Genomic DNA, 102326 nt, shown 5'->3' on the forward strand with positions numbered 1-102326 from the left:
GTTCTGTAATCTTGCCCTCATGCAGGGCGTCTTGAACGCTACATCCTGGCTCATGAGTATGGGTGCAATCCCTAAACTTACACGTCTGAGCAGCTTCAGAGATATGCGGGAATATCTTCTGCAATCCCCTCTCATGACCCACAATAGGCAGACTTCTGAGGCCAGGCTCGTCCACAATAACACCAGCGTCAGGAAGCGCTACCATACGACGAGCAACCGTTGTATGACGACCAGCCTTATCAGACTCGCGGACTTCTCCCGTTTCAAGCGCCTCATGTCCCAAAAGCGCATTCAGAAGCGTTGATTTACCAGCACCTGATTCTCCTAGCACAATGGCCACGGAGCCGTAAGGAACAAGACTACGAACTGCATCAATTCCCCACGCAGCTCCAAGCTTTTGAGCGGTCCGCGCAAGATCTACAAGTGCATCGGTTTTCTCGCCCTCAAGCTTTGAAGCTGTTGCAACAATTTTTACTGTAGAGCCAAGAGCTGTGGTGATAGAAGAAATCTCTTGAGCCAAAAGCTCCGGACCTGCCACATCTGACTTAGTAAGCACCACAGCGCAAGCAGCGCCGCAGTCTTTAGAAATAACTGCTGAGCGCACAATACGATCTACCGAGACAACCTCGCCGTCCAAGGCCTGTACTACAAGCACCAGATCAACGTTTGCGGCCAAAGTCTGCTTTTGACCACGGGCTCCACCCTTCCAGCGAGCAATATCGGTCTCTCGCGGCAGAACCGCCTCGATGATGCCCATATCGTGCGAGTCCGGAATGCGCGCACATACCCAGTCGCCAACAGCCACCGTGGAGTTCTGGCCCTTAGTCACGCGTGCAGCAAACTCGGCGCGAAACACTCCCTGCTCTGACACAACCGCAGGAAATCCCCTATCCAAACGGACCACGCAGGCCATGGTCATCGTCTGGCGAGAAACCCCTTGAGCTTCAAGCTCAGATACGACGTTTGCGTAAGCCTGCGTCTGAGCCGACGATGGAGTCAGTTGTTCAAACGCTGGAACATCCAGCAATGAAGAAAGGGCCGGCAGTGACCCTTGAGTCCTGCCGGCTCCTAGTTTCTTGGAACTTTTTGTACGCTTAGCGGACAAGAGTGCGCCCTACCTTATGCTTTGTTTTTCTGCACAGAACGCATAACAGCCTTGTACAGCTCCATCAGAGGAATAATCGATGCAGCTAAAAGCATTGCCATGGCGTACTCTTCAAAACCAATCTCAGCAAAGCCAAACGCCTGAGAAAGTGGTGTCTCAATTACCACAAAGGTGAGAATCAAAGACATAACAAAAGAACCCCACAGCCAAATGTTTTGGCTGGTTAGCTTAAAGATAGAACCACGCAGAGAACGCATGTTAAAGGAGTGGAACATCTCAACCATAGAAAGCGTCAAGAATGCCATGGTCATACCCTCAACGCCAGCCTCTGGGTTAGCAATGACCTGTGAGATGTCAAAGGTTCCATACTCAAAGTAATGGCCAATGAAATAGCTGACAATGGTGAGAAGAGCAATGATAGAGCCCTGGACAAGGCAGTCAAAACCAACGCCACCTGCAAAGATGCCGTCCTTAGGGTTACGAGGCTTACGCTTCATAATACCTGGCTCAGCCTTCTCGGTTGCCATAGCAAGAGCTGGCAGAGAGTCGGTGATTAGGTTAATCCACAGAAGGTGGGTAGGCTGAAGGATAGTAAAGCCAACCAGAGACGCAATGAAGACGGAAATGACCTCAGCAAGGTTGGAACTCAAGAGGAACTGGATACACTTACGAATGTTGTCGTAGATGCGCCTTCCCTCTTCGCAGGCGCTAATGATGGTGGCAAAGTTATCGTCTGCCAGAACCATATCTGCAACGCCCTTGGTAACGTCGGTACCAGTAATGCCCATACCAATACCAATATCAGCGCGCTTAATGGAAGGCGCATCGTTAACGCCGTCGCCCGTCATGGCTGTAACCATGCCCTTTTTGCGCCAGGTATCAACAATGCGAACCTTGTGCTCAGGCTGAACACGTGCGTAAACGCCAATTGTCTCAATACGCTGCTCAAACTCTTCGTCAGAAATCTTATCAAGCTGTGCGCCGGTAATTGCTTGAGAGCGATCGGCAATAATGCCCAGCTCAACCGCAATAGCAACGGCCGTATCAATGTGGTCACCTGTAATCATAACGGTGCGCATACCAGCTTCATGAGCCTCAGCAACAGCACCCTTAACCTCAGGACGAACTGGGTCAATCATGCCTGAAAGTCCAACAAAGACCATGTCGTGCTCAAGGTTAGCTGGATCATAGCTCTGAGGAGCTTCTGTTCCCCAGTCACGACGAGCAGATGCCATAACGCGAAGAGCCTGGTCAGCCATGGACTTGTTCTGAGCCAAAATCTCAGAGCGAGCCTCATCGGTGAGGTCAATAATGCCATCACTTGTCATAATCTTGGTGCAGCGAGCAAGTACCTCGTCAGGCGCACCCTTAGTGTGCTGTACAACCTTGCCGGAGCGGGTGCGCACCACAACAGACATCATCTTACGAGAAGAGTCAAAGGGCGCCTCGCCGATGCGAGGGCGAGAAGAAGCAAGGTCACTTGTGGTGTATCCAAGTTTTGCAGCGTCTGCAACAAGAGCAGCTTCGGTTGGCTCACCCTTTGCAACCTGCTCCGCATCGTCCCAGGTAGCGTCTGAGCACAGTGCCATGGTACGCACATGTGCATCAAGGTTTTCTGTCTCATGACGAACAACAGTCATCTTGTTCTGAGTCAGAGTACCGGTCTTATCAGAGCAGATAACCTGAGTACAACCAAGGGTCTCAACTGCAGTAAGACGACGAACAATAGCGTGGCGCTCGCTCATTCTGGTAACGCCCATAGAAAGAACGATGGTAACAACAGCAACAAGACCCTCTGGAATTGCAGCTACTGCAAGAGAAACTGCAACCATAAACGTACTAAGGACAAGGTCAAAGTTGCCAAGCATCTCGACACCGTGCTTAATAAAGCCTGTTGCAAAAACAAGCAGTGAGATGACAACAACAAGAATGGTAAGTGTATGTGAAAGCTTATCAAGCGCAATCTGAAGTGGAGTCTGTCCCTCTTCTGCCTGGGAAATTGCGTCCGCAATCTTGCCCATCTCAGTGTCCATGCCTGTTGCAACAACAACTGCACGACCGCGTCCATAGACCACAATAGATCCGGAGTAGCACATATTCTTTCGGTCACCCAAAGGAATGTCATCGGTGTCTTCAGCAAGACTGAGGGTCTCCGCGTGTTTCTCGACAGGAACTGATTCACCCGTGAGCGCCGACTCCTCTACCTTCATAGAAGCGCTCTCAAGAATGCGGCAATCAGCTGGGACAGAGTCACCTGCCTCAAGAAGGATAATATCTCCCACGACTAGCTCGGTTGAGGCAACCGTCTCAAGACGACCGTCTCTGATAACCTTGCTCTGAGCTGCACTCATCTCTTGCAAAGCAGCAAGAGCTTCCTCAGCCTTGCCTTCCTGGACCACGCCAAGCACAGAGTTGATGACAACAACAAACAGAATAATGACAACGTCCGCAATTCCACCTTCACCGGTATAAATTCCTTCAGCAGCGGAAATAGCAGCAGCAATAAGAAGCATGATGACCATAGGGTCAGCCATCTGTGCAAAGAACCTTTTAATGATTGATTCTTTTGGTGCCTCTTTAAGCTTATTAAGACCGTGGGCCTCAAGACGAGAAGCTGCTTCTACATCAGACAATCCAGCTTCAACATCAGTTTTTTGCGCACTGATAACATCAGACGCACTTGAAAGATACTCTTTCAAAGTTCCTCCTGGGTTTCTACCTGACAGATTGATGCCCGATCATAATTCCCCAGGAGAGGGGCAAGGGCTCACCAAGGTTGCCGTGTCAGGACCTTACAACGTCCTATCATAGGACCTTACAATGCTCTATCATTTTACCGTATTCTTTCTTTTTTCAAACCTTATAAATATTTCTTAAAACTCCTGTTATGCGGCGAATAATTGTTATTCAAGGGGTACAATAAGCGCAGAACATAACAACATAAGCCAAACGTTAGTTTTGGCAAGGAGGCAGTTATGAAAATCCTGTTTTATGGTGCTCAAAGTTACGACAAGGATTCTTTCAACCTTGAGCTTCCAAAGTATCCAGACATTTCAATCGACTACATCGAGTCAAACCTTACGCCTATGACCGCAGGCTTTGCCAAGGGTTATGACGCTGTCTGCGCTTTTGTTAACGCAGATGCCTCAATTCTGACCCTTGAGATTCTTGCCGGCTTTGACGTTAAGCTGCTGCTTATGCGCTGCGCTGGCTTTGACGCTGTTGACGTTAACGCTGCTAAAGACCTTGGCATTACCGTTACACGCGTACCTGCTTACTCCCCTGAGGCAATCGCAGAGCACGCAATGGGTCTTGCACTTGCTGCTAACCGTCGTATTCACCGTGGTTACATCAGAATTCGCGAGAATAACTTCTCGCTTGTTGGCCTTGTTGGCGATACACTTCACGGTAAAACTGCTGGAATTGTTGGAACTGGTCGTATTGGCGCAGCACTTTGCCGTATCTGCAAAGGCTTTGGCATGCACGTCCTTGGCGCAGACCTCTATCCAAATATGAGCCTTGTCAATGACGAGCACGTTGTTGATGAGTATGTCAGCTACGATGAGCTCTGGGAGCGTTCGGACTTTATTTCACTCCACGCTTTCTTGAATGATGAGAGCTATCACATGATTAACGATAAGACCATCGGAAAGATGAAAGATGGCGTCATTCTCGTTAATACTGGTCGCGGAGGACTTATTGACACCAAGGCTCTTATTCGCGGCATTCTTTCTGGCAAGATTGGTGCTTGTGGCCTTGACGTTTATGAAGAAGAAAATCCAAACGTTTATAAGGACCGTGGTGCTGAGGTCTTTGATTCAATTACCTCTACACTTTGCTCCTTCCCTAACGTAGTTATGACAAGTCATCAGGCATTCTTTACTCATGAGGCACTTGCTCAGATTGCTCAGGTTACGCTAGATAACGCAACTGCTTTTTCTGAGGGTACTGACTATGTTGATAAAAGTGTGGTTTGCTAAGTACCAGAGAAACAATCGCTTCAAAAACGGTTACTATTGATATCTGAATGTGATTTCAATTCCTATGAAAAGGAGAGATATGGCTCGCAAAAAGACCAAGATTGTTTGTACTATGGGTCCTGCTACAGAAAGTGATGAGGTCCTTCGTGAGCTCATTCTTGCTGGCATGAACGTCGCACGCTTCAACTTCTCGCACGGTAGCCATGAGTATCACCGCACTATGATTGGTCGCGTTCGTTCTATCTCTGATGAGCTTGGTATTCCTATTGCTATCATGCTTGATACAAAGGGACCTGAGGTTCGCACCGGTCTTCTCGAGGATGGCAAGAAGGTCACCCTTACTACTGGTGAGTCCGTCATTGTAACCACCGATGATGATGTCATTGGTAATGCTCAGCGCTTCTCGCTTGACTACAAGAATCTTCCAAAAGAGGTCAAGAAGGGCTCTATCATCCTTATTGATGACGGCCTCATTGGTCTTGAGGTTGATCACGTTGAGGGCACCGACATGCACTGCAAGATCATCAACGGTGGTGAGCTTGGCGAGAAGAAGGGCGTAAACGTTCCTAACGTCAACATTGGTCTTCCTTCCGTCACTGAGCAGGACCGCGCAGACATCATGTTTGGTTGCGAGCTTGGTATTGATGCAATTGCTGCTTCCTTCATCCGTGATGGTGCTGCAGTCGAGGAGATTCGTAACATCTGCCGTGAGATGGGCACTCCTAACGTACAGATCTTCCCTAAGATTGAGTCCGCTCTTGGCGTAAAGAACTTTGACGAGATTCTTGCAGCTTCTAACGGCATCATGGTTGCCCGTGGTGACCTTGGCGTTGAGGTTCCTGCAGCTGAGGTTCCTCACATCCAGAAGACCGTCATAAAGAAGTGCAACGATGCTTACAAGCCTGTCATCACCGCAACTCAGATGCTTGACTCTATGATTCGCAACCCTCGTCCAACCCGTGCAGAGGTTACCGACGTTGCTAACGCAATCTATGACGGCACTGACTGCGTCATGCTTTCCGGTGAGTCCGCAGCTGGTAAGTATCCTGTTGAGGCTGTAAAGACTATGGCTTCCATCTGCAAGGAGACCGAGAAGTACCTGCCAGTCAAGGATGTCTATCACCAGCGTGAGGGCCTTAAGAACGTCAACGGCGCTACTGGCTTTGCTGCAGTTGATATGGCAATCCGTGTTGACGCAAAGTGCATCATCTGCCCAACACACTCTGGCCGTACCGCTCGCCTTGTTTCTAACTTCCGTCCAAAGCGTCCTCTGTATGCAATGTCTCCATCCGATGAGGCAGTTCGTCGCACTTGCTTCTATTGGGGCGTCTATGCATTCAAGACCTCTGAGCAGGGCACACTTTCTAACACCATGTACAACGCTCTGAACGTTGCAAAAGAAGTTGGCGTTGTAGAGACTGGCGATATTGTTGTTCTGACTGCTGGCGATCCTCATACCAGCCCACGTCTTGGTGACTACACCACTTCAACTAATGTTGCTATGATTTGCCAGGTTCAGTAAACCGCATTTCAGCTTTAACGTTATATGCACCCAAGCACAAGCTTGGGTGCATATTTTTTACGTGTGATATTTCTCAGTGCTTACCAGCAGTTAGGCAATTTTCCAGCCGACGGTTTTCTCGCGCATGTTAACAAAATCAGCGTAGATGCCGCCTTCTGCCATCAGTGATTCGTGAGTGCCTCTTTGCACAATACGGCCCTTATCCAGGACAAGTATCTGATTTGCTTTACGCACCGTCTTTAGGCGATGGGCAATCATAATAACGGTCTTAGACTTTGTTAGCTCGGCGATTGCACGCTGAAGTTCAAGCTCGTTTTCTGGATCAACATTAGCCGTTGCCTCATCAAGCACCACAATCGGCGCATCTTTTAAGATAGCGCGCGCAATAGAAAGACGCTGGCGCTCGCCACCAGAAAGCATTGAGCCGCCTTCTCCTAAGCGTGTTTCATATCCGTCAGGTAACGCCTGGATAAACTCTTCACAGCAGGCACGCTTAGCTGCGTCAACTACTTGCTCATGAGTTGCACTTGGATTACCAAACTTGATGTTGTTCTCAATAGTGTCATCAAAAAGGAATACTCCCTGAAATACGGTGGAGAAATTTTGGAGCAGAGCGTCAACCTTATAGTCACGTACATCGCGTCCACCAAGCGTAACCTGGCCTGTATTCACATCCCAGAAGCGTTCAATCAAACGGACAAGCGTTGTCTTGCCCGAACCACTTGGACCTACAATGGCACAAGAAGTACCTGCAGGAATCGAGAGACTCACATCGTCAAGAATTTGCCTGTCGTCGTAGCCAAACGAGACATGAGAAAGCTCTATGTCGCAAGAATCCGCTTTCTCCAAACCTTCTCCCTCTTCCATTGCAGGAGTGGCGAGAATAGCGTTTGTTTGCTCCATTGCAATTTCAATGTTACGCAGAATAGTTGAGAAACGACCAGCGGATTCAAGACGGCTAAACAACATAAACGACATAACCACTACGGTTAAGCACGTAGCTGTATCAAGTGTTCCAGATAGCCATAGTCCAACTGATACCAGGCACATAATAATGCTTGTAGCCTTGGAGATAACCATCTGCAGAACAGAGAAACGAAGCGCCTTAAACTCAAGTTTGAGCGCTTGGACACGGCAATCATCAACTGCTTTGGCGTACTTTCCCTCAGCATCATCAATAAGGGAAAATGCCCTTACCACGCTAATGCCGCGAACATACTCAAGGACGGAGCTAATCAAAGTAGTATTTGCGGCCACATAATCATCTGATGTATTACGCACGTAGGCCTGCAAGACCTCCATTGTTATGCAGAAAAGTGCAAACGTAGCTGCAGTTATAAGGCCTAACTGCCAACAAAATACAAACAGGAATGCAACAATAATTGCTGTTAAGGCCAAACCACCAAAAACCATCATATAGAGCAAGCCACCAAGATTTTGCATTACATCTAGCTGGTTGGTCATAACAGCTGTTACTTCTCCAAGGCTATTCTCGTTAAAATAACCCATGGGCAAGCGGCGCAGTGTATCTCCAATTTCCGCACGCTTAGCGCCAGCCATACTGAAATTAGCGTCACAGAAATTCTCACTCTTAAAATGAGCGCAGACAAACGTTCCTATAATGCTCAGAAGCATAACTCCCAGTGCAGAAACTATCGTCTGAGTTGAAAGTGTATCCGTAGTAAGAGCAGTAAAAACTATCCAAAGCGCTGTTATTTGCACTCCTTCAAAGAGACAACCAAGAACGGTAAAGAAAAGGCCCTTGTGGAGTTTCTGGCGATAAAAACTTCCAAATTGAAAGTACATTTTTAGAACAGACAGCATTTTTACTCCCCCTTAAGCCTCGTCGAGTGCGCCAATGTGAGCACGGTACATGGTTGCATAGAGCGGGCATGTCTCCATAAGCTGATTATGCGTACCCTCAGCTTCAATAGAGCCATCGTTTACAACAACAATTTTGTCGGCATTTTGTACGGTAGAAAGACGGTGCGCGATAACCACTAGCGTTTTACCAGCTACCAGCTTTGCAACTGCAGATTCAACCTCTGCTTCAGATTCTGGATCCGCATAAGCTGTTGCCTCATCCAATATAATAATCGAAGCGTTTTTGAGCATTGCTCGAGCAATTGCTACACGCTGGCGCTCTCCGCCAGAAAGATGCCCACCTGAACCTCCTACAACCGTTTGATAGCCGTGAGGAAGTGATTGGATGAAGTTGTGGCATCCAGAAGCTTTTGCACAAGCAATTACCTCATCATCGGTGGCATCTTTTTTGCCCATCCTGATGTTTTTCATAATGGTCTCGTCAAAAAGGTAACTATCTTGATCAACGTAAGCTACAAGATCTGCGAGTTGAGTTGGAGTGCAGGAACGAATATCTTGCCCTCCAATAGAAACAGACCCTTCATTTGGATCCCAGAAACCTGCGATAAGCCGTGCAACAGTAGACTTACCTGATCCACTTGGACCAACAAGTGCCGTAACTTGTCCTGGCTCAATATCTAAAGTAATCCCATGGATTACTTCATTGCTTCCGTACGAGAAACGAACATCGCTTAACTTAATTTCAGTCCCTTCAAGTGTGCAGGGAGCCGTGGCTCTCATCTGATCTGGGTAATTCAAAACCTCAGAGATTTCTTTGACAACAGAGCCTACCTGCGCAAGAGAATCCATAAAGCTCATTGCTTCAAAGAGCGGCTGAAAAATTCCTAAAGAAAGCACGGCACACATAACAAACGTAGAAGGAGAAAGAGTTCCCTGAAGCACAAACAAGCATCCCAGAGGCAATACCGTTACTAACGTTGCAGGAGCAATTGATAGCATGGCATCCTGCCAGATTTGGCAGTGGCTCATCCAATCAATAAAAGCATGGGCAGAAGCGTAAACAGCCTTTGAAAATTTCTCGTAAGAACTTGCAGACTGTCCAAAAGCCTTAATTACCTCAATTCCTGACACATACTCAACTGAGGCATTATTCATCTCTTTACCAGTTACGATAGTATTCTGATACCAATACTCATAGTCTTTCATCATGCCTGATAAGCAGGCAAGTCCCACAATAATAGTGAGCAAAGCAGCAAGAGCAAGTCGCCAGTCTAAAACAATGAGGTACACAAAAACCGCAAAAGCAGCCGTAAGGTTTGAAGTGAGCTCAGGAACTGCATGAGCAAGCGTGGTTTCAATACTATCGATCTTCTCGACTAACAAGCGTTTGAGAGAGCCGGAAGGCGTATCAAGCACATATCCCATGGGGATAGTTGTCAGCTTCTTTGCCACTCGGGTGCGCATGTTTGCAATAGTCGCAAACGTTGCCTTATGAGAAACGATAGTTGAAAGATGGTGAAAAACTATTTTTACTAAATAGCTAAGACCCGCTATAAGTCCCCAATACAGGTAAAACGGCCATTCTTGAATTCCATTAAAGATACCAACCACCATGTTGCCTGCGGCAACGTAGGGAACCATTCCTCCCAAAACGCCAATAATGGCAAGGATGACAGAGAGCGCGTACATACCTTTTCTGTCTGACCACTCGAGCAATACTGCAACAGGATTTACTTCAGATTGCTGAGGATCCTGTTTTGTATTTTGGTTGCACTCAGTAGCTTGAATACTTTGGTTCTGACGATTTGCCATACCCACACCGCCTCCTGCCACAAACTCACAATGTAGTGTCTGTTATTCAGGCTGGCTTTGACAGAGAAAGCAAGGCTTAAACTGCCATAAGTTAGCTATATATAACTATTTAATAGTTTCAAACTGCTGAATAGCTAAAACAAGCTAGTTTTATAAGTAATCGGTAAGTGGTAAGCGCGCTACCTGTAATTGAGACGTGTAAACAATCCCATTAAAATACTTATGAAAGCTTAATCTAGTCTCAATAATTGGTTAATCTTTATAAGAGACCATGTATCACGAAGACGAGAGGCGTCTTTAACATCTCGAAAGGAAGCTGATCATGGAAAAGCTAGAAAAGGTTGAAGTAATTCGCGAGAAGTGCGGCGTAAGCTATGAGGACGCAAAGGCAGCACTTGACGCTTGTGATGATAATGTTCTTGATGCAATTATTTGGCTCGAGAAGCAGGGCAAGTCCACTAAGCAGTCTGCAAACTATACTACTGAGTCAGCTGCACAGTCAGACGTTTCTCCAGAAATGGAAGCAGCTCAAATTGCCTACCAAGAATCAAGCAAGAAGTCTGATTTCTCAGAGAATATGTCTTCTCTTTGGGAAAAGTGCAAGGAACTCTTCCATAAGAGTGTAGAAGCAAAATTTATTGTTACTCGTCGTGGCGAGCAGTTCATGGCCATGCCAGTAATTATTCCGATTGTTGGTCTATTCCTCTGGGGTGCTACATTCTGGCTGCTCATCATTGGCTTGTTCTTTGAGATGCGTTATCACATTCAGGGAGCTTATCCTATTGTTGTTGATGTAAATGAGGCAATGGATAAGGCTGCAGATGCAGCGGGTTCCATCAAAAAAGATGTTATCGACAAAAAATAAAATGAAATTGGTTCCAAACCTAAAATAGAAAACTTCGATATTTAGGCGAGAAAATGATTAAGGTTCTTATCGTTGAAGATGAAGAAAAAATTGCACGCTTTGTAGAACTCGAGCTTAAACATGAGGGCTATGAAGTAGACAAAGCTCTTGACGGAAGAACCGGAGCTGAAAAAGCACTGTCAAATGACTACGACCTTATCTTGCTTGATGTACTTCTCCCCCAGCTTAATGGTCTAGAAGTTCTTAGAAGGATTCGTCGCGAGAAAAACACGCCTACCATCATGCTTACTGCTCGTGATTCGGTTATGGATAAAGTAGCTGGTCTCGATGCGGGTGCAGATGACTACCTCACCAAACCTTTTGCGATAGAGGAACTTCTCGCCCGCATTCGAGTGGCCCTTAAGCATCATGAAGCAGATAACACAAACTCTCAAGCAGTTCCACAAGCAGTGGCTGCTAACACTTTTACGCTTAAAGGTGTCTCGCTTGATGTTGATCGAAGAGAAGTCTGTGTCAAGAACGATTCAATCGAACTTACTACTAAGGAATTTGAAGTCCTCCGTATGCTTATGGAACACGCTGGTGTTGTTATGAGTCGTGAGCGTATTGCTGCTGAAGCCTTGGGTTATGAGTTTGCCGGAGAGACTAATAACGTGGATGTACATATTGCCCATCTACGTGCAAAAATAGACGACCGCTATAACATCAAGCTAATTACTACTGTTCGTGGAGTCGGATATGTCATCAGAGAAGCATAACCAGCCCACCATACAAGAGCATAAAAAGCCTTTCTTTACTCCCTCTGATTCGTCGACAGCTGGAGTAATTACCTGGGGATTTTGGTGGCGTAAGCTGATGAATTACGTCGGCTTTAATCTCTTTTTACTGGTAACTATTGCTCTGATTTTTATTTATATGTATAACCAGCATGTTCCGCAAGGTACTTTTTACCTGGGTTTTTTCCCTACTGAGTCTCACTCTATTTCTCTTACTGGATTCACTTTCTTACACGGACTCTCAAGCCTAAAATACATTGTTCATGGCCCTACTTTTGGCGCAAAAATATTTGATTTAGGCGTAGAGTTAGCACGCTTCTGGCCCATGTATATTGCAATTCTTATCTGGGAAATCATTGATCTGTTGTCATTCTTCGGTGATATGCGTCGTGTCAGAAGAGCTCTTCAGCCCCTCAATACACTTGCACTTAAAGCCGACCAACTGGTAAATAGTGATGTTCTTTCTACCGAAGCTACAACAAATGAAGTCCTGGTCAAAAGTGAGAAAATCAGGAGTCTTGAACAGGCGATTGAAGAAGCCAATATCAACGCGCCAAAGATTCAAACAGGTGACCAAGACCTGGCAAGTATTGAGATTGCCTTGAATAAACTGCTTCAACGTATGCAAGAAGCAAAATTGCAACAGATGCGCTTTGTCAATGATGCTAGCCACGAGCTTCGAACGCCTATAGCTGTTATCCGAGGTTATACTGACATGCTGGATCGCTGGGGTAAGACAGACGAGGCTGTACTAGATGAGTCTATCGCTGCACTCAAATCCGAGAGCGAACACATGCATGACCTTGTTGAGCAGCTCCTCTTCTTAGCACGCGGAGACGCAGGAAGAAATACCCTCACAAAGACTAAGCTCAATCTTGCACGGATAACTTCTGAGGTCTGTGAAGAGTCGGAAATGATTGATCCAGATCACCACTATGCGCTGAAATTTGATCAAGGCGTATTGAAGGATGACCGCTATCAGGTGCTTGCTGATACCGCCATGATTAAACAGTCTATCCGTATCATCGTGCAAAATGCTGCTCGATATTCTGCTGCTCAGACCACCATTTCTTTTAATGTCGCGTATGACGAAAAAACCGTTCAAGTTTCAATCGAAGATGAAGGTATGGGTATGCCCGAGGCAGCAGCCGGTCATATTTTTGAGAGATTCTGGAGAGCCGACAACGCTCGTATTGAAAGCAACGAAGGTTCTGGACTTGGACTATCCATCGCAAAATGGATTGTCGATAATCATGACGGCTCTATTGAGGTGCTTTCACGCGAAGGTGTAGGCACACGTTTTACCATTGTTTTACCACACACTTCCTAGAATAATACATACAAAAAATTACATACTTTATGGCTATAAAACTAGACGTTGAACAATTTGAACGTTTATTCATTATATAACGCTTAGGAATATATTTGCTACCGCTCACATAAACGTTGATTAAAAGTTTCATGTTATCTGTAGTATTTAAACTGGACTTTGCATTCTTTGCAAAGTAAATAATTATCCGGTTTTTGAAAAGGAGTTCCTATGAAAACCTCAATGACTCGTCGTGGCTTTGTTTCTGGTGCATGTGTAGCTGCAGCTGGGCTTGGTCTTGCTGGCTGTGATTCGGGAACTACCAAGAAAGAAGAGGGAGAGGGTACAAAGCAGGTTGGCGGAAGCATGACCATGTATACTCCAAACTCCGAAACTCTTGTAAATACTGTAATTCCAGCATTTGAGGAGGCAACTGGTATTAAGGTTGACCTCATTCAGGCTGGTACTGGTGAGCTCTTCAAGAAACTCCAGTCTGAGGCTTCAAAGCCAATTGCTGACGTCGTCTGGGGCGGTGCTTACAATATTTACCTTTCAAATGAAGATCTCTTTGAAAAATATACTTCTACCGAGAACGACAACGTAATTGAGCAGTATCGCAACACCAATGGTTTCTGCACTTATTACTGCCTTGATGGCTCTGTTCTTCTTCTGAATAAGGACCTTACCAAGGGCATGAACATCACTGGATATGCAGATCTTCTCCGCGATGACCTAAAAGACAAAATCATCTCTGCAGACCCTTCTAACTCCTCTTCTGCATTTGCACAGCTCACCAACATGCTTATTGACATGGGCGGCTATGAGTCTGATCAGGCTTGGGATTATGTTAAGCAGGTATTTACCCTCGTAAACGGAAAGATTGCAACTGGTTCTTCCAACGTTTACAAGACTGTCGCTGACGGCGAAAACGCCGTTGGCCTCTCTTATGAGGATCCATGCGTCCGCCTTCTTATTGATGGCGCAAATGTTGACGTTGTTTACCCAACCGAAGGAACAGTCTTCCTACCTGCAAATACGGGCATCATTAAGGGTGCCAACAATATGGAGCAAGCAAAGGCTTGGATTGACTTTATCGTCTCTCAGCCGGCTCAGAACATCATTGCTCGCGAGACAACCGCTCGTCCAGTTCGTACTGATGTTGAGATGAACCCTAACATGAAGCCAATCGATAAGATCAACATCAAAGAAGAGGATATGAAGTACGTCGCTAGCCACAAGGACGAAATCATTTCTCGCTATACCAAGATTTTTACTGATATTCAGAACAACAAGTAAGTACTGTTTGTATTAGTTTATGGCGAGAAAATCTTAGAGCTCTAAGGTTTTCTCGCCTTGCATGTAAACACTGTTTGAGCAAGGCGGTTCTAATGAGCGAAATTCGTATTGAGCATGCCCGCAAAGTCTACAACGGAAAAACTGTTGTAATTGATGACCTTAATCTCACTATTGAAAACGGTGAGTTATTCACACTCCTCGGCCCTTCTGGCTGCGGCAAGACCACTCTTTTGCGCATGATTGCTGGATTTAACTCTATTGAAGGCGGAGATTTCTTCTTTGGCGAAACCCGTATTAACGACATGGAGCCTAGCAAGCGTAATATTGGTATGGTTTTCCAAAACTATGCAATTTTCCCTCATCTAACAGTTAGGGATAATGTTGCTTTTGGTCTTAAACAACGCAAGGTTGCTAAAGAAGAACTCGAGACCAGAACAGATGAGTATCTTAAGCTGATGCAGATTGATCAATTTGCAGATCGTAAACCTGATCAGCTTTCTGGTGGTCAGCAACAGCGCGTCGCTCTTGCTAGGGCACTTGTTATTAATCCAGACGTCCTTCTAATGGATGAGCCTCTTTCAAATCTAGATGCAAAGCTTCGCGTTGATATGCGTCAGGCTATCCGTGATATTCAGCGTAGTATTGGTATTACAACGGTATACGTTACTCATGACCAGGAAGAAGCAATGACAATTTCTGACCACATTGCTGTTATGAACCTGGGTGAGATTCAACAAGTAGGTTCTCCAAAGGAGCTTTATCACAAACCACACAATGAGTTTGTTGCAAACTTTATTGGTAAAACTAATCTCATTGATGCAAAGATAATTAAAGAAAACAATAAGACTTTCCTCCAGATTGGCGAGTATAAGCTTGAGCTTCAGGAATATGACCATGTAGAACCACAGGACGTTCGTGTTTCTATTAGGCCTGAGGAATTCATTAAAGACGAGTCAGGTGTTATAGAAGCAACTGTTGATAATAGTGTTTACCTTGGCTCAAGTGTTAATTATCTGCTGAACACAAACTTTGCTGAACGCATTGAGGTAACTGAAGAGTCCACATTTGAGGAAAATCTAAAACCTGGCGACGTTATTCATCTGGCTGTTAACACATCAAAGATTAACATCTTCACCGCAGACGGTACTCAAAACCTTTTAGAGCAGGTGAAGTAGTATGGCGGGTGTAGCAATAGAAAAAACCGCAAAGGTAAAAGGCTCTTCTTCCCTTAATTGGAATATGTGGACCACAATTACCATGGTAGTCTTTGTGATTTACCTTACCTTTTTGGTTTACCCTATCTTGACAGTTTTAAGTAAAGCAGTATTCGTAGATGGTTCATTTACTTTGAGCTCATTTACCGAGTTTTTTACCAACGAATACTACAGTCAAACACTTCTGAACAGTGTTGTAGTTTCCAGTCTTGGAACACTTCTATCGCTTCTTCTTGGTTCTGTTATGGGCTACCTCTTTGCCATGTTTGACTTTAGAGGTAAGCCTCTTCTTCAAATCTTAATTGTTGTCGCTTCTATGTCCCCACCTTTTGTCGGTGCATATTCTTGGATCCTTCTTCTTGGTAGAAGCGGTGTTATTACAACATTTTTCGTAAATGTCTTACATCTTCCACAAATCAACATTTACGGAATTCCAGGAATTGTTCTGGTTTTTACGCTTCAGCTTTTCCCATTAGTATTCATGTATGTCTCGGGTGCTCTTAAAAAAGTTGATAGCTCTGTTCTTGAAGCAGCCGCGTCAATGGGATGCACGGGTGTAAAACGTTTCTTTAGCGTCCTCTTGCCCCTAATGACACCGACCATTATTGCATCTGCACTTTTGGTATTCATGAAATCATTTGCAGACTTTGGCACACCAATGCTTATTGGTGAAGGTTATAGAACCTTCCCTGTTACCATCTATCAAGAATTTATTTCCGAAGTTGGTGGCAATGATACCTTTGCGGCAGCTCTTGCAATTATCGCAATTGTTATTGCCATGCTGCTCTTCTTTATTCAGCAAGCAATAGCAAATAAATTCAGCTTTACCATGAACTCACTGCATCCAATTGAACCATCCCCTGTTCATGGCTGGAAAAAAATTCCACTACTGGGTTTTGTTTATTTCATTATCGCTATGGCAATTTTGCCTCAAGGCTATCTTGTTTACACTTCATTCCTCAAGACAAGCGGCATGATTTTTGTTCCAGGATATTCCTTCAACAGCTATATTCAGGTCTTTACACGACCGGGCTTCACCACAGCCATTTTTAATACTCTGCGCATTCCTCTGATTGCACTTGTTATTGTTTTGTTTATTGGTGTTACCCTCGCTTATGTTGCAGTTAGACATCGCAATGTCCTAACTAAGCTCACGGATACCTTAGGCATGATGCCTTATATCATTCCTGGTACTGTTTTGGGTATTGCCTTTATTACCGCATTTAATTCTGGTATTGGTGGAAGTGGTTTTTTGGCGATCACTGGAACGGTGACTATCATGGCAGTTTCATTCGCTATGCGAAGGCTTCCCTTTACTGTTAGATCTTCAGAAGCAATTTTGCGCCAAATTCCTATTACCATTGAAGAGGCCGCCGAAAGTCTAGGTTCATCAAGGTTCAATACCTTCCTAAAAATAACTGTCCCAATGATGGCTTCAGGAATTGTTTCAGGAGCAATCCTTACCTGGATTACTATGATTACCGAGCTTTCTACTTCAATTCTGCTTTACACCGTCAAGACTAAAACAATGACCGTTGCAATCTATACCGAGGTCCTTCGTGGAAACTACGGTACTGCAGCCGCACTTTCTACTATCTTGATTCTATTCACTGTTCTTTCTCTGATTCTGTTCATGAAAGTCTCAGGAAGTAAAGACATCACCATGTCATAGTAGACTTGTCAAAGCATCTGCAAGTAAAAGGTCCTTCTCGCCAGTCGAGAAGGACCTTTTGTTGTAACTGAAGTATGAAAGAAGCCTAACTTCTAAGCGCCGAGCTTGCTCTGGTGCAGTTCAACAAACCTTTGCAGCTTTTGAACAACCTGTGGCGTGAGCATATCCTTTTTAACCTGCCAAGACCAATTGCCTTCAGCTTTACCAGGAATGTTCATACGAGCATCGTCAGAAAGACCTAAGACGTCCTGTAGCGGCAAAATAACCACTGCATTAGAAGTGCCAACTACTTGCTCCATAAGGTGGTCGAAAATCTGGTGCGATTCATCAGTTGCCTGGCCGCCGGTAAAACGAGCTTCTACAAAACCCATAAGCGTTTGCGTATCATGGGTACCGCTGTACACAATAGACTCCTGAGCTGGTGTAAAGGAATATCTACAATCTCCATCGGCAAACTGGATAACACTCATACCAGGGAAACCTGTCTGAGAAAGCAATGCTCGGACAGCAGGAGTAACTGCTCCTAAATCTTCTGCAATAAAAGGTAGTGGTCCAAGCTGCTTATAAGCAACATCAAACAGCTCCAGGCCGGGACCAAACTTGAATGAGCCCTCGGCAGCAGTCTTTCCCTGCTCAATAGCATAGTAAGACGTAAAGCCAATAAAATGGTCCAGCCTGGTATAGTCATACAGATAGAAAGACCTGCGGAATCGCTCAATCCACCAACGGTATCCCTCGTCTTTATGAGTCTGCCAGGTATACGTTGGATTGCCCCACAGTTGGCCATCTTGAGAAAACGCGTCAGCAGGAGCGCCGGCCTGAAGCTCTGTATGTCCAGTAGCATCAAGGGCAAAAAGCTCTGGATGTGCCCAAACATCAGCGGAATCCTCTGAAACAAACATGGGCATGTCGCCAATAATCTGAATGCCTTTAGCACGAGCCTCCGCTAATGTCTGACTCCAAATTACGTCAAAAGCAAATTGCTGCTTTCGGTGAAGTTCGATTGCCTGAGCAAGCTCAGGACGCTCAAGAAGCTCTTGCGACCAGCTGCGATACTGCTCAGGCCAATCCTGCCATACTTCCTCTCCCAGTAGGTCTTTAATAGCGCGGAACGCCGCATACGAATCAAGCCAATACGAGTTTCTCGCGCAGAATTCCTGGTATTCAGCGGCTCGCGTGCTCTGAGGATCATCGCACTCAGAAATGACTCTCTCCATTGCCGCTGGATCAAGCAGATTGATGTTTCCTGCAAAAGCGGAAATTCCCGCGTAAGGAGAACCGTATTCATCGGTTGGACTGACAGGCAAAATCTGCCAATACTTCTGGCCAGATTTGGCGAGAAAATCGATGAACTCGGAAGTCTCGCGACCAATGACACCAGGCTTCTGTCCTGGCGTAATTGCGGAGTCCTCATCGGCAGGTAGAGAAGTTATATGAGCAAGCACTCCCATGCCGGGCTCAAGGGGCTTTTGCAGCCTGTGAGCTGGCTGCACGTTTAGGACAGTGCATCCGAGCTGCCACAAAAAGACCTCTGCTTTGCCGTCCTTAACGGGGACTGCTTGGCCACTAATAACATCAATAACCTGCATGTTTTGAGGTACAGAAACATATACTGTTTTAGCATCTGAGCGACTCTTGTTTACTAGAACACAAATGCCAGAAGCGGCTTTGCCCTGCTGCTCTTGCTGCTTATCTTTTTGAAGAGGCTTACGCCAAAATGCCAGAACGTCATCAGATCCACATTCTGGGACAAATGGTTCAAACGAGCCATCTACCAGTAGTGGGAGGGTCTTTCTTAACGCAATAGCATTACGATATATGTGCAAGTAGTCCAAGTCAGCACGAGGACTGCTTCCTGGCCATGGCATAGTTGCGCGATTTGTTGGGTCAACAAATCCCTCAACGCCCATCTCATCGCCGTAGTAAATTGATGGAACGCCGGGAAGTGTCATCTGCAGCACAGCTGTCTGCCACATACGAGCCTTAGAAAGACCGCGCTGATCAGCAGAAAGTCTGTACGTTACCTGTTCATGAGCAGAAAGAGCATCAGGAGCAGGAGCTCCAGCAACTACGTTAATCAGTCGCTCTTTGTCATGTGTTCCAAACACATTCAGGCAAGAATAAAACGCCTCGTGAGGATAGTTTTCCCACAGCTCCTCAAGAGCTAAAGCAGTTGACTCAGCACCAGCCTCATTCATCAAAAATGAAAGAATGGACTTGCGTAGAGGATAATTCATAGGTCCGTCGAGCTCAGAGCCTTCCAGATAATGCCTGAGTTTTCCGTACGCACGCTTATTGCTTGCGTCCTCCCAGACCTCTCCGATAATAACTGCGTCGCTACGCTCTGCAAGTGCAGCCGCACGAATCTTCTGTATAAACGAATCAGAAATCTCATCTGCAACGTCTAAGCGCCAACCACGGGCACCACGACGCAGCCACGTTCTAATAACGCCATCCTTGCCACAAATAAACTCCTGATAATCGGGGTTATCGGAGACAATAGTTGGAAGTGCGTCTACACCCCACCAGCTCTCATACGTTCCATCCTCACGGAACGTAAACCACTCATCATAGGGCGAGCCAGCCTGCTGAACTGCTCCTGGTTCAGAGTAGTTAGAAAATTTATTAAAGTATTTTGAATCAGCACCACAATGATTAAAAACACCATCCAAAATAATGGAAATACCATGCTCAGCAGCTTTAACGCAGAGGCGTTCAAAATCCTCTACAGTGCCTAACACAGGATCAACTTCCAAATAATCCGCAATATCGTAGCGATGATTACTGGCAGCAGCATTGATTGGATTCAAATAAAGCGCAGTTATTCCAAGGTTTTCCAAGTAGGAAAGCTTCTCTTCAATACCTGCCAAAGAACCGCCGTAGAAATCCCACTCAGTTATGCGGCCGTTAGCATCTTTTTGATACTCAGGAGTCTTCTCCCAGTCTTCAACCAGCTGGCGAGAAACCCCATTTCTTGGAACAGCAAGCGCCTGCTTGGTACGTTCGTGCCAGTTTGCATCTCGTGCAAACCTGTCAGGGAAAATCTGGTAGACAACTCCACCCTTGTACCAGCTAGGGTCTTCTACACCTGCAAAGCTGCCACGAGACTTATAGCAAGTAATCTGAAATGATGGTGGCTCGCCATAGGCAAAGCTACCAACACCGATGCATCTACTTTCTTGAGCACCATATGACCAAACTGCTCCGTCAGAAGCCTGAAGCTCAAAACGATACCAAATAAGGCCCGTAGCAGCTGGTTTAACAATTGCCTCAAAGCACTGCGCATAGTCAGGTACATCAGTCGGAAGCGCGCCAGCAAAATCACTCTTTTGCATCACAACGCATTTCTCGCCAGACAGAGCTTGGGCCTCTGGAGACAATTCAGGGCCATACTCTTGCCAGAGACGAAGCGTTACTGATTGAACATCATCGTCCCAAGCAAATATTCTGATTGTTGCTGAAGTACCTAGTTCTACCGCGCCTTTTGGATCTCTACAAACAATGTTTGAGGTGTTGTGAAAAGCCTGCATTCTTACCAATCTCGACGACGTACATACCTGATAATTTCAGGGTGTAGTAAATGATACACGTCAAGATATTCATTTGCAGCGTTATGCCAACTAAAGTCCTCTGCCATCGCCTGTTTTACAAGATTTGTCCACGCTTGTTTATCGTTTCTATAAACATCGGCGGCGTACAGAATAATATCTGCCATTTCATCTGCGTTTTGATTGGCAAAACTAAAGCCGGTTCCTTCTCCCGTAAACTGGTTGTACGGTTTTACAGAATCTGCCAGACCGCCCGTCTCGCGAACAACAGGAAGCGTGCCATAACGCATAGAAATCATCTGAGAAAGACCGCAAGGCTCAAACTCTGATGGCATCAAGAACATATCCGCACCTGCATACATGCGGTGAGAAAGCGCAATATCAAACTCAATACGTGCAGCCATACGGTTGCCATAGTGCTCATCAAAGAAGCGCATAGCATCTTCTTGTTCGGCATCGCCCGTTCCTAAAACAGCAACTTCAATACCTGCACAAATGAGACGGTCCATCGCATAGCGAATCAGGCCCAAACCCTTCTGGTTGGTCAAGCGCGTAACCATTACCGCAAGAGGTACATCTGGATTTACCTCAAGTCCCAGCTCTTCTTGCAATTGACGCTTACACTCAGCTTTACCCTCCATATGACGTGCCGAGAAGTTTTGTGGAATGTAGGGATCGCTTGCAGGTGACCATGTACCAATATCAATGCCGTTTAAAATTCCACGCAGTACACTTTGACGGCGACGGAAGATATCATCCATTCCCTCTCCGAAGTGCTCTGTCTGCAGTTCCTGAGCATACGTTGGGCTAACGGTAAGCAGATAATCGGAGTAGCAAAGTGCGCCCTTCATAAAGTTGATAGAGCTTGCGTCACACCTCAGTTGATCAACTGCAGCAGGAATATCAGCAAGACCCAGTACGTCACTGAGCATCTTGTCAGTAAACTGTCCCTGGAACTTAACGTTATGAATGGAGAAAACTGTCTTAACGTTTTGGACCTCAGGGACGCCCTGATAATGTTCGCGTAAAAATACGGGTGCTAATGCCGTTTGCCAGTCATTGCAGTGCAGAACGTCGCAGGAGAGCTCTGGGACGTGTGCAATCAGCTCACACAGAGCCTTGGAGAAGAACGCATAGCGCTCTCCATCATCAAAGTAGCCATAAAGGCCATCACGAGCAAAGTAAGACTCGTTATCTACAAAGTAAAAATCAACGCCTTCATGAATCAGATGCCAAAGCCCACAATATTCAAAGCGCCACGAAAGAGGCACCTGAAGCTCGTAGACCTTCTTCATCTTTTGTTTCCACTCGGGCTTAATGGAGCTGTAGAGTGGCGAGATAACCGCCACTCTTGCTCCTACTTTTTTAAGTGCTTGTGGCAATGAACCCGAGACATCTCCAAGGCCGCCCGACTTGGAAAAAGGCGCCACCTCTGAACTTGCATAGACAACGCGAAGTTTGCGACGCTTGGAGACTTGGGACATTATTACGCCACCCTCTTATTGTTTTTACGCTGAAGAAGAATTTCTTCGCTGGTACCACGAAGCTCAGTACCTGCAGGAATAATATTAGAACGGTCTACAATAGCGTGCTCGACTACAGAACCTTCCTTAACAATGCAACCTTCCATCACAATAGAATCGCGTACTACTGCGCCACGCTCAATGATGACGTTACGACCAAGGATGGAACCGGTAACAGATCCACGGATACGGCAGCCTGCAGAAATAGTAGAGTTACTTACCTTTGAGCCAATCTCAAATTTTGCAGGAGCGGTATCGTGAGCCTTTGTCTTAATGGAACGCTCTGGGGTAAAGAGCTCATTTGCTGGCATGGGGTTCAAAAGCTCCATGTTAGCCTGATAATAAGAGTTCTTTGAGAAGATAGATGCTACATGGCCCTCAAAGTGGAAGGTACGGACCTTAACACGGTTGTAGTCAGCATGAAGCGCCTCAAAGAGGTCAAGATAATCAGTAGCTCTATACCAATCAAGCATATCAATAAGCAGGTCACGCTTGATAATAAAGCAGTCAAGGGAAGCTTCATCTCCGCGCTGGACACCATTATGTGTCTTGACTACGCGGTCACCTTCAAGCTCAACACCAACAACATCTCTATCGTTATAACGAGTGGTGTAGGTCATCATGGTAATGTCCGCGTCAGACTCTAGATGCTGATCAAGCAGCTCGGTAAGATCAGCGTTGTAAACAAAGTTTGAAGTGGACAACAGAACATACTCTGCGTCAGTTCTCTCAAGATAAGGTCTGTTGGAAATCAGATCTCTGAGCAGGAAACGAGCGCCTGTGTGAGAGGTACCAAAAGCGGATCCTGGCAAGATAAACATGCCACCGCTCTTGCGGTCCAAGTTCCAGTCTTTACCAGAGCCAAGGTGATCAATGAGTGAGCGATAGTTAAAGGGCATGATGACACCAACGGTACTAATGTCCGAATTAACCATATTTGAAAGAGGAAAATCCACCAGGCGATATCTTCCCAAGAAAGGCATGGATGCAATTGGGCGTACATCATTGGCGATTTCCATGTTAGTAGACGCATAATTGCAGGTAATAAGACCAATTACTCTATTCATTATTGCTCACCTCTTTCGACTACTACATCATTTCCAACAACAGCAATCTCCTTGTTCAAATCAGAGCTGCCAATATGGACGTTCTTCTCGACCACAGCGTTCTCGCCAAGAATTGCACGAATAACCACCGCACCAGGTTTAACTTCTGCGCCAGGAAGAAGTACGGAGTCAATAACGCGCGCTCCCTCACCAATAACGGCATCGGTAGACAAAATTGAATGGCGAGAATAACCAAAGATCTGGCATCCGTTGCTTACCAGACAGTCGTCTACCTCTCCAAAAGCGCCAATGTACGCTGGTGGACGGGTGGAAGCATTAGACAAGATAGGGAACTTGTCCGAGAAGATGTCAAACTTAGGCTCAGAGCCAAGCAGATCCATGCTGGTCTCATGATAGCTTGCAATAGTACCTACATCACGCCAGAAGCCCTCAAAGCGATAAGCAAAAAGACGTTTACCATCATCAAGCAACGTCGGAATAATATCGCCGCCAAAGTCATGAGAAGATTCAGGGTTCTTTGCGTCCTCACGCAAAGTCTCAAGAAGCAGGTCTGTGCTAAAGATATAGATTCCCATGGACGCCAGGTTGGACTCTGGCTCTTTGGGTTTCTCGGAAAACTTGGTGATCCTATCCTCATCATCAATGGACATGATGCCGAAGCGAGAGGTCTCTTCCCAAGGAACAGGCATGACGGCAATCGTAAGGTCTGCGTTGTTCTTCTTATGGCAGGCGAGCATCTCGCCGTAGTCCATACGGTAAAGCTGATCGCCAGAGAGAATTAGTACGTAATCAGGGTTATTCTGCTCAATGTAACCAATATTCTGGGTGACGGCATCTGCGGTTCCCGCATACCATGCACCACCAGACTGTGTTGCGAAGGGAGGCAGAATTGAAATTCCACCACCGCGCTCATCAAGGTCCCAAGCACTACCTGATCCCACGTAAGAGTGCAGCAAATACGGACGATACTGTGTCAAAACACCTACCGTAGAAATTCCTGAATTTGCGCAGTTGGATAATGCAAAGTCAATAATGCGGAACTTGCCACCAAACGAGACAGCAGGTTTAGCTACTTTTGAGGTCAGAGCACCTAAGCGGCTTCCCTGTCCTCCTGCAAGTAGCATTGCAAGACATTCCCTTTTGCTCATATCCAAATCTCCTCTCTCCCCAACAGAGGTCTATATTCTCAACGCCCTACGACGATTGAACCTAAACGCAGATCCTTACACGTGCCAAATATCTTCCATGTACTCCCTGATAGTTCTATCAGCCGAGAAGAATCCAGAGTTTGCAGTATTGTGAAGTGCGCGAGCATTCCAGCTACGACGATCTGCATAGGACTGAGTAAGCTCTTCCCATGCCTTCACATAGGCGTCAAAGTCAATAAGCACCAGGTCAGGATCATTGTTGATCAGCAGATAGTCGTGAATTGACTCAAAGTTGCCAGAGAGTCGGCTCAACGAACCATCGGTCAGCATATTTACAATGCGAGCCAGCGTTGGGTTCTGGTTAAGCAGGTTTTGTGCAAAGTAGGTGCCGGAAGCATATACCTGCTGGACCTCGTCTGCACGAAGACCAAAAATCTTGATGTTCTCTGGTCCTGCAAGCTCAGAGATCTCAATATTTGAACCGTCATATGTTCCAAGTGTCAGAGCCGCATTCATCATAAGCTTCATGTTTGAGGTACCAGAAGCCTCTGCACCAGCAACTGAAATCTGCTCTGAAATATCAGATGCAGCATAGATAAGCTGTGCATTTGAAACAGCAAAGTTTGGAATAAAGACAACCTTCAGACGACCCTCAATGCGCTCGTCGTTGTTAACCACGTCTGCAACGGAGTGAATAAGTCGAATGACTTCCTTTGCAAAGGTATAGCTCTGAGCAGCCTTGCCCGAGAAAATAAAGGTTGTTGGAGCTGGCTTATAGCTTGGGTCATCAAGCATGCGGTTGTAGAGATACAAAATCTTAAAGACATTAAGCAGCTGACGCTTATATGCATGGAAGCGTTTTACCTGCGTATCAAAGATGGTATTGGTATCCATCTCAACACCGGTTGTCTTCTTGACGTATGCAGCAAGACGCTCTTTTTCTTCTTTCTTTGCAGCGTCCATCTTGTCCAAGAACTCAGCATTATTCTCAAAAGCAGAAAGCTTCTGAAGTTCATTGGCATCATCAAGCCAGCCGGTACCGATAGCCTCAGTAATAAGCTTTGCGTAAGCGGTATTAGCCTGTGCCAAGAAGCGACGGTGGCAGATGCCGTTAGTCTTGTTATTAAAGATTTCTGGACGAAGCTTGTAGAAGTCCTTCAAAACACTCTGCTTCAAAATGTTAGTGTGCAGATCAGATACACCGTTAACCGAGTGGCTAAACAAAATAGAGAGGTTAGCCATACGAACGGTGTTATCCCACAACACAGCTGTTGAGGCGAGAAGTTCGGTGTTGCCGTTAGAGTCAACAAGCAGCTGCTCCTTATAGCAACGATCAACCTCGTCGATAAACATATACAAGCGAGGAAGCAGCTCACGGAAGGTGTTAATAGGCCACTTCTCAAGAGCCTCAGGCATAACGGTGTGGTTGGTATAAGAAATTGCGTTTCTCGCGATATCAAATGCCTCATTAAAGTCAACGCCATGGTCATCGACAAGCAGACGCATAAGCTCTGGTCCGCACATTGCTGGGTGCGTATCGTTAGTGTGGATACAGACGTGATCTGCAAAGTGTTCCCAATCCTCGCCGTACTTATCCTTATAAGCACGAAGAATGGTCTGAAGACCAGCGGAAACAAACAAATACTCCTGCTTTAAGCGAAGAATGCGTCCGTGCTCACCAGAGTCATTTGGATACAGAATGGTTGAAATTGCCTCAACGTCAGAGCGGAACTTATTAGCACGGGCATAATCGCCGGCGTTAAAAGCATCAAGATCAAAGTCTTCCTCTGCTGGCTCTGCAGACCAAAGACGCAGCTTATTTACGGTTTTTGCGCCATAGCCAACAATAGGCACATCGTATGGAACAGCCCTTACTACCTGGCCACCCTCTTGCGAGAACCAGAAATTGCCATTCTCGTCCTCATGCCTTACAACTGTGCCACCAAAGCGCACCAGTACGCTAGAATCGTCTTTTCTGACTTCCCATGGATATCCATTTGCCAGCCAGTTATCGGTACGCTCTACCTGGCGTCCATCCTTAATCTCCTGGCGGAAGAGACCATAACGGTATCTCATACCGTTACCAAAGCCAGCCATGCCCTCGTGCGCCATGGAATCAAGGAAACAAGCGGCAAGTCTACCCAGACCACCATTGCCAAGGCCAGGGTCTACCTCCTGAGCAGCAAGCTCCTGAAGCGAAGTACCCATTTCTTTAAGGCCCTCTGCAACAACGTCGGTGATACCAAGATTGAGTAGATAATTCTCAAGTAGTGGTCCTAGAAGGAACTCAAGAGAGAAGTAATAGACCTGCTTGTCAGCATGAATATAGGAGGTTGACTGAATTTCTCGCGCCTTTTCTGCAATGAGGTGGGCAAGAACGTTATAGCGCTCCTGATCAGTGCATTCTCCATAGTATTTGCCAAGAATCTTGATGAACTTATCGCGATACTGCTCTTCAAAGTCTTGTTTATCGTTAAAAATGTTTTGTCCGTTATTTACGGCCATGCTTCCCCCTCTTTGGAAGTTCTTTCTCAAACGCTAAAACAATGCCACCAAGCGGAGGAACAGACAGCTCTACCGAATAATCTCTTCCATTCCATGCCACTGGCTTGGTGGAAAGTTTCTTAGTATTCACAATACCCGAACCGCCAAACTCTTTTGCGTCGGAATTAAACACTTCTTTCCACACACCTGCAGAAGGCATGCCTAAACGGAAGTTCTGATGGGTTGCAACGTCAAAATTGATGAGAATAACCAGGTCCTCGGAAGGCTTTCTTCCGTGACGAACAAACGAGATGATTGATTGCTCATTATTGTCTGCGTCAATCCAATCAAATCCACGGTTGTCGTAGGCATACTGCCAAAGTCCTGGATGGTTCTTATAGAAATGATTAAGAGCCTTAATAAATGCCTGCTGATGAGCGTGAGTTGGATACTCCTCAGTCAAGTAATACTCAATACCCTCGTAGTAGCGCCACTCAATAAACTGCGCAATCTCGTTGCTCATAAAGTTGAGTTTAGCGCCCGGATGAGTCATCTGATGAAGCGCCAGAGCCCTCATGCCAGCAAACTGTCTCCACCAATCCCCTGGCATACGCTGAATAAGGCTACACTTACCATGAACAACCTCATCATGGCTCAGTGGCAGCACAAAGTTCTCGTTGAACTGGTACATGCTAGAGAAGGTCAGAAGACGGTGGTTGCCTGGTCTATAAGGGAAATCAGTCTGACAATAGTGCAGAGTATCATTCATCCAGCCCATATCCCATTTAAGGTTAAAGCCAAGTCCTCCAACCTCTGGAGGATAGGTAACCAGCGGCCATGCTGTGGACTCTTCTGCAATCATAAGAACGTCAGGATGCTCTTTCTGAGCAGTCTCATTACAAAGACGCAAGAAAGCACTTGCATCCAAATCTTCTTCAGTTCCCTTATGGTTAAAACGCTTCTGAGAAGGATCGTCGATACCAAAATTCATATACAACATGCTACTGACGCCATCGACACGAATGCCGTCAGCGTGATACTCATTCAGCCACATGAGTAGGTTGGAAACAAGGAAGCTTCTAACCTCACCACGAGTAAGATTAAACTTAAGAGTTCCCCAGTTAGGATGCTCTTTTTCTTCAAAGAGCCTAGTGCCATCAAACTCTGCAAGACCATGAGCGTCTTTGCAGAAGCCTCCTGGGACCCAGTCTAAAATGACACCGATGCCAGCCTGATGGCAGCAATCAATAAAGTGTTTGAACTGGGCAGGATTGCCATACCTTGAGGTGGGAGCAAAATAACCCGTTACCTGATAACCCCAAGATCCATCAAAAGGGTGCTCCATAACGGGGAGAAGTTCGATGTGGGTGTAGCCCATCTCTTTAACGTAAGCTACCAGCTCTTCTGACAATTCATCATAGGTGTAGAAAGCATCTACGTTGGTATCAAAGTAATCTTTAGGTTCTTCAGCCTGCTCTGCAGCTTCTGCATCAGCAGAATCTTCCTCTTGGGCAGTCAGGTCAGTATGCTGCTTCCAGCTTCCAAGATGAACTTCAAAGATGTTAAGAGGACTATGCAGGAACTTAAGCGATGCACGCCTTTTCATCCATGCATCGTCTTCCCAAACATACACGTCTGGGTCAAACGTAATAGATGCCGTATGTGGCCTGACCTCTGCATATGTACCATAGGGGTCAGCCTTAAAAATCTTCTGTCCAGAAGCGGATACAATCAGGAATTTATACAATACTTCCGAGGTGATTCCTGGAATAAAGCCTTCCCAGATTCCGCCGTATTTTGAACGAGAAAGAACGTTGACGGTATCATCCCAATTATTAAAATCTCCAACAACAGAGACAGAGGCCGCATTGGGTGCCCAAACAGCAAAATGATAGCCTTCAACTCCATCTTCTTGAACCGCAGGGTGTGCACCTAATTTCTTGTGGCTCTGGAACCATTTTCCTTGTGCAAACAAGTATGCATCCTGGTCACTTACAGCTAACGATGCATTTAACTCTGCCATGCTCACCTCCGCGCTTACCAATGAAATCTACACATTTTATAGATTTGTTATCCATAAAGACTCGTAGTTGATAGTTACTAAGATAAACCATTGCAAGGTAAAACACGGTAACAAACACTCAATATGTCTTTCACCGATAAAAAACGACCGTACACGTTATTTTTTGTTTGTGCTAAATTTTGTTAATTATAGTGAATAAAAATTGCAACTAAAAGAAATGGCAGCTTATCCAAATAAACTGCCATTTGATACATAAACTTTTTATATAACCGTGAAGCGACTTAAGAAAGCTGGCTCCTACAAGTCCTCTTCCTACAGTGATTCTTCAGGTTACTTGCAACTACATCTTGCGTGGTACAGCCGTCTCAGCTGAAGGAGCGTGTGCAGCAATTACATCAAGAGCTGCTGTCTCTTGGTCCTTCTCGCCAGAAGCAACTGCCCTACCGTATGCATCGGTATCAAGAATTGCCTGGCGGAAACGATCAGTTGTAAAGCCATAAGGAGCGCGACCCCACTCGTTAGTCTTCTGAGCTCGCTCAACAATGATGTCCAGGTCAGCGTCAACTGATTCTGGAGTAATGTCCAGATCGGCCAAGGTGGTTGGGAGACCAAGCTTTCTATTAAGCGCCACCTGCTCCTCAAGTGCCTTAAGGTTGCCGTCAAAGGCATACAAAACGCAGGTACCAAAGGAAACAACCTCACCATGAAAGTGTTTCTCGCCGCGCTCGCCCAGAGCAGTAAAGGCATTGTAGAAGGCATGAGCGGTAGAGGAATTAAAGTAATACGCGCCGCGCTCTGCACCAATATTGGTTGTCATGTTAGACACCACGCCAGCGGTAATAATGATGTTCAGAACAACGTTCTCAAACGCCTCAGAGACAACACCAGCGCGCTTATCTGCCAGCGCCTGCTCTGCGTTATCAAACAGAGGCTCAATGCAAGCGCCTGCAGCAAGAGCTCGTCCCATAAGAGGGCTGTGGAGCAGCTCAACTTCTCTGGAAGAAAGCTCAACCTCAGGGCCCTTAGAGAAAGCGTCACCAATTCCCGCCCAGAAGTACTCATCAGGACTCTCTGCAATAATCTGCGTATCAATAAAGGTATGAACAGGAAGCTCAGCAGGAATGAAGTACGTATCTGCAGAACCATCCTCTTTATAGAAAACAGCAATTCTTGTTACAGGAGCGCAGTTAGAAGCAAGTGTTGGGAAGGTAAAGTATGGCTTATCCAGGATGGTTGCAATCTCTTTACCCTCATCAATTGCGCGACCACCGCCAACAAGGAAGAGCATATCAGCAGCAATAACCTCAGGCATCGTTGCAATTCTCTTGGCATTTGCGTGTGTAGAGTTAGTGCCGTAAGAAATCCAAGAAGAGATAGAAACCTCAGAACCCGCAAGTGCAGCCTCAAGCTTTGGACGTGCCTTCTCCATTGCAGTTGGTCCACCAATAACTACGGCATTTTTGCCAAAGCGCTTAACAATGTGTAGTACCGACTTATAAGCATCAACACCAATGGTGTATGAAGGCAGATACTCCGTAAATGTTCCGCGAGATTCCATCTTTTCCATAGCGTCCTCCAAAACCTATCTCAGAAAAGCGAGAATATAACTTTAACTGAATTAGTTATGTTTTTGCAGCATAAATCCTTGAACGAGCGTTTCCTCTGCCTCTTTATAGGCTGACGAGAAAAACTCTGTATCAAGCATTTGATACTGCGGGGAGCTCACACTATTCTGGCGATTCTCCTCTGCAATGCGCTGTATAACCTGAAGTGTTTGCTCAACATCTGAATGCGTAAACCCATACTGTGGATGAGCAGCAGCAACTGCAAAGAGCTCATCAGATGCTTCTGGCAGACGATTCATATCAAGCGAGCGCCCGTAAACATCAAAATCTGCTTGCTTACGAATACGTGCATCTTCTCCTGTTGGAATATGATGAGCACGCAAAAATGCCCGTGTATGAGCGTTATACACATGGTCGCAAACAAGGTGGCACCAAATGCCCACGATAAGCTCTCTGAGCTGGCGCTGATCTACTAAGCTGCGCTGCTCAGCTGAGCAATAACTCACATTTGGCTGGATAAAGTCAGTCTGTAGCAGATATTCGGCTGGATTAAGGCCGCCCATAAAATTACGCTGATACCGCTTATAACTTGGAATAGGCAAACTTCCTGGGTATGACTGATGGCTTCGACCGTATCTCACCTTGTGAGAATAGTCTGGAACCATAAAGCCAATGTGCACATCAGGAGCAACGTTTCCAAGCAGAAATGCATCAGGGTAGTGAATATCTACACCCAAGCAACCGGCTCCTTTCTCAAGGAGCCGGTCAGCATGAGCAATATGTACGTTCCAACTTGGCACTACAATTACCTGCTTATCCGCGAATTTCTCCGCCGGTAGAACGAAGAACCTTCTCCACAAGCTTTGTGTGGGTCTTCTCGACCTCTTCTGAAGTAAGCGTTCTGTCGTCTGCACGATACGTGAGCGAGAAGGCCATGGACTTCTTGCCTTCACCAACACGCAGGGCATCGCGGTACACGTCAAAGAGTCTGATGTCGCAGAGAAGCTTGCCACCAGCAGACTTCAAACGCTGAACCAGCTGCTCAGCAGTAACGCTCTCGTCAACAACAATTGCCAGGTCAATGGAGATGCCTGGATAGGTTGGAGGCTCAACAATAGGAAGGTCTTTCTGAGAAAGACGCAAAAGCGACGCAACAGAAATCTCAAAGGCAATGACGGGAACCTCAATGTCAAAGTTCTGGAGCGACAAAGGATGAATGTTTCCAACCCAACCGATTGTCTCGCTACCTGCAAGAATCTCAGCAGCGCGACCAGGCTGCAGCCAACCGTATTGCTCTGGCTCAGCTACACGGAAACGAACCTTAGGGATGCGAAGTGCCTCAAGCAGACCCTCAACAATACCCTTGGCGTCAAAGAAATCGTAAGCTGGATACTTGGCGTTCCATGCATCATCTGCTGGACGTCCAACTAACACGCCACAGACATAGCTTGGCTCATCTGGCTGGCTCTTATCCTTATGTCCAAAGAGCACACGACCCAGCTCATACATGGCAATATTAGAGACACCATGAGCAAGGTTGTATGCAATAGAGCGCAGAAGACCTGGAACAATGGAGCGACGCATCTCAGACTGGTCAGCAACAAGTGGGCTCATAACCTTTACAGGGACGCCTCTTCCCTCTTCGCTCATACCAAGCTTAGAGAGGTCATCTGGACTTGCAAACAAATATGACTTTGTCTCGTTGAGGCCAAGGGAGCGCAGCGTACGGCCAATCTTTCTAATCTGACGCTGATCTGAAGTCAAACCGCCTGCATGGTTTCTAGCAGCAGGAAGCGTAGCCTCAATATCACCTTCACCCCACAGGCGAACAATCTCCTCAATAAGGTCAACCTCGCGCGTAAGATCTGGGCGGTTTGTAGGAGCAATAACGCTCAGCTCTCCGTTGTCTGCTGGAGCAACCTTGCAGCCAAGGCGCGTAAGGCGAGAAACTATAAACTCTTCTGGAATTTGAGCACCTGCAAGAGAGCAAACGCGCTCTGGGCGAAGCGTAATAGTTACTGCCTCTTTTACCTTTGGATATACATCAACAATACCAGGGCAAACCTCAGCACCACAGCACTCCTCAAAGAGTGCTGCTGCAATATCTGCAACAGATGCGCAACCGTTTGGATCCACAAGACGCTCGTAGCGAATAGAAGCCTCGCTCATCAGATCAAGGTTTCTGCTGGTACGGCTAATGTGGCCGTTATCAAAGACAGCGGATTCCAAAAGGACATCAACGGTATTCTCGGTAATCTCAGAATCCAGGCCACCCATAACACCAGCAAGTGCAATAGGAGTTTTACCGTTATCTGTGATGACCGTCATATCGGACGTGAGCTCGCGGTCTTCTCCGTCAAGCGTCACAATGTGCTCACCGTCTTCTGCAGCACGAACCACAATGTGGTACTTGCCATCTTCCTTGGTAAGTTTTCCGAGGTCAAAAGCATGCAGAGGCTGGCCGGTCAGGTACATCACGTAGTTAGTAACATCAACAACGTTGTTGATTGAGCGGCCACCACAAGCCGTAACGCGACGAGCAAGCCACTCGGGGCTTGGGCCAATCTTGACGTTTCGAACCACGCGAGCAGTGTACCTTGAGCAGAGCTCAGGATCAGCAATGGTAACATCAACCTGCTCAGATGCATCTGCGCCAGACTCAGACGTAACACGTGGAAACTCAATATGGGTGTCAGTGTCATACATTGCAGAAACCTCAACAGCCATACCAGTCATAGAAAGGCAGTCGGGGCGGTTAGGGGTAATCTCGCAATCAAGAACTACATCAGACATGCCCAGGTAATCCGTAAGAGGTACACCAATTGGAGCATCCTCGGGAAGAATCATAATGCCGCTCTGGTCATCGCCAAGACCAAGCTCGCGAGAAGAGCAGTTCATGCCGCAAGACTCAACACCACGCAGCTTGGACTTTTTAATCTTAAAGTCTCCAGGAAGTACCGCACCGATCATTGCGGTAACAATGTGGTCTCCCTGATTAAAGTTCTGAGCACCGCAAACAATCTGTAGAGGAACAGGATTTCCGTCCTTATCTACATTGTTATTGCCCACGTCAACCAGGGTAACGTACATGTGATCAGAATCAGGATGAGGCTCTTTGCTTACAACCTGAGCAGTAACAACATGGTCAAGATTTGCGCCGACACGCTCTATAGCTTCAACCTCAGTACCAGTGCGCACAAACTCGCGCTCAAGGTCTTTTGGGTCCTGAGGAAGATCAACGAGCGTCTTCAGCCATTCATAAGATACACGCATGTGATTGCCTTTCTAATAAGACGCCGATGATTAGAACTGACGCAGGACTCTCTGGTCACCAGAGATGAGCATGCGCAGGTCAGGAAGGTCATAACGGAGCGCTGCAACACGCTCAACACCAATGCCAAAGGCAAAGCCTGTGTACTTCTCGGAATCAATACCGCAATATTTGAAGACATTAGGATCAACCATGCCGCAGCCAAGAATCTCAAGCCAGCCCGTGTTCTTGCAGAAACGGCAGCCCTCACCGTGGCAAACACCACAAGAAACATCTACCTCGCAGCTTGGCTCGGTGAATGGGAAGAAGTGAGGACGATAACGGGTAGCGCGGTCCTTACCAAAGATTTCACGAGTAAAGTGATCAAGGGTGCCCTTGAGGTCACCAAAGGTGATTCCCTCATCAACAACAAGTCCTTCCATCTGCGTAAACTGAGGCAGGTGGTTAGCATCTGCTGTGTCAGGACGGAATACCGTACCAGGGCAAATCATGTAGATGGGAGGCTCTTTTGTCTCCATGGTGTGTACCTGTACGCCAGAAGTCTGCGTACGAAGAAGCACATCAGACTCGCCCAGTACGTGCGATTCCTTTCCTTCTGGTGCATTATCCACTACGTAGAACGTATCCTTACCAGAACGGCTTGGATGGTCCTCTGGAGCATTCAGAGCTGTGAAGTTGTAGTAGGTGGTCTCAACATAAGGGCCTGTCTCAATGGTGTAGCCCATGCTGATAAAGATGTCTTCCATCTCCTCACGTACCTGCTCAATGAGGTGCTGAGTACCAGGGCTCAGACGACGACCTGGAAGGGTAATATCAGTTGCCTCAGCATTAAGCTGAGCCTCAAGGGCTTCTCGCTTTAAGGCAAGCTGACGCTCGCGAATAGCGGTCTCAACGTTAGCACGAACGGTATTTGCAAGCTGACCCATTTGAGGGCGCTGATCTGCGGGAACCTGACCCATCATACGCATAATTGCTGTAAGAGAGCCCTTTTTACCCATTGATGCAACGCGTACCTTCTCAAGCGCTTCAAGGTTTGTTGCCTTAGCAATTCCCTCAAGTACTTGCTCGCGAATTGCCGAGAGTTCCTCAGACATTCCCATGTAATTACCCTTTCAATAGAAAACCGCCCCTGAGCATATGCCCAAGGACGGAAAATTTCCGCGGTACCACCTCGGTTGATTGCGCAGTTTTCTCTCTGTGCAATCCACTTAAAAGCCTAGTCTCGTTAGGCGGACGACTTCCCTACTGAGCAGAAACTGCCGTTCAAGTTGTAGCTCGGGAGTGAACTCTGCCAGCGCTGTGCAGGTGTTTCTCAACCACGAACACCCTCTCTGTTCACAACGTGCTCCGGCAAACCTCTCCGTCAACGCACTTTGTTCAGAGTATCACACTGTGCGAGTTTTGAGCAGCAGCACAACCCTTTTTACCAGAAAGATAAACAAAAGCGTAACAACCGCGAGAAGAACGATGGTTCCTCCAGGTTTAAGGCCAAGCTCATAGGAGACAACAAGTCCACCAAGTGAGGTGAGCATGCCCACCGTGCTTGCATACAGACAGCATTGCTTCCAGCTGCGGGAAATCTGCAGAGCGCAGGCAACAGGAACCACCATCATGGATGAAACAATAAGTGAGCCAACTGTTCTTGCTGCTACGGCAACCACCAAAGCTACTGCGATAACAAAGCCAAAGTTAATAAGACTTACGGGCACACCAACACAACGGGCATGACGCTCATCAAAAGACATCAAGAAAAGTTCTTTTCTAAGGAAGAAGCAGAATGCGACTGCAAGCACACTGATGGCCACAATCATCTGAACTTCTTGCTCGCTTACGGTCAGGATAGAGCCAAACATGAAGCTGTTGAAGCTTGACGAGTTAGGAACAAAACCAGACAACACACCTGCTAGACCAATACCAGCTGCCATCACAATGGCAACTGCAAGCTCTGACTGGTCTTTAAAGTGACGACGTACTCCCTCTACGCAAAGAGCACCACCCAAACAAGCGGCAATTGCTCCGGCAACAGGATTAATACCTGCAATCATGCCGCCTGCAACACCTGCAAGAGAGGTATGTGAAAGCGCATCGCCAATCATAGAAAGGCGCTTCAATACAACCGTAACGCCTACCAGCGGAATAATTGCTCCCAGAAGAATTCCCACAAGAATTCCTCGCTGCATAAATACGTATTCAAACATTTATGCCCTCCTCTCAAGCGAGTCTTGGGCATCTTGAACAACGTCTGACGCAGGACCAAGTGACTCATTCAGCGCAAAATCATCCAATTTTCCACGGTTATGATCGTGGACGTGGTGTGAATCAAGATCACAATGTGCTCCATGAACGGCGCAGTGATTATGACCGTGACCCCTACCTACAATTTCTGTAGCTTTGTGGTCAGCAACTTCAACAACTCGACAAGCCAGCGCATCAAGAGCTGCAAGATCATGCGTAACAATAAGTACCGCAAGATCTCGAGCTGCATGGGCTTCTCGCACTAGGCTATAGAAATGATTGCGACTCTCTTTATCAAGACCAGTTGTAGGCTCGTCCAGGATAAGTAGTGATGGGTTTCCAACCAGCGCACAGGCAAGACGAACTCTCTGGAGCTGTCCTCCAGAGAGTTCCCTAATAATACGCGTGGAAAAATCAGTCATACCTACAAGGTCAAGTGCCTCAAGCGTGCGCTCGCGACGCTCTTTTGCGCTCATCTTTACCTTTTTGGCACGAGCATACTGACTTGCATCTACTAGTTCGACAACGCTTGCAGGAAAGCGATTAACCGATTCTGAAGGGAGCTGTGGGACATAGCCTACACGCTCCCAGTCTTTAAACCGAGTCGAGGGCGTTCCAAAAAGAAGTGACTTACCACTTGTAGGTTCAAGCTCACCCACCACAATTCGAGAGAGCGTAGATTTACCAGCTCCGTTATCACCAATAAGCGCGCAAATCTCACCTTGATGAACGTCTAAATTTACATCGCTTAAGACGCGCGTCTTCTTGTAAGAAAAACTCACGTCTTGAAGCGAAACGGCTATCTGACTTTCCTGCAACACGTCCTCCAAACATCCAGCCTAAGCTGGCAACACACTACGCGAGAGCGCCCTCAAGAGCCTTGAGGTTGTCACGCATAACAGACAGATAATCCTCGCCTGCCTTAAGCTCGTCATCAGTAAGTCCCTCAAGTGGGTTAAGCTCTTCAACACGAGCGCCTGTTGCCTCAGCAATTGCTTGAGCAACCTTAGGACTTACCAGTTCCTCCGTAAAAATAACCTTTACATTATGCTCTTTTACGAACTCAGTAATCTCTTTCATTTCCTGAGCATTTGGCTCTGCATCTGCCTCAACACCCTCAATAGGCATCTGAGTGAGACCATAAGCCTCGCACAAATAACCAAATGCCTGGTGAGAAACAACAATGGTCTTGTTAGGTAGTGAATCCAGACCCTTATGGAACTCATTGTCAAGCGTATCAAAGTCTGCATTTGCTTTATCAAGATTGGCAGCATACTCTGACTTGTGCTCAGAGTCCTTCTCGGAAAGGGCTTCACAAATATTCTTCATCTGAATCTTTGCATTCAGAGGGTTCAGCCAAACGTGAGGGTCAGTTCCGCCATGGTCATGGTCATGATCATGGTCGTCTTTCTTCTCCTCATGATCGTGATCATCGTCCTCTTCAAGCTCAAGAAGTTTGACGTCTTTGCTGGTCTCAACTGCTGTAAGTTTTGTGCCAGAACCAAGTCCATCAAGAACATCCTTAACCCAGTGCTCCATACCAGCACCGTTATAAATCAAGAAATCGGCTTCCTGGATAGTCTTCATATCCTTGCTGGATGGCTCCCAATCATGTGGCTCAGTACCTGCTGGCACGAGGCATGTTACCTCAGCATGATCGCCAGCGATGCGCTTTGCAAAATCGTACATAGGATAAAAACTTGCAACAATGCTGAGCTTCTTCTGGTCTTTATTATCAGAAGCTCCTTCTTGCTTTTGAGCCTCAGGCTTGCAGCCAGCAAGAATAGCACTCACGCCAAAAGCGGAAGCTACAAGTGCGCTACGACGAGAAACGGTTGGATTCAAATTCATGTTACATCTCCCAAAACTATAAAAACCAATACGGTGTAGTGCCAAATTCTTCAAACAAAATCGTGCGATTGTCCTCACTACCAAGCATAAAAACATGGCGAGAAACCCATGTTTCTCCTCACTTCTTTGCCTTTCTACTCACTTCTCATCATCTGAACATGCATTCATGCTTCCCCTTTAGCACGAAAGCGGGCTGTCTTCCGACAGTCCGCTTTCTAAAAGTTAGCCTTAGTATACATATTCCAATTCAAGTCAACGATAAATTTCTTATCTTTTCCACAAACGGAATTGGAATAAACAGGTTAACTGTTTTATCTCTTGCTAACCTACTGATCTTTCTCCGCATACGGAGTAATAATCAGATCTCCACTATTATACTCACCCAAATAAACCTCTGAAGCAGACTTATAACCTTGATGCTCAAGTTCTCTTTCAAGCCAATTCTCTTCCAGGTCCAGCGTCTCAAGAATATTTGTCTGAACTTGTCCGTCAGTAATAAGCGGGAATCTAACGTTCTCTTCTCCTTTTTTAACAATAATCAACTGTCCATTTTGCTCAAGAATGGCACGCTTAACGTCTGAGATATAATTCACTCCTGCCTGGCGAAGCTTCAGCGACACATCGTAGGCAGTGAGACCCATAGACCTACAGTTGTCTACAAGCAGCTTGCCCTTATCAATAACAATAACAGGACGTCCATCAATCAACTGCTTGACCAGCATATTGTTTGTTCTCAACCATTTAAGAACCATAACAATAATGAGCCAAATAAGCAGGACAAGGGTGAACTGCAAAATGGTAATTGAACTGTTGTAGATCATGCCGCCAACAATGCCGCCAAGTACAAAGTTTTGAACCTGGTCAATTGCTGCAGTTGGTGCTAGGTTTCCTTTTCCGCTGACGTTAATTGCCAGAACAAGCGAGAAAAGACCGATGCACAATTTAATGGCAACTTCTAAATAAAAGTTCATCGATCTACTCCTCAACATGCTTAATGTCATTACCAATGAGATTGATCTGTTCAATGACATAGTCATTCTCGGTATTTTTCAAAACGTGATAATACTTACCGTCAACCTCAAGATACGAGGGATTTCCCTGGCTATCAAAGGCAACGTACACGTGGTCAAAATCAACCTCAAGACGTCGAGCGAAGCTTTCTTGTGAGGAAACAATTGACTCATAGTGCTTACTTGCCTGATTGACCTCTAGCACACGATCAAGCTGTAGAAGTCCAAGAAAGATTAATGAGAACAGCGCAATAAGCGCCAGCTCACGATACTTAGAATTCTTTCTATCACGCATGTAATGCACAAGCGAGAAGATCATTAGAAGTGCAACAAGGCCAAATAGAACAAGCTGAGTCCAGTCAAATACTGTCGCATGGTGAATTAAATAGTTATGGGAATAGAACTCCATAGGCTTCCTTTAGTTTGCATTACTCAAGATTTGCTGCTTAAGCCTTGTAAACGCTCTTTCCTCCAAGGAACGTCTCTTCAAGCTGAAGATCTTTTGTAACAATAATAAAGTCAGCATCATATCCAGGACGGATGAAGCCACAAACATCATCAATTCCACAAGAGCGAGCTGGGTTTTCTGAAGCCATACGAACCGCTTCTTCAGCAGAAACAATACCCCAGTCAAAGACGTTCTTCACGCCTTCAAACAGACGAAGGATTGAACCAGCAAGGCTATGAGACTCATCCATCAGACGAGCAGTTCCGCCTTCAACAACAACAGGGAAATCGCCAAGTTTGTACTGTCCATTAGGCATACCACCTGCACGCATGCAGTCTGTAATAAGAACGGTATGGTCATATCCCTTTGCATTTACCAGAGCGCGAACAGCAATAGGATTAAGGTGATGGCCGTCGCAAATAGCCTCTGCATAGGTACCGTGAGTAGTCATAGCAGCTCCAACCATACCTGGCTCACGATGGTGAAGACCGCTCATGCCGTTATAGGTGTGAACAAAGATGTCAGCGCCAGCGTTTACACAAGCAAGTGCCTCTTCATACGTTGCGTCAGAGTGACCAAGTGCAACATGAACACCGCGATCTGCCATCTCTGCACAGAATTCTGGAGCGCCATCGCGCTCTGGAGCAATAGCAATCTTGGCAATCCAGCCGTCAGCGCGCTCCTGCCACTCATCAAAGACCTCTACATCTGGGTCAAGGAAGTACGCAGGATTCTGGGCACCCTTGTGTTTCTCGGTAAAGAAAGGTCCCTCTAGAAAGATGCCCTGGATGCGAGCAGCATCAATGCCGTTTGCCGCAATTCCCTCTGCTGCATCAGCAACGGACTCACAAGCATCGCCAGTTTGCTCAACACTTGCGGTTAGTGTTGTTGGAAGCCAAGAAGTTACACCGTTAGAGAGCAAACCCTGGGCAATCTCAATGACGCCATCAGGATCGCAGTCCATAATATCGTGGTCCAGAAAGCCATGGATATGGGTATCAACAAGGCCAGGTGCCACCCAAGAACCAGTGCGGTCAATAATCTCGCAGTCTGGCTTCTCTTTAGTGAAATGACCAAATACACCGTCTTCTACGAGCAAATATCCTGGACCAGAAGTTGCTCCTGGTAAAAAGAACTTATCTGCTTTAACTGCAAATGTACTCATACGTACCTCAATCATTCTCAAAAGGACGCGCCATAGGCACGTCCTTCTTAGTAATTCCTATAGTGAGTGAATTGTAACACCCTTAACCACTCGATTAACCTGACCAGTTGGAGAAGGTGTGTCCGGTTTGTTGTTAACACGGACTGAGTTCAAGAGCGCCACTACCTGAGCAACCATTACAAAAGGCAGAGCCAAATAAGGTGCTGGTAGAGGCTCTGTAAATACTGGAAGACTAAATGTTCTTCCCGTAAAGTTTGTTGCCCCCTCTTGCTCAATACCAATGGTCAGAGCAGCAATCTGGTCTCCCTTAATCTCGTCAAGAATATCCAGATCATATTGACGCGTATAAGGGTTATTGGAAACAAAATCAAACACCAGGGTGTGTTCGTCGACAAACGACTTTGGTCCGTGGCGATATCCCATTGAGGAATCCCACGACGTTGCATTAATACCAGCTGCAAGCTCCAAAATCTTAAGCTGAGCCTCATGAGCAAGACCCACAAAAGGACCAGAACCCAGATAGGTAATGCGGTTGAAATCGCTCTTAAGCCACTCAGCAATCTCTTCCTCGCGCTCAATTACCTGCCTACCCAGCTCAGCAGCATCAGAAATCCAAGCCTTCTTCTGTGAGTCATCAGCACTATCAAATACAAGAGTTGCAAGAAGTGTCATACAGCTATAAGAGCCGGTCATAGCAAAGCCCTGGTCATTTGCACCAGGAATAAGAAGTAGCAATGTATCGTCTTTACCTGCGGATTCAACGGCAAGTTTTCCTTCAGGAGCGCAGGTAATATTGATAAGCAAAAGATTTTTAACAATCTTGCGAGCAATAGTTACTGCAGCAAGACTCTCTGGACTATTACCAGAGCGCGCAAAAGAAACCAAGACCGTTGGATCATCTGGATCAAGACTGCCATAAGGATCAGAAACAATATCAGTAGTTGCAACAGACGCAAACTCAAAAGAGCTCTTCTCGCCATGAGAACGAAGATACGGAGTAATGGTATCGCCTACATATGCCGAGGTACCTGCGCCCGTAAAGACCACGCGGGTACGACGACCCTCGCCAAGATTGCGAGCACGCTCGACAAACTCTTTAATTGCAGAAAGGTTCTCCTGATAAATGCCAAAGGTAGATTCCCAAAGCTCAGGCTGCTGCTTAATCTCGGCAGTTGTAATATGCGCGCCGAGTGCCTTTAGCTCTTCTTGGCTCTTTTTAAACATTGATATCCCTTCTTACAGCTATTTAACTGCGTGTATGTACAATCTTGTATCTAAATTGATCAGCGCGAGCCACACTTAAAGTAAACTCAACAATATTGTTTCTGTCATTGTAGGTTGTACGTGTAAGGCTCAAAACAGGTGAGCCCTCAGAAATTTGCAATAAAGCGGCGTCATCTGAGCGAGCAATTGAAGCCTTGAACTCCTCTTCTGCTACGCCAATCTTTATGTTGTAGTCTTCTTCAAAAATTTGGTAGAGAGATTTTTGCTCAACATCATGAGCAGTAAGCGAGAAAAACTGTGAAACTGGAAGATACGTTACTTCCAGCATCATAGGCACGTCATCGGCACTTCTTAAACGCTTGATGCGGAAGAGTTTCTCGCCAAGAATAACGTGCATATGCTGGGCTAAGAACTTATTAGCCTCAATAGTGTCAAACTCCAGAATAGTTGTCTTAGGAACTCGACCTAACTGACGCTGCTGGTCAGTAAAGCTATAGCCTCCCATAAGGTCTGTTGCACGTTCAGAGACGTCTGCAACAAAGGTACCGCGGCCACGCTGGCGATAAATGAGCCCCATGTGTTCAAGCTCTTGCAGGGCAAGTCTTACCGTGGTGCGAGAAAGTCCGTAGGAATCGGAGAGTTCACGCTCAGAAGGAAGTGGATCATCTGGATCCATCTCGTTCTCAATACGATAGCGCAGCATATTTGCTAGCTGCTCGTAGAGTGGCTGTCTTCCCATAAACGTTGTCATCAAAACTCTCCTATAAAAGACGGGTGCCCACTAAGTGGACACCCGTCACACTTACTTAACCCCAAATATATGGGAGAACGCCAAAGCCAGAACCAAGAAGTGCAATTACCAGAAGCAGGCAGATGCACATAATTGGAGTCCAGTTACGCTTTGCCATGAGGTAGTACAGGCAAAGGGTAAGAGCCAGTGGAATAAGCTTTGGGCAAACGCCGTCGAGGATCTTCTGAATGTCAATAGAGACAGGAGAAGTAACTTCCTCGCCAACAGTTACCAGATTAACGCCGTTACCGACTGGAGCAATAGCAGTGGTGCCATCCTTGCCATCAGCAGTCTTGCCGCCGATGAACATAACGGACTCAGGGTCCTTCTTGTAGTCAGCATAGGAACCCTTAGCAAAGAGAGCCTTGTCATACTGACCAGAAGCAAGCTGCTCATCAGAAAGAGTTACCTGAGAAAGAACAACGCTGTGTGTCTCACCGTTAGGGATGTTTGCGCCAGCGCCAAGCTTGGTTCCGCCGTAGCAGACAACCAGGCAGCCAACAACAAAGACGCCCAGGATAGATGCAGCACGAGTGAACTCTTTTGCGTTCTCGGTGAGCAGAGTAATTGCGTCAGTACCCATCTTGTAGGAAAGGTTCATCAACCAATAACGTACCGCAAACTGTGCGATGTTAAAGATGATGAGGAACAAGAACGGTGCAAAGACGTTGCCGGAAATTGCCATGTTAGAGGTAATACCAGCAGTAATTGGAACAAGGGTGAACCAGAACAGTGCGTCACCAATGCCACCCAGAGGGCCCATTGCAGAAACGCGGACTGCACGAATGGTTGGGATATCCAGCTTGTTCTGCTCAAGGGAGAGAACAATACCCATAACAAAAGTGACCAGGAATGGGTGGGTATTGTAGAACTCAAGGTTATGACTCATGGAAGCAGCAAGGTCATCCTTGTTGTCGCCGTGAATCTTCTCAAGACCTGGGAGGATACCGTAAAGCCAACCAGCTGCCTGCATTCTCTCGTAGTTGAAGGAAGCCTGCAGGAACAGGGAACGCCACACCATCTTGTTGAGCGTCTTCTGATCAAGTGGCTCAGCAGGAGTGGTGTTCTGATAGGTATCAGGAATATTAAATGCCATCTTCGAAGTCACCTCCAGCAACAACAGCAGGAGCAGCATTCTTTACCTTGGTCTGGAGCTGGTAATCCCAGAATGCGATACCAAAACCGATGAGAGCAAGAAGCAGAAGTGCTGGACCAGAGAGCTCAGGAATGCTGATAAATACGATTGCAGCTGCAAAGCCCATGAGGAAGAAGCCCCAAAGCTCGCGAGAAACCATAACCTTCAGCAGGATTGCAAAGCCGACGAAGCGCATCATGCCACCGGCGACGGACAGTGCATTCATGAGCCACTTTGGAATTGCAGTGGTGATCTGAGTGCCAAATGCAGCACCACCCAGGAAGAACAGGGTAACAATAACACCAAAGAAAAGACCAAGGGCAGCCATTGCGCCGTAGTTAATACGAGCAATTCCCTTAGGATCGGCCTTCTCGGCGTATGCATCAGCAGTTGCCATTACGGGGGACATAATGGTAAAGATGATGGTTACTGCATACTGGCCAAGCAGGGAGAATGGAATTGCTGCAGCTACAGCAGCCATTGGCTCAAGCTTAGTAGTGATTGCAAAGACTGCAGACATAATGCCGCCGATAACAGCATTAGGTGGCTGTGCACCACCAACAGGCATGTTACCGATGGTCATAAGCTGATAGGTACCACCAACAATGAGACCAGTCTGAACGTCACCAAGAATCAAACCAACCAAAAAACCAGTTACGATTGGCTGGTAAAGAGACTCGAGGAAACTAAACTGATCGATGCCAGCGATAAACGCAACGATGAAAATTAATAACACCTGAATAGGGCTAACATCCATCTTAACTCCTCCTTTCAAACACACCATAACTACCGATGACGATGATCGGCAGACTATCCGAATACCTTTGCCAACCTGCTAGAAACGTTGCACCATTGCAACTTTTTTGTCATCTCTACCAGGAAGTTGCGCGCAAAAACTTACTCGAATAGCTTTGAGATATCCTCGACCGGGGTCGTAGGAACACGCCTAATCTCTAGAGTCACCCCCAATTCCTGAAGCTCACGGAAGGCAGCGACGTCCTTATCGTCTACCGCCACACTTGTGGCGACCTGTCGCTTTCCCTCAGCCATGTGCATATTGCCGATGTTCACCTTTTTGATAGGAACACCGCCCTTGACCAGAGTGAGGACATCCTCTGGATTCTCGGCAACTAAGAAAATGTGCTGGCTTGCAGAAGCCTTATGAATTACCTCAATAGTCTTCTGAAGCGTAAAGTACCTGGTTGCAACGCCGCTAGGAGCTGCCATATCCATAAGACCCTGACGCATTTTATTTCCTGCTACCTCGTCATTAGCAACAAGGATGAGGTTTGTACCAAGGGTGCCGTTCCACTGAGTAGCAACCTGGCCATGAATCAAACGATTATCGATTCGAGCAAGCTTGATATCTGGTTCTCCCATAACAAGTTCTCCTCTCTTTGCACGCACATTTGTACGTGCTATCTGCGATTCTCATCGCACTACTCGCAACTTGCGCTGCGTGTTTTACTGCAAATTTATTTATTGTTGGAAACGCTGATTACCGCCCAACGATCCAACGTGATGACCACATTTGGAGCAAACTCAACATCTACTGTTTCTTTTTTGACGTTTTTAACTACGCCATACATTCCGCTATTAGTCTTAACTTTCTGACCTGCATGAAGATTCTTCAGAAACTCTGAAGTTGTTCCCGCCTTTTTAGAAGAGGCTCTCCAAACAAAGAAAGAATAAACAAGGCCCAAAATTACCAAGAACGCGAGAAGAACAATGGATGAAGCAAGAATGTTCTCTGCTAGATTTGCCATGTGCATCTCCTTAACTCAACAACAAAACGCTACTTAAATACCATCGTCTCCGAAGATGTCATCTTCTGGCTCAACCTCAAGCTCAAGACGCTTATGAACAACTCCCTGGCTACCAGCTAAAACAGCAGTATCAACCAGCTCTTCAAGAGAGGTATCTGCCATGCGGCTACCAAGTGTTTCAAGAAGCATAGGAAGGTTTGTGCCGGTAACAACTTCTACGTTTGAATAACTCTGAGCAATAATCATTGCCTGATTAAAAGGTGTTCCGCCAAGCAGATCGCAGAAAACCAGCACACCGTCAGTAGTGTCAAGAAGATCGGAAATTGTTGCAGCAAGAGTTTCTGGGTATGTTGCAGCACCGGCTTCAATAAAAGGAACGGGAACAAAAGCTTCTTGCTCACCAGCAATCATCTTTAAAGCATCAGCAAGACCGTTTGCAAAAGTTCCATGACCAGTTAAAACGCAACCTACCATGTCAAACTCCTTTCGAAGAGTTGGAAACTATCTGGGGAGCTACGCGGAAAACTAGGGGTGTTGAAGTTTCTCTCTAAGTGGTAGATACCAGATAACAACCTAACATAAGTATAGTCTAGTGAGCATCTTGAGATGTGTACGTTAACAATCGACGGCTTAACGGTACTATTTTTACCGTAAACGGTACACACGTTGTTATTTTCGCAGGTAGATATATGGATAAATTGTGACGATGCACTAAAAAATTTAGAGCTATCCTTGAAAAATGAGAAGTTCTTATAACGCACCTTTATACGTAATAAATGTAGTAAACAACCCTAAAATCCTGCTCAAATATGATGAGAAAATAAAATTGGTATTAAGAAATTATGTACTGGTATCTTTTTTTAGAACATCTAAAGAATAGTTTCTTGATGGCGCTTTGGTTAAATTGATTCAACTCAATTTCATTTGCAGTGGCGCTGTTCCATAGTGTTTCTCGCCCCTGCTTTCCTCTGAGCACTTTGTGTGCACTGTCTTTTAGACGAGGTGATATGCGTGATTGTTACCGTAACACTCAATGCATCCATTGATAAAGCGTACTACCTGGACTCTCCTGTTGTAGATGGAACGGTACACAGAGTCTCGGTAGTAGATAACAGCGCGGGCGGCAAGGGTCTTAACGCCTCACGAGCCATTACCACCCTTAACTACCCCGTTTGTGCCACAGGATTTGTAGGAGGCAATAACGGTAGATACCTTGTTGAACTGGCTCATAAAGATGGTATTACTAGTGATTTTATTTATACTGAGCAAGAAACTCGCTCATGCATTAATATCCTGGAGCCAAACGGGCAATCAACTGAATTCTTAGAGCCTGGACAGCCTGTACTTCCTGAAGAATTCCTTGCTTTCAAGGCAAAACTTGTCCAGCTTACCAACGAAGCCGAAGTTGTTACCTTTAATGGCAGTGTTCCCAAGGGCATTTCTGCCGAAAATTACAAAGAACTTATTGAAGAGACCATGGCTGCGGGCGTGTCTTGCATTGTAGACGCATCCGGTGCACTGCTCACCTCCTGTATTGATGCCCTTCCTACCATGATCAAACCAAACACCGATGAAATCGGTCAACTTCTAGGAAGAGAAGTAACTACAGAAGACGAGGTCATAAAGGCAGCTCAGGAGCTGCACAAACGCGGCATTAAAATTGTAGTTGTCTCGCTTGGTGCAAAAGGTGCGCTCATGGTTTCTGATGAAGGAACCTTTAGAGCAAATCCTCCAAAAATTGAAGCTATCAATCCTGTTGGTGCAGGAGATACCCTTGTTGGCTCATTTGCTGTTGCACTTGCTCAGCAAAAACCAACTTCAGAGTGTCTTACCTTTGCGCTTTCATGTGCTACCGCAAGTTGTTTATCTGCAGGTACCGGTCGCTTTGATCAAGATGTTGCAACTAAGATTCAGAAGCAGGTCACAATCAAAAAGATTGCTGAATAATATGCAGCAAGACGGGTTTCTCGCCAAAGGTTACAAAGACAAAACTATTTCTAGAAAACTTACGTAACAGAGTAAGAGAAACGTTACAATTTTTTCAGTCAATCAAAGAGCCCTTTGGGGCGAAAGGAGCAATAGATGTTCGTTACTACTAAGCAGATGCTTCTTGACGCACAGGCTGGCCATTATGCTGTTGGCGCCTTTAACGTTGAGAACCTTGAGTTTGTAATGGCTGTTGTTAAGGCAGCCGAAGAGCGCCGCTCCCCTGTTATTCTTCAGACCACTCCTGGAACCATCAAGTACGCAAGCCTTGATTACTTTGCTGCCATGGTTCGTTGTGCTGCTGAAGAGGCAACTGTTCCTGTTGCTCTTCACCTAGATCACGGTGATGGCTTTGACCGCTGCATCCAGGCAGCTCGTGCCGGTTACACCTCCGTCATGATTGACGGCTCTCACGTTCCATTTGAGGACAACATTGCACTTACCGCATCCGTAACCAAGTTTGCTGGTCCTATCAACCTTCCTGTTGAGGCTGAGCTTGGCAAAGTTGGCGGCAAAGAGGACGACGGCCCAGCTGTTGAGGGCGAGAACCCCTACACTGATCCAGACCAGGCTGAGGAGTTTGTTGCTCGCACTAACTGCACTTCTCTTGCAGTTGGCGTTGGTACCGTTCACGGCGTCTACCACGGCACACCTCACATTGAGCAGGGTGTCCTCAAGGCAATCCGTCAGCGCCTTGATATTCCTCTGGTTCTTCACGGCACCTCGGGCGTTCCAGATGACCAGGTAGCAGAGGCAATTCAGAACGGTATTTGCAAGGTTAACTACGCAACCGAGCTCCGCCAGGTCTTTACCGCAGCCTTCATGAAATACATGTCAGAAAACCCTGGCAACTTTGATCCAAAGAAGCCTTCCGTTCCTGGTATGGAAGCAATCACTCAGATTGTTGCAAGCCACATGGATAACCTGGGTTCTTCCCACAAGGCTTAAGCCATCGCAGGCTCTACATACGTTGCAGATAAAAATTAGGCGAGAAGATCGATTGGTCTTCTCGCCTTTGTGTTAAAAGCAAAGCGTTGTTAAAAACGCAAGCCTTAGCAAATCTTGCAAATCCAGTCTGCCTCTGGAGCCTCAATCTCGCCAGACTGAATGCTGGTCAGCGTGTTGCGGAGCTTAGACATAACTGGTCCAACAGCCTCCATACCAGCGCCAAAGACAATCTCTTTCTGGCCGTCAACAACTTTGCCAACAGGAGAAATAACAGCAGCAGTACCGCACATACCGCACTCAACAAACTGGTCAAGCTCGTCAAAGCGGACAGGACGCTCAATAACCTTCATACCAAGCAGGTCTTTAGCAACGGTTGCCAGAGAGCGACGGGTAATAGAAGGCAAGATGGAATCGGTGTAAGACTGTGGAATAACCAGGGTTCCCTCTTTATCAACAAAGAGGAAGTTTGCGCCACTGGACTCCTCAACATAGGTACGAGAGCCAGAGTCAAGATACATGCTGTCTGCAAAGCCCTGCTCATGTGCCCAGGTGGTTGGGTACAGAGACATGGCGTAGTTCAGACCAGCCTTGATGTTGCCGGTTCCGTGCGGAGCAGCACGGTCATAAGGAGAAACGGTCAGTGCAACAGGAGCAACACCGTTAGAGTAATAAGCTCCAACTGGAGTGACCATAATACGGAACTCATAGGTAGGAGATGGCTTAACACCAACAGTATTTCCGGTACCAATCATAAATGGACGAACATACAGCGTAGCGCCCGTACCAAATGGTGGAACCCATGCTGCGTTTGCAGAAACAACCTCTTTAACAGCAGCGACAAATCTATCCTCAGGAAATGGTGGCATGACAAGGCGAGATGCAGAGTCAACCATACGCTGAGCATTGAGGTTAGGACGGAAGCAGACAATATCGCCAGAAACTGTGGTGTAGGCTTTTAAACCCTCAAAAACTTCCTGGCAATAATGGAAGATGTTTGCGCACTCAGACAGTGTAATGCTGTGATCGGTGGTAAGTCCGCCCTCATCCCAAGCACCGTCTTTGTAGTGGGCAACGTAGCTGTAGTCACACTGCGTATATGCGAAGCCAAGTGCTGTCCAATCGATGTCTTTCTTCTCCACTGAGTTTGCCATGGCTTTCCTTTCTCCGTGGGTTTTAAAGAATGAACTTCATCATAAACATGCGGATATGAATACCTAGTCCTATTAAATAGTTTGTAACCGAATAGATATTTTGCGGTATAACGTACATGAGCTGAAGGGAGCAAAAATGAATATCAAACTTAAGAGAACTTACGACACACCAGAAGCTGACGATGGGTATCGCGTACTGGTAGATAGACTGTGGCCTCGTGGTATCAAAAAAGAGAACCTACACGCTGATGAATGGGCTAAAACCATTGCTCCTACTACTGAGTGCAGAAAAGCATTCAACCACGATCCAGAGCGCTTTGATAGCTTTGTGTCTACCTATACAGCTGAACTTGACAGCAATCCTGACGCAGATGCCTTTGTCGAACAGCTTAAAAAGCTTGATCAATCTACCGTGACACTGCTTTTCTCGGACAAAGACACTACGTACAACAACGCAGTAGTGCTCAAAAAGTGGCTTGAGACTAAGCTTAAGTAATACGCTTACCCAACCACGCTTACATATCTTGCGAGAAGAACTCCTGGTAGAACTCCAATTCTTCAGGAGTATCTATGCTTGATGAGAATAAAATATCAGGCTCTACGGCGCTGGTGTTCTTGTCAGCAGCGGAATCTGCAGAAGCAAGCAAGTTTGCCTGTCCAAGCAAACGCTTAAGCTGATGAGCGGCGCCTGCCCCACCGTCAAAAAATTCTACGTCTCCTAAAACAGAGCTAATTTGCTTCTTGATAAAGGGGTAATGGGTACACCCAAGAACCACGGCATCTACCTGGCCAGCATAATCTCCCAAAAGCTCGGTCAGGCGTTTATGCATCTGTTCTGAATCAGCCTGACCAGATTCAATAAGCTCCACCAGACCTTCTCCTGGAATAGAGATAACCTTTGCAGAAGGATGCAGGCGCGACTCAAGGTTGTGGTACTTCTGCAAAGAGAGCGTTGCTTTTGTAGCCAGAACAACCACTGTTCCATGGGGATATGCAGTTACGGCAGGCTTAAGAGCTGGCTCAACACCCACAATAGGTACATGAGGATAGGTTGCCCTCAGCTCATCTGCAGCAGCAGCTGTAGCAGTATTGCAAGCTATAACCAGCGCTTTAGCACCTTCATCGATAAACTTTTTAGCAATAGCACAAGAGCGCTGGGCAATCTGCGTTTTTGGTTTAGTGCCATAAGGAGCAAATGCAGAATCGCCAAAATAATGAAATTCCTCGTGAGGCATTTGGGCAACAAGGTGTTTAAGCACACTCATGCCACCAACGCCCGAGTCAAATACACCAATAAAATTATGAGGAGCTAAGCGAGCTTCCATTACAAACCTTTCAAACTGAATGTAAAGTATTTTATACCTTTATCATTCAAAGGTTGATTTGCGTCACTCTTGGGTAGAATGCCAAAGATATGTTTTTAACGATTGGAGTTTCATGAGCAACGAAGGTAAAAAGGTAAAGGTCCACTACGTAGGCACTCTTGATGACGGAACTAAGTTTGACTCCTCCCGTGATCGCAACGAGCCACTGGCATTTACCTGCATGGCTGGTCAGATGATCCCTGGTTTTGATGAGGCTGTCAAAGATATGACCGTTGGCCAGATTGTTGACGTCCACATTCCAGCAGCAGAGGCATATGGTGAGCGCCATGAAGAGGCAGTGCAGCCTGTTCCCGTAGCTCAGCTTCCAGGCTCTGAGAATCTTGTTGCAGGTCAGCAGGTTACTCTGGGCACCCCTGAGGGATACCCTGTTATGGCAACCGTTGTCTCTAACGACGGCACCACTATCGTCTTTGACACCAACCATCCAATGGCTGGTAAAGACCTTAACTTCAACATTGAGCTTCTCGAGGTTGAAGAGTAATCCACTCCCCCTTTATAGGGCGAGAAGGGCGTAGGTGCTTCTGGCATCTGCGTCCTTCTTTTTTGCGCCAAATAAACATCAAAAAAGAGCTTGGTTGCATGCAACCAAGCTCTTTTACATAACAAGTTATGAGGGGCCAATACCTTAGCTTAGGACAACGCCGCCAAGCCAGCCCCACCTTGGAGTACTCAAAGCACCAAGCTGAGAAATCCAAGAACTCAAGCTCTGGCTTCTTACAATACCAGAGAGGCAGTGCCTGACCATGCCGCCACCAATGTAGATGCCAACGTGGCCGTAAATCAGAGCTGCAGCAGAACCACCAAGGGTTGGAACAGCAATAATCATGCCAGGCTCAATAGCGCTCTGATCAGTAGAGTAGCACCAGGAATAGTACATATCACAAGCGTTGCCATAGAAGGTGCCAACGCCTGCGTTTGAGAAGACATTGGAAACCCAAGCAGCACAGAAGCCAGCACCGGTAGATCCGGTATAGCCTGCAGCATTAACAACTGCAGCGGCAGAACCGGAACCAGCAGAAGAGGTTCCTCCGCCGCCGCCACCGCCATAGTAGCTACTACCACCACCGCTGTCGCTTGATGCAGCAGCACGTTGAGCAGCAACACGCTCTGCCTCCTGCTGAGCAGCAAGAAGTTCAGAATCACGCTGGGCAATAAGCTCTTTGACATTGTCATCAAGATTTGCAACAACGTTTGCTGCGTCTGCCTGACGAGCAGAAATGTCATTAAGCTGAGACTCCTGAGAAGCACGGAGATTCTCAAGCTCAGCCTTCTTATTCTCTAGCTCGGTCTTCTCGGACTGAAGAGCAGCCTTATCAGACTCAAGAGCGGCCTTCAGGTTCTTAACTTCCTCAATCATCTTCTGATCGGACTCAGAAATCTTGTCGAGGTAGTAAATGTTAGAAGTGAGCTCCTCAAAGCTTGCAGAAGAAAGAATCATCTCCAAAGCACCAGCTGGGCCAGCCTTGTAGTTGCTGGACATACGAGCGCCAAGTGCTTTTCTCTTCTCGGCAATCTGAGCTTCCTTTTCAGAAATCTCTTTCTGCTTAGCATCAATCTGATTCTGCTTATCTGCAATCTGATCAGAAATAGCGCCAATCTGAGAGTTAGTGTCATTGAGGCTTGCCTGCATGTTGGAGACTTCATTAGAAATCTCATCGAGCAGCTTCTGAGCAGCATCGTAATCGCTACGAGCAGCATCAATCTGAGCCTGGGTAACACCAAAAGCAGGGCGGGTGTTGATCAGGGAAGCAGTAACGGCAGCGGCAGCAATACCCATGCCGGCAAAAATCTTAAGAGCATCACGACGGTTGAAAAGAGCAGCGCTCTGCTCCTCAATGGTGGTGCTTTGCTGTTTCTTTAAACTCATAAGGGTCTCCTAGAACGTTTAGTAGTACGGTGTGACCTTTGAGAGACTATTCTACCCGAGATACACGATGATATTCAAAAAGATACGTAATTTACAAACTCCCCAAAACAAATTTCGGAGAATTTTGGCTCTAAATTGTGAGGTCAGAGATAGGATTTAGCGATTTTCAATATGTGCAACATTTTTTATTGAAATGGTAATCCTGCCGTCAGATTCATGAGAAAATTCTAGGTAACCTGGACGTTCTGTTAGGTTGGAAGGGAATGAAATCTCAATTCCTGTATCGGTGCGAATCTTATGATTCTTTGCAATTCTGTTAGCAACACCGCGTTTAACAGGAACTTCTTCAGGGAGCTCTCTACTTGCCACCTGAGCCTCATACTTTTCCTGAATCTCAGGACGCTCCTCAAAGATGCGCTTACCAACCTTGATAGGATCAACTACCTCTTCTACCTCTGCTGCTTCTGCAACAGCAGCCTTAGCACGAGACACCTCAACAGCAGGCTCGAGACCATATTCTTCAGCCAAGTCTTGAACAATAACAGTTACCTCGCCAATAACTTCATGACTGGAAGCCTCTGACGTGCACTCAAGGAAGAGTTCTGGGATGATGAACTTTCCCTCTCCTGCTACAGAGCGGTCATGATCATGGAAATCAATGGCACCAGTATCCAGGTCGATGACTGCATATGAATCAACCTTTTGCGTTGGAGATGGCAGCGTTGCATCTTGGCGCAAAATCTCATTTGCAGAACCGTTTACGTCATGAATAAAGGCCTGCTTACGTGGGAGAAGCACAATGGCAAAAAGACGTCTTCCCTCACCCTCAAATGCCTCAGCCTGAGCGTCCTCATCATCTGCAGCAGCACTGGCAAGTGCCTGACCTGCGTCGGTATCAATGTAGTCTGCTACAAGAAGATCACACTGCTCAACATCATCTGCGCGACGAAGCTCTTCCCAGAACCACTGAGCAATCTGGTGAGAAAACTCTACAAACTCAACGTCTCCGTGAGCATACTCCTGAAGACCACCCGCAAAATTGCTGGTAGGAGCAAACTCTCCGTGCCTGGACTCTGGGTTTGCCGTAATCTTGCGCAGTCTACGCTGAACGTATGACTTTGTCTGACGGTCCTCTAAATCCAAAGTAGATTGAGAGAAGTATTTAGTTCCCGTCTCAAAATCAAAGACGTGAAGAATTGCCTTAGTAACTCTAAGCATGTAAAACCTCGTTTATTGCAGATGCTTTGCTGGCGAGAAACCCTAGTGCTTGACGCACATCAGAGGATCACCAATCTTAACCAGTGGACGACCACCAATCAGTGTTCCGGACTCACCAATAAGATCAATGCGCTCATACTGATCTGCATTAACAACGGTAACAACTACCACGTTCTCATATCCTGCTTCTTCAATAGCAGCGGCATCAAATGAAATCAGTGGAGTACCGGCCTTGACCTCATCGTTAGCGTGAACGTAACGGGTAAAACCCTTACCGTTCATCTCGATGGTGCCAACACCAATGTGAATCAAAATCTCAATACCAGTATCAGTGGTAAGGCCAATTGAGTGATTGGTTACGTTAGTTGCAGTAACGCGAGCATTGCAAGGAGCATAGACGCAATCAAGACCAACAGGCAAAATACCATAGCCCTGGCCAAAGAGACCGCTTGAGATTACCTCATCGTGAACCTCTTGTACGCTTACCAGGACACCAGAAACTGGTGCATAGATAGTGTCTTCCCTGGTAGCAAATGTAGCCTTTTGAGGCTGCTCTGTTCCATTAGAAGGAACAAACACATTTTTAACCTTTGACCAAAGACCCATGATGCCTCCTTGAGTATGTGCTCTGCACAGATACCATCTGACATAACGTTTCCATTTTACCTAAGCGAGAAGGACGAATGCTCCACAGAGGAACATCCGTCCTTCTTTCACGAATTTACAACACGGCGACGCAACTTACTGCATTCTCTTGGCACCTCTAAAGATGATCGAACGTGCAGCAAAAAAGGTAACCAGGAAGTATCCGCCATACAAAGCAGCAACTACTGCAACTACTCCACCAATGCTGCTAGCTACATCAAAGTTGCCAATCGACTTAATGACAGAAACCATAATGGACATCGCACAAGTAGCGTGCGCAGCTGCCATAAGCAGTGGGAACAGGAAGTACACACCAATCTGAACAAAGAGCGCGCGACTTGCAAGGCCCTTCTCGGCACCAAGCTCTGCAAGAACTTGATACGCACGAGCATTGTCAGATGCCTCGGAGAGCTGTTGAAGTGCCAGAATAGCAGCGCACGCAATGAAGAGTACCAAACCAATATACAGTGCCAAATACGTCACAATACCAGAGAGTCCAACAGTAGATTGAATGTACTGAGAAGCAGTGACCACAAACATTAAAGAATATGGGTCGGAATCGTTGCCAGTTAGGCCACCATCGTCAAAGTACTGCTTCATCTGATTTCGGAACTGAGCTTCAGTAGCATCACCTGGAGTTTGGTAGTTACCTAAGATATAAGAGTTGGTCAAAACGGTGCTTGAAGGGAAACTTTGATCAGCAACAACCACAATTCCAGCTGCTGGCATAAGTGCAGGACCGCCTTGTGTCTGCGCAATGTCGAGCGTTCCGCCAACAGCATGAAGCTTGTGGCCCTCAATGGTGAGCTCGGGATTGTTTGCAAGAGAATCCTGCCAGTATTTTGTGAGATTAGTATCTAGCGTCCAAACCATATAGCCGTCAGTACCAAAGTCAACAGGCTCAAGCCCAGATGCAACGCGCAGTTTGTTGTACTGAGAAGCTCGCATCAAAGTTACGTTTTTCTGAGCAGGATCTTCCTGGCCACTATAGCCGGTAAAGTAATCACTAAAGCGCTTGCCTGTTACAGCATCAATAGAGCCATACGTAAAACTAGGCGTTGTTGGATCACTTTGAGCGTAGTACGTATCTACCTGGAAGGCGTTTTTGATAGTTTTGTCCCACTCTGGATCTAGCTTCTGCACTACAGCAAGGTAGTCGTACGAATCTGCTGGACCAGGGGTATAACTGCGCTCTGAGCCTGGAATAATTGATACAGAAACATCGTACGTTTTGAGCTTAGAGAAGCTGGCATTCATAGAGTCAACAAGCGAGAAACCCGTACCAAGTCCACAGACTGCCACAAAGAGCATAGCGCAGACTAAAGAGATGGAAACCCAAGCAGTATTAACGCGGGCATTAAACTGACGCAGGATAAATGAGTGAAGACCCTTGTAGTAGAAGCCCTTCTGCATCTGCATAAATCTGAGCAAAAAACCAGAGATTGAGAAGAAAAAGAGTGCTGTGCCCACAGATACCAAAGCAGTAGCCATGGCAAACTCGTCATCTATCTGTTTTAAACCATTGTGCTGAAGCAGAGTATAGGAATAAGCAATGATTCCAAGAGAGGCCAGGAAGAGCAGCACTGAGACAGTAAGATTCCTTACCTTAACGGTCTGAGTTACTTTGTCTGCGTTAAGAAGGTCAATAAGCTTGTAGCGGGACACCGTGGTGACGTTAAAAATCAGCGCAACCACAAACATAACTACAAAGTAAATAACCGTTTGAATCAGTGCAGTTTGCGAAAACACAAATTTAAATGAATCAAGAGTCGTGTTGAACATGTGGGCCGTTGCAAACATCATAAATTGAGAGATAAAAATACCTGCAACAAGTCCAACTACCAGGGCGAGAAAACCAACAAGCAGTGTCTCAATACTCATAATCTTAGAGACATTTCTCTTGGTCATACCCAGTATCTGGTACATACCAAATTCTTTTTTTCTACGGCGAATCAGAAATTGATTAGCGTAGACAACAAGAAATCCCATAATAACGGCGAGAAAAACGCTTACTCCAGAGATGGTATTACTTAAGAGCTGAACAATGCGTCTCTGGTCTTCAGAAAGATCCAACACCATGGACTGCTGAGTGATTGAATTGAAGGAATAAAACAGTGCAACGCCTACTGCCAATGTCAGAAAGTAAATGCTGAAATCGCGCAGTGATTTCTTGACGTTACCAAGCGCGATTTTACTGTACATCAGCACCCTCTCCTCCCAGGAATGAAACAACGTCCATAATCTGATCAAAGAACTGCTTACGGGGCTTCTCGCCACGAACTATCTCATTAAAGATGCGACCATCTTTAATGAAAATAACGCGATGAGCGTAAGAAGCTGCGTATGAATCATGAGTGACCATGGCAATAGTTGCGCCATTACGATTGAGGTTCTCAAGGCTCTCCAGAAGTGTACGAGCGTTCTTTGAATCCAGAGCGCCAGTAGGCTCATCCGCCAGAACCAACGAAGGGTTGGTAACAATTGCTCGAGCAGCAGCAACGCGCTGACGTTGGCCGCCGGACATCTCGTAAGGGAACTTATCAAGTACCTCGGTAATCTGAAGCAGCTTGGCAACGTTTTCTACGCGCTCCAAAACTTCCTGAGCGCGGACGTGACCAATGGTTAGTGAGAGTGCGATATTCTCGCGAGCGGTAAGGCTATCAAGCAAGTTTGCGTCCTGGAAAATAAAGCCCAGGCGGTCACGCCTAAAGGCAGAAAGCTCTGCGCCGCGCAAGCTGGAAAGCTCCTGGTCATCAATAAAGATGTGGCCCGCAGATGCCTGGTCAATGGTAGAAATGCAGTTCAAAAGCGTGGTTTTACCAGAGCCAGAAGGTCCCATGATGGCAATGAACTCACCACGAGCAACAGAAAGATTAATGCCGTCCAGCGCCTTAGTGATATTTCCACGAGTTCCATAATACTTCTCGAGGTTTTGGCAAACCAAAACGGTGTGTGGGGTAAGTGCTGAAGATTGTCCAGCCACAACAGTTGGCTGAGTTGGAGCTGTTTGAGTAGCTGCCATGTTGCGTCCTTTCATTGGGAGCGAGTAAATCTTGAGATATATACTCCCTCACTACCGTTTACCTTGCCATCGATTGACCTTACGGAAACCTTACGCTTTTCTCACTTTGATGTGTCAAAATATCACTATCAAGCATACGGGAGGGGCATGCTATGCAGTTGGTAATTAAAAGATTTGGGCAGCTTACCGCTAAAGAGTTATATCAAATTCTTTCTCTAAGAGCAGAAACGTTTATTGTTGATCAGCAGATTATGTACAACGATCTTGATAACGTTGATCAAGTTTCTACCCATATCTTTTATCAGGATACTGACTCGGTTGCTGCATATTTGCGCATCATTGATGCAGGACAGTCCTACAACTCCCCTCTTATTGGTCGTGTATGCGTCAGTAACAAAGGTGCTGGCATTGGCTCAAAGCTACTGCACGATACCCTTGATTACCTGGCGCAAGAAAGCGATGCCTCCAAGGTGTTAGTTGAGTCACAACTTAAAGCTCAGCCTTTCTATGAGCGTGCTGGGTTTACGCAGGCATCTTCTAAGGTGCTTGATCACTTTGGCGTCCTCCACCATTTGCTCTCCCTTGACCTTGATGCATATCGTCAGGCGAGAAATGCGGTCAGCATTGATGATGCTACTGTGTCTATTCGACCTCTTGAAGCAACCGATTTGCGCTCGCTGCAGAAGCTTAGCGTAGAGACATTTGTAGATACCTTTATTGACTCAAATACAGCAGATGACTTAGCAAGTTGCATGGACTCGCTCTACAACACAGAAAAGCTTGCCCGTGAGTTTGCTGCTAAACACTCATATTTCTATTTTGTTGAGGTAGAAGACCAGGTAGCTGGCTACCTGAAGCTCAATACACGTTATGAGCAAACCGAGGGGCAGCGCGATGACTCACTTGAAATTGAGCGCCTCTATATTCTTCCGCACTACAAAGGCCTGCACCTTGGATCAAAGCTCATGAAATTTGCCCTTGATTTAGCAAAAGAGAAGGGAAAGAAGCGCGTGTGGCTGGGTGTTTGGGAACACAATGAGCCTGCTAAGGCATTTTATTCACATTGGGGATTCACGCGCTTTAGTCAGCATACCTTCCCAGTAGGAAGCGATCCTCAAACGGATGAATTGTGGGAGCTCACTCTGTAAGCTATGCTTTTATCGCAAGTCAGTGAAGGACTGATTAAACGTAATAGAAAAAGTTGAACCTTTACCAATGGTACTGCTCACAGCCAGCTTAAGGCCCATCTTATTACAGAGTTCATAGCAGAGATAGAGACCCATACCGGTAGATTTTGCGTACTTGCGACCATTTTGACCGGTAAAACCCTTATCAAAAATTCGAGAAAGATCCTCTTCAGGAATACCAATGCCATTATCCTTAATGAAGAGAGTGGTTGAAGTAGTTCCCTCACGTGGCTCTGAGACAGAGGCAGAAATCCAAACGTTCTTCTCGCCAGGTGCAAGCTCTGGATTTGAATACTTTGCAGCGTTAATGAGGAGCTGTCGCAAAATAAATTCAAGCCATTTTGGGTCAGCCTTGACCACGTGGGCCAAGTCATCAAAATGCGGAGAAACACCAGCGTCAATGAAGACGCGTGCGTTGTTTTTAAGAGCATCTTTTACGATGGACTGCAAATTGACGTCTCGAATAGAAAAATCTCGATCTACAGATGCGCTGCGTGCATAAAAGAGCGCTTGCTCTACCAGAGTTTCAATCTTGGTAAGTTGCGTTTGCACGTCATCCATAGGTAGCGATGGATTATTCTGAGCAACCAAATGAGCTGCAGCGATGGGAGTCTTAATCTCATGCACCCACATCTCAATGTACTCGCGATATTCCTTTGATCGCATATGCTCATCGGCAAGCTGATCCATCATAGACTTGGACATGCTTGAAAGTGCGTCTTTAAAAAGATGTTCTTCCAGCGTTGAAGGCGTATCCAGCATGGTAGGAACCAGATAGCTCTCTTTATCAGTTGCTGCTAAATTCTCAGCAAGCTGCTGGTAAAACCAACGACGATGAAAATAATCGGCTAATAGTGCAGCTGTTCCCACTACCCATAAAACCAGAATACAGTAGGCAATAGCAAACACGTTAAGTCCAACACCTTTAAGCATAAAGCCAATCAACGTGCTGCTAGCTATAAGCGCAAGAAAGAAAATAGTTCGATTTTTGAGATACTTGAGAAACGACATAGCAGCCTACTCAATAACGTAGCCAAGCCCGCGGCGTGTCATGACAAAGTCCTCAACGCCAATGCTTGCAAGAGTATTTCTGAGGTGGCTAATGTTTACCGTCAACGTATTGTCATCAACAAACTCGTCCGACTGCCACAGTTCTTCTTGAATACGCTGGCGAGAAACAACCGTTCCCGCGTTTTGCATCAAAAGTGAAAGTATTCTGAGCTCGTTTTTGGTCAGCTCGACGCTCTTCTGATTTGCAGAAACTTTGCAGGAAGAAGAATCAAGCGTCACACCTGCATGTGAAAGCTTTGTTCCTGTTGTGACATCGCTATTTGCACGCCTCAAAACCGAAGTAATGTGCATAAGCAAAATCTGGGTATTGTACGGCTTGGCGATAAAATCGTCTGCTCCTAACGAGAGCACCATAAGCTCATCAAGATCCGTGTTTCTGCTGGTAACTACAATGATGGGAACGTTTGAGAGCTGTCGTACTTCTCGACAAATCTGTTGTCCGTCAATACCTGGGAGGTTAAGGTCCAACAGAACCAGGTCTGGATGAGCAGCAACAATTTGTTGAGGTGCAGACTCAAAAGACGTGAGAGCCTGGGCCTCAAAGCCGTTTCTTTGTAGCAGGAGCACCAACTCTTGCTGAATCTGATGGTCATCCTCTACTACCAGGATTTTTGTCATATGTGCTCACCTCCTACTGTGCTATGCAAGTCCTACAAAGCGCTGGGCGTTTTCCCACAGTATGGTATACGTCTTCTCTTTGGGGATATCAAGTCGCTGCCAACGAAGCTCCGCCAAGCGCTCAACCGTGTGCACCACCATCGCTGGCGTGCACTCCCCTCCGCGCAAAGGCTCTGGGGCCATATAGGGGAAATCGGTCTCTGAAATCAGTTGCGCCTCTGGACAGGAAATCATTGCAGCTCGAATATCATCAGAGCGCTTAAACGTTGCCGCACCACCAAAGGCAACAAAGCAACCAAGGTCTGCAAAAGGCTTCATGACCTCAGGACCGTCGGTGTAGCAATGCAGGTCACAGCCTGCCTTAGGCACACCCATACGATTTAGTATTTCAAACGCCAAATCATGAGCGTGCGTGTCATCAGCACCATCACGCAAGTGCAACTCAACGCGTTGATTGTGTTCATGTGCAATTAAGAGTTGACGCTCAAATGCTTGACGCTGGACCTCTTCTGGAACCTCGCAGTACGGTCCAAAATCAAGGCCAATCTCTCCCACGCCGACGCAAAGAGGGTGCTCAAGCAACTCAAACAAGCGCTGTTCAGCTTCTTGGTTGTAATCTGGTGCACTATAAGGATGCGCGCCAACCACAAAATACGTGTGCTCAAACAAATACTCTGCAGGTAAATCGCAGGGTACGCAGAGATCTGCCTCAGCCAGCTTTGTATAAGCCTGGCGAGCCTGGTTCAAAGTATCCTCAAACCATGCAATAAAAGTGCTGGTATCTGCCCACTTACGAGGGAACTCCGTTGCAATGTCTACGGGTACAATAAGCATGCGCACACCTGCCGCAGCAGCGCGAGCAAGAGACTCTGCAGCGCTGTGCTCGTGGAGGCTGCCCAAATGACCATGAGTATCGGCAACAGGAGCCAAAACACGCGGCGCTGGGCGAGGCGTACCGTAAATATCATGGAATAGCTGACCGTCAGAAAACGAAAGTGCTTCCACTTCTTCTGCTGGTAGATGATGCTTTTTCTTACTCACTCAAAGGCTCCAAAGCAGCCGCAAGACAAATAAAGTCTTGGCTGGTCAAAACTTCTGCACGCGCCGTAGGCGCAATTCCTGTGGCGAGAAACGCCTGGTCTAGCTTATCTTTATCAAAACCAGAGGCGCTCATTGAATTACGAATGGTCTTTCTACGCTGTGCAAAGGCGGCGTCAATGACGCTCATGGTATGCAAGAGCTCTTCTTCAGAAAGAAGCTTGGAGGTCAGCGGGTTTCTCGCCTGGGTGCGATCAAGACGGACCACAGCAGAGTTGACGCGTGGTGGAGGCATAAAGTTGCCAGGGCCCACTTCAAATCTGCCAGTAACCTGCGCAAATAAAGACAGCTTTGCGGTGTAAGCACCATATGCCTTGGTAGAAGGCTTGGCAGCAATTCTGTCGGCTACCTCAGCCTGCACCATGACTACCGCCCGCTCAAGCGAAGGAAGCTCCTGGAAGAACTTGAGGATCAGCGTAGCTGCCACCTGATACGGCAGATTGGATACAAACTTAGTTGGCATCGGAGCAACCGGGACCGCGCTCTGGGTAACGGCAGGAAGTGCACTGTAGGCCTCAGCAAGCTTCTGCGGCGTAATTGCCAGAGCGTCTCCCATAACCAGCGCAAACGAGTCTGGATGAGGCTCTTTGCAGGTTACCGCTAAGACTTGCTCCAGCTCGGAGTCTGCTTCAAGCGAGCAAACCGCACGGGCGCGGTCGAGCAAGGCAACTGTAAGGGTACCCAGACCGGGTCCAACCTCAACAACCACGTCAGTAGGCTGAACCTCTGCAAGATGGACGATCTTCTCGATAATATGGTCTTGTACCAGGAAATTTTGGCCCAGCCTGTATTTGGTGGCAAGGCCAAAGCGTTCCAGCGTTTCTTTAGTGGCGTGCTGATTAGCAAGCCACGATGTCTGATGCGATGCGTGCTCCGACACGATTACTTGCTTGCAAGACGTGGGAACAGAGCGTCTCCCTTAGAGACAGCCAGGCCACCCTGAAGCTTGCCCCATACGCACTCGCTGCAGGTATCGGTAGAGGTAATCTCAGCCTCATCAAGGCTCATACGGTGCAGAACCTCTGCGGATGTGGTAGGCATGAATGGCATAAAGAGATGTGCGCAAATGCGGATAGACTCAAGCAGCGTATAGATAATCTCTGCAAGCTCTGATGCGCGCTCTGGGTCTTTTGCCACCGTCCAAGGAGCAGCGTCCTCAATGTAGTGGTTAGCCGCGTGGACAAGCTCCATGATGATGTTCTTAGCGCCCACGTAGTCCATCTTCTCCATGCAAGCAGCGTAGCGGTCATAGATGCCCTCAGCCAGCTTGCGCAGAGGATGGTCTGCAGCAACAGAAGAACCATCAAAAGTTGGAGTGACGCCCTCAAAGTACTTATCGCTCATATTAAGGGCGCGAGAAACCAAGTTACCCCAGCTATTTGCCAGATCAGCGTTATAGACCTGCTCCATGCGCTCGAAGGAAATGCCAGAGTCCTCACCAGGAGTGACGTCGGTCATAAAGTAGTAGCGGTAGCCCTCAACACCCAGCAGGTCCAAAACGTCCTTAGGTGCAATGGCGTTTCCGCGAGATTTACTCATCTTCTCAACAACGCCGGTCTCAGAGTTGCGGACGTTAAGGAAGCCGTGAGCAAAGATGTGCTCAGGAACTGCCTCACCAAGAGCCATAAGCATTGCAGGCCAAATGACGCAGTGGAAGCGAATGATGTCCTTACCAACAACGTGCATCTGAGCTGGCCAGAAACGCTTTCTCATGGCAGCAGCCTCTGGGCTGTCATCACCGTAACCAACAGCGGTGTAGTAGTTAAGAAGAGCATCAAACCAGACGTAGGTTACGTGAGACTCATCAAAAGGAACTGGAACACCCCAGTCAAAGCTGGTACGGGATACAGAAATATCCTGAAGGCCAGACTCAACAAAGCTTCGTACCTCGTTGGCGCGGAAGTCTGGCTCAATGAAATCTGGGTGCTCAGCATACAGCTCAAGCAGCTTGTCCTGGAATGCGGAAAGCTTGAAGAACCAAGACTCCTCAGAGACACGCTCAAGTTCACGATGGCAATCTGGGCAGAGGTGTGCACCCTTGCAACCGGCCTCTTCATCTGCCTTCTCTACCTGGGTCTCGGTGAAGAAGGTCTCCTCGTGAATGCAGTACCAGCCATCATAGGATCCCTTGTAGATGAAGCCTGCCTCACGCATGCGCTCCCACAGATACTGGACTGCTTTTACGTGGCGCTCATCGGTAGTACGGATGAAATCGTCATATGAGATATTCAGCTCTTCATAGAGTCCCTTGAAGAAAGGAACCTGCGAGTCACACCATGCCTGTGGAGACAAACCGTGATCAGCTGCAGCAAGAGCGACCTTCTCGCCATGCTCGTCCATACCGGTAAGGAAGAAGACGTCGTAGCCGGCAGCGCGTCTAAAGCGAGCCTGGATATCGCAAAGCAGGGTGCAGTACGCAGTTCCTAGGTGTGGCTTTGCGTTGACGTAGTAAATTGGGGTGGTAATAAAGTATGACGGCTTGGCCTCGGGCATAATGACTCCCTTTGTATAAGTTGCAATAACTTATCCAGTATAGAGCAAATGCTGGGCGTTCTTTGTGTTGGTATGGTGATTATGCCTCGTGAGCAAGAATTGCCTGGTATGCCTCATCGCGCGCAATATCAAACTTCTGAGCAAGCTCTTTGGCCAGTGCTGATTTTCTGATACCCGAAGCAAGACCTACCTCTATTGCGTCTTCAAGCGAGAGCTGAGACTCGCCCGCTGCCTGCGACGATGCAGAGGCAAGCTCTTCTTCTGTAGGAGCTGCGATAACCAAAACACATTCGCCTTTAAGGTTCTCTTTTGCAGCAAGTGTCTCAACAAGGCAAGGAGCCACGTCGCGCACTACTTCTTCGTGCAGCTTAGTGAGCTCTCTGACAAGAGCTACTTGCCTGGTAGAAAACACCTCGGCTATGGCCTCAACCGTTGCAAGCACCCTAAACGGAGACTCATACAGCACAATGGTGCCAGGAATTGCCGCGAGCTGTTGCAAGCGCTGAACAATCTGTCCGTGCTTTCTGGGCAAAAAGCCTTCAAAAAAGAAATGGTCACTTGCCAGGCCTGATGCAACAAGCGCACAGGTCACCGCAGAAGGGCCCGGAATAACCTCTGTTGCAAGTCCTTCTGAAAGCGCCGCATCAACCAAATGCTGACCCGGGTCAGAGATGCCCGGCATACCCGCATCTGACACAAACGCAACACGCTGACCAGCACGAAGCCTCTCAAGCGTTGGCTCAATTTGCGACTCAATAATATTTTGATCACAGCGCTGAAGCGGCACATGAATGTCAAATGCCGAGAGGAGCTTTGAGGTCACGCGCGTGTCCTCACATAAAATGACATCCGCTGCTGCAAGCGTTTCTTTAACGCGTGGTGACGCGTCCGAAAGGTTACCAATAGGCGTGCCCACAATAGACAGTTTACCTGCTAAAAGAGTAGATTCTGTCATTACTCGAGCATTCCCCTCTCAAACGTTGCAAGTGCAACGCGTGCGTCCCATGCAGCCAAAAATGCGGAGGTCTTCCAGGTCTGGAAGAACCATGCAGGACACGTATTGTACACTTTGAGCTGGCCTGAAGTGTAAATGCGCTCAAGCGCAATTCTTCCCTCTGCCGTCATAGCGCCGTCAATGCTTGGAAGTGATGCTGACCATTTACCCACCATGACTGGCAGACCGCCTGAAGCAGAAGTCTTCAAATACGCTTCGTTTTTATCAATAAGCTGCTGTACACCGCGAGGACCCGAGCAATCAATTCCCTCGCAGGGTTTATCAAGGTGAGCGTCAAGCCAAACGTTTTGATAGGCCTGCTGGCTCATAAAACGCCTAAATCCCTGAGGCCAGCCACCATCTGGGAGAATGACCACAGGCTCTTCTCCTGCCACAGATCTAATGGTCTCATAAGCACGGCGATAATAGTTTCTAAGCGAGTGACCAGGAATACCATCTGTGAGCTTAAAGCCCTTGCGCACACGAGGCTTAACCTCATCGGCTACCTCAATGCCATAAAAGCCGCTGCGGTGAGCGTAGTGAAGGGCAAGCTTATGCAGAATAGAAAGCGACTTCTCCCCAGAAATTCTAGTACGCGGAGCACCTCCTGGCTGGTCATTCAAGCCATCAGGCAAACCTGGATTTACTGCCAGTACAAAAATAACGTGCAGGCAAAGTTCTTCTGCCCATTCAAGAGCTCTATCAAGCTCGGTAATGCAGCTAACATATGGAGTACCAGCAGCTTCTTCATCAAAAACGTACCAAGGCACAGAAATTCTTACCGCATTAAAACCACGAGCGGCAATGCTGACAAAGTCAGAACTCTGGATAAATGAAGAACGATGCGCTTTAACAAGATTGTGGTAGTCCTCAACGCCCAGCGCTTTAATGAGCTGAGCCTCATCAACGCAGCCTGTGCGCGCAAACGGCTCAGGAGTTACCCACGGTTCAAGCGTAAGCCAACCGGTTAAATTGACACCCCGCAACGCTCCGTGAGCCATGAAATTCCACCTCGCCAAAAGATAAAACCTCTACATACGTAGAGTATACCCATCGAGGTTACGTTGCTCGCACAAGCTTTAAAAAACAACAGGTTACTTCATATTTTTTGAATATATGGCGCAATTGTTGGGGGTCTCATCAACCTCAACAGAAGAGACGGGCAAACCTTCTGTCTCAAGTTGCTCAAAGAGATACTTAGCCAAGTTTTCTGCTGTTGTTCTAAACGGCAAAATAGTGAGCGAGAAACCCTCTTCTTTAAGACAGGCCAACGTCTTTTCAGAAAGAGAACCTTCTTCAATCAAAAACGTATGGTCAAGAGAATCACACAGAGCACGAACTTTGCGTTTAAAGACACCAAAGTCCATAACCATATCTTTTTCTGTGCCAGACTCACCAAGCTCTGCAGCAGAAATACAAGCGGTTACGTGCCAACGATGGCCATGGAGGTTCTCGCACTTACCGTAGTAGTTTGTGAGAAAATGCGCTGAGTCAAAGGCGTATTCGGTCTTAAGCGTATACATTACTCGTTGTCCTTCGAGCCGCGACCGCGATCATCGCGTCCAGCTCTTCTATGTCTACGACGTGCAGCGTTTTGTGGCTGAGTGTCTCTAGATGCAGCGGTAGGCGCACCGTTAGAACCAGAAGTATTCTGTGGAGCGCTCTGGGTCTTCATGCCCGCCCTATCACCTGGACGACGAGTCCTTTTTGCACGAACTGGTGCCTGTGCCTCATCAGCTTTCTGTTGTGCCTGAGGAGCATCTGTCCTTCTAAAACGCTTACCCTGAGACTGCTTCTGTGCAGGAGCTGTACCCTGCTCATTCTTCTGAGGAGCCTGAGTATGTGCAGTGCCCTCTTCTGTTGCGTGATGACGGCGGCGGGTACGACGAAGCGTATCTGTTGAAGCATCAAAAGTACTGGAACCAGGGTTGACCTGAGCATTCTTTGAAGTTCTTACACGACGGGTGCGAGAAGAACTTTGAGCGCCCTGCTCTTCTCGGGCATTTCTTGCACCAGAATTCTTAGCGTTTTCTTGCCTATTTGCAGAGCTCTGCTCAGAGCGCTCACGCTTGCGCCTTGGAGCCTCAGTAACAAAGAGGTCTGGATTAATCTCTGGCTCTTCATCAACAATGAGGCCGTTTGCTCTATCAAGCTCTGCCAGAGCCATCTGAACCTCAACGGATTCAAGACGCTCAAGAGCAGCGCGAGAAACGCTGTCTGGCCTGCAAGAACAACCCAGGTCTTCCGACTTCTGCTGTGCTGCAGGAGAGGCATCCATATCAGCAAGAGGAATGCGAACTACCTTGCCACTCTCAAGGCGAAGAGCAATCTCTTCTTTTGGTGTGTTGTACTCAACAATTTTTGCCATGCCCAAAGGAGTCTCAATAACAGCGTTGCGCTTTGGAGCACGGTTTTTAAAGTCACGATACGCTTCAAACTCATAGCGCAAGCAGCACATTAAGCGACCACAAGCACCGGAAATCTTGGTGGAGTTCAGAGGCAAATCCTGCTCTTTTGCCATGCGAATAGAAACTGGCTCAAAAGAAAGGCCAAACCTTCTACAGCAGAGTTCTTGTCCGCAGTGACCATAACCGCCAATAACCGCTACTTCTTCTCTGACGCCAATCTGACGCATATCAATGCGCTCGTGAAGCTCATGAGAAAGCTCACGCACAAGCTGCCTAAAGTCCACGCGATCATCAGCCGAGAAGTAACACACGACCTTCTCGCCATCAAAAAGGTATTCGACGCCAATAGGCTTCATCTCAAGTTCTTCTTGAACAGCAAACTTCCTGAATACAGGAAGCGCAGCCTCGCCCTTAGCGGCAAGCTCTTCTGCGCGAGCAAGGTCCTCTTCTGTTGCTACACGAACTACGTCTTTGAGCTCGGCTTTGTTTGTCTTGTACTCAAACTCTTCCTGCGAAATCTCACGAGAATCAGCAACAGCAAGACCAATCTCTAGACCGCGCTCGGTCTGACAAATGACGTGGTCGCCTTCAAGAACGCCGGACTCCTTTGGATCAAACCAAAGGTCGCGCGCGGCGTATTCAAATTTCACCGGGACAACGGTGGGCATGTAAGTGCCTCCTTGATATGCAGCAGCATAACCTCAAGGGTTAGCTGGGGAGAAACAGAGCGGTCCAGGTTGTATTGAGCCTCTTGCACAGCAGCTAAAGCCCCAAGAACACCCTGGGTATGAGTTTGAGATGCAACGCGGTCGATAATGCCTGCTGCATCCGTATTTACTATTTCTTCATCAACTGCCTCGCAACACAAAAGCACGTCGCGAAGAAGCGATTCCAGAATTGCCAACATTTCTATGATACCCGAACGCTCGCGCGCTGTGAGTTCTCGCTTATTGGCAGCTTCAACCTGCTTTAACGCAGCGCTGGTAAGAAAGTCCTCGTTTTGGGCAAGCGCCTCTTCTTGGGCACGTCTTACGTCACCTAAAGGAATTTTTGCAGCTTCTATCAGCTCTTTTGCGGAAGTAAGCACATCCCATGAGTCATTTCTGAGCAGATTGCCAAAAACATCAATGAGCTGTCTGCGAATGTTTTTCCGCGTAGAAGACTGCAAAAACTCCACAGCTCTACCAGGGGTTCCTGTTGCTGCAAGCGCAATACGAGCTTCCTGCTCTGTGGCGGAAATCTCTCGCATAATAGCGGCTTTAGCAGCAGCGTCAGTGAGTGTTCTAAACGCAATTACCTGACAGCGAGAAACAATGGTGGGAAGCACCGCAGAAGAAGAACGTGCAGACAAAATAAAGATGGTGTCTGCAGGTGGCTCTTCAATAGTTTTGAGCAGTGCATTTGCAGAATTTTCTCTGAGCAAATCAGCGCGGTCAATCACGTAAATCTTATGAGTTGAGCGCATAGGCGCCAGACTAACATCAGCGATGAGCTGACGGATCTGCTCAATGAGGTAGCCATTTGCGGAGGCTGGGGTAAGTACGTGCACGTCAGGGTGAGTACCGCGAGAAATACGAATGCAGTCGTCACAGGCAGCGTCACCGTCCTGAGCACAGAGAACACACTGCGCCAGAGCTTTGGCTGCAAGACCTTTTCCAGAGCCAGGAGCTCCTACAAACAGATAGGCGTGGCCAAGCTTGTGCTCATGAAGTGCGCGTGCAAGCAGATTTTGAACTTGAGGTTGATCCTGAAGACGGGTAAGTGCCTGAGGAAGTGGATAGGTGCTATGAGTAGTATGTGTGCTCTCTTGAGTCATAAACGCGTCACTCACCAAGCTCACAAATACCAGGAATAAGATCTGCTAACAGCTGACGAGTACGTGCGCGAACCTCATCAATTGTGCCATCTGCATCTACAGCTTTTACACGCTCTGGCTCATTTTGCAGAAGTTGCTTATAACCAGCAAAAACTCGCTCCTGGAAGGCAACACCTTCTGCTTCTAGTCTATCGGCGTCATTTTGCGTAGCACGCGCATGAGCAACCGTTGGCTCAAGCATAAAGACAAGGGTTCTATCAGGAGAAACCCCACAGCTTCCCAAGCGATTTGCACGGTGCACGAGGTCTGTGTCAAGACCGCGACCAGCTGCTTGATAGGCAAAGGTGGAGTCATAGAAGCGATCACACAAGACAACTTTGCCCGCAGCTAGAGCTGGTCGGATAACCTCTCCCACCAGCTGGGCACGACTTGCTTCATAGAGCAACAGCTCACACTCATCGCACATCATGCCGTTTTCTGGATTAAGTACCACGCCTCTAATCTGCTCAGAAATAGCAGTTCCACCGGGCTCACGAACAAAGACCACATCAAAGCCAAGAGCTTCAAGATCTTCTCGCAGAAGAGAAGCTTGTGTTGACTTACCACAGCCATCAACACCTTCAAGCGTGATAAACAAGCCTTGAGATGTACGTGCGTCTTTGTTCATGCTTCCCTCCCTCTTAACTATCTCACGATACAGACAGATTGTGTTTCTCGCCATGAATATTCTAAAGGTTTTGCGCATTTCCACATGAAAAGTGCTCAAAAATGGGTAAAAATACGTATGGAGCGGGCGTTGGAGAGGGACGCTCGTTCTTCCGAAAACAGTGCACCTCTCGATGCACCGTCATACGTTTACTTTTTTGCTGCCTTGGTGGATTTGGTGCTCTTAGTACTCTTTCGAGCGCCTCTACGCGAGGCAGTTTTCTTTTCTTTACCAGGGCAATCGTAGTTTGGACAGAGCTTCCAAGGACCACGCTGGGTAGTAACAACCACCATAGGTGCCCCGCAGTCTGGGCAGACCTCATCGGTCTTCTCGAGCTTTCCACGAGCTGGTAGAGGATAGCTTGTCTCGCACTCCTCGTAGTTGGTGCAGCGAATAAAACGCTTACCCGTGCGCTCGGACTTGTGCGCTACCAGATCCCCGTGCTTGCCATTTGCCTTACAGGTTGGACACTCGCCCACAATAAGGTCTGGCTCTGCGTTTGTAGGGCAAGCTGGATTGATGCAGGTCTCATACGCACGCTGCCTAAACGGTTGCACCTTTACGCGAGGAGCACCACACTCTGGGCAGACGCCAGCCTCTCCCTCAAGCGGCTCTACGCGTCCCTGAGGCAGCGGATACGTGACATCACAATCTGGCCAACCCATGCAGCCTACAAAGCTTCCACGAGTCTTCAGAGAGCTCTTAGCAACCAAATCTTTGCCGCACTTAGGGCAGGTTCCCACCTTTGCGTCAGCAGTAACTGCATCAGCAATGGCCTCAGACAAGTCTTCTTTATGATCAATGAGCGTATCAATCATGCCCGCAAGCAGCGCTCTTGAGTGAGTTACAACGCCATCACGTGTATCTTTACCTTCAGCAACGCTTGTCATATCGGACTCAAGCTCTGCCGTCATATCAGGCGAGGTAATGTGTGGCGCAAACTGGGAAAGCGCATCAACAATTGCCATACCAAGCTGACTTGGCTCAACAGGATCATTTTTGAGGTATTTACGCTGGTAGAGCGTATCAATAATGGAGGCACGCGTGGACTTTGTACCAAGGCCTCGCTTCTCCATCTCTTGAATAAGCTTGCCCTGGCTGTAGCGAGCAGGTGGCTCTGTCTGCTTAGCATCAAGCGACAAAGACTGAATAGAGACAATCTCTCCCTCGCCGACATCAGGAATCTGATCGTCTTTCTTAAGGCCAAAGGGATAAATCTCTCTAAAGCCTGGCTCAGCCAAGACCGTTCCGTTTGCAACAAAGGGCTGACCTGCAACATCAAGCGTAATCTTGGTGCCACTCATAGTAGCTGGACCCATAAGGGTTGCAAGGAACCTTCGAGCAATCAGGTTATAGAGCTTCCAAGCTGCAGGCTGCAAAGCATCTGGATTTGCTGCCGCTGTTGGATAAATTGGTGGGTGGTCGGTAGACTCCTGCTTGCCGCGAGTAGCGTGAAGCTTTGGCTGACCCAAGAGTTTTTTACAAGTAGGAGCATACTGAGGAACCGCAGATAATGTACGGACACAGTCCTTCAAGTCAAGCGAACTTGGATAGACGGTGTTATCAACACGCGGGTATGAAATCAAGCCGTCCATGTACAGAGACTCTGCCAAACGCATAGTTCTAGCTGGCGAGATACCCTCTGCAGCTGCAGCTGCCTGCAGCGACGTGGTGTTAAACGGAGCTGGTGGCTGCTGCTTTCTGCTACGAGACTCAATCTCGACAACCGTTGCCTGCGTCTGATCTTTAACAACTGCGTAAGCTGCATCTGCTTCAGCTTGATCCCAGAACCTTGCGGTCTGATGAACCATCTTAAAGGTTGCATCCGCATCATCTTCTGGAGCAGCAACACCAGAAATAACCCAATAATCTTCTGGCTTAAATGCCAAGCGCTCACGCTCGCGCTCAACAACAAGTGCCAGCGTAGGAGTCTGAACACGACCAGCAGAGCGCGTATTGCCCAGACCTCCAAAGCGTGCAGTGGTCAGGTAACGGGTCAGTACAGCACCCCAAATGAGGTCGATATACTGCCTGGACTCACCTGCTGCAGCCAAGTTGTAATCAAGATCCACCAGGTTATTGAAGGCAGTCTCAATCTCTGTCTTAGTAAAGGCGGAGTAGCGTGCACGAAATACTGCCAGATTAGGATTAACCGAGAGAACCTGTGCCAGCGCATCAGAGCCAATAAGCTCTCCCTCGCGGTCAAAGTCTGTGCCGATGATTACAGACTCTGCCTTCTTAGCAAGATTCTTGAGGGCGCGAATAATCTCTTTTTCTGCAGGTTGTTTATCTACAGGAGCCCAAATCAAATAAGGCAAGCTAGGGATTTTCCAGCCCTTTAGGTCAACGCCGTCTACCATAAAAGGCTTACGCTTAACCTTGTAAGGAGGACGCTCAAGACCATCTGGAACGTCTGCAGGAAGGTGCTCCCCTTCTGCAGTTTCTCCGTACCAGCCCTCTTCCTTATCAAACTTGAGAGCCAAAGGAAAATCGGGCTGCAAAATATGGCCACGAAGACCAATGGCAACATGATCTTCTCCGCCACGTCTAAAACGATAAACAGGAGTGTTGTATACCTTGTCTGCCTCAGGCTTACCCGATTCAGACAGAAGGCGAGCAATCTGCTGCGCTGCGTCGTTTTTCTCGGTAACAACTAGAATCAAAGAACAACACTCTCCAAATTAAAAAGCGGAATTACTAGATTTTGTCCAGCTCATGCTGCTCATAGTCCTCGCGACTCCACTTAAGAGCAGCTTTGCCATCGCGGGCAATAATGACGTAGCGAGCAACAGCCAGAGCAACTTCGTACAGAAGGATAAGAGCTGCAAACATCAAAATCATAGTGACAGGTGATGCGTCAGGAGTGACAACTGCAGAGAGGATCATCAATCCAACGTAAACATAGCGCCACTGCTCACGCATATCCTTGTAAGGAACAAGGTGAAGAATAGCCAGGTAGAAGATAACCAGAGGAAGCTGGAACGCAACACCAAAACCAATCTCAAACATCATAATAATGTTGAGGTAATCGCTTGCCTCATTAATGGTTCCTGCAAATTCCTGCGACTGGCCAATCATCCAACCAATTGCGGTGTTCAAAATGATGAAGTAGCAGAACAGCATACCCAAGAAGAACAGGGTAATCATGGCTGCCACGGTAGGAACAACCCACTTGCGCTCTTTAGCGTTAAGCGCAGGCAAGAAGAAAGCCATAATCTCCCAGATGATAATAGGTGTACAAATAATCACCGAGAAGAAGAAAGCCACCTTAAACCTGATACTAAAGCCGCCAAGGACCGAGATAACCGTAAGCTTACCGTCAGTTAAAAACTCCCTGATAGGGTCAATCAAGATCTCAATCAATGCAGGTGTAGCAAAATAAATAATGATTGCGGTAACAAAAAGCGATACCACCACAATAGTCACACGACGACGGAGTTCTCCCAGGTGATCAAAAAGTGGCATACGAGCTGGAGTAATAGGCATTACACGCGAAAGCTGGACTTATGCGTCCTGGCTTTCTCCCTCCTCTCCAGCAACTTCTTCTTTCTTGTCTTCTGCTATGGAGCGAGAAGAACGTGCAGATCCAAGGTTATAGAGGTCTTTTGCAGATGGAACGGCAGCAGGAGTCTCTTCTGCGGCCTGAGGTGCCACGTGCTCGGTTACCTCTGTGGAATCATCTGAGAAAGCAACAGAAGAGGTAGCTTGTGGTGCAGTTGCAGGAGCCTCGTCAGCAGAAGCAGCCTCTGCCTGCTCAGCCTCCTGGGTCTGCTCGGCCTGCTTGCTCTGCTCAGCTGCCTCAGCAGCAACCTTCTCAGCTGCCTCACGCTCTTCCTTGAGACGAGCACGACGCTCAGCAAAGGTCTCCTGGCGATCTGTATCCTCGCGGTCAGCATCAGATGCAGCATTTTTAAGCTGCTCGGAGCGCTTGGGTTTCTCGTGAAGTGCATCCGCCGCAGGATCAAGTAAGTCTGCACGGACAACTTTATTAAAGCCTTCTTGAGCGTTCTGGAACTGTCTGAGAGCACGGCCAAGCGTGCGACCCATACCAGGTAATTTATCAGGACCAAATACTAAGAATGCAAAGAGCAGAATTAGTACGAGCTCTGTTTCTCCAATGCCAAACACAAGCAATACCTTTCTGGAACAAACATAAACAAGCTCTTTGAACGGTTACATCAAAGAGCTTGCAAGTTACTAAACCTACTTGCGAACGTTAAGGTCTTTATCAACCCCAAGAAGCGTAAAGACACGCTCCACGTTTTTCTGAGGGTTTGCAACAACAAGCACAGAACCGCTCTCTTGTGCTCGATGTGCAGCGCCCACTAAAACGCCAATGCCCGTCGAATCAATATAAGCTACCTCAGCAAAATCAGCTTCAACTTCTTTTGCTCCATCGGCGAGCGCAGTATCCAAAGCATCACGAAGCTCGGAGGCGTTTGATACGTCTACCTCGCCCTCAATGCGAATAATGGTCTTTGTATCTGTAATTTCAGAGCTTATCTCTAGTGCCATAACTCCTCCTTACTTGGTGTTATTTGAAGAGGTAGAGGTGTTTCCGTTTAATGCATCAAGAACTTTCTGTGCATTATCCCTCACACCGGCGCTATTATCGGAATCCTTTTCAATTGCCTTCTGCAGTGCCTCTTTTGCAAGATCTACTTGATCAGTAACACGATACATCATTCCCAAATTAAGCCAACCGTTAGCATAGTCTGGAGAGCGATCCGTTACTGCCTTAAGTGCCTCAACAGCACCTGTTTGATCTCCTGCGTAGAACTGTGCAATTGCCCTATCAACACGGACTTCATCAGAATCATTTGAAGCAAGATACGTATCGTACTCGGCAATTGCCTTGTTAATCAGCTGTAAAGACTGCTTCTGAACAGAGTCATCTTGAGAGGAGCTCTTAAGTGCCATTCCCCAGCCTAGATACGTACGAGCCAGATCAAGATGTGCTGGTAGATTATCTGGATTGGACTGAATAGCAGACTCTTTTTCTTCTGCCTGTTTCTGATAGACCTGGTTAATAGCCTCAGGAGAATTCTGATGGTTCTGATTCTGCTTTTGAGAGTTAGAGAAAATGCTGGCCAGGGAAGGCAACATCATAGAAATAGCAATAAAGAGCGAGAATACTCCAATAGCAATCTTCATGCCTGTAGAAGGACCTGGTTTTTTAGGAGCCTCATCGGGCTTGCGGTCCTTTGCCTTCTTTTTTGCGGTCTGGTTTGCCATAGCAACCAGCTCTTTTTCTGCCTTCTGTTCTGGTGTAAGTTCTGGCTTTGAAGTATTAGTTGGCATTCAACATCCAATCGCTTTTTCTAAACATAGTTAATCAAGATACGGCAGAATGGGCTTACTTTCAAAGTAAATACCAAAGTTACACAAGCTATCCCCAGATGCTCTGACCACGATCAACTTTTGCAAGTCGAGCACTTACCTGTTTAACAGCAACAATAAAGACATCAAGCGCTGCATCAAGCTCTTCCAACGTTGGATAACTTGGAGCAATTCTGATATTAGTATCAAAGGGATCCTTGCCACTTGGCCACGTAGCACCTGCAGGTGTCATGGTAACGCCCAGTTCATTGGCGCGAGAAACAATTGCGCGCGCAGACCCAACAGGACCGTCAAACGAGACAAAGTAGCCGCCCTTAGGACGAGACCAGGTTGCAACAGCTAAATCGCCCAGTCCTTCCTGCAGTTTGCGTTCCACCAGATCAAAACGTGGTCGGAGCAGCTCAGCATGCTTTTGCATATGAGCTTCAATGCCGTACGCATCTTTGAGGAAACGTACATGCGCCAGCTGCGAGATTTTCTCGGGAGAAACACGAGCAACCTTGAAAGCGCTCTGGATTTCTTTAATGTCCGCAGGGCTTGCGGCAACCCATGCCATGCCTGAGCTTGGGAAGGTTACCTTTGCCGTTGAGGCAAAAGCAATAACCAGGTTCTTTTGAGCATCGTCTGCAGCAACCTCTGCAAGTGCATCAAAGATATTGAGGAGCTGAGGAGCCTCAGATTCTGGTACAAAGGCGTGAATTGCGTAGGCGTTATCCCAGAAGATTCTAAAGTCAGGAGCAGCGGGTTTGAGGTTTGCAAACGCACGGACAACCTCATCTGAATAGGTGATACCGGTAGGGTTTGCAAAACGTGGTACGCACCAAATTCCTTTAACAGAGCTGTCGTTCTCAACAAGCTCCTTGACCACGTCCATATTTGGACCATCTTCAGTCATAGGTACGGCAACGTTTTCAAGCCCGTAATGCTGTGTAATAGCAAAATGGCGGTCATAGCCTGGAGCAGGGCACAGGAACTTGAGCGTGGTACCCTGAGCCTTTGCAGCCGCCATCTGCTCTGCCCAAGAAGGCTGACCAGCAAGACCGTGGGTTACGGCATAAGAAATAATGTCGTGCATAAGGTTAAGGCTAGAAGAGCCATTTGCAATGACCTGATCGGCAGGTAAACCTGTGAGCTCTGCAGCGAAGGCTCGCGCAGAAGGAAGACCCCAAGGGTCTCCATAGTTGTCTGCAAAAGAGCCGCTGTCAGTCAGGTCAGAAGTAGAGTTCAGCTCGTCAAGCATAGGCTTAGACAACGCCGTCTGTGCAGGGCTTGGCTTTCCGCGAGCCATATCAAGCTGGAGGTTTTTCTCGCCAAGTGCACGAGCTTCTTGTCCAATAAGCTCAAGAGCTTGGTTAAGCTCAGCATCGCTCATCTTCTGATAAGCGTTTTGCTCAGAGGTTGACTTTGGCTGGAACAGCTCGCGAGAAACTAGCTCAAACATGACACTCCCCTTTTCGGTCTCTGCGTGATACAAAGTATAGGTGATTTGAAAATCGACGCGACAAGGAGAATCATGGCAAATTCTACACAGCCTGGCATGCGCTCGGAGGCATATGGCGAGCTCCAGCACCTTGTTGATAATCTTTATAAACGCAAACCCTCGGGCACAGTCACTAAGGTTGACGTGCTGATTCAAGCTGAAGTAGATGATCTTGAAGAGGATTTACAAGAGGTTATTGAGTTGATTCCATCGGGCACATATGTCCGCGCTCGCCTCTGCGATCAGATTAACTCAATTGTTACAGCACACGGTTGGGGTTTTACCTACGGTACCGTTGAGTAACCATAGCTTATTGATTTTATATAAGTGATAAAATTGCATATATGCGGGGTCTTTTTCTCACAAGTTGGAGGCTCGTCATGTTTGACTCTTGGAAAGATTTTTTCATTAGCATCTTTAATAGAGGTATATTTTTTGATGCTTCTACTCCAAGAGCTTATCTTATTAATAAGATAGTCAATATTTGTTTACTTCTTATATGGCTATTCACCATTGCCTTAATGTGTCTCTCTCCTGCAGGGCAAGATGCCTCAATAGGCGGAGTGAACATTCTACACGCCAGTTTTTTAATAACTTCTGCGTATTATTTTGTGGGGCTCTGCATTTTAATAGTCAGGGATAGAAAGAGTCGTACGTCTCATTAGGTTCATTCTTGTACGGCGTCTTCCCTTAAGCTACTCTGCCTTTGGCGCTTGTAAAACTCTGCGAGGTGTACAAAAAGTAGGCCCAAGATAGCTGAAGCAAATGATGCAGCAAGAACGGCTACTTTAGCTGCAAGAATCTCTCCTGCATCTGGGAATGCAAGGTTAGAAATAAGAATTGACATGGTAAAGCCTAAGCCACCCATCAGACCAACGGCTGCAATCTGAACCCAGTCAACCTTTGCAGGAAGTTTGCAGATTTTAACCTTTACCAACAGGAATGTCACAAGAATAATTCCCAATGGCTTTCCAAGAACGGCGCCAAAGAATACGCCGTGAGCAATGTTACTGCTAAGAAGCGCACCAAAATCAGCACCTACCAGCGTAATCTGTGCATTAACAAACGCAAAGATAGGAAGAACAACAAAGTTTACAAAGACGGAAATATAGTGCTCAACACGCTGAAGCGGTGGAGTTACGTGGTGCATGACCTGCTCAATAGAGTTAGCACCATGTGTAAAGTCATGCTGACCCAAAACGTGATGCTCATCGTCGTAGTGATCGTCAAGCTCACGAGCGCGTCTTGAAAGCCAGCTTCCCAGCTTGCTCAAGCGAACATCAGAGTGAGATGGCAAGAAGAAGGCAAGAAGAACGCCTGCAAGGGTTGCATGAATTCCCGAGTGGTACATGCAGACCCAGAGAACCAAACCAACAAGCAAATAAGGACCAGAAGAATAAATCTTCAGGCGATTCATTCCCCACAAAATAACAAGAATACCAAGAGAAGCTGCTAACCAGGCAATATTTGGCGTGTGACCATAGAAAAGCGCAATGACCACAATAGCCAGGATATCGTCGGCAATAGCAAGTGTCTGGAAGAACACCTTAGTCTGCGGACTAATTCTGTTTCCTAAGAGCGACATAACGCCAAGCGCAAAGGCAATATCGGTTGCAATTGGTGTTGCCCATCCATGAGGGGCAGTGCTTGCGTTAAGCGCCAGATAAATAAGAGCAGGAACTGCAACGCCACCAACAGCCGCAAGCATAGGAAGCATTGCCTGTCTTGGCTTTCTAAGCTGGCCAACAGTTACTTCATACTTGAGCTCAATACCTACCAGCAAGAAGAAGATTGCCATAAGGAAATCATTCACAAAGGTTTCTAGAGCCATATGTGCATGAATCATTCCAAGCGAGAAACTCATTTGCACTTCAAGAATTTCTCGAACCACCTCATGAGCAGGTGAGTTGGCAACTACAAGCGCAATAAGAGCTGCAAGTACCATGACTGCTGCCGCAATAGTGCTGTTAGAGGTGATTTTCTTTAGAGAAGAGCGCTGACTAATTCTTCTTACAACTGCGGGCTCTCTATAAATACTAGACATTATCTGCCGTTCTCTCTTTATCTAAATGGTATTGACCGTTAGCTATGAAAGTTTTTCTCGATGTATATGCCTAGTGTACCGTCTACCTACCGTTGAGGGCAACTTGTCATATCTCAAGAAAACGGGGTATATCTCTATGTAAAATGTGGGTAATAGAAAGTCAACGTTTAGCTACTTGTAGCACGTATATATTTGGAGCGGATAATGGACACTAAACGAATTGCCATCATCACAGACTCAGGAACTAATGTCCCACCTGATTTTGTTGCTGAACACAATATTCGTATCACCCCACTTCGCATTAACTATTCTGACGGCTCTTCCTACGAGTCTGGTATTACCATCACGCCAGCTGATCTTGTTGCTCGCTTTGAAGAAGAAGTTCCTAAGACATCACTTCCTTCTCCTGAGGGCATTAAAGCTGCCTTTGATGATGCAAAAGCAGCGGGGTACGAGGGTGCTGTTTACGTTGCTATCTCCTCTGGACTTTCTGCTACCTGCGATACTGCTCGCATGATTGCGGAGTCCATTACAGACTTCCCTATTTATGTTGTTGATACCAAAAACATTGGCATTGCTTCTGGCCTTATTGTTATTGAGGCTCAACGCCTTATTGAGCAGGGCCTTTCTCTTGAGGAGATTGGCGCCAAACTTGATCAGGCTTCTCTGAACACACGCGTATACTTCTCCGTTCCAAGCCTTGAGTATCTACGTAAGGGTGGCCGCATTTCTGAGGCAATTTATCGCATTGGTTCCATGTTAAACATCAAACCTGTTCTTACCTGCGATGAGAACGGCAAATACACCATTGCCAAGAAGACTCGCGGTTGGCAGAAGTCTCTTGCAGGACAGATTGCTCTAGGAGCAGCCTTTGCTCAGCAATTTGACCGCGTCCATGTGGGAATTTGCTGCTCTGCGCCAAATATCATTTACTCCGAAATGGAAGCCATGATTAAAGAAGCAATCCCTAATGTCACCGACTTTAGGTATGTCGAGGCTGGCTCGGACCTTCTTGTCCATACGGGACCAGGCCTTGTTGGCTATGCCGTATTTGGCTACTAAAAGTTAATCGCTTCATGCAACTAAGAACAGCCGTCTACTCAGGCGGCTGTTTTCTTGTAGAGAGTATGTACGGCGAGAAGATCTTCTCGCCCAAGCATGTGCGTTACAGCAATGGCTGATCCGCGAAGAAACCTTGGTCGTCAAGGAGATTGGAGCCGTCAGCTGCTTCAGTTGCCAGCTGATCACAGCGCTCGTTAAGTGGATGACCTGCGTGGCCCTTGACCCACTTGAAACTTACCTCATGGTCTTCCATAGCAGCAAGGAGGCGCTTCCAAAGGTCTACGTTTTTGACAGGCTCTTTAGAAGCCGTCTTCCACCCTTTTCTAATCCATCCCGAGACCCATTTTTGATTAAACGCGTCAACCACGTACTTGGAATCGGAATAAAGCTCTACTTGGCAGGGGCGCTTAAGCGCTTCAAGTGCAACAATGACGCCAAGGAGCTCCATACGGTTATTCGTAGTGGTTTTATAACCCTGACTGAACTCTTTTGTATGCTGCTGGCCGGAGGGATCGGTGTACAGAAGCACTGCCCCATAGCCACCAGGACCAGGGTTTCCTCGAGACGCACCGTCTGTATAGACTGTGACGTGCATGTATGAGGTTGGAGCCTCCATACTAAATCTCCTCTAAAACGTGCGTTGAACGTGCCTACTTTGCCTCAGCCCAATTGGAACCATAGCTGACATCGGCAATGAGTGGAACACGCAGAGTAACAACGTCTTCCATGGTCTCTTTTACTAGTTTAGAGACTGTCTCAATCTCTGACTCAGGAACTTCTAAGTCAAGTTCGTCGTGAATCTGAAGAATCAGCTTTGATGCAAGACCCTCATCACGCAGGCGTTTCTCGACATTAATCATTGCAATTTTGATAATGTCTGCGGCACTTCCCTGCATAGGGTGATTCATTGCAGTGCGCTCACCGAAGGCAATGAGCTGGCGATTTGACTGGTTGAACTCTCTAATGTGGCGCTTGCGGCCGTACATGGTAATCGCATAACCAGTCTCGTGAGCAGTGCGGACGGAATCGTCAAGGTATGCTCGAACACCAGGATATGCATCAAAGTAGCGGTCAATCATCTCTTGTGCTTCCTTGCGGGAAATCTTAAGAGACGTTGCCAAACCAAAGGCCTGCTGACCATAGACAATGCCAAAGTTAACTGCCTTAGCACGGCTACGAAGCGCTGGAGTGACCTCTTCAACAGGTACGCCAAAGACACGGGCGGCAGTTGCGGCGTGGAAGTCAGCACCAGAGTTAAATGCTGCTACCAGGTGCTCGTCAGCCGAGAGATGCGCAAGCAGGCGAAGCTCAATCTGAGAGTAGTCGCAGGCGAGAAACACACTGCCCTCGGGAACGGTAAAGGCAGTGCGAACACGATGTCCAAGCTCAGAACGGGTAGGAATGTTCTGCAGGTTTGGATCAGAGCTGGAAAGTCTACCTGTTGCAGCAACAGTCTGGTTGAACGTGGTGTGGATACGCTTATCGCCACGAATAAGTGCAGGAAGCGCATCGAGATAGGTTGATTTGATCTTGGCGCGCTCACGATATTCAAGGACGTCAGCAACAATCTGGTACTCCTGCGCCAGCTCTCCTAGAACTTTTGCGTTGGTGGAGTAGAAACCAGTGCGCGTCTTTTTGAGGCCATAGGTTGGAAGTTTAAGCACGTCAAACAAGATATGAGAAAGCTGGCTTGGAGAATCCAAGTTGAAATCTTCACCTGCAGTCTGGTGAATACTTGCCACGCGCTGCGCAATATCTTCCGCTAGCTGGGCAGACTGCTGAGCAAGTTTTTGAGGATCAACGTAGAGACCACGACGCTCCATTGCGGCAAGGACCGGTAGAAGCTGCATTTCAAGCGCAGCAAACAGCTCATATGAGCCATCGTCTTCAAGCTTTTTAGTCAGTACAGGAACAAGGTTTCTTGCAGCTACTGCTCTTAATGCTGCTGCAGGGATCTCATCTGTAGGCTCAGGAAGCTCAGAGCCAAAGTACAGTTCAACCAAGCCATTAATATCAAAACTTGAACGATCAGACTCAAGTAGATAGGCAGCAACGCCTGTGTCAAAGAGGCGATCAGAATCAATGGTTTCAATATCCATCTTCTGTGGCTCAGACGAATCAACAGGGCTTACCTCGTGCAGCAGCGCCTTGACATCGTCTGCAGCAACACGGGCTTCTCGCAAAATACGCAAGAGTGCAGCAGTTGCATTTTCTCCCTCAAACTTAAGAAGTGCCTTTTCTGTAGACACCCAAAGTGTGCGAGAAAGGCTAAAGAGTGCTCCAGCGTCCGCCGCAGAATCCTGGGCAACGCCAATCCACTCTTGGTTCTCAAGAGCAGCGGTCAGAGCAGCAGATGCGTCTCCTGCCTGCAAATACTCTGACGGAATAGGAAGCGCAGGTGTCGCAGAGGCGGTTTGTGCAACTGAACCAGCGGCAGAGCCACCAGCCATGCGAGCAAGCCTTGAGGTCATGCCCGTAAAGCCCAAAGCCGAGAAAGCCTTGACCACGTCATTTGGATCAAATGTTGGGAACTGAGCGTCGTCCAGGTTGATATCAAGCGGCGCATCAGTGCGAATAGTAGCAACCTTGCGGGAAAGCAGCGCGTCATCAATGTGGGCGCGAAGGTTTTCTCCCACCTTGCCCTTGACCTCGTCAGCGTGAGCAATGACCTGGTCAAGCGAGCCATACTCCACAATCAGCGCAGCGGCTTTCTTGGGGCCAATTCCGGGAACGCCCGGAATGTTGTCGGAAGAATCTCCCTTAAGACCATAGAAATCTGGAACAAGCTCAGGCGTAATACCTGCATAGAGATCTGCCACAGTCTCTGGTGTCATAATTGAGACGTCAGAGACGCCCTTGCGCGTAGAGACAATCTTGACGTTTTCTGTGGAGAGCTGATACATATCGCGGTCGCCCGTGAAGAGCAGCATCTGATAGCCCTCTGCCTCACCGCGGCGAGCAAGGGTGCCCAAGATATCGTCGCCCTCCCAGCCTTCAAGCTGGCAGACAGGAACATCAAGCGTCTTGAGCAGCTCCTTGACTATGGGAAACTGTGCATGCAAAGCGGGGTCCATCGGAGGACGCTGAGCCTTGTACTGAGGCAACATATCAATGCGAACCTGTGGTTTACCCTTATCAAAGGCGCAAATGACACCATCTGGCGAGAAGGACTCAACAAGCTTGATAAACATGTTGAAGAAGCCAAACAACGCGCCAGTTGGCGTACCATCTGGAGCTGCCATTGGCTGACGGATTGCATGGAATGCTCGGTGCATGAGCGAGTTTCCGTCAATAACGGCAATGGTCCTACGTGGTTTAACTGCACCTTCTTTGATTGATGCAACCTCGTTTTGATCTGTAGTATCAACTGGCATAGTAGTATCAGACATACCTGCTCCTCTTAGTTTTGTGTGCTTCTATTGTACTAAGAGTTCCTCTGCTTATGCGCGCCAGAGCCCATGGAAACAAAGCCCACATCTCATTTGGGCAGCGGCCAAAATTTTTTGTAATCGTTATGTTTCTGTTTGCATCCTCGCCACCCTCTCAGTGGCAAACGTGCGAAAATAACAACCAACATAACGTGCCTAGCACGCGAGAAAACAGACTAACTGCCAGCATTTACCCACAAGGAGGGGCTGTGGCTCACGACAAAGTTTCTCAAGAATTTGGCTCACTTCTCTTTACCGACGCAGACATGCAAGAACGCCTGCCAAGGCCAACGTACAAGAAACTTCGTAGTGTCATCCAGGACGGCAAGCCGCTTGACCTCGACATTGCAAACGAGGTCGCGCATGCCATGAAAGAGTGGGCGCTAGAAAAAGGTGCCACTCACTTCACCCACTGGTTCCAGCCTCTCACAGGCATTACCTCCGAGAAGCACGACAGCTTTATGACTCCTCAGGGAAACGGCACTATTTTGATGTCCTTCTCGGGAAAAGAGCTGGTACAGGGCGAACCTGACGCATCAAGCTTCCCTTCTGGCGGTCTGCGTGCCACGTTTGAGGCGCGCGGTTACACGGTTTGGGATCCTGCAAGCCCAACTTTCATCAAAGATGAAGTCCTCTGCATTCCAACAGCATTTATTTCATACACCGGAGAAGCTCTAGACAAGCGTACTCCGCTACTTCGCTCTCAGGTTGCCCTTGAAAAGCAGGCTAAACGTGTGCTCGCTCTCTTTGGACAAGAGCCTTCTCGCGTTGTCACAAACATTGGTCCAGAGCAGGAATACTTCCTTATCAAAGAGGAAGATTTTGAGCAGCGCCCTGACCTTATTCTGTGTGGTCGTACCCTCTTTGGTTGCGAACCAAGCAAAGGTCAGGAGCTTGACGAGCACTACTTTGGTGCCATTCGTCCAACCGTCAATGACTTTATGAAAGAGCTTGATGATGAGCTCTGGAAGCTGGGTATTCCTGCAAAGACTAAGCATAACGAGGTAGCACCTTGCCAGCACGAGCTTGCACCCGTCTTTGAGCAGGGAACTCTCGCTATTGATAACAACCTTCTGACCATGGAGAAGCTCAAGCTTCTTGCAACTCACCATGGCCTTGCCTGCCTTGAGCACGAGAAACCCTTTGAGTATGTCAACGGTTCTGGTAAGCACGATAACTGGTCGCTCTCTGCAGACAATGAGAACTTGCTTGAGCCTGGCGATAAGCCTGGTGAGAATCTTCGTTTCCTGGTCTTCCTTGCCTGCCTTGTAGCGGCCGTTGACTCCCACGCAGACCTTCTCCGCATGTCTGTTGCATCCGCTGGAAACGATCACCGTCTTGGTGCAAATGAAGCACCACCTGCAATTGTTTCCGTCTTCTTAGGTGCTGCACTTTCCGTAATCGTTGATGACCTCATCACAGGTTCCGACGTCCACGGCGCAAAGCGCACTCGTATGGATCTGGGCGTACCAACACTTCCTGCAGTTCTTAGGGACAACACAGACAGAAACCGTACCAGCCCCTTTGCGTTTACTGGTAACAAATTTGAGTTCCGCATGTGTGGCAGCCAGCAGAATCTTTCTGACCCTAATGTTATTTTGAACACCATTGTTGCCGAGCAGTGTGACCGCTTTGCAAATGACCTTGAAAACGTTTCTGGGGAGAACTTCACTAAGGAAGCCTTGAGGTGGGTCATTAACACCTTTAAGGCTCACGAGCGGATCCTCTTTGAGGGCAATGGCTACTCAGGCGATTGGGAGAAACTTGCCGAGGAGCGCGGTCTTCCAAACCTCCGCACCACCCCTGAGGCACTCCCTGCAATGGTTGCTCCAGAGAACATTGAGCTCTTTGAGCGCTACGGCGTTCTTTCTCAGGCAGAAGCACAGGCTCGCTACATTGCAAAGGCTGAGCAGTACACCAAGGTCCTTAACATCGAAGCTCGTACCATGCTGTATATGACACGCCACATGTACCTGCCTGCCCTCTTTACCTACTCAAGTGATGTTGCCTCTTCAGTTGCTGCTAAACAGGCCATTGGCATTAAGAGTGCAGCAGAGACAGAGATCGTCGAGAAACTCACCGCCGGTATTGACGAAATTTACGCAGCTACCAACAGTCTTGATGAGATCAACACCACAGCTCACCAGATGAAAGATCAACCTCAGGAACAGTGCGAATACTACTGCAATGAGGTTCTTCCTGCTATGGCCCGCCTGCGTAGCGCCGTTGACTCCATGGAGCTCATCTGCGGACATGACTGGTGGCCAGTTCCTAGCTACAACAAGATGCTCTTCTACGTCTAGTGCTTCATCAGAACTTCTTGGCGAGAAAACAGGTCTTCTCGCCACTCCATCTTTAAAGCAAAACGGCTCAGTTTACCTGGGCCGTTTTTTGATGTTCAAATGCTTAACGTATGGAAAGAGCTATGCGTTGACCAACTTACTGTAGGTAGCGTGGACGTCTTCAAGCTTGATGAGATTTCCTTCTGCATCGGTTGGAGCAGGAGCTATCTGCATTGATTCACTTACTGCTGTCAAATTCAGACGATCTGCATACCAAGGCGTTGGTGTTCCCTCAATAACTGGCGAGAAAAACGAGTCCATTTCTCCCATGTGTTCAGCAGAATCTCGTTTGGTAATAAATTCCTGCCATAAATACGCTGAATACGTATGTTTTGACCCCTGACATACAAATGACCTTATCGTAGAGAAATAAGAAGTGCCTGGTAGAATAACTGAAAGATTATCAAAATCGTCTTTAGTAATTGCCCTATAAGCAGCGCTCAGCGGACAAACACAAGCCCTATACCTGCCAAATCCTGTGTCTCTAATAGCTTGATGGGTACTCTCAGAAAATGCGTCAACATTTTCAAACAAACTTTGGATAATTTGAGTGCCTTTATCTAGACCATACTGTCCTAAAAAGAGCGATTCAAACTTCTTGCCCGTATACGTAAGTGCGGGGTCAGGAATAACATACCTTCCACGCAGGCCATCTGTAAGAAGATCGGTCCATTCGTGAGGACGCAAAATCTTTTTCTCATTAAGGCGTTCTTGATTTACCAGTAAAACCAATGGATCTGCAGCGTAGGCATACCAGTGTCCGTTGGCGTCAAAAAACTCAGGGCGCACGTACTGGTCTGTTGAAGAAACTTCAAACGGTTGACAATATGCGGAAGTCTCAAAATTTTGCATAAGAGCTTCGCTTGCCAAGAAAATGACATCGGGTTTCTCAAAACCCCAATCAGTACCAGATTTGGTATCAGAAGTTTCAGACTCCGAACTCTTACCAGAAGTATATGTTTGCTGAATAAACTCCTGAATTTCTTCCTCCGTTGCCTCACCCACCGTAACAGGCATAGAAAACATTCTTGAATATATTTCTACCAGGGGCTTTACCGCATCTTTGGAAGTACATAAAAGATTGAGAGAGCCCTCTCGTTGCGCAAGTTGAATAAGCGCTCGAGCGTAGCCTGGAACTTTTGAATTAAGCTGTGGAGGAAGAAGCTCCTGCTGAACATAAGAAATTCCTGGACTCAAAACGTTTGCTACCGTAGCTATTACAGGTGCAGCAACCGCCGAGACAGCCAGAATAATAAATGAGGTTCTTGTAACAGAAGTGGCAGTTGGTGGAGTGATCTTCTCATCAGGGTCTTTTGGTCCAAAAGTTTTATGCATCTTCTGGCGAAGACAATCTGGGATAAACTTCACGCTACCTCCTTACCTGCTACATAATCCGTCTGGTCAAACAGATTTTATCCAAAAAAGGCTTTTAGTCCAATCAGGATAAGTACTATACCGCCCACCATCTCGGCACGGTCCCCCAGAAGAGAACCAAGTTTTTTACCAATGAACAATGCAATAGTGCAGAGGATAGCGGTAATAACGCCAAAGAGTGTCGAGGCAACCAAAATGTCTACGCTATGTGCCCTAAAACTTACACCAACAGCAAATGCATCAATTGCCGTAGCAACAGCTTGAAATACTAGCTTGCCATAAGAGAGTGTTGTAGCGCCTTGCTGAGCTTCTTGTTGAGCTTCTTCCTCATCTTCTTCAGAAGCATCTTCTTTGAGCGCCTTATAGCCGCTGTACAGCATGTTTGAACCAATGAAGCCAAGAATAACCAACGAGACAATACCTGCGTACTTCTCAATCAACTCTGCTGCAATGCCACCAACAAAATAACCGGCAAGAGGCATGACAAACTGAAAGAGACCAAAGAAAAGTGGCATGCGCATAAGGCGAGAAAACCTATGGTCATCAAAGGCAAAGGTGTTAGAGATAGTGACAGAGAACGCATCTGTTGCAAGCGCCACACCCAGCATTAAAATTTCAAGTAGACCCATGTGTCAGTTCCCAGGTATCATTAAATCTTGTAACACGAAGGAGAAATTTTAACGCCTGTAAGCTGTTTTAGGCTACTCTTATATTGAAAAACTACGAGGAGTCTTATGCCTGCTTTAATAACCCACTATCTGTTTGGCGCAGAGGTGGTTCATGATTTACCGCAAGAACTTGTTGCAACTGATGCAGAGGTCAATGCATTCCTGCTTGGAAACCAGGGTCCTGATCCCTTCCTAGCACGTCATCTTGCCTGGCCAAACCACTCACTTGCCTGCAATAGACTACATCGTCGTATGCATGCAGGTCATATTGTTGACGCGTTTCTTTCTATTCGCGATGGTGTTTCTCGCCTACCGCAGAGCGACATGCCCGCTGGTCGTGCGTTTGCGCTTGGCCTCTTAGCGCACTACGCGCTGGATAGAATTGTCCATCCGTTTGTGTATTCTCAGCAAGATGCACTGATTGAGGCGGAGCCATCTCTCAAAAATGCCTACAGAGAACTCCATCCTATTATCGAGACAGATTTAGACTCATACCTTCTCTGGCACATGCGCCATACTACCGTTGAGACGTTCCCGCCAGCTGAGGTGCTTGAAGCAGTTGAATCAACCAAGCACGTTGGTGGCGCGCTCTTCTCGCAAGTAGCGCTTCAGGTATTTGACCTTAATGTTGGCGTTGGTGAGTACGAGAAGGCACTTCAGGATTACGCTCGCATCTACCACACTGTAGAGCGTACTGATCCTAAGTACACCACCAAGCTTCCTGACGTTTTGTATAAGACCGAGAAGTTCATGCGTCCTTCAAACAATTCGTACGTTGCGGCGATGGCCCATCGTATTGTTCAGACCGAGGACTTCCCTACGGCAAACCTCAAGCGTCTACCTTGGAAAGAGCCTTACACAGGAGAGATCAAGACTGAAAGCATTCTTGATCTTATGGATGAAGCTCGTGAGTTCTACAAAGAGCTTGTTCAGGCAACTATTTTGGGTCAGAGAATTACCCTGGAAGAGCTGGTCGATGGCATCAATTACATGGGTAAACCCGTTGTAGAAATGGTTGATGACGAGGACTAGCTTGCAGCAATACACAAATGCGCTGAGCACCTAAACACGTAAGAGAAAAGGCAACTACCTTGGTAGCTGCCTTTTTTACTAACGCTTATCTACAATCTGACACATGCTGTAAAAACGCATGCTGTAAAAACACATACCGTAAAAGTTGATTTTACAGAAGTGCTTCTTCCCATGCAGGTTCTTTAAACCCAAGCAAGATAGTATTTCCTGCAACCACCAAGGGGCGCTTTACCAGCATGCCTGTAGTGGCGAGCAAAATATAGGCATCACTATCGCTCATACCTGCATCAAGCTGCTCCTTGATGTTATTATCGCGATACACCATGCCTGAAGTATTGAAGAATTTCCTGATGGAGAGACCGCTCAGTTTGTGCCACTCAGCAAGCTCTTCTGCAGTTGGATTCTCCTCTTTAATATCGCGCAGTATATAAGAAACACTGTGTTCATCAAGCCATTTAAGAGCTCTCTTACAGGTAGTGCAGCGAGAATAACAAAGAACCAGGATGCTTTTATCTGCCATAGCTGTTCCTTTTAAATCAATTATCGATTACATAAACGCAAACTATTTTGAGTAGTAAGCAATCCTAAAATCAATATTCCAAGAGATATGCCATAGAGCATACCAACAAATAAATCATTAACGTTTGATGCCACACTCAGGATAATTGCCAAAATCAAAAACATCATTCCAAGAGAAATGTACTTGCTTTTTAGTAGGTTCATTTGGTCGTCTCCTTTTTCCTATAGTATCCAGATAGTTTAACTCTTCACCTTGTTACTAACCATGCACATTTATGCAGGTACCTGACCTGTTTCAAGAATTTGCTGAAGCGCAGCCTCATCAAGTACAGGAACACCCAAGCTCTCAGCCTTAGTAAGCTTAGACCCCGCGGCTTCTCCTGCTACTACAAAGCTAGTCTTTTTAGATACAGAGCCAGAAACCTTTGCTCCCATAGCTTTGAGCTGAGCACCAGCCTCATCACGTGTGAAGTGTTCAAGAGTTCCCGTTAAAACAAAGGTAAGTCCAGCAAGCGTCTGAGGAAGCTCATTTTCTGACTTCTCTTCCTCAAGCACCACGCCTGCTTGACGAAGACGCTCAACAACGGCAACATTTTCTGGTATCGAGAAGAACTCGTGTACAGACTCTGCAATCTTAGGACCAATACCTGGGATTTCAGCGATCTTCTCGACAGGGGCTGTAGCAAGCGCCTGGATAGAGCCAAACTCCTGGGCAAGGAGCTCTGCAACGTTAGCGCCAACATGCCTCATGCCAATACCAAAGAGCACGCGGCCAAGACCTCTTGTCTTTGATTCCTCAACCTTTGCCATAACTTTCTTAGCAATAGTATGACCCACGGGAATGCTATCACCAGAAAGGTGATCTGCAGTATCAGTATCGTACACACGGCCCGTAGGCATGCTGGACAGCGTTTCTTCAGTAAGCTTATCGTAGAAGTCGGCTACATCAGAGAGAACGCCCTCTTCAACCATGCGATTAATCAACTCGTCACCAAGGCCGTCAATGTCCATGGCCTTACGGCTACCCCAGTGAATCAGACGCTCAACTGCCTGAGCAGGACAATCAATAGAGACGCAGCGGAAGGCCACCTCTCCCTCCTCCTGAATAACAGGGCTACCACAGCTTGGGCAGGTAGCTGGCATCTGGAACTCAACAGCATCTGCAGGTCGAAGACTTAAAACTGGTCCTACAACCTCTGGAATGACATCTCCTGCCTTGTGGACAATGATGGTATCGCCCTCGCGCACGTTTTTACGACGAATCTCGTCAAGGTTGTGGAGAGTTGCACGCGCAATGGTAGAACCTGCAACAGTAACGGGATCAAACTCAGCAACAGGTGTGAGTACTCCCGTACGACCAACCTGAATACGAATTTCTCGCAAAACGGTCTGCTTTTCCTCTGGTGGGAACTTAAATGCAATAGCCCAACGAGGAGCGCGAGAAGTAAATCCTAGAGCCTCTTGGCTCGCAAATGAGTCAACCTTTACTACCACGCCATCAATGTCGTAGTTAAGATCTCCTCGCTGCTCAAGAGCTTGCGCACAGAAATCGTGGACTTCCTGAGCGCTCAGGCAACGACGGGCATGTGGATTAACATTAAAGCCGCAGCTACGAAGCCAGTTTAAAAACTCCCACTGACTGTGAACATCAAGAGGGCCTTCGTCGGCTACTGCGTAGATAAAGGTCTCAAGATCTCGGTGTGCTGTAATCTTTGGATCTTTTTGACGTAAAGAACCAGCGGCTGCATTTCTTGGATTAGCAAAAGGCTGTTTTCCAGCAGCATCCGCATCCTCATTCAACCGAATGAAGGAGTGCTTGGGCATATAAACTTCGCCGCGTACCTCAATGCTCTGGTTGAGACCTCTATTCTCTACCTGCTCAAGTCCTGCAAGTGCAAGTTCTCTTGGTACGTCAGAGATAGTCAAAACGTTTGCCGTAACGTTTTCTCCCGTACTACCATCACCTCGTGTAGCAGCACGTACAAACTGACCGTCACGATACGTGAGCGCAACACCTAAGCCGTCAATCTTAAGCTCACAGGTATATGCCACAGGGTTTGTAGGTGACGCACCAAGAGCCTCATCAGTTCTGGAAAGCCATGCATCCAGCTCCTCTAAGTTCATGGCGTCGTCCATGGAATACATGCGCGCGGCATGCTGGACAGGCTCAAACTGCTCAGAAACGTAACCACCTACGCGCTGGGTATAGCTATCCTCAGTAATAAGCTCTGGATATGCTGCCTCAAGCTGCTGAAGCTCAATAAGAAGGCGGTCAAACTCAGCGTCAGTAAGCTCTGGATTATCAAGGGCATAGTAGGCGTATGCCGCATGGTTCAAGATTCTATTGAGCTCTGCCGCACGAGCGACATCTTTTGGCGAAAGTGCTGCCATTACAACTCCAAACATAAAAACGTAGGTGCAAGAAATCTTGCACCTACCAGGTATTTATTTGCGTCCTCTTAAGGTTCTACCAAGGGCCTTAAGGGCTTCTCGCCTTGCGCTGCCATATGGTGCAATAGGGTCAATAATCTTGCGCAGAGGACTTGCATCAGAAAGCGCGCGCTCGTGGAACTCTGTGACGTCGGCGTCATTTCTAGCGCCTGGCACCATGTCCTGAATAATAACCTCGTAGAACGGAGTGTTGCGCGCGTACTTCCAGAAATAGGACGCCATGTCGCAGCTAGCGTTCTGCCAAGGCTTAATAGCACCAGCAAAGTGAACAATCTTTGGAGCACGACGTGCTGCCTGATAGTCATCAAAAACGCTATTTGGTGCCATTGGATAGAGTTTCTCGGCACGTCCAAAAATGTTATGCGTCACGTTCCAGTCAGCAGGAAGATAGACAACGCGACCCTGGCACTCGCTGTTCAGAATATCTTGATCGTTGTAGATAAAGATTGGATTGGATGCAATGCGCAACCATTCTGGAACAGTGTGATAGCGGCGCAGTTCAGCGGTATTAAAGACCATAACTCCCGCCTGGAAGTACGCATAAGGATTCTTGAGGTTAAGCACATCAAGGCTGTACTTCATGCGATCTCCACCGCGAACGTTAAGGTTTGCCAGATAATCAATATCAAGCGTTGCGGCAATAAGATTGTTGCCCATTCTTACATCAAAAAGTTCAGCAACATTACCGTTAACCACAAGGTCAGAGTCAAGATAGACAACCTTATCGTAAGCAGAAAGAATGTCTTGAGCCAAGAAACGGAAGTATGTCTCCACACTAATATGCGCGTTATTAGTGTCTAGCTTGTAGTCTTTGACCATGCGCCACACGTTATAGAACGTAATACGAGCATTCTTATAACGCGAGAAGTACTTCTTAACCATCTCCTGCTTTGAGCCGCCAATATTGGTATTAAGGACAACCACGTCGTAGAAGCGGTTAGGGTCGGCGTTTTCAAGCATTGAGCCCATAGCGCAGGTAAGAATTGGAACATAGTTGTTGTCTGCCGCAAAGACAACAGGAACAACGTTCTGGCTTGCAATCTCAGGCTTCTCTTCAAAGAGAGGAATAAACTTCTGACGAGGCTCTGGATTAGTAAAGTGAATGCACTGAAGCTCTTTTACCTTCCAGTTTTTGCCCTCTGTACGCAGCATATGCATACGCCAGATATTAAAGAGGCGCTCAGTTAGATGACCTGGGGTTCTTAGGGCTTCTTTGCTATAGGTAGACATATCAGTACGGGCAGTCCACTCGTCAACAAGTGGGAACACCCATGCTGCATAGCGATCAAAGAGCTCTTTACGCATGATATACATGTTGCAGAAGCACTGCTGATGACCGTTGAGAAAAGCGGTTACGTCCTCTGCATACTCTGGATGACGCTCAATGATAAGCGCAGCCATAGTATCCATATCCTTTGGATGGAGTAGCGGAGCGGAATGGTACTGCTCAAGAGGTGTGTTAGCGCTTCCAGGGAATTTGCGAATATCCTTTACCCCCGTGGTAATAAGGTCATAGCCTTCAATGCACTGAGCAATGGTCTGATCATCAAGACCATATTTCTTAATGGCATCTTCATCAATGAAGTCATCCATAACCTCACCAAACGGATTTTCTGGATAAACCGTGTCGGTAAAGTTGAAGTAGCGACGATAATGGCCAAAGCCAACATAGCGAGCATTGGCGATGTTCTTCCATGCCCAATACTGTGTAGTCATCTCACAGTACATTGGGTTTTTCTCGGTAATGCTATCGCCCTCATCGTCATGGAGCATATACGTAAAGCGATTACTCTTCTGACCTGGTCCTACCTGAATAGGCTGAAGGTAGTTGCTTGCGGGAACATCAACATCTTTATGAGAAGTGATAAGAATGCGAATAGGCTGCTGCTCAAACATCTTTACCATGTGCTTTCTTTCTAGATATTCCATGTGCTCATCGGCAATCTGTTTCATGCGAACTGCCCTATCAAACGACAGCCCCTCATCCTGATGCATGAGAGCAGCATATTTCTTTGCATACGTCCTGTAGCGATATGCATCACTGTCTTCTGGAAGCTCGGTTCCAGTAGCAATGGCCTCGTAAGCAATATCCCTTACAAAGCGATAGAGCTCTCGAGCTGCTACTGATGGTCCAAAGAGAATGGCAAACGGCTCAAGAGCAGCCTCTTGATCTTCAGGAGCAAGACGGAATCTCCACTCAGCACTCAAAAGCTCCAATAATCTATGCTTCATACCCCTAAACGAATTGAGATGAGCAATAGTATCTGTCTTGCCAATATAAAGTTCTACTTGATCAATGTTGTCTAAGAACTGATAGCAGAACTCTCCGAACTTATCTAAAGAAATACGAGAAGCACCAGTTACTCCGATACCATAGTGGTACAAAAAGCCTCTGCAAGACTCAAAACCATCGGCAGTCTGAGCCTTATCTGCCAGGATAAATACCTCATAGGCATCTTCTGCTCTTACCAGGCGCTCCGAAGTCATCTCTGCAAAGGCAGAGCGGAAAAGTTCTCCGCGATACAAGCGTTGCGTAGCTCGCCAATCAAGCTTCTGCCCATAGCTCTCATCATAAATAATGCGAAGGATATCGTCACCCTGAGTAAAGTCTGATTGTTGGTTAATGTAGCTTTCAAAAGACTTTGCATCAGTTGGGTCAACGCCATTTTCTGGAATAACAGTAATGCCAAGGTGAAGAATATCAACAGGGTTCTGATCAATATGAGCAACTACCTGCTCAAGAAAATCAGCAGTAACCTCATCATCACCGTCTAGGCAAAAGACCCACTCGCCTTTTGTATGAGCTGCAGCAGTTTTACGTGCCAGATGGAGGCCTTGATTGGTTGGATGAGTAATAACCTTGAACCTTGAGTCATCACCTACTGCCGTAACAATTTTCTCTGGAGTGGAATCTGTTGAGGCGTCATCTACAATAATTGCTTCAAAATCACCAAACGTCTGATTCTTTACACTTTGAATACAACGCCCAATGTATGATTCGATGTTGTATGCAGGAATTACAAAAGAAACCTTAGGCATACCAACTCCTTATAAATAAGCAATCTCAACTATCTTCTATCTTATCTAAAATATGCCTCTCTTGGGCGGGCAAAAGATGTCTACTCGACGCTCTTCAGGCTCTCAACCATATCAATATTTTTGAGCTTAGGTCGCATGGCAACATATACCAACAGCGAGAAGACAAGCGTAAGTCCAAAGGCAAACCAATAACTTGGTGCATGGATAGCTCGACCAAACATAACAAGGTCAATCTCGGCAGTTTGAACTACAAATCCCTCAAGGTATGTTCCTAGAACAAGTCCAAAAAACGCTCCAAAGATGGCCAACAAAGCAATTTCTCTAAAGACATAGGCATCAACTTCATGACGCGTAAATCCAAGTACTTTGAGGCTTGCAATTTCTCTAATGCGCTCTTCAATATTGATATTGGTGAGGTTATACAGGACGATAAATGCCAGCAGAGCTGCAGCCACAATAAGAATAGCTACAACACGGTTAACTACGGCAAGCGATTCTCTATATGTGCGGATAGCTTCATTGACGTCATCAACAGTTGCAACTCCTGTCTGGTTAATAAGCTTTTCTCCAAATGCATCTCTCGTTGCTTGATCTTCGGGAAGCGTTGCATACCAGCCGTCCGCTGCTTGATCTTGAATACCTAGAGAATGCCATGCTGAAGGTCCCAGATACAGATACGACCCAACGTAATTCTCGGCAACTCCTGTAACAGTAAGCGTACTTGGCTCGCCAGAAGCGTTTCCGATTCTGTCTTGAGCATAGACCTGAATAGTATCTCCCACGCCTACCCCAAGCCGTTTTGCAAGCTTTTCTGTAATTACAACCGAATCTTCTCCAAGCTCTATTGTTTGACCAGAAAGACGATTGCGCAGGGTAGCTAAACCCGTGAGGTCTTGAAGAGAATCACTGGTCATAATAGTTGTTCTTGTCAGTGAGCCTGCCTTTTGTGTAGAAGACTCAAGAAGAACGTTTTCTCTGGTTATGCGGCGGATATTTGTAGCGCCCACCTGATTAAGCTCTGCATTAATCTGATTTGCTTCTTCCTCAGAAACATCAGAAGTCATTCCCACTATGTAGTCATAATGCGAAATAGCTGGCCATTGGTTATCAATGATGTCGCTAATGGAATCTCTAAGACCAAAAGCCACCAATAAAAGCGCAGTACATCCAGCAATTCCTACCAGCGTCATAATCAAGCGTCGCTTATAGCGGACAAGGTTTCTGATTGTAACTTTCCACGAGAAAGACAATCTGGACCATAGAGGCTCAACGCGCTCAAGCAAAATCTTTGAGCCCGCTTTTGGAGCTTTTGGAAGCATGAGGCTAGATGGTTCTTCTTTCAATGAGGATAAAACAGCAGCCATAGTTGAAAGAAGCGTGATGCCTATACCGGAAAGTCCAGAGAGGAGCGCACTATCAAGCTGAATAGGATAAGGAGCTCCCCCATTTGGGATGGTATAAATTGACCCGTATGCAGAGATAATAACGCCTGGCAACACTTGACTTAAACATGCTATGCCAATAACGGCACCCAAAAGTGAGGCGAGCAAGGCATATAACAGGTACTTTGCCGCAATCTGAGCAGTTGAATAACCAAGCGCCTTATGAACACCAATAAGCGTACGCTCTTCAGAAACCATACGCGTCATACTGGTAAGTGAAACCAGAGCTGCAACCAAGAAAAACATCAGCGGGAATACATTAGCAATATCATTGATACGCTCAGAGTCTGCTTGATAAGCTGCAACACCAATTTCTTTTGTGCGATCAAGTACATACACATCAGGCTCTTTAAGCTCATCAATCTTCTTCTGAGCTTCATCAAGCTCTTTCTGACCGTCAGCAAGTTGTTTCTCAACCTCAGTGCGCTGCTCCTCAAGACTCTGTCTTCCCTCATTAGTCTGAGCTTCTGAACTTTGGAGGGCTGTTTGCCCTGCGCTCAGGCGACTAAGTGACGCAGCAAGTTTTTCTTGAGCCGCAGCTAACTGATCTGCAGTAGCACTTCTCGCCTCACTCAAATCCCGACGCGCCTGAGCCACTTGTGACTCTGCCTCATGTAGTTGAGCTGTGCGCTGATCAAGCTCTTCCCTCGCAGCCGCAAGAGTCTGCTGCTGGGTAGCCAATTCTGTCTCTGCAGCCGTAATCTGTGCTTGTGCGGCGAGAAGGACGTCTACTTGCGTAGTTGGCAGACCTAAAGCACTGAGCTGTTGCCGCGCTTCTTCAAGACTCGAAGCGGTGATGCCTTGCGCAGCAAGCCCCGCAAGATACGCATCTCTACCCGATTCAAACGCGCTCTTTTGCTGCGTAAACGTTGCTTGTCCTGCATTGAAAGCAGCAAGGCCAGCTTGATACTGAGCCTCTCCTGCACTGAGCTCAGCTGTACCCTGAGCTATTTGAGCCTCTGAGGCAGTAATCTGAGCTTCCGCTTGTGCAAATTGCCGCTCAGCACTGTAGCGAGAAGCTGTAAGCTGCTGACGTCCCGCATCATATTGACGCTGACCATCATCCAGCTTTTGCTGCTGAGCGGAAATTTGTGCCTCCGCATCATCAAGCTTCTTCTGAGCATCCCCTAGTTTATCCGCGGCCTCTTGTCTTGATTGCTCCAGCTTTTGACGAGCCTCATCAACCTGAGTTTGAGCGTCATCTTTGAGCTCTTGCAAACGAAGAGCAGCAAGCGACGGATTCATCTGTGTAATGCGTTCTGCAACGCTATCAACAGCGCTCTGATACGCCGATGAGCCGCTCTTATACCTGGTAGCACCCTGAACTGTCACATACACTTCGGTATAAGGGTCATCATTTGCAAAAGCATCTTCCGTAACATACACAAATTGCTGAACAATGCCGTTGCCTAACGATGTGGTACCAAAATTGCTTACATACGGATACGTTGGCGCATTTACAAAACCAACAACCGTGTACGAACCACCCTTTAAATGAACTCCGTTTGAAGTATCTGGCAGCTCAATCTGTTGACCAAGGCTAATATCTGCACGTTTCTTGGGATCCGTGCTCATCACGCACTCGTAAGGCCCTTGAGGAAGCCTTCCCTCCACAACTATTGGTTGATTAAGCTCACCAGGTCTAAAAGAACTCACACGAGCAGTAGATTGCGAAGATGTCAGTGTAGCCATAACGTCTACCGTGCGAGAAGGCATAACCGCCTCAACACCCTCAACTAATGCAAGGGCATGAACGTCCTTCTCGCTTAACCCAAGCGTAGAGATTACACGCAGGTCGTAGAGATGTTGGTTTGCATAAAACGTATGAGCAGCTTCTTGCATATCGGGGCTGGCCATTTTGAGGCCAGCAAAGAAGCCGCAGCCTAAAGCAACAATTCCTGCAATTGCAAGAAATCTGGCGAGAGACCCTTTGATGGTCCGAGTAATCTCGGTAAAAAGAGCGTGTGGCATAACTACCACTCGACAGTAAGCGCGTCAGCTGGGTGCTTATTAATTTCTACCGATTGAGCCTGGCCTTCTTTAACGTGGATAACCCTATGAGCAATTTGAGTAAACGCAAAGTTATGCGTGACAATAGCCACGGTCTTATGCTGCTCTTTGCACATATCTTGCAAGAGCTTAAGAATTTGCTTTCCTGTTTTATAATCCAGCGCACCTGTTGGCTCATCGCAAAGCAAAAGGCGTGGATTTTTTGCCAAAGCGCGCGCAATAGAGACGCGCTGCTGCTCTCCGCCAGAAAGTTGAGCTGGAAAGTTATCCATACGATGCTCAAGACCAACAGCACGTAGCGCATCTTCTGGCTGCATAGGGTCAAGACAAATCTGCGACGCAAGCTCAACGTTCTCTTTTGCAGTGAGGTTAGGAACTAGATTGTAAAACTGGAAAACAAAGCCAATATCATGACGGCGGTAGAGCGTTCTTTCTTTTTCTGAAAGCCCACCAATTTCTTTTCCATCTAAATAAATAGACCCAGAGGTACAGGTATCCATACCTCCGAGCATATTTAAGACAGTTGTTTTACCGGCGCCTGATGGGCCTACAATTACGCAAAGCTCTCCTTCTTCTATGGAGAAGTTCATGTCATGGACAGCGTTTACCTTGACGGAGCCCATGGTATACGTCTTTGTTACCTCTTTAAATTCAACAAAAGACATACGTTTCTCCTATGAGAAAGATTCTCCTGAACAAGAGGAGGTGTGCGTGAGGAGCTACTCCTGTGGAGCCTCTGGAGCTGCAGGAGCCTCAGGTGCGACAGCTGCGACAGTTGCTTCTGGAGCAGGTGCTGCTGTAGCCTCTGCAGTTACAGGGACAACAGGAGCAACATCTGCTCCCTCAGTAGCAAGAGGCATTGGAGCAACAACAACCTCTTCCTCCTCAAGATCAGCCTGACGCTGGTCAAACTCTTTCTTAGCACGAACCCAAATGAGAAGCGCAAGAAGAGCGGCAAAGAGCAGGAAGGTAACAATCATGATGTTAAGAATAAGGGTGGTGAAGTTCACTGCCTGGCTGATAGAAATCATCACAGAGAGCTCTGTAAGTGCGGTAGTTAAACCAACTACAGAGAGAATGGAGAGACCCCACCTAAGACGAGGGCGGAAGCCCCTCAAAAGACCTGAAACCGCAGCAAAAAGGTAGCACAGGAAAATAATGTAGGTAATACGCGCAAGCATCAGAGAGATAGGGCTTGTCTGACGAGTTGCAAAGTTAAATACCGTGTGGAAATAGCTGAGATACTGAACAGGTGCAACAAAATCAATGACAATAAAAATGAGAGCCACAATTGCTGGGATGGCAATTTTTGCTTTGGGGTTCATGAAACCTCCTCGCTTTCTTTATACGACCTGTCTATTTTATCGTATAAACCTATGACCAGTGCGGTAAGTCATGAAAGTCTTTTATATGGTCTTGAGCTTCTTGTTCTCTTTCTGCCAATGCCTCTCTTAAACCCTTCAATGCATCAAAAGGCATGAATATTTTTGCCCTGTTTGCCCGAGACATGCGAGGATGACCGTAGTGCATCTGCGATGCAAACGCATCCTCTTTTGCACCATTTTCCGCTGGCGAGAAACCCTGTCTAGGCTTCATTGGTTTCTTCTCCACTACGGTGTCCTCCAATCTGCGCATTTCTCTGTCGAGCAGTTGCTTCGGGAAGTAGGTCCATAGCTTTGAGCAAAGAGTTCTTTCCAAACTTCTTCTTTATGGCGTTGATAGTATCTTGGCGCTGGCGCTCTTTCTCTAAAACGGTATTGTCCTGGAAAAGTGATATCTGAATACCAGATCCCGTTTCTTCTTGAGTGTTTCCAAAGGTAAGGCCAACGCGATGCACGCTTTCTGAAGGTATTACTCGCTCGTCAAAGAAAGACAAAACCTCTGCCATAAGCTCATCTCTAGAGTTAGTGGGGTAAGAGAGTTTCTTAGTGCCGCTGCTGGAAGGAATATGTCTTCTCCAGCTTCTATAATCTCCTGTTTGCCTCAGCTCTTCCATCTGGCTCTCTGTTGCCGAGTAGCCAATATAGATGCCAATAGAAGAGCAGACCAGCTTTTGCGTTACAAGCTCAAGCGTCAACGCCTCAACCATCTCTTTAAAGATAAGACGCGCGCCCTCTGTATCTCTGTTGTGATCAAAGACCTGCGCCGTTGAGACAGAATGACTTTGAGACTTATAGGACTTAATATCTGCAATGGTAGTTGGTTCAATGCCCCACGCATGATCAATAAGAATTTCTGCATCAACGCCAAATTCTTTATACAGAGGTTCTGTAGGAGCCATGGCAAGCTGCCCCATGGTGTGAATATTCATTGCCGCAAGACGCTTTTGAATACCTGCACCAATATGCCAAAAATCAGTCAAAGGTTTATGGTTCCAAAGCTTAAGTTTGTACGACTCTTCATCAAGCTCACCAAAGAAATTTGGGCTGTGCTTTGCCGTAATATCAAGCGCAATTTTTGCCAGATACAAATTTGTACCCAAACCACAAGTAGCAGGGATACCAGTGGTTTTTGCTACGTCTGCACGGATCTTCTCGCCTAGCTCTCTTGCTGTGCATCCGTAAAGCGATAGGTACGGTGTTACATCAATAAATGCCTCGTCAATGGAGTAAACGTGGATGTCTTCTGGTGCAATGTATTTGAGATATACCGAATAAACGTCTGCGGATCGCTCCACATACAGAGCCATGCGAGGAGGAGCTACCTCATAGGTAAGGTTTTTGGGAATCTCAAAAACACGGCAACGTCCAGGAACACCCAGCGCACGAAGAGCGGGTGAAACAGCCAAACAGATTGTCTTTTCTGTCCTGGTAAGATCAGCCACAACAAGCTTAGCCTTCATGGGATCAAGGCCTCGCTCAACGCACTCAACTGATGCGTAAAAACTCTTTAAATCAATAACCAGGTACTGTTTTTGAGAAGGTGTCATGGCTTAGATAAGTACAATACCTTGAGAAACTTTTTCTGCCACGTCATTACCTACAAGATAACGGACAACCTCTAGGCCAAACTTAAGAGCGGTTCCTGCACCTTGGCTGGTAATGAAAGAGCCATCAACACAAACCGTATCTTGCGAAAGATTGGCGCCATTCTCTGAGAGAAAATGCTGGAAACCTGGGTTGGAAGTGGCCTTCTTACCCGTAAGTAATCCACGCTTTGCATAAATTGAAGGAGCAGCACAAATTGCAGCAAGCACACGACCGTCTGCGGCAAACGCATCAACTGCCTGCATAAGTGGCTCACAAGCCTCAAGATTAGTGGTTCCGGGAAGACCACCAGGAAGCACCAACATGCTGTAATCATCAAACGAGACCTGACTGAGCAGCTTGTCTGTTAAAAAAGTAACCTGATGAGAAGAAGTCACGCTCAAAGACTCAGAGATAGACACTTTGTCACAGGGAATACCTGCACGATACAGGACGTCAACAACGCTCAGTCCCTCGATCTCTTCACAACCATCAGCAAAAAAGACAGCAACGCGCTTGTTAGTACATGGTGTAAACATCTGGCTCCCTTCTCGACTAAAACTAGTACAAGTGTACGCCTTTTTACTCAAAAAAGGACACTCAAGTTTGTGCTTGAGTGTCCAAAATTTTACCCAGTTAAATTGTTATAGAAAGTATCCGTCAAGCCCCCTATGACCTGGCGAGAAACCCTACTCCTCGCTAATGCCCTCGTTAATAGCCTGAGCAATAACTTCCTGATCATTAGAGCCACGAAGCAGAGACTTAAACTCATCTCTCATCAGAAGAACAGCGGTCTTAGAAAGAAGCTTGATGTGAGTGGTGCCAGCCTCTCCATCTGGAACAAGCAGTGCAATAGCAACATCAACGGGCTTCTCGTCAAAAGAAGGC

Annotated in this window: 84 protein-coding genes; 17 read left to right on the forward strand and 67 right to left on the reverse strand. The window is 47.1% G+C overall.

Annotated elements, in window-relative coordinates; translation table 11 throughout:
* A partial coding sequence (gene rsgA, locus RWJ96_RS03105; protein ID WP_314018889.1) for a ribosome small subunit-dependent GTPase A occupies positions 1–1105 on the reverse strand: 1105 nt, incomplete at its 3' end.
* A gap of 14 nt (positions 1106–1119) precedes the next feature.
* Positions 1120–3804 (reverse strand): cation-translocating P-type ATPase, encoded by a 2685-nt coding sequence (locus RWJ96_RS03110; RefSeq protein WP_314018890.1) that lies wholly within the window; start codon positions 3802–3804, stop codon positions 1120–1122.
* A gap of 276 nt (positions 3805–4080) precedes the next feature.
* On the opposite strand from RWJ96_RS03110, the gene RWJ96_RS03115 reads away from it, so the two are divergent.
* Both RWJ96_RS03115 and pyk read left to right on the forward strand, forming a co-directional pair.
* A complete protein-coding gene (locus RWJ96_RS03115) occupies positions 4081–5085 on the forward strand; it encodes a 2-hydroxyacid dehydrogenase (RefSeq protein WP_314018891.1) in 1005 nt (334 codons plus the stop codon).
* Between the two features lie 79 nt (positions 5086–5164).
* The gene (pyk, locus tag RWJ96_RS03120) at positions 5165–6607 is read left to right on the forward strand and encodes a pyruvate kinase (protein WP_314018892.1); all 1443 of its coding nucleotides are present in this window, start codon (positions 5165–5167) and stop codon (positions 6605–6607) included.
* A gap of 90 nt (positions 6608–6697) precedes the next feature.
* On the opposite strand, the gene RWJ96_RS03125 is transcribed toward pyk, so the two are convergent.
* Both RWJ96_RS03125 and RWJ96_RS03130 read right to left on the reverse strand, forming a co-directional pair.
* Positions 6698–8431: an ABC transporter ATP-binding protein gene (locus RWJ96_RS03125; protein ID WP_314018893.1), complete on the reverse strand. Its 1734-nt coding sequence runs from the start codon at positions 8429–8431 to the stop codon at positions 6698–6700.
* Between the two features lie 12 nt (positions 8432–8443).
* Positions 8444–10243: an ABC transporter ATP-binding protein gene (locus RWJ96_RS03130; protein WP_314018894.1), complete on the reverse strand. Its 1800-nt coding sequence runs from the start codon at positions 10241–10243 to the stop codon at positions 8444–8446.
* 322 nt (positions 10244–10565) lie between these two features.
* Between RWJ96_RS03130 and RWJ96_RS03135 the strand changes: the two genes are divergently transcribed.
* The 6 genes from RWJ96_RS03135 to RWJ96_RS03160 all read left to right on the forward strand — a co-directional run bounded on the left by RWJ96_RS03135 (position 10566) and on the right by RWJ96_RS03160 (position 17375).
* The gene (locus tag RWJ96_RS03135; protein WP_314018895.1) at positions 10566–11108 is read left to right on the forward strand and encodes a DUF4342 domain-containing protein; all 543 of its coding nucleotides are present in this window, start codon (positions 10566–10568) and stop codon (positions 11106–11108) included.
* A 53-nt stretch (positions 11109–11161) separates the two neighbouring features.
* Positions 11162–11866: a response regulator transcription factor gene (locus tag RWJ96_RS03140; RefSeq protein WP_314018896.1), complete on the forward strand. Its 705-nt coding sequence runs from the start codon at positions 11162–11164 to the stop codon at positions 11864–11866.
* Positions 11847–13214, forward strand: coding sequence for a HAMP domain-containing sensor histidine kinase (locus RWJ96_RS03145; protein ID WP_314018897.1), 1368 nt, complete (start codon positions 11847–11849; stop codon positions 13212–13214). The genes RWJ96_RS03140 and RWJ96_RS03145 overlap by 20 nt, the downstream gene beginning before the upstream one ends.
* 210 nt (positions 13215–13424) lie before the next feature.
* Positions 13425–14489 (forward strand): extracellular solute-binding protein, encoded by a 1065-nt coding sequence (locus RWJ96_RS03150; protein WP_314018898.1) that lies wholly within the window; start codon positions 13425–13427, stop codon positions 14487–14489.
* A gap of 92 nt (positions 14490–14581) precedes the next feature.
* Entirely contained in the window at positions 14582–15664 is a 1083-nt protein-coding gene (locus RWJ96_RS03155) for an ABC transporter ATP-binding protein (RefSeq protein WP_314018899.1), read from the forward strand.
* Between the two features lies 1 nt (position 15665).
* Positions 15666–17375, forward strand: coding sequence for an iron ABC transporter permease (locus RWJ96_RS03160; protein ID WP_314018900.1), 1710 nt, complete (start codon positions 15666–15668; stop codon positions 17373–17375).
* A 92-nt stretch (positions 17376–17467) separates the two neighbouring features.
* Here RWJ96_RS03160 and RWJ96_RS03165 read toward each other — a convergent pair whose 3' ends face one another.
* The 23 genes from RWJ96_RS03165 to RWJ96_RS03275 all read right to left on the reverse strand — a co-directional run bounded on the left by RWJ96_RS03165 (position 17468) and on the right by RWJ96_RS03275 (position 46102).
* Entirely contained in the window at positions 17468–20905 is a 3438-nt protein-coding gene (locus tag RWJ96_RS03165; RefSeq protein WP_314018901.1) for a 4-alpha-glucanotransferase, read from the reverse strand.
* A 2-nt stretch (positions 20906–20907) separates the two neighbouring features.
* Positions 20908–22407: a glycogen synthase GlgA gene (gene glgA, locus RWJ96_RS03170; RefSeq protein ID WP_314018902.1), complete on the reverse strand. Its 1500-nt coding sequence runs from the start codon at positions 22405–22407 to the stop codon at positions 20908–20910.
* A gap of 2 nt (positions 22408–22409) precedes the next feature.
* Complete coding sequence (gene glgD, locus RWJ96_RS03175) at positions 22410–23513, reverse strand: glucose-1-phosphate adenylyltransferase subunit GlgD (protein WP_035427909.1); 1104 nt, start codon at positions 23511–23513, stop codon at positions 22410–22412.
* Positions 23513–24661, reverse strand: coding sequence for a glucose-1-phosphate adenylyltransferase (locus RWJ96_RS03180; protein WP_035427911.1), 1149 nt, complete (start codon positions 24659–24661; stop codon positions 23513–23515). Before RWJ96_RS03180 ends, glgD begins: the two co-directional genes overlap by 1 nt.
* Before the next feature lie 75 nt (positions 24662–24736).
* The gene (locus RWJ96_RS03185) at positions 24737–27166 is read right to left on the reverse strand and encodes a glycogen/starch/alpha-glucan phosphorylase (RefSeq protein ID WP_314018903.1); all 2430 of its coding nucleotides are present in this window, start codon (positions 27164–27166) and stop codon (positions 24737–24739) included.
* Positions 27153–29168, reverse strand: a complete 2016-nt coding sequence (gene glgB / locus RWJ96_RS03190) for a 1,4-alpha-glucan branching protein GlgB (RefSeq protein ID WP_314018904.1) — start codon at positions 29166–29168, stop codon at positions 27153–27155. Before glgB ends, RWJ96_RS03185 begins: the two co-directional genes overlap by 14 nt.
* 340 nt (positions 29169–29508) lie before the next feature.
* Entirely contained in the window at positions 29509–30735 is a 1227-nt protein-coding gene (locus RWJ96_RS03195) for an iron-containing alcohol dehydrogenase family protein (RefSeq protein ID WP_314018905.1), read from the reverse strand.
* Positions 30736–30786: 51 nt separating this feature from the next.
* Positions 30787–31533 carry a zinc dependent phospholipase C family protein gene (locus RWJ96_RS03200; RefSeq protein ID WP_314018906.1) on the reverse strand — a complete coding sequence of 249 codons (747 nt, stop codon included), beginning with the start codon at positions 31531–31533 and terminating at the stop codon, positions 30787–30789.
* A 13-nt stretch (positions 31534–31546) separates the two neighbouring features.
* The gene (pheT, locus tag RWJ96_RS03205; protein WP_314018907.1) at positions 31547–34006 is read right to left on the reverse strand and encodes a phenylalanine--tRNA ligase subunit beta; all 2460 of its coding nucleotides are present in this window, start codon (positions 34004–34006) and stop codon (positions 31547–31549) included.
* A gap of 30 nt (positions 34007–34036) precedes the next feature.
* Positions 34037–35104 (reverse strand): phenylalanine--tRNA ligase subunit alpha, encoded by a 1068-nt coding sequence (gene pheS, locus RWJ96_RS03210; protein WP_035433167.1) that lies wholly within the window; start codon positions 35102–35104, stop codon positions 34037–34039.
* Positions 35105–35389: 285 nt separating this feature from the next.
* Positions 35390–36202 (reverse strand): metal ABC transporter permease, encoded by an 813-nt coding sequence (locus RWJ96_RS03215; protein ID WP_035434813.1) that lies wholly within the window; start codon positions 36200–36202, stop codon positions 35390–35392.
* Positions 36203–37060 carry a metal ABC transporter ATP-binding protein gene (locus tag RWJ96_RS03220; RefSeq protein ID WP_314018974.1) on the reverse strand — a complete coding sequence of 286 codons (858 nt, stop codon included), beginning with the start codon at positions 37058–37060 and terminating at the stop codon, positions 36203–36205. It abuts the gene before it with no gap.
* 34 nt (positions 37061–37094) lie between these two features.
* Positions 37095–38090: a metal ABC transporter solute-binding protein, Zn/Mn family gene (locus RWJ96_RS03225; protein ID WP_314018908.1), complete on the reverse strand. Its 996-nt coding sequence runs from the start codon at positions 38088–38090 to the stop codon at positions 37095–37097.
* Between the two features lie 326 nt (positions 38091–38416).
* Positions 38417–39061, reverse strand: a complete 645-nt coding sequence (locus tag RWJ96_RS03230; protein ID WP_035433160.1) for a DUF421 domain-containing protein — start codon at positions 39059–39061, stop codon at positions 38417–38419.
* A 4-nt stretch (positions 39062–39065) separates the two neighbouring features.
* Positions 39066–39509 (reverse strand): DUF3290 domain-containing protein, encoded by a 444-nt coding sequence (locus tag RWJ96_RS03235; protein WP_035433158.1) that lies wholly within the window; start codon positions 39507–39509, stop codon positions 39066–39068.
* 37 nt (positions 39510–39546) lie between these two features.
* Positions 39547–40713 carry an N-acetylglucosamine-6-phosphate deacetylase gene (nagA, locus tag RWJ96_RS03240; RefSeq protein WP_314018909.1) on the reverse strand — a complete coding sequence of 389 codons (1167 nt, stop codon included), beginning with the start codon at positions 40711–40713 and terminating at the stop codon, positions 39547–39549.
* A gap of 57 nt (positions 40714–40770) precedes the next feature.
* The gene (locus RWJ96_RS03245; RefSeq protein ID WP_314007248.1) at positions 40771–41937 is read right to left on the reverse strand and encodes an SIS domain-containing protein; all 1167 of its coding nucleotides are present in this window, start codon (positions 41935–41937) and stop codon (positions 40771–40773) included.
* 22 nt (positions 41938–41959) lie between these two features.
* Positions 41960–42688, reverse strand: a complete 729-nt coding sequence (locus tag RWJ96_RS03250; RefSeq protein ID WP_314018910.1) for a GntR family transcriptional regulator — start codon at positions 42686–42688, stop codon at positions 41960–41962.
* A 55-nt stretch (positions 42689–42743) separates the two neighbouring features.
* Entirely contained in the window at positions 42744–43823 is a 1080-nt protein-coding gene (locus tag RWJ96_RS03255) for a PTS system mannose/fructose/sorbose family transporter subunit IID (protein ID WP_035433152.1), read from the reverse strand.
* A complete protein-coding gene (locus tag RWJ96_RS03260) occupies positions 43813–44619 on the reverse strand; it encodes a PTS sugar transporter subunit IIC (RefSeq protein WP_035434822.1) in 807 nt (268 codons plus the stop codon). The genes RWJ96_RS03255 and RWJ96_RS03260 overlap by 11 nt, the downstream gene beginning before the upstream one ends.
* Positions 44620–44759: 140 nt before the next feature.
* On the reverse strand, positions 44760–45242 hold the full coding sequence (agaV, locus tag RWJ96_RS03265; protein ID WP_035434823.1) for a PTS N-acetylgalactosamine transporter subunit IIB: 483 nt from the start codon (positions 45240–45242) through the stop codon (positions 44760–44762).
* A gap of 95 nt (positions 45243–45337) precedes the next feature.
* Positions 45338–45628 (reverse strand): preprotein translocase subunit YajC, encoded by a 291-nt coding sequence (yajC, locus tag RWJ96_RS03270; RefSeq protein ID WP_035433150.1) that lies wholly within the window; start codon positions 45626–45628, stop codon positions 45338–45340.
* A gap of 33 nt (positions 45629–45661) precedes the next feature.
* On the reverse strand, positions 45662–46102 hold the full coding sequence (locus RWJ96_RS03275; RefSeq protein WP_035434826.1) for a PTS sugar transporter subunit IIA: 441 nt from the start codon (positions 46100–46102) through the stop codon (positions 45662–45664).
* A 537-nt stretch (positions 46103–46639) separates the two neighbouring features.
* Between RWJ96_RS03275 and RWJ96_RS03280 the strand changes: the two genes are divergently transcribed.
* On the forward strand, positions 46640–47575 hold the full coding sequence (locus RWJ96_RS03280; protein ID WP_314018911.1) for a 1-phosphofructokinase family hexose kinase: 936 nt from the start codon (positions 46640–46642) through the stop codon (positions 47573–47575).
* 135 nt (positions 47576–47710) lie between these two features.
* Positions 47711–48562, forward strand: coding sequence for a class II fructose-bisphosphate aldolase (locus tag RWJ96_RS03285; RefSeq protein ID WP_314018912.1), 852 nt, complete (start codon positions 47711–47713; stop codon positions 48560–48562).
* Positions 48563–48666: 104 nt separating this feature from the next.
* Here RWJ96_RS03285 and RWJ96_RS03290 read toward each other — a convergent pair whose 3' ends face one another.
* Entirely contained in the window at positions 48667–49713 is a 1047-nt protein-coding gene (locus RWJ96_RS03290) for a branched-chain amino acid aminotransferase (protein ID WP_314018913.1), read from the reverse strand.
* A 136-nt stretch (positions 49714–49849) separates the two neighbouring features.
* Between RWJ96_RS03290 and RWJ96_RS03295 the strand changes: the two genes are divergently transcribed.
* The gene (locus tag RWJ96_RS03295; protein ID WP_035434833.1) at positions 49850–50209 is read left to right on the forward strand and encodes a DUF488 domain-containing protein; all 360 of its coding nucleotides are present in this window, start codon (positions 49850–49852) and stop codon (positions 50207–50209) included.
* 19 nt (positions 50210–50228) lie between these two features.
* Here the strand turns inward: RWJ96_RS03295 and murI are convergent, their stop codons facing one another.
* Entirely contained in the window at positions 50229–51038 is an 810-nt protein-coding gene (gene murI / locus RWJ96_RS03300) for a glutamate racemase (RefSeq protein ID WP_314018915.1), read from the reverse strand.
* Positions 51039–51150: 112 nt separating this feature from the next.
* Between murI and RWJ96_RS03305 the strand changes: the two genes are divergently transcribed.
* The gene (locus RWJ96_RS03305; RefSeq protein WP_035427939.1) at positions 51151–51579 is read left to right on the forward strand and encodes a peptidylprolyl isomerase; all 429 of its coding nucleotides are present in this window, start codon (positions 51151–51153) and stop codon (positions 51577–51579) included.
* Between the two features lie 144 nt (positions 51580–51723).
* On the opposite strand, the gene RWJ96_RS03310 is transcribed toward RWJ96_RS03305, so the two are convergent.
* The 5 genes from RWJ96_RS03310 to RWJ96_RS03330 all read right to left on the reverse strand — a co-directional run bounded on the left by RWJ96_RS03310 (position 51724) and on the right by RWJ96_RS03330 (position 57850).
* Positions 51724–52965, reverse strand: a complete 1242-nt coding sequence (locus RWJ96_RS03310; protein WP_314018917.1) for a Tat pathway signal protein — start codon at positions 52963–52965, stop codon at positions 51724–51726.
* A 156-nt stretch (positions 52966–53121) separates the two neighbouring features.
* Positions 53122–54183, reverse strand: coding sequence for a nucleoid-associated protein (locus RWJ96_RS03315; RefSeq protein ID WP_314018918.1), 1062 nt, complete (start codon positions 54181–54183; stop codon positions 53122–53124).
* Positions 54184–54225: 42 nt separating this feature from the next.
* Entirely contained in the window at positions 54226–54789 is a 564-nt protein-coding gene (locus RWJ96_RS03320) for a PTS glucose transporter subunit IIA (RefSeq protein ID WP_035435711.1), read from the reverse strand.
* A 135-nt stretch (positions 54790–54924) separates the two neighbouring features.
* Complete coding sequence (locus RWJ96_RS03325) at positions 54925–57030, reverse strand: ABC transporter permease (protein ID WP_314018920.1); 2106 nt, start codon at positions 57028–57030, stop codon at positions 54925–54927.
* The gene (locus tag RWJ96_RS03330) at positions 57020–57850 is read right to left on the reverse strand and encodes an ABC transporter ATP-binding protein (RefSeq protein WP_314018921.1); all 831 of its coding nucleotides are present in this window, start codon (positions 57848–57850) and stop codon (positions 57020–57022) included. Before RWJ96_RS03330 ends, RWJ96_RS03325 begins: the two co-directional genes overlap by 11 nt.
* 152 nt (positions 57851–58002) lie before the next feature.
* Between RWJ96_RS03330 and RWJ96_RS03335 the strand changes: the two genes are divergently transcribed.
* A complete protein-coding gene (locus RWJ96_RS03335) occupies positions 58003–58998 on the forward strand; it encodes a GNAT family N-acetyltransferase (RefSeq protein WP_314018922.1) in 996 nt (331 codons plus the stop codon).
* Between the two features lie 9 nt (positions 58999–59007).
* On the opposite strand, the gene RWJ96_RS03340 is transcribed toward RWJ96_RS03335, so the two are convergent.
* The 17 genes from RWJ96_RS03340 to RWJ96_RS03420 form a co-directional block, all read right to left on the reverse strand.
* A complete protein-coding gene (locus tag RWJ96_RS03340; protein ID WP_314018923.1) occupies positions 59008–60048 on the reverse strand; it encodes a sensor histidine kinase in 1041 nt (346 codons plus the stop codon).
* Between the two features lie 6 nt (positions 60049–60054).
* The gene (locus RWJ96_RS03345; protein WP_314018924.1) at positions 60055–60726 is read right to left on the reverse strand and encodes a response regulator transcription factor; all 672 of its coding nucleotides are present in this window, start codon (positions 60724–60726) and stop codon (positions 60055–60057) included.
* Between the two features lie 21 nt (positions 60727–60747).
* Positions 60748–61767, reverse strand: a complete 1020-nt coding sequence (locus RWJ96_RS03350; RefSeq protein ID WP_314018925.1) for a TatD family hydrolase — start codon at positions 61765–61767, stop codon at positions 60748–60750.
* Positions 61760–62704 (reverse strand): 16S rRNA (adenine(1518)-N(6)/adenine(1519)-N(6))-dimethyltransferase RsmA, encoded by a 945-nt coding sequence (gene rsmA, locus RWJ96_RS03355; RefSeq protein WP_314018927.1) that lies wholly within the window; start codon positions 62702–62704, stop codon positions 61760–61762. Before rsmA ends, RWJ96_RS03350 begins: the two co-directional genes overlap by 8 nt.
* A 2-nt stretch (positions 62705–62706) precedes the next feature.
* On the reverse strand, positions 62707–64317 hold the full coding sequence (metG, locus tag RWJ96_RS03360) for a methionine--tRNA ligase (RefSeq protein ID WP_314018928.1): 1611 nt from the start codon (positions 64315–64317) through the stop codon (positions 62707–62709).
* A gap of 79 nt (positions 64318–64396) precedes the next feature.
* Positions 64397–65272, reverse strand: coding sequence for a 16S rRNA (cytidine(1402)-2'-O)-methyltransferase (gene rsmI / locus RWJ96_RS03365; RefSeq protein WP_314018929.1), 876 nt, complete (start codon positions 65270–65272; stop codon positions 64397–64399).
* Complete coding sequence (locus RWJ96_RS03370; RefSeq protein ID WP_314018931.1) at positions 65272–66312, reverse strand: cellulase family glycosylhydrolase; 1041 nt, start codon at positions 66310–66312, stop codon at positions 65272–65274. Before RWJ96_RS03370 ends, rsmI begins: the two co-directional genes overlap by 1 nt.
* 93 nt (positions 66313–66405) lie before the next feature.
* On the reverse strand, positions 66406–66834 hold the full coding sequence (locus RWJ96_RS03375) for a 6-carboxytetrahydropterin synthase (RefSeq protein WP_314018933.1): 429 nt from the start codon (positions 66832–66834) through the stop codon (positions 66406–66408).
* Positions 66834–68387 (reverse strand): regulatory iron-sulfur-containing complex subunit RicT, encoded by a 1554-nt coding sequence (gene ricT / locus RWJ96_RS03380; RefSeq protein ID WP_314018934.1) that lies wholly within the window; start codon positions 68385–68387, stop codon positions 66834–66836. Before ricT ends, RWJ96_RS03375 begins: the two co-directional genes overlap by 1 nt.
* Positions 68366–69550: a DNA polymerase III subunit delta' gene (gene holB / locus RWJ96_RS03385; RefSeq protein WP_314018935.1), complete on the reverse strand. Its 1185-nt coding sequence runs from the start codon at positions 69548–69550 to the stop codon at positions 68366–68368. Before holB ends, ricT begins: the two co-directional genes overlap by 22 nt.
* Positions 69543–70202: a dTMP kinase gene (gene tmk, locus RWJ96_RS03390; protein ID WP_313993909.1), complete on the reverse strand. Its 660-nt coding sequence runs from the start codon at positions 70200–70202 to the stop codon at positions 69543–69545. Before tmk ends, holB begins: the two co-directional genes overlap by 8 nt.
* A gap of 188 nt (positions 70203–70390) precedes the next feature.
* Positions 70391–72904 carry a DNA topoisomerase I gene (locus RWJ96_RS03395; protein WP_314018937.1) on the reverse strand — a complete coding sequence of 838 codons (2514 nt, stop codon included), beginning with the start codon at positions 72902–72904 and terminating at the stop codon, positions 70391–70393.
* Positions 72905–72938: 34 nt separating this feature from the next.
* Positions 72939–73727: a twin-arginine translocase subunit TatC gene (gene tatC / locus RWJ96_RS03400; RefSeq protein WP_035426889.1), complete on the reverse strand. Its 789-nt coding sequence runs from the start codon at positions 73725–73727 to the stop codon at positions 72939–72941.
* Positions 73728–73745: 18 nt separating this feature from the next.
* Entirely contained in the window at positions 73746–74369 is a 624-nt protein-coding gene (locus RWJ96_RS03405; protein WP_314018939.1) for a twin-arginine translocase TatA/TatE family subunit, read from the reverse strand.
* Between the two features lie 75 nt (positions 74370–74444).
* On the reverse strand, positions 74445–74756 hold the full coding sequence (locus tag RWJ96_RS03410; RefSeq protein WP_314018940.1) for an STAS domain-containing protein: 312 nt from the start codon (positions 74754–74756) through the stop codon (positions 74445–74447).
* Between the two features lie 9 nt (positions 74757–74765).
* Positions 74766–75542, reverse strand: coding sequence for a tetratricopeptide repeat protein (locus RWJ96_RS03415; protein ID WP_314018942.1), 777 nt, complete (start codon positions 75540–75542; stop codon positions 74766–74768).
* Between the two features lie 88 nt (positions 75543–75630).
* The gene (locus RWJ96_RS03420) at positions 75631–77022 is read right to left on the reverse strand and encodes an aminotransferase class I/II-fold pyridoxal phosphate-dependent enzyme (protein ID WP_314018943.1); all 1392 of its coding nucleotides are present in this window, start codon (positions 77020–77022) and stop codon (positions 75631–75633) included.
* A 72-nt stretch (positions 77023–77094) separates the two neighbouring features.
* Between RWJ96_RS03420 and RWJ96_RS03425 the strand changes: the two genes are divergently transcribed.
* Entirely contained in the window at positions 77095–77364 is a 270-nt protein-coding gene (locus RWJ96_RS03425; RefSeq protein ID WP_314018944.1) for a hypothetical protein, read from the forward strand.
* A gap of 364 nt (positions 77365–77728) precedes the next feature.
* On the opposite strand, the gene nhaA is transcribed toward RWJ96_RS03425, so the two are convergent.
* Positions 77729–79105: a Na+/H+ antiporter NhaA gene (nhaA, locus tag RWJ96_RS03430; RefSeq protein ID WP_314018946.1), complete on the reverse strand. Its 1377-nt coding sequence runs from the start codon at positions 79103–79105 to the stop codon at positions 77729–77731.
* Between the two features lie 204 nt (positions 79106–79309).
* On the opposite strand from nhaA, the gene RWJ96_RS03435 reads away from it, so the two are divergent.
* On the forward strand, positions 79310–80167 hold the full coding sequence (locus RWJ96_RS03435; protein WP_314018948.1) for a DegV family protein: 858 nt from the start codon (positions 79310–79312) through the stop codon (positions 80165–80167).
* 103 nt (positions 80168–80270) lie between these two features.
* Here the strand turns inward: RWJ96_RS03435 and rnhA are convergent, their stop codons facing one another.
* Positions 80271–80783, reverse strand: coding sequence for a ribonuclease HI (gene rnhA, locus RWJ96_RS03440; RefSeq protein WP_314018950.1), 513 nt, complete (start codon positions 80781–80783; stop codon positions 80271–80273).
* Between the two features lie 34 nt (positions 80784–80817).
* Entirely contained in the window at positions 80818–83556 is a 2739-nt protein-coding gene (gene polA, locus RWJ96_RS03445) for a DNA polymerase I (RefSeq protein ID WP_314018952.1), read from the reverse strand.
* A 248-nt stretch (positions 83557–83804) separates the two neighbouring features.
* Between polA and RWJ96_RS03450 the strand changes: the two genes are divergently transcribed.
* Entirely contained in the window at positions 83805–85898 is a 2094-nt protein-coding gene (locus tag RWJ96_RS03450; protein ID WP_314018953.1) for a glutamine synthetase III, read from the forward strand.
* 120 nt (positions 85899–86018) lie between these two features.
* On the opposite strand, the gene RWJ96_RS03455 is transcribed toward RWJ96_RS03450, so the two are convergent.
* Together RWJ96_RS03455 and RWJ96_RS03460 are read right to left on the reverse strand one after the other, a co-directional pair.
* Entirely contained in the window at positions 86019–87305 is a 1287-nt protein-coding gene (locus RWJ96_RS03455; protein ID WP_314018955.1) for an ABC transporter substrate-binding protein, read from the reverse strand.
* A 44-nt stretch (positions 87306–87349) separates the two neighbouring features.
* The gene (locus RWJ96_RS03460; RefSeq protein WP_314018956.1) at positions 87350–87940 is read right to left on the reverse strand and encodes a manganese efflux pump MntP family protein; all 591 of its coding nucleotides are present in this window, start codon (positions 87938–87940) and stop codon (positions 87350–87352) included.
* A gap of 105 nt (positions 87941–88045) precedes the next feature.
* On the opposite strand from RWJ96_RS03460, the gene RWJ96_RS03465 reads away from it, so the two are divergent.
* Entirely contained in the window at positions 88046–89011 is a 966-nt protein-coding gene (locus RWJ96_RS03465; RefSeq protein WP_314018958.1) for a zinc dependent phospholipase C family protein, read from the forward strand.
* Between the two features lie 151 nt (positions 89012–89162).
* On the opposite strand, the gene RWJ96_RS03470 is transcribed toward RWJ96_RS03465, so the two are convergent.
* The 11 genes from RWJ96_RS03470 to RWJ96_RS03520 form a co-directional block, all read right to left on the reverse strand.
* Positions 89163–89531 carry an arsenate reductase family protein gene (locus RWJ96_RS03470; protein WP_314018959.1) on the reverse strand — a complete coding sequence of 123 codons (369 nt, stop codon included), beginning with the start codon at positions 89529–89531 and terminating at the stop codon, positions 89163–89165.
* Positions 89532–89551: 20 nt separating this feature from the next.
* The gene (locus RWJ96_RS03475; RefSeq protein ID WP_314018960.1) at positions 89552–89734 is read right to left on the reverse strand and encodes a hypothetical protein; all 183 of its coding nucleotides are present in this window, start codon (positions 89732–89734) and stop codon (positions 89552–89554) included.
* Positions 89735–89803: 69 nt separating this feature from the next.
* Positions 89804–91921: an NAD-dependent DNA ligase LigA gene (ligA, locus tag RWJ96_RS03480; protein ID WP_314018961.1), complete on the reverse strand. Its 2118-nt coding sequence runs from the start codon at positions 91919–91921 to the stop codon at positions 89804–89806.
* Positions 91922–91975: 54 nt separating this feature from the next.
* On the reverse strand, positions 91976–95020 hold the full coding sequence (locus RWJ96_RS03485; RefSeq protein WP_314018962.1) for a DUF4422 domain-containing protein: 3045 nt from the start codon (positions 95018–95020) through the stop codon (positions 91976–91978).
* 80 nt (positions 95021–95100) lie between these two features.
* Positions 95101–98433: an FtsX-like permease family protein gene (locus RWJ96_RS03490; protein ID WP_314018964.1), complete on the reverse strand. Its 3333-nt coding sequence runs from the start codon at positions 98431–98433 to the stop codon at positions 95101–95103.
* 2 nt (positions 98434–98435) lie between these two features.
* Positions 98436–99137 carry an ABC transporter ATP-binding protein gene (locus RWJ96_RS03495; RefSeq protein ID WP_314018966.1) on the reverse strand — a complete coding sequence of 234 codons (702 nt, stop codon included), beginning with the start codon at positions 99135–99137 and terminating at the stop codon, positions 98436–98438.
* Between the two features lie 54 nt (positions 99138–99191).
* Positions 99192–99797, reverse strand: coding sequence for a hypothetical protein (locus RWJ96_RS03500; RefSeq protein WP_314018967.1), 606 nt, complete (start codon positions 99795–99797; stop codon positions 99192–99194).
* A 49-nt stretch (positions 99798–99846) separates the two neighbouring features.
* Complete coding sequence (locus RWJ96_RS03505; RefSeq protein WP_314018968.1) at positions 99847–100068, reverse strand: hypothetical protein; 222 nt, start codon at positions 100066–100068, stop codon at positions 99847–99849.
* Positions 100058–101401, reverse strand: a complete 1344-nt coding sequence (locus RWJ96_RS03510) for a DNA repair protein (RefSeq protein ID WP_314018969.1) — start codon at positions 101399–101401, stop codon at positions 100058–100060. The genes RWJ96_RS03505 and RWJ96_RS03510 overlap by 11 nt, the downstream gene beginning before the upstream one ends.
* A 3-nt stretch (positions 101402–101404) precedes the next feature.
* On the reverse strand, positions 101405–101977 hold the full coding sequence (locus tag RWJ96_RS03515) for a DJ-1 family glyoxalase III (RefSeq protein ID WP_314018971.1): 573 nt from the start codon (positions 101975–101977) through the stop codon (positions 101405–101407).
* A 150-nt stretch (positions 101978–102127) separates the two neighbouring features.
* Positions 102128–102326: PTS sugar transporter subunit IIA (locus RWJ96_RS03520; protein WP_314018973.1), on the reverse strand; the 199-nt coding region annotated here is incomplete at its 5' end.

This window comes from Lancefieldella parvula, assembly GCF_963547875.1.
Classification (GTDB): Bacteria; Actinomycetota; Coriobacteriia; order Coriobacteriales; family Atopobiaceae; genus Lancefieldella; species Lancefieldella parvula_D.

Excerpts from the sequence above, each read along its gene's own strand:
- pheS (WP_035433167.1), bottom strand. The coding sequence starts at position 35,104 with ATGGGAATGTCTGAGGAACTCTCGGCAATTCGCGAGCAAGTACTTGAG.
- RWJ96_RS03275 (WP_035434826.1), bottom strand. The coding sequence starts at position 46,102 with ATGGTAGGTTGCGTTTTAACTGGTCATGGAACTTTTGCAAACGGTCTT.
- polA (WP_314018952.1), bottom strand. The coding sequence starts at position 83,556 with ATGTCTGATACTACTATGCCAGTTGATACTACAGATCAAAACGAGGTT.
- metG (WP_314018928.1), bottom strand. The coding sequence starts at position 64,317 with ATGCCCGAGGCCAAGCCGTCATACTTTATTACCACCCCAATTTACTAC.
- murI (WP_314018915.1), bottom strand. The coding sequence starts at position 51,038 with ATGGAAGCTCGCTTAGCTCCTCATAATTTTATTGGTGTATTTGACTCG.
- RWJ96_RS03475 (WP_314018960.1), bottom strand. The coding sequence starts at position 89,734 with ATGAACCTACTAAAAAGCAAGTACATTTCTCTTGGAATGATGTTTTTG.
- RWJ96_RS03490 (WP_314018964.1), bottom strand. The coding sequence starts at position 98,433 with ATGCCACACGCTCTTTTTACCGAGATTACTCGGACCATCAAAGGGTCT.
- RWJ96_RS03225 (WP_314018908.1), bottom strand. The coding sequence starts at position 38,090 with ATGAATTTGAATCCAACCGTTTCTCGTCGTAGCGCACTTGTAGCTTCC.
- ligA (WP_314018961.1), bottom strand. The coding sequence starts at position 91,921 with ATGGCAGCACTTTCGCCAAAAGATGTCGCTCGTGCGGCAGAGCTCAAT.
- RWJ96_RS03315 (WP_314018918.1), bottom strand. The coding sequence starts at position 54,183 with ATGCTTAGAGTTACTAAGGCAATTCTTCACGTCTTTGATTTTGAGACG.
- glgB (WP_314018904.1), bottom strand. The coding sequence starts at position 29,168 with ATGGCAGAGTTAAATGCATCGTTAGCTGTAAGTGACCAGGATGCATAC.
- RWJ96_RS03325 (WP_314018920.1), bottom strand. The coding sequence starts at position 57,030 with ATGTACAGTAAAATCGCGCTTGGTAACGTCAAGAAATCACTGCGCGAT.
- RWJ96_RS03165 (WP_314018901.1), bottom strand. The coding sequence starts at position 20,905 with ATGCAGGCTTTTCACAACACCTCAAACATTGTTTGTAGAGATCCAAAA.
- glgD (WP_035427909.1), bottom strand. The coding sequence starts at position 23,513 with ATGAATAGAGTAATTGGTCTTATTACCTGCAATTATGCGTCTACTAAC.
- RWJ96_RS03245 (WP_314007248.1), bottom strand. The coding sequence starts at position 41,937 with ATGTTTAAAAAGAGCCAAGAAGAGCTAAAGGCACTCGGCGCGCATATT.
- RWJ96_RS03295 (WP_035434833.1), top strand. The coding sequence starts at position 49,850 with ATGAATATCAAACTTAAGAGAACTTACGACACACCAGAAGCTGACGAT.
- RWJ96_RS03235 (WP_035433158.1), bottom strand. The coding sequence starts at position 39,509 with ATGGAGTTCTATTCCCATAACTATTTAATTCACCATGCGACAGTATTT.
- RWJ96_RS03345 (WP_314018924.1), bottom strand. The coding sequence starts at position 60,726 with ATGACAAAAATCCTGGTAGTAGAGGATGACCATCAGATTCAGCAAGAG.
- RWJ96_RS03505 (WP_314018968.1), bottom strand. The coding sequence starts at position 100,068 with ATGAAGCCTAGACAGGGTTTCTCGCCAGCGGAAAATGGTGCAAAAGAG.
- RWJ96_RS03185 (WP_314018903.1), bottom strand. The coding sequence starts at position 27,166 with ATGGCCGTAAATAACGGACAAAACATTTTTAACGATAAACAAGACTTT.
- RWJ96_RS03460 (WP_314018956.1), bottom strand. The coding sequence starts at position 87,940 with ATGGGTCTACTTGAAATTTTAATGCTGGGTGTGGCGCTTGCAACAGAT.
- RWJ96_RS03195 (WP_314018905.1), bottom strand. The coding sequence starts at position 30,735 with ATGGAAAAGATGGAATCTCGCGGAACATTTACGGAGTATCTGCCTTCA.
- RWJ96_RS03215 (WP_035434813.1), bottom strand. The coding sequence starts at position 36,202 with ATGTTTGAATACGTATTTATGCAGCGAGGAATTCTTGTGGGAATTCTT.
- tatC (WP_035426889.1), bottom strand. The coding sequence starts at position 73,727 with ATGCCTATTACTCCAGCTCGTATGCCACTTTTTGATCACCTGGGAGAA.
- RWJ96_RS03250 (WP_314018910.1), bottom strand. The coding sequence starts at position 42,688 with ATGACAACGTTTATGGGAAGACAGCCACTCTACGAGCAGCTAGCAAAT.
- RWJ96_RS03500 (WP_314018967.1), bottom strand. The coding sequence starts at position 99,797 with ATGAACCCCAAAGCAAAAATTGCCATCCCAGCAATTGTGGCTCTCATT.
- RWJ96_RS03310 (WP_314018917.1), bottom strand. The coding sequence starts at position 52,965 with ATGAGTTTAAAGAAACAGCAAAGCACCACCATTGAGGAGCAGAGCGCT.
- ricT (WP_314018934.1), bottom strand. The coding sequence starts at position 68,387 with ATGCCCACCGTTGTCCCGGTGAAATTTGAATACGCCGCGCGCGACCTT.
- RWJ96_RS03285 (WP_314018912.1), top strand. The coding sequence starts at position 47,711 with ATGTTCGTTACTACTAAGCAGATGCTTCTTGACGCACAGGCTGGCCAT.
- RWJ96_RS03305 (WP_035427939.1), top strand. The coding sequence starts at position 51,151 with ATGAGCAACGAAGGTAAAAAGGTAAAGGTCCACTACGTAGGCACTCTT.
- agaV (WP_035434823.1), bottom strand. The coding sequence starts at position 45,242 with ATGGGAGAACCAGATATCAAGCTTGCTCGAATCGATAATCGTTTGATT.
- pheT (WP_314018907.1), bottom strand. The coding sequence starts at position 34,006 with ATGCGTGTATCTTATGAATGGCTGAAGACGCTCGTTGATCTTCCTCAG.
- RWJ96_RS03415 (WP_314018942.1), bottom strand. The coding sequence starts at position 75,542 with ATGCCAACTAATACTTCAAAGCCAGAACTTACACCAGAACAGAAGGCA.
- RWJ96_RS03290 (WP_314018913.1), bottom strand. The coding sequence starts at position 49,713 with ATGGCAAACTCAGTGGAGAAGAAAGACATCGATTGGACAGCACTTGGC.
- RWJ96_RS03145 (WP_314018897.1), top strand. The coding sequence starts at position 11,847 with ATGTCATCAGAGAAGCATAACCAGCCCACCATACAAGAGCATAAAAAG.
- RWJ96_RS03495 (WP_314018966.1), bottom strand. The coding sequence starts at position 99,137 with ATGTCTTTTGTTGAATTTAAAGAGGTAACAAAGACGTATACCATGGGC.
- RWJ96_RS03135 (WP_314018895.1), top strand. The coding sequence starts at position 10,566 with ATGGAAAAGCTAGAAAAGGTTGAAGTAATTCGCGAGAAGTGCGGCGTA.
- RWJ96_RS03180 (WP_035427911.1), bottom strand. The coding sequence starts at position 24,661 with ATGAGCAAAAGGGAATGTCTTGCAATGCTACTTGCAGGAGGACAGGGA.
- RWJ96_RS03410 (WP_314018940.1), bottom strand. The coding sequence starts at position 74,756 with ATGGCACTAGAGATAAGCTCTGAAATTACAGATACAAAGACCATTATT.
- RWJ96_RS03375 (WP_314018933.1), bottom strand. The coding sequence starts at position 66,834 with ATGTATACGCTTAAGACCGAATACGCCTTTGACTCAGCGCATTTTCTC.
- rnhA (WP_314018950.1), bottom strand. The coding sequence starts at position 80,783 with ATGGAGGCTCCAACCTCATACATGCACGTCACAGTCTATACAGACGGT.
- RWJ96_RS03485 (WP_314018962.1), bottom strand. The coding sequence starts at position 95,020 with ATGCCTAAGGTTTCTTTTGTAATTCCTGCATACAACATCGAATCATAC.
- pyk (WP_314018892.1), top strand. The coding sequence starts at position 5,165 with ATGGCTCGCAAAAAGACCAAGATTGTTTGTACTATGGGTCCTGCTACA.
- rsmI (WP_314018929.1), bottom strand. The coding sequence starts at position 65,272 with ATGACAGAATCTACTCTTTTAGCAGGTAAACTGTCTATTGTGGGCACG.
- RWJ96_RS03515 (WP_314018971.1), bottom strand. The coding sequence starts at position 101,977 with ATGTTTACACCATGTACTAACAAGCGCGTTGCTGTCTTTTTTGCTGAT.
- RWJ96_RS03320 (WP_035435711.1), bottom strand. The coding sequence starts at position 54,789 with ATGGGTCTTTGGTCAAAGGTTAAAAATGTGTTTGTTCCTTCTAATGGA.
- RWJ96_RS03335 (WP_314018922.1), top strand. The coding sequence starts at position 58,003 with ATGCAGTTGGTAATTAAAAGATTTGGGCAGCTTACCGCTAAAGAGTTA.
- RWJ96_RS03155 (WP_314018899.1), top strand. The coding sequence starts at position 14,582 with ATGAGCGAAATTCGTATTGAGCATGCCCGCAAAGTCTACAACGGAAAA.
- nagA (WP_314018909.1), bottom strand. The coding sequence starts at position 40,713 with ATGAGTACATTTGCAGTTAAAGCAGATAAGTTCTTTTTACCAGGAGCA.
- RWJ96_RS03150 (WP_314018898.1), top strand. The coding sequence starts at position 13,425 with ATGAAAACCTCAATGACTCGTCGTGGCTTTGTTTCTGGTGCATGTGTA.
- RWJ96_RS03130 (WP_314018894.1), bottom strand. The coding sequence starts at position 10,243 with ATGGCAAATCGTCAGAACCAAAGTATTCAAGCTACTGAGTGCAACCAA.
- RWJ96_RS03255 (WP_035433152.1), bottom strand. The coding sequence starts at position 43,823 with ATGGCATTTAATATTCCTGATACCTATCAGAACACCACTCCTGCTGAG.
- RWJ96_RS03465 (WP_314018958.1), top strand. The coding sequence starts at position 88,046 with ATGCCTGCTTTAATAACCCACTATCTGTTTGGCGCAGAGGTGGTTCAT.
- nhaA (WP_314018946.1), bottom strand. The coding sequence starts at position 79,105 with ATGTCTAGTATTTATAGAGAGCCCGCAGTTGTAAGAAGAATTAGTCAG.
- RWJ96_RS03125 (WP_314018893.1), bottom strand. The coding sequence starts at position 8,431 with ATGCTGTCTGTTCTAAAAATGTACTTTCAATTTGGAAGTTTTTATCGC.
- RWJ96_RS03330 (WP_314018921.1), bottom strand. The coding sequence starts at position 57,850 with ATGGCAGCTACTCAAACAGCTCCAACTCAGCCAACTGTTGTGGCTGGA.
- RWJ96_RS03115 (WP_314018891.1), top strand. The coding sequence starts at position 4,081 with ATGAAAATCCTGTTTTATGGTGCTCAAAGTTACGACAAGGATTCTTTC.
- RWJ96_RS03510 (WP_314018969.1), bottom strand. The coding sequence starts at position 101,401 with ATGACACCTTCTCAAAAACAGTACCTGGTTATTGATTTAAAGAGTTTT.
- RWJ96_RS03420 (WP_314018943.1), bottom strand. The coding sequence starts at position 77,022 with ATGTTTGAGCTAGTTTCTCGCGAGCTGTTCCAGCCAAAGTCAACCTCT.
- RWJ96_RS03340 (WP_314018923.1), bottom strand. The coding sequence starts at position 60,048 with ATGTCGTTTCTCAAGTATCTCAAAAATCGAACTATTTTCTTTCTTGCG.
- yajC (WP_035433150.1), bottom strand. The coding sequence starts at position 45,628 with ATGGCAAATCTAGCAGAGAACATTCTTGCTTCATCCATTGTTCTTCTC.
- RWJ96_RS03370 (WP_314018931.1), bottom strand. The coding sequence starts at position 66,312 with ATGGCTCACGGAGCGTTGCGGGGTGTCAATTTAACCGGTTGGCTTACG.
- tmk (WP_313993909.1), bottom strand. The coding sequence starts at position 70,202 with ATGAACAAAGACGCACGTACATCTCAAGGCTTGTTTATCACGCTTGAA.
- RWJ96_RS03140 (WP_314018896.1), top strand. The coding sequence starts at position 11,162 with ATGATTAAGGTTCTTATCGTTGAAGATGAAGAAAAAATTGCACGCTTT.
- RWJ96_RS03470 (WP_314018959.1), bottom strand. The coding sequence starts at position 89,531 with ATGGCAGATAAAAGCATCCTGGTTCTTTGTTATTCTCGCTGCACTACC.
- RWJ96_RS03425 (WP_314018944.1), top strand. The coding sequence starts at position 77,095 with ATGGCAAATTCTACACAGCCTGGCATGCGCTCGGAGGCATATGGCGAG.
- RWJ96_RS03435 (WP_314018948.1), top strand. The coding sequence starts at position 79,310 with ATGGACACTAAACGAATTGCCATCATCACAGACTCAGGAACTAATGTC.
- glgA (WP_314018902.1), bottom strand. The coding sequence starts at position 22,407 with ATGTCCCAAGTCTCCAAGCGTCGCAAACTTCGCGTTGTCTATGCAAGT.
- RWJ96_RS03260 (WP_035434822.1), bottom strand. The coding sequence starts at position 44,619 with ATGGATGTTAGCCCTATTCAGGTGTTATTAATTTTCATCGTTGCGTTT.
- RWJ96_RS03230 (WP_035433160.1), bottom strand. The coding sequence starts at position 39,061 with ATGAACTTTTATTTAGAAGTTGCCATTAAATTGTGCATCGGTCTTTTC.
- RWJ96_RS03160 (WP_314018900.1), top strand. The coding sequence starts at position 15,666 with ATGGCGGGTGTAGCAATAGAAAAAACCGCAAAGGTAAAAGGCTCTTCT.